Below are 112,627 nucleotides of genomic sequence, written 5' to 3'. Positions count from 1 at the left end.
CGAGGTCCGCGAAAAGACCAAGTCGTAATCGTCGTTCGTAGCCGACGGGTGCTTGCCCGCCGGCGAAGACTTCGCGAAAAAATCAGCCAAGAACATGTTTGACGTCGGCTTTTCCGAACTGATGGTGATTGCCATCGTCGCCCTCGTGGTGATCGGCCCCGAGCGCCTGCCCAAGGTGGCGCGCACGGCCGGGCTCCTGTTCGGGCGTTTGCAGCGCTATGTCAATGACGTCAAGTCGGACATCAGTCGCGAGATCCAGCTTGACGAACTCAAGCGCTTGCAGGCCGATATGCAGGCCTCGGCGCATGCCTTCGAGCGCAGCATGAAAGAGGGCATCCAGTCGGTTGAGCAGTCGGTCGGCGAGGTCGTCGACACGGCACGGACCGGACTCGGCGAACTCCAGTCCAGCGTTGAGCAGCCGTCTGAAGCGGCGCCCGAAGCGCCTGCCGAGACACCGCCGGCGATTCAGGTTGCTGCGACCGATCCGACGGTGCCGAGCGAAACGACGCCGAAAGCATGAACGCGCCCGAAGAATCCTTCATGTCGCACCTGATCGAGCTGCGCGACCGGCTGATCCGGGCGCTGTTGTCGATCCTGATCATCTTCCTCTGCCTGTTCCCCTGGGCCAAGGAGTTGTACGCCGTGCTCGCCCAGCCTTTGCTGGCCTCCCTGCCCAAAGGCGGGCAGATGATCGCGACCGATGTCGTCGGGGTCTTCCTCGTGCCGATGAAGGTCGCGCTGATGGTCGCCTTCCTGATTGCCTTGCCCTACGTGCTGTACCAGGCCTGGGCCTTCGTCGCCCCCGGTCTGTATGCCCACGAGAAGCGGCTGGCGCTGCCGCTCGTCGCGGCCAGCGTCTTCCTCTTTTTCGTCGGTATGGCGTTCGCCTATCTGCTGGTGTTTCCGACGGTGTTCGGCTTCATGGCCAAGATCGCGCCGGACGGCGTCGCCTGGATGACCGACATCGAGAAGTATCTCTCATTCGTCATGAGCACCTTCATCGCCTTCGGCATTACGTTCGAAGTGCCGGTGGTGGTCATTGTGCTCGTCAAGATGGGGGTCGTCGAAATCAAGACGCTCAAGGAGTGGCGGCCCTACGTCATCGTCGGCGCCTTCGTCATCGGGGCGATCTTCACGCCGCCCGATGTGGTCTCGCAGTTGCTGCTGGCGGTGCCGCTTTGCCTGCTGTTCGAACTCGGGCTCTTTCTTGCGCGCTTCGTCAGCCAGCCGCCAGCCAGGGAGCTTCCCGCCCTGCCGGCCGAGTCGGAACGCACGACCGACTAGTCACGCTCGCGTGGCGGTGTTGGGCGCTTGCCGATGCGCAGCGTCGGCTCGACGATGTTTTTCTGACGGCGTAATTTGAACGGAACCGTCTCGCCCGGCGTCTGTCCGGCGATCAGGTCGAGCATTACCTGTGGATCCTTGACCGGCTTGCCGTTGACGGCCAGCAGGATGTCGCCAGGGCGGATGCCGCCGAGATCGGCGGGGCTGCCGCGTTGAACGCCGGCGATCAATGCACCGGCAGTGTCGGCGAGGCCGAAGGTTTCGGCGAGTTCGGGCGTGATTTCCTGCGCCTCGACGCCGATCCAGCCGCGCGTGACCGTGCCGGTCTTGATGATCTGTTCCATGACGTTGCGTGCGATCGAGATCGGGATGGCGAAACCGATGCCGAGCGAACCGCCCGAGCGGGAATAGATCGCGGTGTTGATGCCGACGAGATTGCCGCGGCTATCGACGAGCGCGCCACCCGAGTTGCCCGGGTTGATGGCGGCGTCGGTCTGGATGAAGTTCTCGAAGGTGTTGATGCCGAGGTGCGATCGACCGAGCGCCGAAACGATGCCCATCGTCACCGTCTGGCCGACACCGAAGGGATTGCCGATCGCCAGGACGACGTCGCCGACGAGCAGGTTGTCCATCTGGCCGAGCGTGATGGCGGGCAATCCGTCACCCTTCTTGTCCGGTTCGACGCGCAGCACCGCGAGATCGGATTCGGGATCGCCGCCGACGAGGCGCGCCGGTTGTGTGCTGCCATCATGCAGCGCGACTTCGATCTCCTCGGCCGCCTCGACGACGTGATAATTGGTCAGGATATAACCTTCGCTGCTGACGATGACGCCGGAGCCGAGTCCGGCGCTGCGCTGTTCGCGCGGTTCGCTGCGCTCGCCGAAAAAGTGGCGGAGGATCGGGTCGTCGAGCAGCGGGTGCTTGGGCTGGCGGATTTTTTGCGAGGTGAAGATGTGCACGACGGCCGGCAGTGCGTGCCGGGCGGCGTCGCGATAGCTGGCGGCCGGCGGCGTGCCGAAGGCGGCTTCCTGCACGGCGATGCTGTGCAGCGATGGCGCCGGGGCTTTGCCGAGCCATTCCGGTTTGAGGGTGGAGATGACGAAAAGGACGGCGAGACTTACCGTGACGGTTTGTGCAAAAATCAGCCAGAGTTTGCGCATGTAGGACGACATCGAAGGACGACAAAATGAGACGTGACGAACTGACCCGCTATCTTGATGGCTTGCTGGAGCCGGCGCGCTATCGGGATTATTGCCCAAACGGCTTGCAAGTGGAAGGACGCGCCGAGGTGCGTCGCGTCGTGCTCGGGGTTTCGGCCAGCCAGGCGCTGATCGACGCCGCCATTGCTCGCGATGCCGATGCGATCATCGTGCATCATGGCTGGTTCTGGCGCGGCGAGGACGGGCGCGTGACCGGCGTGCGCAAGACGCGCCTGCAGTCGCTGCTGCGCCATGACATCAGCTTGTTCGGCTACCATCTGCCGCTCGATGCGCATCCCGAACTTGGCAACAACGCGCAACTGGCGGCGCGCCTTGGCATGGTGGCCGAGGGCCGCTTTGGTGATCAGGATCTGGGCTGGATCGGGCAATTGCCGGCGACAGTGACAGTGAATGATTTCGCTGCACGAATCGCGACCGAGCTCGGTCGTGCACCGCTCGTGATTGGCGATTCGGCGCGGCCGCTGCGCCGCATCGCCTGGTGTTCCGGCGGCGCACAGGGATTTTTTGAACCGGCGCTTGCGCTCGGGGTCGACGCCTTCCTCTCAGGAGAAATCTCCGAGCCGCAGGTTCTGCTGGCGCGTGAGTCCGGCGTCGCGTATCTTGCTGCCGGTCACCACGCGACCGAGCGTTTTGGCGTTCAGGCCTTGGCCGATCATCTCGGGGCGGCGTGCGGTTTGGCGTGTGAGCTTGTCGATATCGACAATCCGGTTTGACCAATTTTTGGAGGTGCTATGACATTCGTTTTTACGCCGTCTGCGCAGATCGCGGTTCCGGTGGTAGGCGGCGAGGCCGTATTTCCTGTGCGTCGGGTGTATTGCGTTGGGCAGAACTATGCCGATCACGTCGCCGAAATGGGCGGCGATGGGCGCAATCCGCCGTTTTTCTTCAGCAAGCCGGTGGATGCGCTGGTGCCGGGCGGCGGCGATGTCGCGTATCCGCCCAAGACGGAGAATTACCAGCACGAAATCGAGCTCGTCGTGGCAATCGGTGTCGGTGGGCGCGACATTCCCGTCGACAAGGCGCTCGACCATGTCTTCGGTTATGCCGTCGGCTTCGATCTGACGCGTCGCGATCTGCAGGCCCTGGCCAAGCAGAAGGGGCAGCCGTGGGAGATGGGCAAGGGGATGGATCAGGGCGGACCGATCGGCGCGATTACCCCGGTGGCGAAATGCGGCCATCCGGCGGCAGGCGCCATCTGGATGAAGGTCAACGGCGATTTTCGCCAGCGCGGCGATCTTGCTCAGATGACCTGGAAAGTGCCGGAAGTCATCGCCAACCTGTCGAGCTACATCGTGCTGAAGCCCGGTGACCTGATTTTCACGGGAACACCGTCCGGCGTGTCGGCGGTCGTGCGTGGCGATGTGCTCGAAGGCGGTATTGACGGTCTCGGCGAACTGGCGGTACGCCTGATCTAGGATGCTGACCCGGTACGAGGATATTCCGGCGTACAAGACGCTCGACGGATCGGAAATCCGCGAACTGATGCACCCGGCCGTGCACGGTAACGTCCGGCAGAGCTTGGCCGAAGCTTTGGTCGGGCCGGGGGCGACGACGCTGCGCCATTACCACCGGTGCAGCGAAGAGCTGTATCACGTGACGGCAGGCGAGGGCTGGATGACGCTGGGCGAGACGCGATTCGCGATCGCGCCCGGTGACACGGTGCTGATTCCGCCTGGCACGACGCATTGCGTCGAGGCGGCAGCGTCCGGGCCGCTACGTCTCTTATGCTGCTGCAGCCCGGCCTACCGGCACGAGGATACGGTCTTGCTTTAGCGTGCGGCGGCGCAGGCGGTCGTCAGCACTGGCTGTTGGTTGCGCGTTTCGCGCTTCGTATCGGTGCTTTGCCGCTTCGTCAGTGTTTCATCGATGAAGAACGCCAGTCGGACGATGGCAAACAGCACGACGGCAGTGGCGATGGAGAGTGCAACGCGAAGTTCGAGGGAATGATTGATAAGATACGAGGATTGCATGGCTGAACCATTGAAGGATTGAAAATCGATGGTTCCGAGTATAAAAAAATGGCGGCGGCGGGTCTGTTCCGACTTTGCGCGCGTTTGTAACGCTTCGTGATGCTTCCGGTATTGCCGGTGCGCCGCAAGCACTCCCAGTTCTGATGCGGCGGCGGAGCCGTAGATCGATGTTCCTGAAACAATCGCGAGAAATCCTTTTGCATGCGGCCCCGATGCTGATCGCGCAACTTGCGTCGATGGGCATGATGATCATCGACACCGTGCTGCTTGGGCATCATGGCACCGAGGATCTTGCCGCCGCGGCGGTCGGCAGCGGCATCTATGTCGCCGTCGTGTTCGCGCTGACCGGTGTCCTGCAGGCAGTTTCGCCGACGGTGTCGCATCTCAAGGGGGCGGGGCGCGATGACGAGATCGCCGGGGCGCTGCAGCAGTGCTTCTGGTTGGCCTTGATCCTGACCGTGCCGGGCGTCGTCTTCCTTCAGCATCCGGACGCCCTGCTACAGCTTTCGGCGATTGAGTCCGGCGTCGAGGCGAAGACGAGAGCCTATCTGGCGCTGCTCGCCTGGGGCATGCCGGCGGCACTCTTCTATCGCACCTTCTATGCGTTCAGCAATGCGCTCGGCCATCCGCGTCCGCTGATGCTGATCTCGCTCGGCGGCACGCTGCTGCACGGCGGGGTGGCGTGGTGGCTGGCCACGCAGGCCGGTCTCGGCGTCATCGGCTGCGGCATTTCGAACGTGATGGTCGGCTGGTTCTCACTAGCCTGCGCGGCCATCTTCATGCTGCGCGGAAAAGCCTTCGCGGTGTATCGGCTGGTGCAGGACTGGCAGCCGCCGCGCTTGCCGGCGATGGGCGAACTCGTCCGCCTCGGCCTGCCGATGGGTTTTTCCAATTTTGTCGAGATATCGGCTTTCACCCTGACCTCGCTGTTCGTCGCGCAACTCGGTGCGCCGGTGGTGGCCGGGCACCGGGTCGTCGCCAACCTGGCGGCGATCTGCTACATGCTGCCGCTGGCTGTGTCGATCGCGACGCTGGCGCAGGTCGGGCTCGCCGCCGGCGCACACGATTGGCGTCGTGCCCGCGTGTCGATCTCGGCCGGTTTGGTCTTGGCCAGCGTCCTCGCGACGCTGCTCGGCGGTGCCTTGTGGCTGGCCGAGCGTCCGCTGGTGACGGCGTATACCAGTGATCCGGCGGTACGCGCCGTGGCGCTTTCGCTGATCGGCTATGTCGTCGTCTATCAGTTGTTCGACGCTGTCCAGACCGTGGCGGCGTTCGCGCTGCGTGGCTACAAGATCACCTTCCTGCCGATGTTCGTGCACCTTTTCTGTTTCTGGGGCGTCGGTCTGTTCGGGGGGTGGTGGTTGGCCTTCCGCCAGCCGGCGCCGATGGGCGTTGCCGGCTTCTGGGCAGCATCGCTCGTCAGTCTCGTCCTTGCCGCGCTCCTGCTTGGCGGGATGCTGTGGCGCGCCGTTCAGGCGCGGCGCTGACCAGACTCCTTGTGCGGCCAGACACGTGCTTCGCCCGTTTTGCCCACGCTCAGGCGGGCATCGGTTTTGTCGGGGGCGTCGAGTTTGACCGAGACCTCCCGCAGTTCGTCGCGTCGGAACGTGTGTACGCGCAGCATTTCCCCTGCCTGGCGCCGGGCAAGCATCGCTTCCAGCGTCGTCGGCGTGACGCGCAGGCCGTCGATCGCCACCAGCAGGTCGCCGGCGGCGAGTCCGGCAGCCTGGGCCGCACCCCCGTCATAGACATGCGTGAGGCGCAGAAGCTCGCCTTCGGCCGTCGTCTTGACGCCGAGCGAGGGCGTCCTGGCCGCGGTCCAGTCGAGTCGGATGCCGTGCCCGGCAAGCAGGCGCGCGAGCGGCAGTTCGACAGTGCCATCGACGAAATCGGCAAAGAAGCGGCGGAGGCTGTGACCTGAGAGTTCTTCGGCCAGCCGCCGGATGCCGTCTTCTTCGACGCCGACGCCCGTCAATCCGTGGCGCGTCCAAAGCGCGCGCATGACGTCGTCAAGCGAGACGCGGCCAGCGGTCTTCCGGCGCAGCGTCAGATCGAGCGCCAGGGCGACGAGCGCGCCCTTTGCGTAGTAGCTGACGACAGCGTTGGGCGTGTTGTCGTCGGGGCGGTAGAACTTGCTCCAGGCATTGAAGCTCGAATCGGCGAGCGACTGGCGCAGGCGTCCTGGCGTGCGCGCGACATTGCCGATCGTTTTTCCGAGCAGCGTCAGCCAGTCGTCGAGCGTGATGACGCCGCTGCGCAGCAGGGCGAGGTCGTCATAGTACGAGGTGATCCCTTCGAAGGCCCAGAGCAAGCGGGTGTAGTTCTCGCGCTCGAGGTCGTAGGGCATGAATGCCGCCGGACGGATGCGCTTGACGTTCCAGGTGTGGAAGTACTCGTGGCTGCAGAGTCCGAGGAAGCTGCGGTAGCCCTCCGTCATGGTCGTCATGCCGCGGAACGGCAGGTCGCGTCGCGAGCAGAGCAGCGCGGTCGAGGCGCGATGCTCAAGTCCGCCATAGCCTTCGCCGACGGCGGTGACCAGGAAGGTGTAACGCTGCATCGGCGCCGGTTGGCCGAAGAAGCCGATCTGCCAGTTGCAGATGCGCGTCAGGTCGGCGGTCAGTCGGTCGATGTCGGCGTCGTGCTGCCCGGTGATGGCGATTTCATGTGGGACGCCGCCGGCGTCGAAGGTCGCGAGCGTGAATCGGCCCATTTCGACCGGGTGGTCAATTAACTCATCGTAGTTGTCGGCGCGATAGAGACCGAAACCATGGTGCCGGGCGCTGCCGGGTTCGCCGCGTGCCGGTTCGAGGCCGGTGGCGACGCGCCAATCGGTGGCATGCTGCGGCGGGCGGATATCGACCCAGAGTGGTGCGTCTTCCTGCCCAAGAACGCGCAAAAAGACGCTGGTGCCGTTGAAAAAGCCGTGTGTTTCGTCGAGATGCGCGCCGCGCACCGACAGGTCCCAGGCATGGATTTCGCAAATCACGCTCAGCGTCGCGCCTGCGCCGATGGGGGCCGCGTGCCAGCTGTGTTTGTCGAGTTGCGTCAGCGCGACCGCCTTTCCCGCCGATTCGGCATGGATTTCGACGATGTGCCGGGCGAAGTCGCGGATCAGGTAACTGCCGGGAATCCAGGCCGGCAGGGCGAGTCGCTGCCCGTTGGGGGCCGGTTGCGGGATATCGCAGCGGACAGTAAAACGGTGCGCTTTTGGGTCGGTCGGTGTGATCGTATAGCGGATCGCAGGTTGTCTTTTTGCTTGCATTTTTCTAAATCGGGATTGAATTGATGCAGATCAAATGGCATTCTACGCTTCAGCGCGGTATGCCCAATGGAAATCCCGTACGTGCGCTCCGAACGCCGGGGTATGTTCGGTTACAACTTGTGATTCAGAACCTGTCGAGGAATAAATGAAAAAAAATCTTCCCGTCACCAACGTCGAGACCCTGCTGCCGGAGAACGAGTTCATTTACTCGCGTACGGATTTGAAGGGGCAGATCACCGAGGCCAACGAGGCGTTTTGCGCCGTCAGCGGCTTTACCCGCGAGGAAATGATCGGTGAGCCGCACAACATGGTGCGTCATCCCGATATGCCCGAAGCCGCGTTTGCCGACATGTGGCGCGACCTTAAAGCTGGGCGCCCGTGGCGCGGCATCGTCAAGAACCGGCGCAAGGACGGCGGCTTTTACTGGGTCGTCGCGAATGCGTCGCCGGTGCGGGAAAACGGGCAGGTCGTCGGTTACCAGTCGGTGCGCAGCCGGCCGGCACCGGCGGAGATCGCCGCCGCTGACGCGGCGTACCGGAAGATTAATGCTGGAGACAAGAGCCTTGTCATCAAGCATGGCAAGGCAGTGAAGAATCGTTCCGCTGCCGTGACCGGGTTGCTCTCGTTGCGCACCCAGATGCGGGTGCTGGCCGTCCTGACGCTGGTGCTGGCGGGTATCGATCTGTCGGAGTCTTTTTTCAAGGTCGACCTGATTGGATTGCATGAAGCCGTCATGGCGGCAAACGTACTTTTTGCCCTGTATTTCCTCCTTTTCTACGTGCCGGGCCTGGTGCGTGATATCCAGTTGGTGGTGAATTGGCAGGAAGAATTGCTGTGTTCCGGCAATCTCAAGAAACGGATAACGTCGGATCGTCCTGGCCTGATCGGCGACATGATCAACCAGATGGATACCTTTGTTTCTTCCGTTCAGGCGACGGTGCAGGGCATGGCCGACACAGCCAAGCATGTCAGTACGGCAACGAGCGAAGTCAAGAGTGGCATGCACGTCGCCTATGAGTCGGCCAAGAAGCAGAGCGAGGCGACATCGGCGGCAGCAGCGGCGGTCGAGGAGGTGACGGTGTCGATCGGCGAGGTCGCCGAGCACGCGCGTTCGACCAAGGATGTGGCCGAGAGCGCCGGGAGCGTCTCGAATGAAGGCGCGATGCGTTCGGGCGAAGCCTGCGAGACGATCACCTCGCTGGCCGATACGGTCAAATCGTCGGCGGGACAGGTCGAGTCGCTTGGGCAGCGTTCGGCCGAGATCAGCCAGATCGCCGGCGTCATCAAGGAGATCGCCGACCAGACCAACCTGCTGGCGCTCAACGCGGCGATCGAGGCGGCGCGGGCGGGGGAACAGGGTCGTGGCTTTGCCGTCGTCGCCGACGAAGTGCGCAAGCTGGCTGAACGGACCGCCAAGGCGACCCAGGAAATCAGCAGCATGATCGAGTTGATCCAGAACGAGACCAACCAGGCGGTGCAAGGCATGCGAGCCGGGGCGTCGCAGGTCGAAGAGGGCGTCAATCTTGTCCATTCGGCACAGGAAGCGCTGGAGCGGATCAAGAGCGAGATGGAGGGTACGATCCAGCGCGTCAACGAAATCTCGCATGCATCTTCCGAGCAGCAGGTGGCGATGACGCAACTGGCCCAGAACGTCGAGCAGGTGGCGATGATGACCGAGCAGAACGTATCGGTCGTCAATCAGACCGAGTCGATGACGATGAAGTTGGCGGGGCTGGTCGATCGCATGAACAAGTCGGTTAATCAGTTCAGCATTTGAACCGGCGGCACCCTTGCCGGCCTTCCGGAAAACCCGCCTGCCCGGCGGGTTTTTCTTGCGCGGACCTGTCGTCGGTCGGCGCGGTACTTATCTGAAAATCGCGCAAGCCCGGCGTTGAACGTTTTCGCAATATCGTGCTCAAAACCCTGCGACGGATGTGTTTTTAACCGTCGTTTTTTCACCGGCGGTCTGGTCCCGTGTTTTTACGGTGCTGTCTGACTGGCCGATAACCTCCATGATGTGTGAGTTTTTTCGATGCCGTTGCCTCCTCCAACCAACGAACGGACGCGTATTCATCAGCGCTCGATGACATTCCAGGGATTCCGCCGGACGGACGATCTCTGGGACATCGAGGGGCGACTCGTCGATACCAAGGACCAGCCTTTCGACATTCAGGGCGATCTGCGCATGCCGGGCGACGCGGTTCATGACATCAGCGTGCGAGTGACGATCGATCATCGCATGAATGTGCTCGATGTTGCCGTCTGTGCCGACGCAACGCCGTTTCCGGGAACGTGTGCGGCGCAAATGCCTGACTATCGGGAGGTTGTCGGACTGAACCTGTTCAAGGGCTTCGTCAAGGAAGTCAAGAACCGCTACGGCGGAACGCAGGGATGTACGCATGTGAGCGAACTCCTGATGGCGATGCCGACGGCCGCCTTCCAGGCGTTCGCTGGACAGGTGAAGCACGAGGATCGTGTGGATGGCAATCAGGTGCCTTTCCACCTCGACCGTTGCCACGCCTTGAGTCTGGATTCCGACGTGGTGCAGCGCAGTTATCCGCGCTGGTACCGCGCTCAGAAGGATGGGCAGGAGGGAACCCTGCCCGTAACGTCGTAGCCTGACATCTCAATTCCATAAGGGTGACGCATGAAGATTCACGAATATCAGGGGAAGGAGCTGCTGCGCAAGTTTGGCGTCGTGGTGCCGCGCGGGGTGTTCTGCCAGTCGGTCGATGAGGCCGTCAAGGCGGCTGAATCCCTCGGCGGCAAGGTCTGGGTGGTCAAGGCCCAGATCCACGCCGGCGGGCGCGGCAAGGGTGGCGGCGTCAAGCTGGCGCGCTCGCTCGACGAAGTGCGCCAGTATGCCGGCCAGATCCTTGGCATGCAGCTGGTGACGCACCAGACCGGGCCGGACGGACAGAAGGTAAGGCGCCTGCTGGTCGAGGAAGGCGCCGATATCCGCAAGGAGTACTACCTTGCCGTGCTGACCGACCGGAAGACGCAGAAGGTTGCAGTGATGGCGTCGTCCGAGGGCGGCATGGAGATCGAGGAAGTTGCCCAGCATTCGCCCGAGAAAATTCTCACGGCCTATGTCGATCCGATCGACGGGCTCAGCGATGCCCAGGCGACCGAACTGGCGACCGGCATCGGCATCCCGGCCGGGTCAGTGGCGCGGGCGGTGGTAGCGCTCAAGGGGCTGTATGCCTGTTACATGGAAACCGATGCGTCGCTGGCCGAGATCAACCCGCTGATCCTCGAAGGCGATGGCACGATCAAAGCGCTGGACGCCAAGTTCAACTTCGACGACAACGCGCTGTATCGCATCCCCGACATCTTCGCTTACCGCGACATCGACGAAGAAGATGCCAACGAGATTGAGGCGTCGAAATTCGGGCTGGCGTACATTTCTCTGGACGGCAACATCGGCTGTCTGGTGAACGGCGCCGGGCTGGCGATGGCGACGATGGACGTGATCAAGCTGTACGGCGGCGAGCCAGCCAACTTCCTCGACGTCGGCGGCGGCGCCTCGGCCGAAAAGGTGACCGAAGCATTCAAGATCATGCTCAAGAACGACAACGTCAAGGGCATCCTGGTGAATATCTTCGGCGGCATCATGAAGTGCGACACGATTGCCAACGGCGTCATGGCGGCGGTGCGGCAGACCCAGCTCAAGGTGCCGCTGGTGGTGCGCATGAAGGGGACGAACGAGGAGCTCGGCAAGCAGTTGTTGCGGGATTCCGGGCTGCCGATCATTCCGGCGGACACGATGGCCGAAGCGGCCGAAAAGATCGTCGCGGCAGTCAGATAAGGGGGCCAACAATATGTCGATTCTCATCAACAAGGATACCAAAGTCATCACCCAGGGCATCACTGGCAAGGTCGGGCAGTTCCATACCGAGAAGTGTCAGGAGTATGCCAACGGGAAAAACTGTTTCGTCGCCGGTGTCAATCCCAAGAAGGCCGGCGAGTCGATCTTCGATATTCCGATCTATGCGTCGGTGAAGGAGGCGTCGGCTGCCACCAGTGCCACGGTGTCGGTCATTTACGTGCCGCCGGCCGGTGCCGCTGCGGCGATCTGGGAGGCAGTCGAAGCCGATCTCGACATGGCGATCTGCATCACCGAGGGTATCCCGGTGCGTGACATGCTCGAGGTGCGCAATCGCATGAAGCGCAAGGTCGCCGCCGGAGGCAAGGAAACCTTGCTGCTGGGGCCGAACTGTCCCGGACTGATCACGCCGGACGAAATCAAGATCGGCATCATGCCGGGACACATCCACCGGCGCGGCCGCGTCGGCGTGGTGTCGCGCTCGGGGACGCTGACCTACGAAGCCGTGGCGATGCTGACGGAATTGGGTCTTGGTCAGTCGTCGGCGGTCGGCATCGGTGGTGATCCGATCAACGGCCTCAAGCACATCGATGTCATGCGCATGTTCAACGACGATCCCGAGACTGATGCGGTCATCATGATCGGCGAGATCGGCGGTCCCGACGAGGCGGACGCAGCGCTCTGGTGCAAGGAGCACATGAAGAAGCCGGTCGTCGGCTTCATCGCCGGTGTCACCGCGCCACCGGGCAAGCGGATGGGCCATGCCGGTGCGCTGATTTCGGGCGGTGCAGATACGGCCGAGGCCAAGCTCGAGATCATGGCGTCCTGTGGTTTCAAGGTGACGCGCAATCCCTCGGAACTGGGACGCATGGTCAAGTCGCTCCTCTAGGGACGCGGTCGGTCCCCGAGCCGTCGCAGGCATGCGGCGGCTCTTTTTTGTTGCATCCGGGGTATGCTAGTCGCCTTGCGCGCGGTCGTTGCCGCGCCGTGATGGACGGGGAGCCGATCGATGCAAATCAAATGGCTGGACGACTTTGTCGCCTTCGCCAAGACCTGCAGTTTTTCCCGCGCCGCCGACGAGCGTGAGGTGACTCTGCCGGCCTTCGGGCGGCGGATCAAGGCGCTCGAGTCCTGGGTTGGGGTGCCGCTCGTGAATCGGGGCACCTATCCGGCGACGCTGACCGAGGAGGGACGGCTGTTTCTCAAGACCGCCCAAGAGGTGGTGGCGCGACTTGAAGATAGCCGCGCCAGCCTGCGCGCGCGCGCCATGGCCGGCGAGGAAACGCTGAGCATCGCCACCGGTCGCACTTTGGCGCACACCTCGATTCCGGCGATGCTCGATCAGGTGCGCCAGCGCGTCGGCGCGATTCATGTGCGCATCAGCACCGGTTCGGTGCATGACATGGCCTTACTGCTCGAGGAAGGCGGCGCCGATGTGCTGATCAGTTTTTTCCACCCGGCGATCGGTCTCAGTCTCGATGCGCGCAGCTTCGAATTTCTGGTTGTCGCGCGCGAAGGGTTGATTCCGGTATGCAAGCCGGATGCAGCCGGACGGCCGCTGTTTCCGTTGGCGTCGGGGGCCGCGCGTGTCTTGCCCTTGCTCGCCTACCATCGCAATCTGATGATGGGCAATGTGCTCGATTGGCATCTTGCCCGGCGCAACGACGTGACACGCTTTCACCGCGTCTTCCTCGCCGATTTTGCCGAGGCGTTGCTGGAACCGGTGCAACAGGGCGTCGGTCTTGCCTGGTTGCCGCAGCGACTGGTCGTCGCAGCACTTGCCGCGGGGCGCCTGGTCCATGCCGGCGGCGTCGACGACGAGATCCCGCTCGAAGTGCGCTGTTTCCGTCATCGCCATCCCGCCAAGGGGCTGGTCGAGCAGTTCTGGCAGTGCCTGGCTGAACGTCCCTTGCCGCCATTGACGTTGGAAGCTGGTGCCTAGATGCTGCGTCCCATGTTGCCGTTTTGGCAATTCGGACTGCCATTCTGGCAGTCACGCCATGACGCGCTCATTCTATAATCCGAGACTGGCTTAATAGTTGCTTTCCCTAACGTCATTTTTGTTCGCGAGAGAAGCCCATGAAACTGCCATTTTTCCGCACTTCCGTAGTCCTGCTGACGGCGGCCTTTTCCGTTGCGGCCCAGGCCGATGTCTATCCGAGCAAGCCGATCACCGTCATCGTTTGCTACAGCCCCGGCGGCAGTAACGACATGATCGCGCGCACGGTGTCCGAGGAACTGAGCAAGCGCCTCGGCCAACCGGTGATGGTCGAGAATGCGGCGGGTGCCGCCGGCACCATCGGCGCTGCCAAGGCGATCCGTTCGCCGGCCGACGGCTACACGCTTCTGCTCGGTTCGGGCAGCGAAATCTCGATCGCCAAGCTGACGACGCCGTCGGTCAAATATGACGGACAGAAGGACCTGGCGCCGATCACGATGATCGGCACGCAGCCGATGATTCTCGTCGGCGCACCCGGCACGGCGCCGAAGAATACCGCTGAGCTTCTCGCCTATGCCAAGGCCAATCCGGACAAGCTATCGTTCGCCTCGTCCGGTGTCGGCACGCCGCTGCATCTGTCGGGCGAACTGATCAAGCAGAAGGCCAAGATCAGCATGGAACACGTTCCGTACAAGGGCGCGGGGCCGATGCTGACCGATTTGCTCGGTAACCAGATCCCGCTGGCGATCACTGTTTTGTCGTCGTCGCTGCAGCACGTCAAGGCCGGCAAGCTCAAGGCCTACGGCGTGACCGAACCGCGTCGTGCGGCAGTGCTGCCCGATGTGCCGGCGTTGGCCGAGACCAAGGGCCTGGAAGGGCTGGATATGAGCATCTGGTGGGGCTTCTTCGCGCCGCTCAAGACGCCGGACGCGATTGTCCAGCGGCTCAACAAGGAACTGGTCGAGGTGCTGAAGACGCCGTCGGTCGTGCAGAAATTGACCGAGTCGGGGGTGGTGCTCTCGGTGCGCGGGCCGAAGGATTTCGCCAAGTTCGTCGACGGCGAGACCAGCAAGTACCGTCAGATCGTCCAGGCTGCCAATATCCGCACTGAATAATGTGCCGTCGCCGTGTGCCATCCCGGCGCACGGCGACTTTCGCTCAATCCTGCCGCCGATGGCCGTAATGATTCGGTCGCGGCGGTTCAGTTTTTCATTTGATCGCCATGTTTCTTGAGACGCCCGACCTGTCCATTTACCGCGCCGGCAATACCGGTATCGATTACGTCCACACGTTTGATAGCGGCATTGCCGGTCCGCATGTCTGCATCAATGCGCTGACGCACGGCAATGAAATCTGTGGCGCCTGGGCCGTCGACGCGCTGCTGCGCGAAGCGGTGCGGCCGGTGCGCGGCAAGCTCAGCCTGTCGTTCGCCAACGTCGGCGCCTTCGCCAGCTTCGATCCCGCGCATCCCGAAGCCTCGCGCTGGATCGACGAGGATTTCAACCGTCTCTGGGATGTCTCGACGCTCGACGGTCCGCGTCAATCGGCCGAGCTGACGCGGGCGCGGGCCCTGCGCGGCTTTTTTGCCACGGTCGACTATTTGCTTGACCTGCATTCGATGCATACGCCGGGGCCGGCGATGGGGCTGAGCGGTCCGACCCGGGGCGGTCTCGATTTTGCCCACCGCCTCGGCCTGCCGGGGTATGTGGTGATCGACGCCGGCCATAGCGCCGGGCGCCGCTTGCGCGACTTCGCCGATTTCAGCGACGAAGCGAGTCCGCGCCAGGGCTATCTCGTCGAATGCGGCTTCCATTTCGAACGCGCCAGCGTCGAGGTTGCACATCAGGTGTCGCGGCGCTTCCTTGACCTGACCGGCGTCTGTCCAGGGTTGGCCGTTTCGGTGGTGACCGCGCCGCAGATGACGGTGCGCATTACCGATGCCATTACCATTCGCAGCGATGCTTTCCGGTTTGCCGAAACCATCGACTCGATGCAGGTGATTGCCAAGGCCGGAACACTGATCGCGCTCGACGGCAACGAAGAGGTTCGCACGCCCTATGACGATTGCGTGATCGTGATGCCGGCGCCGGAGCGCTACATGCTTGCCGGCATGACGGCGGTGCGGCTCGGCCGTCGTGTCGATTGAGTCGGGAGGCTGTTCAGATGATCAAGAACGAGAAGGATTTCTGGTCGGGGGTGATGTTCGCCGCCTTCGGCCTCGCTGTCCTCGCTATTGCCCGTCACTATCCGTTCGGTACGACGACGCGCATGGGGCCGGGATTTTTTCCGATGGTGCTGGCGGCGGTGCTGGCCGTCTTCGGCGTCATCCTGATCGTTCGCGCCTGCCTCGCCAAGCGCCGTGACCGAATTACCGGCGTTGCGCTCAAGCCCCTGCTGCTGGTGATTGCGGCGACGGTGCTCTATGGGGCGCTGGTCGAGGACGCGGGCTTCATCGCCGTGACTTTTGCGAGCGTACTGGTGGCGGCGCGCGCCAGCCGGAATGGCAGCGTCGCCGCGCAATTGGCGCTGGCTGCCGGAACGACGCTGTGCTGCTTCCTGATCTTCATCCAGGGACTCGGCCTGCCGTTGTCGAGCCTCGGTGCGTGGCTGAAATAGGGGGCGGCACATGGAACTCCTGAATAATCTGGCCATTGGTTTTTCGACCGCACTGTCGATGACCAATCTGCTTTACTGTTTCTTCGGCGTCCTGCTCGGCACGCTGATCGGCGTGTTGCCCGGTCTCGGTGCCGTGGCGACGATCGCGATGTTGCTGCCGGCGACTTTCAGCCTGCCGCCGGTGTCCTCGCTGATCATGCTGGCCGGGATTTACTACGGCGCCCAGTACGGCGGGTCGACGACCGCGATTCTCGTCAATCTGCCCGGTGAATCGTCGTCGGTGGTGACCGCGCTTGATGGCTACAAGATGGCCTGCCAGGGACGCGCCGGCGCGGCTTTGACGACCTCGGCGGTCGGTTCCTTCGTCGCCGGGTCGCTCGCGACCTTGCTGATCGCGATGTTCGCGACGCCGCTGTCGGCCTTTGCGCTGGCTTTCGGTCCGCCCGAATACTTCTCGCTGATGGTGCTCGGCCTTGTCGCCTCCGTCGTTCTCGCACACGGTTCGCTGCTCAAGGCAATCTGCATGATCATCCTCGGCCTCTTGCTTGGCCTCGTTGGCACCGACGTCAATTCCGGCCTGTCGCGCTTCACTTTCGAGCAGCCGCAAATCGCCGAAGGCATCAGCTTCGTCGCCGTCGCCATGGGCCTCTTCGGTATCGGCGAAATCGTCCGCAACCTCGAGCACGAGGCGGGCGGGGCGCGTACCGCCGGTATTCCCCGCGTCGGTAGCCTGATGCCGACGCGTGACGAGATCCGGCGCATCATCGCCCCGATCTTTCGTGGGACAGCGCTGGGTTCAATCCTCGGCATCCTGCCCGGCGGCGGTGCCATGCTGGCTTCATTCGCCTCGTATTCGCTCGAGAAAAAGCTGTCACCGCATCCGGAAACGTTCGGTAACGGCGCCATCGAAGGCGTCGCCGGTCCGGAGTCGGCAAACAACGCAGGCGCGCAGACGTCGTTCATCCCGATGCTGACGCTCGGTATTCCGTCGAACGCCGTCATGGCGCTGATGGCCGGTGCGATGATCATGCAGGGGATCCAGCCGGGGCCGTCGGTGATGGTCGAGCAGCCGGCGCTGTTCTGGGGCATGGTGACGTCGATGTGGATCGGCAACATCATGCTCGTCATTCTCAACCTGCCGCTGATCGGCATTTGGGTCCGCCTGCTGGCCGTGCCGTATCACCTGCTCTTCCCGGTCATCATCGTGATCTGCGGAATCGGGGCCTTTTCGGTTAGCAATAGTGTCTTCGACATCCACCTGATGGCGGCCTTCGGCGTCCTCGGTTATGTCTTCTTCAAGCTCGAATGCGAACCGGCGCCGCTCTTGCTAGGCTTCATCCTCGGGCCGATGATGGAGGAATATCTGCGGCGCGCCATGTTGCTCTCGCGCGGCGATTTCACCGTTTTTCTGACGCGTCCGATCAGTGCTACCCTGTTGGCCTTGTCGGCGGCGGCGCTGGCGCTGGTCGTCTTACCGGCCTTCCGCAAGACGCGCGAAGAAGCCTTCCATGAGGAGGACTGAGTGCAGGCGATGCCGGCCCGTGCCGGCATCGTTGCCGTCGTTTAGCGACCTTCCTTGATGACGCGTTCATTGACCGGCTGGATCGGCCGGACATTGTTCTTGTAGATCGTCGCGAATCCGGCCAACTGTTCCTTCGAGACCGAAACCGGTGTCTTGAGCACCAGCCAGAGCACGCCTTCGGTGCAAGGCGGAGTCGTCAGCGAACCGAGGAAGGTGTAATAAGCCCGTTTGGCCGGTAGAAGGTCGGTCGGGTCGAAGCGGACATCCTTGCGGACGACAGGTTTTTCCTGTTCAAGCGGCAGGTAGGTCCATAGGCCCCGGATCAGCGGATGTTCCTTCTTGCCGGCCTCGAACAGCACCGCGACGACGGCCAGTTTGCCTTCCTTCGATTGATGAACGAGGTGGGCGACCATGTCGTAGGTCTTGCCATTGATCTTTTCTTCGCTCGGCTTGTGGAAGTGGAACTGCACGAGCGAATAGACCTGGCCGTCAACGGTGATCGTGCCGGCGTCGGGTGTGTCGACTTTGATGCTATGGCCGTTATCGACGATCGAGAGCGGAATGCTCTTGTAAGCGAACTGGATCGGCGGCAGGTCGGCCTTGATGGTCTTGCGGATGTCGATCGGTGACTGGCGCAGGCCTTGCCGGCAGAGCGCGTATTCCGGGTTAAGTACGCCCCAGTTCTCCGGGCCGGTGGCGCCGCCGTAACTCCAGTGCGGATGCGGGGCCGGTTCCTCTTGCCCTTTCTTGCCGCCCTTTTTCTTGACGGGCTCGGGGGGGGGCGGCGGTGGCGGTGGCGGCGGCGCGGCGACGACCGGTTTGGTCTTGGGCCGGCAGGCGTAGGCGAAGACCGTTTCGAGACTGGAATCGGGTGTGACCGGACGTACCTCTCGGGGGTCGAAACCTTCGGCCTTCACTTCCGAGCCATCGAGCGCCGTATAGCTTTGCTGCACGATTGCAGCGAGTCGTTTGTCGCATTGGAACTCGCCGAGCGTCGTCAGTCGCGTGTAGGAGTACGCTTCCGATTCCGGGCGTCTTGGGGCTGCATAGCTTTCGCGGTACCAGAGACGAACCTTCCCTTCTTCGGGGCGCAGTACGCTGGCCGTGTCGATTTCGATTCGTGCGCCGTCCTTGCCGCCGCCAATGGGCGTCCACTTGGCGGCGAACGTGGTCGACGAAATTGTGAGCGCCGCCAGCAGAAACAGCGCGCGTGGGGTGGTCATGGGAAACTCCGGTGACATCGTGCGCCGATTCTAATGACAAATGATCGTTCGTGTCAGCACTGGTCGCACTTCAGCGAGCATCTGTGGAAGGCGGCGGCGCCTGAGCGGATGCTATCTTTCCTGTGGATAAGCATGCAGAATAGACGGATGACTCTCCGGCCCAGTCGTAGCGGAGGGTGTTTTGGGAGATAACGGTCCGAGCGAGGACAGCATGCGTGCAACGGGGTTCGCCATCGAGGGCGCTTCAATTGCCAGCCAGCACGGCAGTGTCGCCGCCGTGCCGGGGCTGGGCAGCGCCGATGCGGCCGGGCTTTGCACGTTGAGCGTATCGCTCGAAATGGTGGAGTGTTCCGACACCGGTCTCCGACGCGATCACAACGAAGACGCCGTTTTTTCCGACGCTGCGCAGGGCCTTGCGCTCGTTGCGGATGGTATTGGCGGTCGCAGTGCCGGGGAGATCGCCAGCGCGATGGCGGTGACGTGCTTGTCGGCAGGTCTGCGCGAGGATGTGGCGCGTTTGCGCGTGCGGCGCCAAGGTCCGGAAAGCGACGAACGATTCTTGCGCAACCGGATGGCACAGCGGATTCATGAGGCGAACGAAGCGATCCTGGCGGCTGCCCAGCGCACGCCGCAGTACGCGGGCATGGGAACGACGCTGGTGGCAGCCGTTTTTCATGACGATCGAGTGATCGTCGCGCATCTCGGCGACTCCAGGCTGTATCGTTTGCGCGAGGGAGCGCTTTCCTCGTTGACTCGCGATCATTCTCTGCGGCAGGAACAGATTGATCAGGGACTGCTGATGCCGCACATGGCGCGCCAGGCCCGGCATCGCCATGTCATTACCCGGGCCTTGGGCGTTGATTCCGGGGTGCAAGCCGAGATCGCCGCGCATGGCGTGGTCTCCGGAGACGTCTATCTGCTGTGCTCGGACGGACTGACTGACATGCTTGAAGACGTCGAGATCGAGGCGACGCTGATTCGGTGGGCGAACGATGTCGAGGCGGCGGCGACGGAACTCGTGCGCCTCGCCAATGCGCACGGGGGGCATGACAATGTCTCGGTGGTGCTTGTCCGCGTTGCCGGAGAGAACGCGGTAGCCCGTCGCGGGTGGGCGAGCTTTTTCCGGCATCTGGGATGGGGGGGGGGCGGAAATGATTCGCGCGAATGGTGCGGTGGGGGCGTCGGTTCGGTGGCGCAAGCGAGCGCGAGGAGTGTTCGGCGCGGTGATGCCTAATTGTGTCAGGGGATCCTGGTGAAAAGAAATCTGGTCCGTATCGTCCTCGGTTTGCTTTTCGGGGTGGTACTTCTGGTTCATGCGGCGAAGGTCGTACAGATTCCGTTGCTCAATACGCTTGACGCTTTTATTTACGATGCCCGTTTGCGCTTGACGGCCGAGGGCGGTGTTGACGATCGCGTCGTCATTATCGACCTCGACGAGCGCAGCCTGGCGGAAGTCGGGCGCTGGCCATGGAGTCGCAACACCATGGCGGCGCTGGTCGATCGCCTGTTCGATGAGTATGGCATCGCCGTGCTGGGCTTCGACGTGGTATTCGCGGAGCCCGACAATAGTTCCGGCTTGCGTTCGCTCGACGCGCTCGCTGGCGGGGAATTGCGCGGGGATCCGGCCTTCAAGTCAGCGGTCGGGCGCTTGCGCGATTCGCTCGACTATGACCGGCAATTCGCCGAATCGTTGCGCGGACATGCGAATGTGCTGGGCTACTATTTCAGCAATGCCGACGATGCGCGCAAGAGCGGCGTCTTACCGGCGCCCGCGTTGCCTGCCGATGCTTTCGCCGGACGACCGATTGCCTTCACACACTGGAATGGTTTCGGTGCCAATCTCGCCGAATTCCAGAAAAGCGCGGGCGCTGCCGGACATTTCAATCCCTTGATCGACTTCGATGGTGTGTCGCGGCGAGTGCCGATGCTGGTCGAGCACAATGGCCAGTACTACGAGTCCTTGTCCTTGGCAGTAGTACGCAGCTTGCTCGGCAAGCCGCCGATCTGGCCGGGTTTTCCCGAAGACGGGCCCAGCGCCGGCGGCGATTACGGCGGGCTCGAATGGCTCGACCTGCCGACGGCGAAGGGGGCGCTACGCATTCCCGTCGACGAGAATGTGGCAGCCTTGATTCCATTCCGCGGCCGGCAGGGGAGCTTCCCGTACCTGTCAGCGGTCGATGCGCTGCGCGGGCGACTGTCGCCCGATCAGTTGCGCGGCAGGGTAGTGTTGATCGGCACGACCGCACCAGGACTCATGGACTTGCGCTCGACGCCCGTCGGCAATACCTATCCGGGCGTCGAGATCCATGCCAATCTGGTCGCCGGCATGCTTGACGGGGCGCTGTCGCAGAAGCCGCCGTATGCAATCGGCGTCGATACGGTGTTGGTGGCCGTCACTGCGCTGCTTTTGAGTCTGTTGTTGCCGATCCTGTCGCCGTTACGGGCGAGCTTGCTGGCGTTCGCCGTCCTAGCCGGTGTGACAACGCTCAACGTGATGCTTTGGTCATCGGGGGTGGTGTTGCCACTGGCGGCCCAGATCGTGCTGATTCTGTCGCTCTATGCGCTCAACATGTCCTGGGGCTATTTTGTCGAGTCGCGCAGCAAGCGTCAGTTCACCGAGTTGTTCGGCCAATACGTGCCGCCCGAACTGGTCGATGAGATGGCGCGCGACCCGGAACGCTACAGCATGGAAGGCAAGAAGGAGGAGTTGACCGTGCTCTTTTCCGACGTGCGTGGTTTTACAAGCATTTCGGAAGGCCTCGACTCGAAGGATCTGGCCCTGCTGATGAACGAATATCTCGGTGCAATGACGCAGATTGTCCAGAAGAATCGCGGGACGCTCGACAAGTACATCGGCGATGCCATCATGGCCTTCTGGGGGGCGCCGGTCGCTGATCCGGAGCATGCGCGCCGTGCCGTTCTGACGGCGCTTGAAATGCAGAAGGCGCTACGGTCGCTCGATGCTCCATTCCAGGCACGCGGATGGCCTGTCCTGCATATTGGCGTCGGCATCAATACCGGCTCGATGACGGTCGGCGACATGGGCTCGATCGTGCGCAAGTCCTATACCGTGATGGGAGATGCGGTCAATCTCGGCTCCCGTCTCGAGGGCATTACAAAGCAATATGGTGTTGGTATCATCGTTAGCGAAACGACGCGGGCGCAGTTCGACGGGGCTGTGTATCGCGAGCTCGACCGGGTTCGCGTCAAAGGCAAGGACGAGCCGGTGGCGATTTTCGAGCCACTGGGACTGGTTGGCGACGTCGATGCGACGGTTGTTGATATGCTGTCACGATGGACTCAGGCGCTGGACGATTATCGCCGTCAGGACTGGGATGCTGCCGGCGTGCAACTCGAATTCCTGGTGCGGCAGAGTCCCGAGTGTTCTCTCTATCGTCTTTACGTCGATCGTATCGCACGTTACCGGTTGGAGCCTCCCGGTGCCGCTTGGGATGGCGTGACGACTTTCGAGACAAAGTGATCGGGAGCGCAAGAAAGGAAGTGCTATGAAAGTCAGGATTCTAGGCTGCAATGGCGGTATTGGCGGGAAGCATCTGCGCACGACGTCGATGCTGGTCGACGACGACATCCTGATCGATGCCGGTACGGGCGTGGACGACCTGACGCTGGCCGAACTTGCGAAGATCGATCATGTCTTCATCACCCATTCGCACCTCGATCATATTGCCGCGTTGCCGCTGATGATCGACTCGATTGCCGATTTACGCGAAACGCCGGTCACGGTGTATGCGATCGCGCCGACGCTGGAAATTCTGCGTAACCATGTCTTCAATTGGGCGATCTGGCCGGATTTCAGCGAAATCTCGATTCGTGACAAGCCGGTGATGCAGTACCAGACGATCGGCGTCGGCGAGACGCTGCATTTCGGATCGCGCACAATTACCGCGATGCCCGCGCTGCATACTGTGCCGGCGGTCGGTTACCATCTCTATTCGGGCGCGGCGAGCCTGGTTTTTACGGGGGATACGACGGTCAACGACGCTTTCTGGCCGCTGCTTAACCAGATCGAAAATCTGCGTTATCTGTTGATCGAAACGGCATTTTCGAATCGCGAGCGTAATCTGGCGGTGGTGTCCATGCATCTGTGTCCGAGCATGCTGGCTGAGGAACTTGCCCGGATGACGGTGTCGCCGGAAGTGTATGTCTCGCATCTCAAGCCCGGGCAGATCGACCTGATCATGAGCGAGATCGCCGATTGTGCCGGTTGTGTTTGCCCACAGATGCTACAGAACAATCATGTTTTCGAGTTCTAGCCCCGCGGGAAGTCCGGAGAGTTTGCGTAGCGACGGGGCGGGACGCGCGACCGCTCCTTATAAAAACAACTTATTTAAACTGATGTGAACCATGGGAATTCCAGGCGCAGTGGAAATTGATCGTCGGCTGGCCTTTCTGAAGGCGCTGCAGGTCGTTACCAACAAAATTCATGCGACCAACAACGTCGATGAAATCATGCTGGAGATGTCGCCGGACATCTGCCGGCTGTTCGAATGCGATCGGCTGACCTTGTATGTCGTTGGCGAGGATCGGCAGAGCATCGTTTCCAAGATCAAGACCGGGCTCAATTCGTTCAAGGATCTCCGTTTGCCGATTACCGAGCAGAGCGTTGCCGGGTATGTGGCGACGATGCAGCGGCGGGTGAATTTGCGTGACGTCTATGACGAAGGCGAACTTCGCCAGTACAGCGCCGGCATGCACTTCCTCAAGGAGGTCGATCGTCGTACCGGTTATCGCTCGAAGCAGATGTTGGTGGCGCCGATCGTCGATGCCGGTCGCCACGAACTGCTTGGCGTCATCCAACTGATCAACCGGCTGTCGGATTCGCCCTTCCCGCCCGAGGCAGAGGAGGGGATCGACGGTTTGGCGCAAACGTTGGCCGTGGCGCTGACCCAGCGCCTCAAGCCGCGGCCTTTCGTGCAGTCCAAGTATGACGCGTTGGTATCAGACGGTGTTATTTCGGCAGCCGAACTCGATCTTGCTCAGCGTTCGGCACGACGCAAGGGGGTTGATCTCGAGGAGGTTCTCATCGCCGAGTTTCAGGTGCGGCCGGCGGCCATCGGCGATGCGCTTTCGCGGTTTTTCGGCGTGCCCTACGAGCCGTTCAAAACGGACCGCATCAAGCCGATGGAGTTGCTCAAGAATCTCAAGCGCGACTATGTCGAGGCCAATGCCTGGCTGCCGATCGAGGAGAATTCCGAAGGCATCGTCGTGCTGGCGCTCGATCCTGAACGCATCCGCAGTTCTCGCATTGCCAACAACGTGTTTCCCAAGAGTCGGATCAGTTATCGCGTCACCACCTGTGTTGAGTTCATCAAGGCGATCGAACAGTTCTTCGGGGCCTTGTCGGACATGGGGTCGGTCGGCGAGATGCTCTCGGGTCTCGACGACGAGGACGCCGAAGCCGGAGGCGGTGGCTCGGACGAACTTTCGGCCGCCGCCGACAACGAACTGGTTCGCCTCGTCAACAAGATCATCGTTGATGCCTACCAGCAGGGCGCTTCGGATATTCACATCGAGCCGCGGCCGGGCAAGGAAAAAACGCAGATCCGGTTCCGCAAGGATGGCACGCTCGGGGTCTATATCGAGATTCCCGCGTCCTATCGCAACGCGCTGGTGGCGCGCATCAAGATCATGTGCGACCTCGATATTTCGGAAAAGCGCAAGCCGCAGGATGGCAAGATCAAGTTCAAGAAGTTCGGCCCGCTCGACATTGAGTTGCGTGTCGCGACGATCCCGTCGGCGGGGGGCGTCGAGGATATCGTCATGCGCATCCTGGCTGCCGGCGAACCGATTCCGCTTGAAAAGCTTGGTGTCGCTGCCAGGAACCTGGAACGGCTCAAGGAGACGGTGAGCAAACCTTACGGCCTCTTTTTCGTTTGCGGACCGACGGGGTCGGGCAAGACGACGACGCTGCATTCGATCCTGCATCACATCAATACGCCTGAAACCAAGATATGGACGGCGGAGGATCCCGTTGAAATTACCCAGAAGGGCTTGCGCCAGGTGCAGGTGAACAAGAAGGCCGGCCTCGATTTTGCAACCGTCATGCGAGCTTTTCTTCGTGCCGATCCGGATGTCATCATGGTCGGCGAAATGCGCGACAAGGAAACGGTCTCGATCGGTATCGAAGCCTCGCTGACTGGCCACCTGGTGTTCGCCACGCTGCATACCAACAGCGCGCCGGAATCGATCAACCGGCTGCTTGACATGGGCATGGATCCCTTCAACTTCGCCGATGCCTTGCTCGGAATCCTTGCCCAGCGCCTGGCCAAGCGGCTGTGTTCCGCGTGCAAAGAGGCATACGAACCGACGGACGAAGAAGTTCGCCAGCTGTTGCACGAGTATTGCGAGGAGCTCTCCGCCGCCGAACGCTGGCGGGCCGATCCCAAGGCGGCGGCAGATGCGGTCTATGAAGAGTGGACGCAGCACTTCGGCAAGAATGGGCACTTTACGCTGCAACGCGCCAAGGGCTGCGATGTGTGTGGCGGTTCGGGTTACAAGGGGCGTATCGGTTTGCACGAACTGCTGATCGGGACCGATGCGCTCAAGAAACAGATCCAGGAGCATGCGCGTGTCGCCGAGCTTGTGACCACCGCGGTCAGTGAAGGTATGCGCACGCTGAAAATGGACGGGATCGAAAAAATACTCGCCGGTATCACCGACATCAAGCAGGTGCGCGCGGTTTGCATCAAATAGGAGGCGATTGCGTGGATAGCCAGGACAACCTGCTCGAGCGCTTCGAGCATCTCAATGCGATCGGCGCGTCACTGTCGAGCGAGCGGAATATCGATCGTCTGCTCGAAAACATTCTCTTGGCGGCCAAGACGATCACCCACGCCGACGGCGGAACGCTCTATCGCATGCGCGAGGACGGCCGCGCGCTGCGTTTCGCGATTCTGCGTACCGATTCGCTTGGCATCGCTTTCGGCGGCACCACCGGGCAACCGATCTCTGCCCAGTTCCAGGATCTGGCGCTGTATCGCGAGGACGGCTCGGAAAACAGTTCACTGGTGGCGGCGTATTCGGCGGTGCACGGTGCTACCGTCAATATTGCCGATGCCTATACCGAGGCGGGCTTCGATTTTTCGGGCACCCGCCGTTTCGATGCGTCGACCGGCTATCGCTCGAAGTCTTTCCTGACCGTGCCAATGAAGAACCATGAGCACGAGATCATCGGCGTGCTCCAGCTGATCAATGCGATCGACCCCAGGACCGGCGCGGTCCACGAGTTTTCACTGGCCGACCAGCACCTGGCCGAGTCTTTGGCGTCCCAGGCTGCAGTGGCGTTGACGAACCGTTTGCTGCTGGCTCAGCTTGAGGTGCTGTTCGAATCCTTCATCAACCTGATCAACCTGGCGATCGACGAAAAATCGCCTTATACCGGCGGTCATTGCCAGCGCGTGCCGAGCTTGACGATGATGCTCGCTGATGCTGCCGACGCCGTGCTTGACGGGCCGCTGGCCGATTTCTCGCTGAGCGAGCAGGATCGATATGAGTTGAAGATCGCGGCGATGTTGCACGATTGCGGCAAGGTGACGACACCGGTGCATGTCGTCGACAAGGCGACCAAGCTCGAGGCGATTTTCGACCGCATCGGCCTGATCGATCAGCGCTTTGAAATTGTCCGGCGCGATGCCGAAATCGCGCGCTGGCGCGCGGTCGCCGAAGGCTGCGATCCGGTTGCGGCCGAGCAGTCCTTCCTTGACCAGTCGGCTCGCATGGACGAAGACCGTGCTTTCCTGCGCCGCGCCAACATCGGCGGTGAGGCGATGAGTCCTGAAGAGCAGGCGCGTGTGCGGGAAATATCGAAGCGCTATTCCTGGGTCAATCCGGCCGGCGAGCGGGCCGACTTTCTCAGCGACAACGAGATCGAGAATCTGTCGATTCGCGCCGGAACGCTTACGGCGGAAGAGCGCGAAGTCATCAACCACCATGTTGTGGCGAGCATCCGCATGCTCGATTCGTTGCCCTGGCCGAAGCATCTGCGCCATGTGCCCGAATACGCGGGGGGGCACCACGAGCGCGTTGATGGCAAGGGCTATCCCAAGGGCTTGCGCGGCGACCAGATGTCGGTGCAGGCGCGGATCATGGGTATCGCCGATATCTTCGAAGCGCTGACGGCGCGAGATCGCCCGTACAAGCCGGCGATGAGCGTCGACAAAGCCATGCGCATCATGGAGAACATGGCGGCAACCGGGCATATTGATCCGGCATTGTTCGAGGTCTTCCGGCGCGAGAAGGTCCATGAGCGCTATGCGCAGCAATTCCTCGAGGATGCGCCGCCACCTCCGGGCTGATCGGCGAGAGGGCGGTCGGAGTGATCGGCAGGCGAGCCGGCAAGGCAAACGCGGTAGAATCGCGTTTATTTTTCTGCCGGACCGTCTGCCATGTTCCTCCTCGCGCCCAGTATTCTCTCTGCCGATTTCACCCGTCTCGGCGCCGAAGTGACCGATGTGATCGCTTCGGGTGCCGACTGGATTCACTTCGATGTCATGGACAACCACTACGTGCCCAACCTGACGGTGGGTCCGATGGTCTGTGCAGCGCTGCGGCCGCTGACCGAGGCGACGATCGACGTACATCTGATGGTCAAGCCGGTCGATCGCCTGATTCCCGAATTCGGCAAGGCCGGGGCGAATCTCATCAGTTTTCACCCGGAAGCCACCGACCACGTCGATCGCAGTCTGTCGCTGATTCGCGAGCAGGGCTGCCAGGCTGGATTGGTGTTCAATCCGGCGACGCCTTTGTCGTATCTTGACTATGTCATGGACAAGGTCGATCTGATCCTGTTGATGGGTGTCAATCCCGGTTTTGGCGGGCAGGCCTTCATCCCGGCGACGCTCGGCAAACTGCGCGAGGCGCGGGTCCGTATCGACGCCCATGCGCGCGAGACCGGCCGGACGATCCGCTTGCAGATCGACGGCGGCGTCAAGCCCGACAATATTGCCACCATCGCCCGTGCCGGTGCCGATACCTTCGTGGCCGGTTCGGCCATTTACGGCGCCCGACGCGCCGAGGATGCGCACGGCTACGACACGGTGGTGGGCGCTTTCCGCGCAGCGCTGGCGGAGGTTGCATGAGTCCGGTGCTGACGGTGCGGGCGGTGCTGTTCGATCTCGACGGCACGCTGATCGATACGATTCCGGACTTGCACGCTGCAGCCTGTGCGATGCTGGAAGATCTGGGGCGGCCGCCCTTGCCGCTCGAGTCGATCCGGGCCTACGTTGGCCGTGGGATTGCCAATCTGGTCAAGCGCGTGCTCGCCAATTCGCTGAGCGTGGCCGAAGATCTGACGCCACCGCCTCCAGCGGCCGTGGCGAGTTTTCGGCGCCACTATGCGCGTGAGAACGGACGCAATGCCCGCGCCTATCCGGGTGTCATCGAAGGCCTGGCGGCGTTTCGTGCGATGGGGCTGCCAATGGGCGTGGTGACCAACAAGGGCGATGCCTTCATTGCGCCCTTGCTCGAACAGACTGGGTTGGCCTCGTATTTCGACGTGCTCGTCGGCGGCGATCTGCTGCCGCGCGTCAAGCCGGATCCGATGCCGCTCGTCTGGGCTTGCGGCCGTCTTGGCGTGGTGCCGGGTGATACGTTGTTCGTCGGCGACTCGATCAACGACGTGCTCGCCGCGCGTGCGGCCGGTTGTCCTGTCTTCCTTCTGCCGTATGGCTACAACGAGGACAAGGATGTACAGGAACTTGACTGTGATGCTATAGTCGAATCCATCCGTGATATCGCGGATATGGTCAAAACCCCTGTGACGCATTGAAATAAACCGAATGAATTCCGTTCACCAACTGCATCTGGAGCCCGCATTCTGGGCGGAGGCGTGGCCCTGGCGATCCTGTCAGTAGACCGCTGTCCCGTACTGGCGCGTTGACGCGTGCCAGTCGTTCTCTTGCTGCATGCGTGAATGGAGTACCCCATGTCTGAATCGGTTTTCAACCGGTTGGCCGCTGAAGGCTACAACCGGATTCCTGTCACCCTCGAAACTTTCGCCGACCTCGACACGCCGCTGTCGATCTATCTGAAACTGGCCAACGGCCCCTACACCTATCTGCTCGAATCGGTGCAGGGCGGCGAGCGTTTCGGCCGCTACTCGATCATCGGCCTGGCGAGCCCGACGCGCATCGTCGTGCATGGTCATCAGGTGCTGGTGCTGACCGGCAACCGCATCGCCGAGCGCGAAGACGATACCAACCCGCTCGATTTCATCGAAGGCTACATGAAGCGCTTTCGCGCCGCGCCGTCGGCCGGGTTGCCGCGTTTCTGCGGTGGGCTGGTCGGCTGTTTCGGTTACGACACGGTCCGCTACATCGAGAAAAAGCTGACGCGCACGACCAAGGAGGATGAGCTTGGTACACCGGATATCGTGCTCCTGTTGTCCGAGGAAATCGCCGTCGTCGATAACCTGTCGGGCAAGCTGACACTGGTCGTCTACGCCGAGCCGGGCGTGCCCGGTGCCTATCAGAAGGCGCAGGCGCGGCTCAAGGCGCTGCTCGCGCGGCTGCGCGAACCGGCCGAGATTCCCGCCGAAACGACCCGGCCGTCGGCGCCGGCGGTGTCGTCCTTCGGCGAGGCCTTGTTCAAGCAGGCGGTCGTGAAGGCCAAGCACCACATTACCGAGGGCGACATCATGCAGGTCGTCCTCTCGCAACGCATGAGCAAGCCCTTTGCTGCGAGTCCGCTGGCGCTCTACCGCTCCCTGCGTTCGCTCAACCCGTCGCCCTACATGTTCTATTTCGACTTCGAGGATTTTCATGTCGTCGGCGCATCACCGGAAATTCTCGTCCGGCTCGAAGGCGATACGGTGACGGTGCGGCCGATCGCCGGCACACGGCGTCGTGGCGCCTCTTTCGAGGAAGACCAGGCGCTCGCAGCGGAACTCCTTGCCGACGAGAAAGAGCGGGCAGAACACGTCCAGTTGCTCGACCTCGGGCGCAACGATGCCGGACGCGTGGCCAAGATCGGCAGCGTCAAGCTGACCGAGAACATGACGATCGAGCGCTACTCTCACGTCATGCACATCGTTTCCAACGTCGAGGGCAAGCTGCAGCCGGGGCTCAACGCGCTTGACGTGCTCAAGGCGACTTTCCCGGCCGGCACGGTTTCGGGAGCGCCCAAGGTACGGGCGATGGAAATCATCGACTCGCTCGAACCCGTGAAGCGCGGCATCTACGCCGGCGCGGTCGGCTATCTCGGCTTCCATGGCGACATGGATCTGGCGATCGCCATCCGCACCGCGCTTGTCAAGGATGGCAAGCTGCATGTCCAGGCGGGTGCCGGCATCGTCGCGGATTCGGATCCGGCGTCGGAATGGCAGGAAACTCAGAACAAGGCGCGCGCCGTCCTGCGGGCGGCGGAACTGGCCGAGAACGGCCTCGATACCCGTTTTGAATGAGAGGTCTGCCATGCTGCTGATGATCGACAACTACGATTCCTTTACCTACAACCTCGTTCAGTATTTCGGCGAACTTGGCGAGGACGTCCGCGTCTATCGCAACGACGCGATCACGCTGGCCGAAATCGCCCGTCTTGCGCCCGATCGCATCGTCATTTCGCCGGGGCCGGGCAATCCGTCGCAGGCCGGCGTCTCGCTCGGGGCGATCCGCGAATTTGCCGGCAAGATTCCGCTGCTCGGCGTCTGTCTTGGCCACCAGTCGATCGGTGAAGCCTTTGGCGGCAAGGTCGTCCATGCCAAGCGACTGATGCACGGCAAAGTGTCGCCGGTCTTTCACAATGATGTCGGTATTTTCCGCGGCCTGCCGAATCCGGTGGTGTGTACGCGTTATCACTCGCTCGCCGTCGAGCGCGAGTCGCTGCCCGATTGCCTGGAAATCACTGCTTGGACCGAGGATGGCGAAATCATGGGGCTGCGCCACAAGACCCTCGCGGTCGAAGGCGTGCAGTTCCATCCCGAATCGATCCTGACCGAACACGGTCACGACATGCTGAAAAACTTTCTGACGAGGTAGGCCATGATCACGCCACAAGAGGCGCTACAGCGCACCATTGAACATCGCGAAATTTTTTACGACGAAATGCTCGATCTGATGCGTCAGATCATGCGCGGCGAACTCTCGCCGCTGATGACGGCGGCCATCCTGACTGGTTTGCGTGTCAAGAAGGAAACGGTCGGCGAGATTACCGCTGCAGCGCAGGTGATGCGCGAGATGGCGACGCGCATCGAGGTCGCCGACAAGGCCAATCTGGTTGATATCGTCGGGACGGGCGGGGACGGCGCACACACCTTCAATATCTCGACGACTTCGATGTTCGTTACCGCCGCTGCCGGCGCCAAGGTTGCCAAGCACGGTAATCGCGGCGTTTCTTCGAAGTCCGGGGCCGCCGATGTGCTCGAGTCGCTCGGCGTCAATATCCAGTTGACGCCGGCCCAGGTGGGCGAGTGTTTGGCTGCCACCGGCATCGGCTTCATGTTCGCGCCGACGCACCATACGGCGATGAAGAACGTCGCGCCGGTCCGCCGCGAGATGGGCGTACGCACGATTTTCAATATTCTCGGGCCGCTCACCAATCCCGCCGGTGCGCCGAATACCTTGCTCGGCGTTTTCCATCCGGATCTGGTTGGCATTCTTGTGCGCGTCATGGAGCGTTTGGGGGCGCAGCATGTGCTGGTGGTGTACGGCAAGGACGGCATGGACGAAATCTCGCTTGGCGCCGCGACGATGGTCGGCGAGCTCAAGGATGGTGTCGTGCGCGAGTGCGAAATCCACCCCGAAGACTTTGGCTTGCAGATGGTGTCCAACCGCAGTCTGCGGGTCGGCAGTGCCGACGAGTCGAAGGAAATGTTGTATTCCGTGCTCGCCAATACCGAGGGGGCCGCGCGCGAAATCGTGTTGCTCAACGCGGGGACTGCGCTCTATGTCGCCAACCGTGCCGAGTCGATCGCCGACGGCATCGCGCTGGCGCGGGAAGCGGTCGCGAGCGGCGCCGCGCGTGCCAAACTCGACGAGTTCGTCCGCTTTACGCAAGGGTTGTCGGCATGAGCGTGCCGGATATTCTTGAACGGATCCTCGCCGTCAAGCGCGAGGAGGTCCGGCAGGCGCTGGTGGCCAGGCCTCTGGCGGTGATTCGGGCTGAGGCGAATGTGCAGGCGCCGGCCCGTGACTTCGTTGGCGCCTTGCGCGCCAAAACTGCAGCGGGTCTGCCGGCGGTGATCGCCGAAGTCAAGAAGGCCAGCCCGTCGAAAGGAGTGATTCGTGCCGACTTTCGCCCGGCCGAGATTGCGGCGGATTACGCGGCGCACGGGGCCGCCTGTCTGTCGGTGCTGACCGATCGGCAATTTTTTCAGGGGGCGCCGGAATATCTTCAGGCGGCACGCGCGGCCTGCGCTTTGCCGGTATTGCGCAAGGATTTTCTCGTCGATGCCTATCAGGTATTCGAAGCGCGGGCGATGGGTGCCGATGCGATCCTGCTGATTGCGGCGGCGCTTGATTTGCCGACCATGCAGGAATTCGAGGCGGTCGCGAGCGAGTTGGGTATGGCCGTGCTGGTGGAGGTGCATGATGCTGACGAGCTTGAACTCGCTTTGCAGCTCAGGACGCCGCTGATCGGGATTAATAATCGCAATCTGCGGACCTTCGAGGTCAGCCTGCAAACGACGCTCGGGCTGCAGCCGCGTATTCCGGATGGGCGCATCGTCGTCGCTGAGAGCGGCGTACTGGCGGCCTGCGATGTCGAATTGCTGCGTTGTCACGGCGTCAATGCATTCCTCGTCGGCGAAGCTTTCATGCGCGCGCCAAATCCTGGCGTGGCATTGACACAGTTGTTCGCATCGGACGAAATCGGCTGAATGTGTTGCAACGGCACAACAGACGGCGGGTGGGAATGCCTTGAATCGGGGCTTCGTGCTTGTCCACCCGCTTGCGGTTTGCGATGATTCGCTCAGCTTCTCATCAATGAGAGGTCCAGTTTGGTGGCCGGGTGTCTCTGTTTTATTCTGACCCACGGGCCGCCGACCTTAACCCTAGAGGAGATTCACAATGCAAAAGAAAGTAATTGCTCTGGCAGTTGCCGCTCTGGCCTCCGGCGTCGCGATGGCGCAGTCGAACATCACCGTTTACGGTATCGCTGACGTTGTTGGCACGTCGTTCAACACGAACAACGCCGTTGCCGGCAACCTGAAGAACCAGCGCGGTTTCGATGACGGCGCCGTCGGTTCGCGTATCGGCTTCAAGGGTCTGGAAGACCTCGGCGGTGGCCTGAAGGCTGAGTTCAACTACGAGCTCGGCATCGCCCCGACCAACAACATCAACCAAGTTGGCACGACCGCTGCTGCTGGCGCCACGCTGAACAACCTCAGCACCCGCACCGCCTGGGTTGGCCTGACGAGCAATGACTTCGGCCAAATCTCGATGGGTCGCTTCCACGCGCTGGGCTGGGTCTTCCAGGCCGGTTCGCGTCCTTGGGGTGGTATTGACCCGATCCGCACGATGACCAACGTGCAGGGCATCAGCTCCAACACCAGCGACCGTATCAGCAACGCTATCCAGTACGTCTCGCCGACGTATGCCGGCTTCAAGGTGACGGGCCAGTACACGGCTGACGCGCGTGCCAATACCTCCGAGCAGAACACCAACGACCAGACCTACGTTAACGGCACGGCTGTTGGCCGTCAGCAGATCTATCTGTTGGGCGCCAACTACGATCAAGGCCCGATCAGCGCGATGGCGATGTACCGTCACGTGGCTGTCCCGGCTGACCTCGCCGGTGCCGCTCCGACCGCTGCTCAGCGTGCCAAGCAAGAATACGGCCTGCGCGGTGCCTATGACTTCGGCGTTGCCAAGGTCGGTGCTGTGTATCAGCGTCAGCAGCTGAAAGATGCGATCACCATCAACGGCGGCGATTACAAGACCGGCTACATGTACGGCGGTTTTGTGACGGTTCCGTTCGGCGCCAAGTTCCTGGCGACCCTCGAAGCCGCCAAGTCGAATGGCGATCGCACCCAGGGCGGCTATGGCTACATGGTCAACGGCCAGTACCTGTTCTCGAAGCGTACCAGCGTCTATGCGCAAGCTGGCTACATGAAGATGAACCAAGAGAACGCTTCGGTGACCAACCTTGGCTCGTATGGCTCGACCGGCATCGAAGCTGGCAAGCGTATGACGGGCGTCATGGCCGGCATCCTGCACACGTTCTAATCTGCCCTTTCAGGCAGGTAGTACATCAACGGTCACCTTCGGGTGGCCGTTTTTTTTAACGCGTTAGCAATCGGGCAGGGTGTCGTGGTCGACCATCGTTTCATGGATCCCAATGGGCTTTTTCAGCAGGCGCTCGCCTTGCATTTTGGCGGCGAAGTCGACAAAGCCATTGGAATTTACCGATGGCTCCATGAGTGCTATTCGAACAACCAGCAGGTACTAATCGTCTGGGCCGATGCCGAGTTGCGACTGGGGCGGGCAGGCGAGGCGCTGACGATCGTCAATAAAGCGATCCGGCTGGATGCTTCGGTTCCCATGGCGCATAATCTCAAGGGCAACACGCTTGTCCGATTGAATCGGAACACCGAGGCGCTGGAGAGTTTCGATACGGCGCTGCGCTGCGACGCGAAGAATGTCGAAGCCTGTTGTAACAAAGGCGCGCTGTTGATCGAACTGAAGCGCTGGCAAGAGGCTCTGCCTTGTTTTGACCGGGCGATCGATGTTCGGCCGGATTTTGCCCCGGCGCACAATAATCGTGGCGTCGTCCTGCAGCAGCTTAATCGCCATGCCGAAGCCGAGGCCTGTTTCATGGAGGCGGCGCGTATCGATGCCGGTTTTGCCGATGCGCATTTAAATCTTGGCTGCCTGCAGGAGAAAGACGGGCGCTTGTGCGAAGCGCTGGCGGCTTACAAAAGAGCGGTCGCGGCGATGCCGTCCTTCGCAGACGCGTACAGCAATTTGGGTGGCGTGCTGTTCAAATTGTCACGATTTGCTGAGGCGCTGGACTGCCTTACGCAGGCGCGTTCTCTGCAACCCAAATGTGCCGAGACCTACGCCAAGATTGGCTATGCGCTGAAGGCGCTGATGCGTCACGACGAGGCGCTGAGATGCTTTGATCAGGCCCTTGAAATCGATGCCGATAACGTGCTGGCTCATACAGGAAGAGGCGACGTGTTTCAGGAATTGAAGGCAGATGCGGACGCTCTCGCAGCCTATCAAGCGGCGTTTCGTCTGAATTCTTCGGGTGAATTTCTTCTGGGCTCGCTAGGGTTGGCCAAGTTGACGCTTAGCGATTGGGACGGGCTTGAGGCGCTGAGGGCTTTATTGCGCACGGATGGGATGGACGACGCGCTGTCGCCGCCGTTTCACGCGCAGGTGCTGCTGGACGCGCCGCGCGTGTTGTGCTCGTGTGCGAAAAATTTCTCGGATCGCCTGTTCCCTGCCAGAGAGGCGGCGCTCAACTCGGTCGCGCGCAGTGCTGGTTGCAGGATCCGGGTGGGCTATTTTTCGTCGGATTTTGGCGATCATCCGGTGAGCCATCTTCTGGCGGGGGTGTTTGAGCATCACGACCGGGCGCGTTTCGAGATCTTCGGTTTTTCCTTGTCGGAACGCCGGGACGAATGGCGCACACGCATCGAGGCGGGCTTCGATCATTTCATTGAATTCGGCAGCGTCGGGAAATCGGATGCGGAGATCGCGCAGGCGGTAGCCGAATTTTCCCTGGATATTGCCGTCGATCTGAATGGGCACACGTTCAAGGCGAGGACCGGTATCTTCGCCGAGCGTGTCGCGCCGATTCAGGCGAGTTACATTGGTTTTCTCGGGACCATGGGCGCCCCGTATGTCGACTACCTGATCGCCGATCCGCTCCTCGTGCCCGAGGACAAGCGCGAGTTCTACCAGGAAAAAATCGCCTATCTGCCGTGGTATCAGAGCAACGACGATAAGACAGAAGTGTTCGCCCGAAGCTTCTCGCGGACTGAGTTGGGTCTGCCCGAGCAAGGCATGGTGTATGCCTCGTTCAACAATAATTACAAGATTACGCCCGAAGTCTTTGATTGCTGGATGCGCATACTCAAGCAGGTGCCAGGTAGTGTTTTGTGGTTGTTCGCAGCCAACGAGGCCGCTGTCGGCAATTTGCGCAAGGAGGCACGGGGGTGCGACGTTGATGATGCGCGGCTGATCTTTGCCGAACGCATGCCACTGAAGCAGCATCTGGTGCGGCAGCGGGCAGCCGATCTGTTTTTGGATACCTTTCCCTATAACGCCGGCGCGACGGCAAGCAATGCGTTGCGCATGGGCTTGCCGGTGTTGACCCGCTGCGGGGAATCCTTTGCCAGTCGCTATGGCGCGAGTTTGCTGAATGCCGTCGGGATGCCGGAGTTGATTACGGAGTCGGTCGAGGACTATGAAGCGATGGCCGTGCGTCTTGGGCACGTCCCAACGGCGTTGGCCGCGCTTCGCGACAAACTTGCAGCGAATCTGCCAACGGCGCCCTTGTTCGATACCGCAGCCTTCACCCGGAATATCGAGGCCGCCTTCCTCAAGATGACTGAGCGCCAACGGGCCGGATTGGCGCCCGAACACATCTTCGTTTGAACAAATCCGTAAGCTCGCTCAGGAGAGCGTCAGGTTGTCCCGGTGAATGAGTTCCGGCTCGTTAATGTAGCCGATCAGGTCTTCGATCTCGGCGCTGCTCTTGCGGGCGATGCGCCGCGCGTCGCTGCTGCCGTAATTGGCGAGGCCGCGGGCGACTTCCTTGCCTTCGGGTGAGAGGCAGGCGACCGCGGCGCCGCGTTCGAATTCCCCCTGGACTTCGACGACGCCGACCGGTAGCAGGCTCTTGCCGTCCGACAGCGCCTTGACGGCGCCCGCGTCAAGCACGAGCTTGCCGGAGAGTTGCAGGTGGTCGGCAAGCCATTGTTTGCGCGCACTGAGGGTTGCTGTTTCCGAGACAAGCAGGGTGCCAAGCGGCTCGCCGCGGGCCAGGCGGACCATGACGTCCTTTTCCCTGCCGCTGGCGATGGCGGTGTGCGAGCCGCTGGTGGCGGCGCGCTTGGCGGCAATGATTTTGGTGATCATGCCGCCGGTGCCGATGCCGGTGCCGGCGCCGCCAGCCATGGCCTCGAGTGCCGGATCGCCGGCGCGGGCCTCGCTGACGAGTGTTGCCGTCGGATCCTTGCGTGGATCGGCCGTGTACAGACCTTGCTGGTCGGTCAGAATGATCAGGCAGTCGGCGTCGATCAGGTTGGCGACCAGCGCGCCGAGTGTGTCGTTGTCGCCGAACTTGATTTCGTCGGTGACGACTGTGTCGTTTTCGTTGATGATCGGCACGGCGCCGAGCGCCAGCAGCGTGCTGAGCGTGGTACGCGCGTTGAGGTAACGCTTGCGGTCAGCGAGATCCTCATGTGTGAGCAGCACTTGCGCGGTCGCCAAGCCGTGGCGGACGAAGGCTGTTTCGTAGACTTGCACCAGCCCCATCTGGCCGACGGCGGCGCATGCCTGTAGTTCGTGAACCGCCTTGGGGCGCTTGCTCCAGCCCAAGCGCTGCATGCCGCAGGCGATGGCGCCCGAGGACACCAGCACGACCTCGCGGCCGGCGTGGCGCAGTTGGGCGATCTGACGTGCCCATTCGTTGATGGCGTTGAGGTCCAGTCCTTCGCCGTTGTTGGTCACCAGGGCGGAGCCCACTTTGATGACGAGGCGCTTGGCGTTGGCGAGACGAGTCGGCGTCATGATTGTTGTCCGTCCGTTTCGGGATCGTCGGGGAAGAAGGCGTCCGTCGCCGTGTCATCGACGGGCGGCAGGGGCGCGAGCGTGTCGAGCGCGTCCTGCAGCGCGTAGGTGAGTGCGCGGCAGCCTTCGCCATTGATGGCGCTGATGCCGAAATGCCGCGCGTCGCTACCGTAGGCGTCGAGGAAGTCGCGGATGCGCGTTGCGCGCTCTTCCTCGGGAATCAGGTCGAGTTTGTTGAGGACCAGCCAGCGAGGCTTTGCGGCGAGTTCCGGGCTGTACTTTTCGAGTTCGCCGACGATCGCATGCGCGTCCGCAACCGGATCAGCCTCCGGGTCGAGCGGCGCAAGGTCCACGATATGCAACAGGATGCGTGTGCGCGCCAGGTGCTTGAGGAAGCGGATGCCGAGACCGGCACCGTCGGCAGCGCCTTCGATCAGGCCGGGAATATCGGCGATGACGAAGCTCTTGTTCTCGCTCGTGCGCACGACGCCGAGATTCGGGTGCATGGTGGTGAACGGGTAGTCCGCCACCTTGGGGCGTGCCGCCGACACCGAGCGGATGAAGGAGCTCTTGCCGGCGTTGGGCAGGCCGAGCAGGCCGACGTCGGCGAGGACGCGCAATTCGAGACGCAGGTCACGCTCTTCTCCGGGTTCTCCGCGTGTGCATTGCCGCGGTGCGCGGTTGGTGCTCGACTTGAAATGAATGTTGCCGAGTCCGCCCTTGCCGCCGCGGGCAATTAGCACTTTCTTGCCGTCGGTATCGAGGTCGGCGACGATGGCTTGCGTGTTCTCGTCGGTAATGACGGTGCCTACCGGGACGTGCAGCGTGATATCGTCGCCGCCCTTGCCGTAGCAGTCGCTGGAGCCGCCGTTTTCGCCGCGACCGGCGAGAAACTTGCGGGTGTAACGGTATTCGATCAGCGTATTGAGATTACGGTCGGCGACGACATAAACGCTGCCGCCACGCCCGCCGTCGCCACCGTTGGGGCCGCCTTCGGGTTCGTATTTCTCGCGTCGGAACGAGACGATGCCGTTTCCGCCGTCGCCGGCGGCGATGTAGATTTTGGCTTCGTCGATGAATTTCATGGGGGCTTCCTAGCGTATAAACGAAAAAGCCCTATCGCAACGATAGGGCTTTGGATTTTACCGGAGAAACCGGATCAGGCAGCGGCAACGATGTTGACGGTGCGCCGTTGCTTCGGCCCCTTCAGCGTGAATTCCACTTGCCCGTCGATCAGCGCGAAGAGCGTGTGATCCTTGCCGAGGCCGACATTGACGCCCGGGTGGAATTCGGTGCCGCGCTGGCGAACGATGATGTTGCCCGCGAGCACTTGCTCGCCGCCGTAGCGCTTGACGCCAAGGCGTTTCGATTCTGAGTCGCGGCCGTTACGGGAACTGCCGCCTGCTTTTTTGTGTGCCATGGTTCAGATTCCTTTCCGTTAGGCCGAAATACCGTCAATACGGATTTCAGTGTAGTTTTGACGGTGGCCTTGATGCTTCTGGTAATGCTTGCGACGACGCATTTTGAAGATCTTGACCTTGTCGTGACGGCCTTGCGAAAGCACAGTCGCCTTGACCGCAGCTCCAGCGACGAGCGGCGCACCGATTTTCACGGACTCGCCTTCGCCGACCATGAGAATCTGGTCAAGGGTAATTTCTGCGCCAACCTCTGCCGGTATCTGTTCTATCTTAAGTTTTTCGCCAGCAGCAACACGATATTGCTTGCCACCGGTTTTTATGACCGCGTACATGTTGGACTCCAAAAGAACGGTGAAAAAGTACTGCAAAGAACCGTGCATTATACGGGCTTTCTCATGGAAGTCAAAGACTTCCGTCGCCAAGGACGCTTGCAAAGGCGGTCCGGTCGGCCGCTCTTCTTGACGCCGTCGCGCTGGACCCCTAAGATTCGCCGGTTTCCCTCCCGGTACCGTCAATTGAAACTCGAGCACCTCTACAGCCTCATCGGCCAGGATATGCAAGCGGTCGATGCCGTCATTCGGTCGCGTCTGCATTCCGATGTCGTTCTGGTGCGGCAGGTCGCCGAGTACATCATTCAGAGTGGCGGAAAACGCCTGCGGCCTGCGCTGGTGTTGCTCACGGCCGGCGCCCTGGGGTATCGCGGCACACATCACCATGAGTTGGCGGCCGTCATCGAGTTCATCCATACGGCGACCCTGTTGCACGACGATGTTGTCGATGAATCGAGCTTGCGGCGCGGTCGGGACACGGCCAACGCGCTCTTTGGCAACGCAGCCAGCGTGCTTGTCGGCGATTTTCTCTATTCACGCGCCTTCCAGATGATGGTGGAGGTCGGCAACATGCGCATCATGCAGGTGCTTGCCGATGCGACCAATGTCATTGCCGAGGGCGAAGTGCTGCAACTCATGAACTGCCATGATGCCAATGTCGATGAGGCGAGGTATCTGCAGGTCATTCATTTCAAGACGGCAAAACTTTTCGAGGCGGCCGCGCGTCTTGGTGCGCTTCTGGGTGGCGGGTCCGCCGAAGTCGAGCAGGCACTTGCGGCCTATGGCATGCATCTGGGTACGGCGTTCCAACTCGTCGACGATGTGCTCGATTATTCCGGGGCGGAAGCCGAGACCGGAAAGCACCTCGGCGACGACCTGGCCGAGGGCAAGCCGACTCTGCCGCTGATCTACGTTATGCAGAACGGTTCCGCCGAGCAGGCGGATTGCGTTCGGCATGCGATCGAAAGCGGCGGACGCGACGATTTTCAAGCAGTGCTGGCGGCGATCCGCGCGACCGGTGCGCTCGACTATACCTTGCGTCAGGCAGCGGTCGAGGCCGAGTTGGCAAGAAAATCGATCGATTTGTTGTTGCCCGCTTCCCAATACAAGGATTCTTTGTTAGAATTGTCAGCCTTTGCTGTTGCACGGTCTTATTAGCGCAGCTTCGTCGGGGTGTAGCTCAGCCTGGTAGAGTACTACGTTCGGGACGTAGGAGTCGGAGGTTCGAATCCTCTCACCCCGACCAGTTATACAAAACATAAACCCTCGCCAATCGTTCTGATTGCGAGGGTTTTGTTTTTTCCGGATGTCTTGCGGACGTCTCTGACGTCCGTTGGCGCGCGGTGCCGACTTCGTCACCGTGGGTGTGTCAGCCCTGCCTTTTTCCTCGCTATTCATTGCACTTATGGTTGTGGTATAAGCGAATTTCTCGCTCTTACGGCGTCCGGAGGAATGGGCATGTTCGGCCAACCGATTTCGCTCAAGGTACGCATCACGGTGGCCATGCTGTCGGTTATGGTGCTCGCGCTCTGGGTGCTGAGTTGGTTCGGTTCGCGCTCGCTGCGGCTGGATATGGAGTCGGTGCTCGGCAATCAACAATTTGCCACGGCCAGTTATATCGCCGCCGAGATCGAGAATAACGTCAGTGCGCGTGTCGCTGCGCTCGAGTTGATCGCCGCCGCGATCCCGCCCAAGTTGTTCGAAAAAACACCGGCCTTGCAGGACTTTCTCGACCAGCGTTTTGTGCTGCATCAGCAATTCAACGGCGGAGTGATGATTACCGGGCATGATGGTGTCGTTATTGCCTCGACGCCGAAGAGCCTCGAACGGATAGGTCATGATTTCAGCGATCGCGATCATATCGCAGCGGCGTTACGTGGTCGCAAGGCGATAGGCAGTCCAGTCGTCGGGCGCGCGCTGAAGGCACCGCTGATCGGTATTTCCGTGCCGATTCGTGATCGCACCGGGCGCGTTATCGGCGTCCTGGCCGGCGTGACCGATCTCAGTCGTCCCAACTTCTTGCAGCATGTGGCCGAGAGTCGTTATGGCCGTACCGGCGGCTACCTTCTCGTCGATCGCAAGAATCGTCTGATCGTGACGGCGAGCGAAAAGGACAGGACGATGCAAAGTGCCTCGCCGCCGGGCGCCAATCCGACGGTGGACCGGTTTATCGCTGGCTACGAAGGGGCGCTCGTTTACACCAACCAGAAGGATGTCGAAATACTGGCCTCGGTGAAGCAGATTGCCGGAACCGACTGGTATTTTGCGGTTTCGTTACCGACGCAGGAGGCATTCGGGCCGATTCGCGAGATGCAGGAGCGAATGCTGTGGGCGACGCTTCTGCTGACGCTGCTGGGGGGCGTCGCAGCATGGCTTCTGTTGCGTCAGAGTCTGAATCCCATGATGTCGACGGCGGCCTTGCTGGCCGATATGTCGGAAGATAAAACGCCGCTCAAGCGTCTGCCGATCCTGCAGGATGACGAGATCGGCCATCTGGTCGCCGGCTTCAATCGCTTGCTCGACTCCCTCTCAGCCAAGGATGTCGCCTTGCGGCGCAGTGAAGCGCGTTACCGGGCGTCGGTCCAGGCGAGTCAGGATTTCATCAACATCACCCGGATGAGCGATGGCTGTTACGTCGAGGTGAATCAGGCCTTCCTTGATTCGACCGGCTATCGGCGCGATGAAGTCATCGGGCGGACGTCGATCGACCTGGGTATCTGGGCCGATCCCGAGGATCGGGATCGTCTCGTGAACGCCCTGCGGCGCGATGGAAAATGTCTGAATCTGGAGGCCCGCTATCGTCGCAAGAACGGTGAGTTGGGGTGGGGGGTGATGTCGGCCTCGCTCGTACAGATCGACGGCGAGGCGATGGTCGTGTCGGTGACACGTGAGACTACCGAATGGAAGCGGGCGGACGAACGTCTGCGCGAAAACGAGATGCGCTTCCGGACGATTTCCGAATTGACGAGCGATCTGACGTATTCATGCCGTCGCGAGGCGGATGGGCCGTTCGTAATCGATTGGATGATCGGCAATGCTGAGCAGGTACTGGGCTACTCAATCGAAGCGATGTTGTCGATGGGGTGCTGGAAGCCGCTGGTGCTGAATGAGGATGTGCCGGTGTTTGATTCAGCCATCGCAGCGTTGCAGCCAGGGCAGTCGAGCCGGGTGACCTTGCGCCTGAAGGTGCGTGACGGATCGGTGCGTTATTTCGATAGCGTGGCGCGTGCTGAACTTGCCGATCCCCTCGGCGGTGGGCATCGCCTCTATGGCTCGCTGTGCGATGTGACCGAGCGGCGCCGTGCAGAAATCGCCCTCACCGAGAGCGAAGCGCATTATCGGGTGATGTACGAGGCCAGTCAGGACCTCATTGCAGTGGTCCGTCTTGATGACGGTGTCTTTATTGAGGCAAACGACGTCTACCTGTCAGTGCTCGGCTATGCCCGTGACGAGGTTGTGGGGCATTCCTCGGAAGATTTGCACATTTGGGCCGATACCGAACAGCGCGATGCTTTCGTTGCCCGGCTCTGCCAGGAACAGCGTTGCTGGAATCACGAGGCATGTCTGAATACTCGCGATGGCAGGCAGGTCTGGGGCCTGGTTTCGGCGTCGATCATCGAGACGCGAGGGCATGCGTGCATATTTTCGGTGACGCGCGACATTACCAAGCTCAAGGAAACCGAACAGGAATTGCGGCATTATCGTCAGAGGCTGGAAAACCTGGTGGACGAGAGAACCCGGGCGCTGGTCGAGGCGAATCGCGCTGCCGAATCGGCGAGCATGGCGAAAAGCATGTTCCTGGCAAACATGAGCCACGAAATCCGTACGCCGATGAATGCGATTGTCGGTATTACCAACATCCTGCGGCGGACACCGTTGACGGCGGAGCAGGCGGAGCGTTTGGGGCAGATCGATACGGCGACGCAGCACCTGCTGAAGGTTATCAACGACATCCTCGATCTGTCGAAAATCGAAGCCGGGAAGCTGATGCTTGAGGAGCAGCATCTGTCCGTCGAGGTGCTGCTTGCCGATGTTGTCGCCTTGGTGGCCGATCGAGTCAACGCCAAGCATCTGGTCCTGAATGTCGAAGCCGATACCTTCCCCGACTGCCTCTATGGCGATGCAACGCGCATTCGTCAAGCCTTGCTCAATTATGTGAGCAACGCCATCAAATTTACCGAGCACGGGACGATCGACCTCAGGGCGACGAAGATGCTCGATCAGTGCGATGCCGTCGTTGTGCGTTTCGAGGTCAGGGATTCAGGCGTCGGCATCCGCGAGGAAGACCTGTCACGCATATTCAGCGCCTTTGAGCAGGCAGACGGAACGACGACCCGACGACATGGCGGGACCGGTTTGGGACTTGCGATCACGCGTCGCCTGGCATTGATGATGGGGGGCGAGGTTGGTGTCGAAAGTCGTTTCGGCGAGGGCAGCTTGTTCTGGTTTTCAGTGTGTCTGAGGAAAGCGTCGTCGCCATCGGCGATCGAGGTCGCTTTAGCCGGCGAGGCCGCCGAGCAGACGATTCGCGAGCATTACGCCGGCAAGCGGGTGTTGTTGGTCGATGACGAACCCGTCAATCTGGAAGTGGCGCGCTCCTTCCTAGAGGGAGGTGGTCTTCTGGTGGATGTGGCCAGTGACGGCCACCAGGCAGTGGCAATGGCGTCGTCATCGACCTATGCGCTGATCCTGATGGACATGCTGATGCCAGGTCTCGACGGGCTCGATGCGACGCGCCAGATACGTTGGTATCCCCAGTGCCGGGGGATTCCCATTGTTGCCATGACGGCTAATGCGTTCGTCGAGGATCGCAAGCGCTGCATTGAAGCTGGCATGAACGATTTTCTGAGCAAGCCTTTTGCGCCGGAAACCCTCTTCTCGGTCGTGCTGCGCTGGTTGTCTTCGCCGCCCGAGAGCGTCTGAACTGCTTACTCCTTTCGGCGTGAAGATGCTTGGGCAGAGGGGCCGGGCTGGCAATACGCTCAGGGTTCGCTGCGCGACAGATAGTTCTTGCGCCAGAAGAAGATGCACAGGATCACTGCGATGAGTGCCATGGCGCCGACCGCCCACCAGAAACCGGCGTACTGATGGATGAGTGGCAACGAGTCGAAGTTCATGCCAAAGATCGCCGCGATCAGGTTGAGCGGTAGAAAAATGGCGGTCAGCGTCGTCAGCGTCCGCATGATGTTGTTGGTGCGGTTGCCCTGGGCATTGAAATGCATTTGTACTGCAGCTTCCGAGCTTTGTTCGAGCCGCCGCACATGGTGCACCATGCGTGCGATGTGCTCCAGCACGTCGCGGCTGCGTACCTCGAGCAGTTCCCGCTCCTTGCGTTGTCGATCGCTGGCCGGTTTTGGCAGGCTGCGTAGCGTATCGTCCCAGTCCTGAATGGCAGCGCGCTGATCTTCGCAAATTTCGTCCAGATGCTGTAGCGACAGCCTTGCTTCGAGCATGGCGCTCCATTGGCTGAAGCGGCTTCTCGGATCGAGTAGCCTGGTTTGCCAGCGATCGATTTGCAGGGTCAGTTCGCGGCGCAATCCAAGATAGTCGTCCACAATCAGGTTGATGATGCGCAGCATCAGGTCTCCGGGACTGCTCGGCGGGTGGCTGCCTCGGGCACGTGCGTCAGTGGATTGTGCGGCGAGCAGCCGCGCGATGATCGTGTCGCGCGCGGGGCATTCCCTCGGGTGAAGCGTCAACAGCAGACGGTCGAAAACGACAAATCCGACTGGTCGGGTGTTGATAGGGCCGAGGATGCTCGGGCCTCGCCGGCGTGCTTGCGTCACGCCGGGGTCATGATCAGTGCTGCCGGTCTGACGCGATTCTGCCGAACTTGCGAGTCGCCGAAATACCAGCAGTTCATAGTCGTAGGTAAAGTCGTAGTGCGACGGCAGGTAGGGGTTGAGCAGGTCGGAAACATGGAGGTCTACGATCTGGGCGCCGCAGCGCGTCGCCAGCAGTTGTTGCAGCGCACGTTGCTCGCTGCCGAACTCGTCGTGCGTACAGGAGATCCAGACGAATCGAACGTCGGTCATCGCGTCGATGGTGTCGAGCGAAGGGTGTGTCTTAACGCGGTCGTCGTGCACGGAGAGAATGCGCATGGGATGTTCCTGCGGCGAAGAGTGATGGTCGCGAGTATCCGTGTCCGCCGATGCAGCGTCAATTCGCACCGCTCCTTGCGTCGGGGCCGCTGGCGCAGACCGTCCGGGGCGCTTCTGATATGCTTGTCAGCATGAAACTCTTCGTGTGGTTCCTGCTCGGCATTTTCGCTTATTCGCTGTGGCGTGCGCATCGACGTCGCCAGGCTGCGCGCAGCGCACGATCGGCGCGACAGACGGAGCGCATGGTTCGGTGCGAGCGTTGCGGGGTCCACTTGCCACTCGGTGAAAGCGTCGAGCGTCGGGGTACTTATTATTGCTGTGACAGGCATGCGGATGCCGGGAATGATGGCGATCACTCCTGACGCTTCGGCAGCGCGGCTTTCGGCAGCGCACTGGACGTCGCTGCGCTACTTCAATTATTACCGCGCCTGTCTCGCCACCTTGCTGGTGGTGTCCTCCCTGTTCAATCCGCATGCGTCGGTCTCATTCGGCGTCGGCAATTTCAATCTTGTCGTGGCGAGCTTCTACTTGGTCGCGACACTGGCGTCCCTCAGCGTGGTGCATTTTCTCTCGCGCCACTTCAACCAGCAGTTGAGCATGTGCGTGCTGGTCGATGTCGTGACGCTGACATTGTTCATGCACTTCGGTGGTGGATTGCGTAGCGGCTACGGCGTCATGCTGCTGGTGATGCTGGGTGGCGTCGGGCTCGTCGGTCAGGGGCGGCTTGTGCTTTTCTATGCGGCGATTGCCACCGTGTCGGTACTGCTCGAGCAGTTGTATCGCGCGACACATGGCTACGTCGAACTGAACGAGTTTTTCCAGGCGGGGCTTTTTTGCGCAGGCTTCTTCGGGGTGGCAATCTCGGCGCGCTTGCTGGCGCGGCGCGTCATCGCCAACGAGGCGCTGGCCTTCAGGCGTGGCGTCGATTTGCACAATCAGATATTGGTGAGCCAGCGTGTCATCGCCGAGATGCAAGACGGCATTCTGGTCCTCAGTCGCGCAGGCGCGGTTCGCCAGCATAATCCCCGCTCAGAGGAATTGCTCGGCTTGCGCGGAGCCGGCGATATTATGCTTTCCGATTGCTCTGCGGAGTTGTCGCGTCGCTTCCTGATGTGGTGCGATCAGCCGGACGATCAGCCGATCCTGGTACGGGCGCCGGTCAGCGGGAAGCAACTGCGCGTTCGTTTCATCGCGACCGAGAGCGGTGATCACGATGTGTTGGTGCTGCTCGAGGATATGGAGCGATTGCAGGAGCAGGCGAGGCAACTCAAATTGGCGGCCCTCGGGCGCTTGACCGCGAGCATCGCTCACGAAATCAGGAATCCGTTGTCGGCGATTCATCACGCTGGCGAGTTGTTGAGCGAAGCGCCAGCGGAAGGCTTGGAAGCGCGTTTGTTGCGCATCATCATCGACAATGCGCAGCGGGTCGAGCGCATCGTCAATGACGTCCTGTCGATCGGGCAGCGTGATAGTGCCCATCGCGAACAGGTGAACTTGCGCCAGATGCTGCCGCTCTTCCTGGAAGAATGTGCGCTCAAGGAAGAACTCGATGCGAACGTCGTGCGTTGCGAGATTTCGGGTGGTGCGAGCTTTTGCTTCGACCGTTCCCATCTGCATCAGGTGCTGTGGAATCTGTTGGGGAACGCTTTGCGTCATTCGCGAAAGAATGCCGGTAGTATCGTGTTGCGTGTCGAGGATGGCCGGTCTTTGGGCTGGGTTGATATTCATGTCATCGACGATGGGGAGGGCGTGGCCGTCGATTGTCGTGACCAGATTTTTGAGCCGTTCTTCACGACGCATAGTCGGGGGACCGGCCTTGGTTTGTATATCGCGCGCGAATTGTGCGAGGCGAACGGTGCGCGACTGGTCTTGCTCGATAGCGCGGCGGGCGCAGATTTTTGCATTTCGGGAAGGGGGGGGAGTGTCGATGAGCAAGCAGGAGCGGCGAGGGCGTGACGAATCCGTTCGTGTGCTGGTGGTCGATGATGAGGCCGATATACGCGAGCTTCTCGATCTCACGCTCGTGCGCATGGGGCTGACGACCGATTGCGCAGGGTCTGTCGCCGAGGCGAGAAGTTGTCTCGAGCGTGAGCGCTATGCACTGTGTCTCACCGATATGCGCCTGCCCGATGGAGATGGGCTCGAGATCGTGCGTCTGATCGGAAGCGAGTACGGACAAACCCCCGTGGCCGTCATTACCGCGTTCGGTAGTGCCGATAACGCCGTTGCAGCGTTGAAGGCGGGCGCCTTCGACTATCTTTCAAAGCCGGTGGCGCTCGAGTCGTTAAGGGCTTTGATCAAGTCGGCACTGAATCTGTCCGGGGCGGTTGGCGGCGTGCGAGGTGCGCTCGAGGGGAGCGAGGCGGCGAGGCAGTTCATCGGCGACTCGCCTGCGGTTACGGCAGTACGCGAAATGATCGTCAAGTTGGCGCGTAGCCAGGCGCCCGTCTATGTGTCCGGTGAGTCCGGCACGGGCAAGGAGTTGGCTGCGCGCTTGATTCATTCGCAAAGCGCTCGGCGAACCGGCCCGTTCGTGCCGGTGAATTGCGGTGCGATCCCCGAAAGTCTGATGGAGAGCGAGTTCTTTGGCTATCGCAAAGGCGCCTTTACGGGGGCGGATGCGGATCGTGACGGATTCTTCCAGGTAGCAGCGGGTGGGACGCTTTTTCTTGACGAGGTCGCGGACTTGCCGCTATCGATGCAGGTCAAACTGTTGCGTGCGATTCAGGAAAAGAAAGTGCGCAAGGTCGGCAGCGCCATCGAGGAATCAGTTGATGTCAGGATCATTTCGGCGACGCATCACAAGCTTCAGGAGCGCGTCGACGCAGGGATGTTCCGGCGAGATCTTTACTATCGCCTGAATGTCATTGAATTGAAGATGCCGACCTTGCGAGAGCGTCCCGAAGACATTTCCCAATTGATCGACACGATCATGAAGCGCCTTTGCGGCACGAGCGTACCGGTGTTGACCCAGGATGCGCGGGATGCGCTTGCGGCATATTCGTACCCGGGCAATGTGCGTGAACTTGAGAATATTCTGGAGCGCGCCGTGGCGCTCTGCAGCGGCGAACGCATTTCCGTCGCCGACTTGCAGTTGTCGGCATTCGGCGAGGTCGATGTCGCCATTGCCGGAGCATCGGGCGGGCTTGATGAAAGCCTTGACCGGTTCGAGCGCCAACTTATTCTGGATGCATTGGCAAAGACGGGTTTCAATCGTACCGCAGCGGCCCGTCTGCTTGGCGTGACGTTCCGCTCTTTGCGCTATCGCATTGAGCGGTTAGGGATCGACCATGGCTGAAATGACGCTTGGCCCTGATGGATGGCTGATTGAGGCGCGGCGAGTTCCGTCGCCCAATTTCGATACGCGCCCCATCGATATGGCGATATCGTTGCTTGTCGTTCATGCCATCAGTCTGCCCCCCGGGGTGTTCTCTGGTGATTGCGTTGAGCGGCTATTCCTTAATTCGCTCGATACTTCCGCGCATCCGTATTTTGTCGGGCTCAAGGGCTTGCGTGTGTCGTCGCATTTTTTTATTCGACGTGACGGCGAGTTGGTGCAGTTCGTTTCTTGCTGCGATCGCGCGTGGCATGCAGGCGTGTCGGCATGGCAGGGGCGTTCGCGCTGCAATGACTTTTCCATCGGCATCGAACTTGAAGGCGGTGATGACGACGTCTTCGAAGAGGCGCAATATCGGCGCTTGTCGAGTCTGGTCGCGTGTTTGAGTCATCGGTATCCCATTGCTGCAGTGGCGGGACATGCCGATATTTCTCCAGGGCGCAAGACTGACCCCGGTACGCGCTTCGATTGGACTCGTTTGCCTGCGATGCTAGTGGCAGAGCGCAATCGCATAACGCGGTTTTTTATGCAGGGCACAAAATAATTCTTGCGTCAAGTGTTTTCGGAAACTACAATTAGTCTCGATTGACGAGAGAGGCACAATATCTAGTAGCCGATGTGTGGCAGCGATTTGTGCCAGCTTCAATGATTGGAATCCGGATGCTTGTTGCTTGCGCTGGTTTCCGTTAGCGGACCTTGATAGATTTGAACGGATTATTGAGTCACGAAAATCTATTTGTCATGATGCGCTTACCGGGGTCGTACGGTGTTGCCTGGTCTCCGTTTCTCTCTGCTTCTGTTCCCCATTTTTTCTGGCCGACCGGCTCGGCTTCGTTCCGAGTTTCGCGTCATGCTTATGGCATTGTCGCGCGCGTTCTGTCGGTTTGGCGTTTGCCGGGTTTTGTCGAGGATTCAATGTGCGCGTCGGCGATGCGCTTGTTGAAAGGTCCGCAATGAAAGCGGGCGGGTCGCAGTCGTTTTACACGAGGGGTTAATCAGTTTTTTCCTAGAAGGAGGTTGAGATGGCAACAAGTGCTAAGAAACCGGCGGCGGCTGCGAAGCCTGCTGCCAAGAAAACTGCAGTGAAAGCCGCCGCCAAGCCTGTGGCGAAAAAAGCCGCTGTCAAGGTAGCGAAGCCGGCGGTGAAGAAGGCCGTCGCGAAGAAGGTCGTGGCCAAGCCGGCCGCCAAGCCTGCGGTGAAAAAGGTCGTGGCGAAGAAAGCCGTCGCCAAGTCTGCCGCCAAGCCGGCGGTGAAGAAGGCGGTTGCCAAGAAGGCGGTAGCCAAGCCTGCCGCCAAACCGGCAGTGAAGAAGGCCGTCGCCAAGAAAGCCGTGGCGAAGAAAGCCGTCGCCAAGCCTGCTGCCAAGCCGGCGGTGAAGAAGGCGGTTGCCAAAAAGGTTGCTGCCAAGCCGGCCGCCAAGCCAGCGGTGAAGAAGGCCGTCGCCAAGAAGGTCGTGGCGAAGAAAGCGGTTGCCAAGCCCGCCGCCAAACCTGCCGCCAAGCCGGCGGTGAAGAAGGTTGCCGCCAAACCGGCGGTGAAGAAGGCTGCCGCCAAGCCGGCGGCGAAAAAGGTTGAGGCCAAACCTGCCGCGAAACCGGCTGCAAAAAAAGTCGCGGTGAAAAAGGAAGCAGCCAAGCCTGCGGCGAAACCCGAGGTGAAGAAGGCTCCCGTCAAGAAGGCAGCGGTACCCGCTCCGGCGCCTGCAGCAGCTGCGCCGGCTTCGGCTCAGCCCTCGACGGCGGCGACGCCGGGAATCAAATCGGCACTGAATCCCACCGGCGCTTGGCCGTTCCCGACGGGTTCGCGTCCGAAGTGATCTGCCGGGAGACGGCCGCCGGCCTGTCTCCTCTCCGGCGCAAGGGGCCCGGCTTCGGTCGAGCCCCTTGTTATTTGGCGAGAAACGTTCGGATCCTGTCGATCGCTTCTTCCAGCCGTTCTATGCCCGTCGTGTAGGCAAAGCGAATATGCGATCGGGGTGCGGCGACGCCGAAATCAAGCCCGGGGGTGACTGCCACGCCGGCGCGCTCAAGCAGTGATAGCGCAAATTGATGACTGTCCGGCGTCAGCGTGCTGCAGTCTGTGTACGCATAGAATGCCCCTTCGGGTTTTGCCGGCAGATGAAAGCCCAACGACTCCAGTGCAGGGACGAGGTAATCCCGGCGTCGCTTGAATTCCGCACGTCGCTGTTCGAGGATGTCGATCGTTTCGGGCAGGAAGGCGGCCAGCGCGCCGTACTGTGCGATCGTGGACGCGGCGATGAAGAGGTTTTGCGCGAGCTTTTCGATGTCGCGGGTATATCGTTCGGGCACGACCAGCCAACCGAGGCGCCAGCCGGTCATGTTGAAATATTTTGAGAAACTCTGAACGATGAAAATATCGTCGCTGATCGAAAGCGCACTGCGCGCATCTTGTTCGTAGGTCAGCCCTTGGTAGATTTCGTCGACGATTAGTGTGCCGCCTTTCTTGGCGACGCATCGGGCGATGTCACCGAGTACCGTTTCGTCGATCAGCGTTCCGGTCGGGTTGGCCGGTGAGGCGAACAGTGCGCCGCCAGTACGTTCGTTCCAATGGCGCTCGATGTCTTCCGGCGTCGGTTGGAAGCGATCTTCTGGCCGAACCTGGATGCCGACAGGAAGTCCTTCGAAAGCGCGGACGAAGTTGGCGTTACAGGGATAGCCGGGGTCGGTGAGCAACCATTCGCTACCGGGCGAGACCATGCAGGCGAGCGCAAGCAGCAGCGCGCCAGAAGCGCCGGCGGTGACGGCAATGCGACTGGGCGCAATGCTGACGCCATAACGCGTGCGGTAGTGCTCGGCGATCGCTTCGCGCAATTCCGGCAGTCCGAGCGCTGGCGTGTAGAAAATGTCGCCGCGGGCGAGGCGCGTTTGCGCTGCCGCGATGATGGGGGCTGGCGTCGGGAAGTCCGGCTCGCCTATTTCCATATGGATGATGTCGCGTCCGGCAGCCTCCAGTGCTTTGGCATGCGTCAGCAACTCCATGACATGAAACGGTTCGATGTTGGCGAGGCGGCTGGCGGAAAGGGGATGCATGGCTGAAGTGATCCTGTGAAGGAAAAAGGGTGGAGGGCACGGCACGGTCGGGGGCGAGGAAAAAAGGCCGCCCGAAGGCGGCCTTTGGTGCCGTGAGGCGTGCTCGATCAGGCCTTGAACTTGGCCTCGAGTTCGTCGCGGATGGCGGCGAGCTTGGTCGGCAGCTTGCTGCCCATCTTCTCGAACCATTCCTTGACGCCAGCGAGTTCGCCGAGCCAAACGTCCTTGTCGAGCTTGGTGACGTTTTCGAACTGTTCCTTGCTGAAATCGGCACCGGTCCAGTCGATGTCATCGTACTTGGGCATGGTGCCCAGCGCGGTGTCGACGCCACCGACGCGGCCTTCACAACGGTCGATGATCCACTTCAGCACGCGGGCATTGTCGCCAAAGCCCGGCCAGGCGAAGCCGCCCTTCTCGTCCGTGCGGAACCAGTTGACCATGAAGATCGGCACCGGCTTGGTGGCGACCGGACCCATCTTAAGCCAGTGGCTGTAGTAGTCAGCCATGTGGTAGCCGCAGAACGGCAGCATGGCGAACGGATCGCGACGCACGACGCCTTGCGCACCGAAGGCGGCAGCCGTCGTTTCGGAACCGAGCGTGGCGGCCGTGTAGACGCCGTGCTCCCAGTCGGTGGCCTGGCAGACCAACGGCACCGTCGAAGCGCGGCGGCCGCCGAACAGGAAGGCCGAAATCGGCACGCCGTCGCCATTCGACCAATCCTTGTCGATGCACGGGCATTGCGAGGCCGGGGCGGTGAAGCGCGAGTTCGGATGCGCGGCCTTGGTGCCTTTTTCCTTGGCGATTTCCGGCGTCCAGTCGTTGCCCTGCCAGTCGATCGCGTGGGCGGGCGCCGGGCCCATGCCTTCCCACCAGACGTCGCCGTCGTCGGTCAGCGCGACGTTGGTGAAGATGGTGTTTTCGGCCAGCGAGGCCATTGCGTTGAAGTTGGTCTTATCGTTCGTGCCCGGGGCGACACCGAAGAAACCGGCTTCCGGGTTGATCGCGTAGAGGCGGGTGACGCCGTCCTTGTCCTTGCGCGGCTTGATCCAGGCGATATCGTCGCCGATCGTCGTGATTTTCCAGCCTTTCAGACCGGCCGGCGGGACCAGCATGGCGAAGTTGGTCTTGCCGCAGGCCGACGGGAAGGCGGCGCAGACATAGTGCTTGTCACCGGCAGGCGACTCGACGCCGAGGATCAGCATGTGTTCGGCCAGCCAGCCGCCGTCGCGCGCCATGCTCGAGGCGATACGCAAAGCCAGGCACTTCTTGCCGAGCAGGGCATTGCCGCCGTAACCTGAGCCGTACGACCAGATTTCGCGCGTTTCCGGGTAGTGAACGATGTACTTGGTGGTCGGGTTGCACGGCCACTTCGGGTCCTTGGTGCCCGGCTCTTTCGGTGCGCCGATTGAGTGCACGCAGGGGACGTAGGTGCCGTCGTTGCCGAGGATCGGGAAAACGTCCTTGCCCATGCGCGTCATGATGCGCATGTTGACGACGACATAGGCCGAGTCGGTGATTTCGATGCCGATTTGGGCGATCGGCGAGCCGAGCGGGCCCATCGAGAAGGGAATGACGTACATCGTCCGACCCTTCATGCAGCCCTTGAACAGGCCGTTCAGCGTGTCACGCATCTTGGCCGGGGCTTCCCAGTTGTTGGTCGGGCCGGCGTCTTCCTGTTTTTCCGAGCAGATGTAGGTGCGGTCTTCGACGCGCGCGACGTCGGAGGGGTCGGAGAATGCGAGGTAGGAATTCTTGCGCTTCTTCAGTTTGACGAAGGTGCCGGCATCCACCAGTTCCTGGCACAGACGGTCATATTCTTCCTGGGAGCCATCGGCCCACACGACACGCTCCGGCGTGGTCAGTGCGGCGATTTCGGCGACCCATTGCTTCAGGCCTTCATGGGTGACATACGACGGTGCATTGATTGGTACAGTTTGACTCATGACAAATACTCTCTCTCTGTTGGGTAGTTGGAAAAACCATAATTGACGCAAGGTCAACCTGCCCGTCTTGTAATGTAGGGAGTGCCGGGAGAGGCGAGAGTACGCCGCCGGCTAGTTCGAGGGATGGGCTGAACCTGCGCTGCGAAGCGTGTTTCATCATGTTTCTTGTTGCCACTGTTGGGGCGGGAAAGATGCTATCACATCGATTGTAATCGCGCCTATGCTTTTGCCGAATTCGACCCTTGTGGCGGTAGGGATTGGCGGCGGCAGCGATACTGTGCTCAAGTTATTTGTAGGATTGACGTTGTATTTACTTGTTTTGTATGTATTTTGACTATTGCGTTTCGAAATCGCTTAGAATCTGTCCGGTTTTTTGGGCCTTATGCTGGGAGAATTGGGTAAATGCATTTCTTGTTGAAAGCGATGACGGTGTTAGCCGTAGTGATGGCCAGTGGTCTGGCGGGAGCGAACTCGTCGGCGACGCTTGACAAGAGCAAGGCCAAGACGGCTGCGCCAAAGGCAGCGAGCCACACGCAGAAGGCGGTTGTTGCCAAGTCGGTCAAACAATCGACGGTCGTTGCGCGCAAAGCACATGCCTCGGCGCAGTTGGCCGGCAAGACACGCGGTCTCCAGTCCGCCGATACCTGGCGCGAAGCCCAGAAACTGGCGCTCTATTCGGCGTCAGCGCTGGTGCTCGATCAACGCGCCGGCGATGCCCTGTTCCAGAAAAACGCCGATGTGGTTGCGCCGATCGCCTCGATCACCAAGCTGATGACGGCCATGGTGGTGCTGGATAGCCAGCCAAATCTGCAGGGGGCGGTCGCTATTTCCGAAGAGGATGTCGACACCTTGCGCGGGAGTCGCTCGCGTTTGCATGTGGGTTCTGTCCTCAGTCGCGAAACGGCGCTCCTGCTTGCCCTGATGTCATCTGAAAACCGTGCCGCGCACGCGTTGGCCCGCCACTATCCTGGCGGCCTGTCGGCATTTATCGCAGCGATGAATGCCAAGGCGCAGTCGCTGGGGATGGCGCACACGCGCTTTGAGGATCCGACCGGCCTGAGTAGCAATAACGTGTCCACGGCGCATGATCTGGCGCGCATGGTTACGGCAGCACATCACTATCCACTGATCCGCGAATGGTCGACGACGTCCGAGGCGATGGTCGAGGTGAGTGGGCGCGAACAGACTTTTCGCAATACCAACCCGTTGGTGAAGAGTCCCGCCTGGGATGTCGGCTTGTCGAAGACCGGCTATATCCATGAGGCCGGCAAGTGCCTGGTCATGCAGGCCCGGGTCGCGGAAAAACCGGTCGTCATCGTTTTGCTGGATTCGGCCGGCAAGATGACGCGCGTTGGCGATGCCAACCGGATCAAGCGCTGGATGGAGAGTGCGCAGGCCTCGCACAAGACGCAGACGCATGCGGCAGTCCGCGGCGATGGCAAAGGGCCGGGCTGACGAATTCCGGGATGAAAAAAAGCCGCGGTGTCCGCGGCTTTTTTGTTTTAGCGATGCGCTGTCGGCCGGTAGCCGAGCGCTCGCGAGATTTCTTCGGCGGTCTGCTTGATCAGCGCCAACCAACTGTCCCGATGGCGGTCCGTCGGCGCCGAGACCGACAGGCCGGCGACGATCTTGCCTTCGTCATCGAGGATCGGTGTGGCGACGCAGCGCAAGCCGATTTCGGCTTCTTCCATGTCGTAGGCGATCGAAGTTTGCCGGATGGTGGCCAATTCCGCCTCGAGCGTTTCGATCCGCGTCAGTGAGTGTTCGGTCTTGCCTGGCAAGCCGGTGCGCTTGGCGTAGGCGCGAACTTCCGCAGGCGTGTCCGAGGCCAGGAACAGTTTGCCGAGCGAGGTCAGGTGCAGGGGAGCGCGTCCGCCGACGAGATAAACGACGCGGACCAGCGAGCGGCCGCTTGAGGTGCGTTCGACATAGACGATGTCGTCCTGGTCGCGGATGCCGAGATTGACGGCTTCGCCGATCTGGTTGTGCAGTTCCTGCATGAACGGGCGGGCGACGGCGCCGATGCTGATGCGCGATTTGACGATGTTGCCGAGTTCGAGCAGGCGGATGCCAAGTGCGTAGGTGCTGTTTTCCTGTCGCTCGACCAGTCGGGCATGCGCCATGACCGCGAGGATGCGGTGTGCGGTCGAGGGGTGCAGGCCAGTCGCTTGCGAGAGTGTCTTGAGGGTTGCCGCTTCGTTCGTCTCGGCCAGGACGTCGAGTAGCGACATCATGCGTTCGATGACCTGAATTGAACCCTTGGCTTCGGAGGGAGTTGCCATGATTCCTGTCTGATCTTTCGTTTCGGTTCGAGCCGGCATACTATTCGGCGCAACGACCGGCCGCTTGCGAGGACTGCGCCGCGAATAGTGCACTATCTTACCATCATGTGGAATGACATTGGCGGATGTAATGACTGAATTGAGGATTTCCGAGGGGGATGTGGCGGCATTGCCAGTTTTGCCGCTCTGGATTGGCGGGCATGCCTATCTGAGCGTGTGTCAGCAGTACGGCATACTGCTTCGCGCGCAGTCCGGCGTGCCGGTGCGGCGGTTTCCGGTATGCGGTGAGGCGGAAGTCGCGCGCGCGTGCGAATCTGCCCGTGGCGCGTTGGTGGCCGGGGCAGGGGGGGCGGCGTCGACGGAGGACTGCTGGTGTGGATGGGCAGGGCTCGTCGAGCGCTATCACGGCCATTTGACGGGCTTGCTGCAGGAGGAGTCGGGTTGGGCCGAGCGTGCCGCAGCGGACGAGGTGTCGGCCGCTGCCGCGTGCCTGCGTGACACGGGCCGTTCGGGACAGTGCTGTCTTGCTGCCATCGGGCCGAGTCCGGCTGCGCCGATATCGGGCTTGCTGCGCGTTGCCGTGCCGATTCTGCGGTCTGGCGGTGCCGTGATTGCGGTGTCGTCGCCGAATGCGCCGTCAGTGCTGGTGGCGTTGGCCGAACTGAGTGCGCGCGCGGGCTTGCGGCCGGGGGCGTTTTCGCTCCTGCACGGAGATACTGCGACCTGGGCCACCCTCGGCGCGCAGTCGGATGTGACGGTCTTTGCCGGGGCGCCGGCGCCGGTTTGAGGCGGGGCCGGCCCGAACCGGCGCGGGCGCAACGGTATAATGGTCCGACTATGAGCGATCACTCTCTTCATTCGCATGGGCACACGCACGGTCATGCCCATGATCATGGCCACGCGCACGATCATTCGCATTCCCATTCGCACGACCATCACGCCCATGCTGCCGGCCCGCGCCTGGTTTGGGCGCTGGCCCTGACCCTGGGCTTTGCCGGCGTCGAGGTATTGGCCGGTTTCTGGTCGGGTTCCCTGGCCCTGCTTGGCGATGCCGGACACATGTTGACCGATAGTGCGTCGCTGGCCTTGGCGGCGATTGCCGCGCGTCTGGCGCAGCGTCCGCCATCCCGCCGTCATACCTATGGTCTCGGCCGCGTCGAAACCTTGGCCGCGTTGCTGAACGTGCTGTTCATGGCGGTCGTGGTGGTCGGCATTTCGATGGCGGCGATCGACCGTTTGCTGACGCCGACCGCGATTCATGGCGAGGCGGTGACCGTGGTGGCGATCATCGGTTTGTGCGTCAACGTTGGTGTTGCCTGGTTGTTGATGCAAGGCGAGCAGACGATGAACACGCGCGGCGCGCTGCTGCATGTGCTCGGTGACTTGCTCGGGTCGGTGGCGGCGCTTGTCGCCGGGGCGGTGATCTGGCGGACCGGTTGGACGCCGATCGATCCCCTGTTGTCGCTGCTGATCTGCGCGCTGATCCTGGCGTCGAGCCTGCGGCTGTTGCGCGAGGTCGTGCATGCATTGCTTGAGGGGGTTCCCCCGGCCCTGTCGGTCGAAGAGATCGGCCAGGTGCTGGCAGGTGTCGACGGCGTGCGTTCGGTACATGATCTGCATATCTGGACCCTGTCGTCGAACCGTATCGCCCTGTCGGCGCATGTGGTCGTCGATGCCCTCGATCGCTGGCCGGCGGTGCTGGCCGAGATGCAGCATCTGCTGACGCACCGCGGTATCGGTCACGTCACCTTGCAGCCGGAGGTCAATGTCCATCCGTTGCGCCGCATGTCGCCGGTCGAGCGTCCGGACATCGAGGCACAGGCATGAGGGCCTTGGTACAAAGGGTGCGTGAGGCGCGCGTCGAAGTGGGGGGCGAGGTCGTTGGCGCCATCGGGGCTGGCATGCTGGTGCTGGTCGGTGTCGAGGATGCCGACGAAGAGGCCGATATCCGCTGGCTGTCGGCCAAACTGACCGGTTTGCGCATTTTCGACGATGCGGCCGGCGTGATGAATCGCAGCATTGTCGATGTCGGCGGCGACGTGCTCGCTGTCAGCCAGTTCACGCTATTTGCCTCGGTCAGGAAAGGTAACCGGCCGTCATGGAGCCGAGCGGCGCGGGGCGAAATATCGCGCCCCCTGTTCGAGCAGTTCGTGCGGCAGATGGAGCAGGATCTGGGACGCGTCGTTCCGACCGGCGTGTTCGGTGCCGAGATGCAAGTTCATCTCGTTAACGACGGGCCGGTAACCCTGTTTATCGACACCAAGGATAGCGGGCGCTAACGCAGTTTTTTTCGAGTGCGCCAACGTAATTTTCGATCTCTCAAATATGTGGAAAGCCGCAGTCGCGGCGCCCATGCCATGCGCTACCATTTCACGGTTCTTATCCTAATCGGCTATTTGCATACCTGAAATAAGGAGTAATTCGACATGGCACTACCTTTCCCGATTCTGACCGCTGAAGAAGCGGCCGAAATGATCCAGAATGGCGACAACATCGGTTTCAGTGGCTTCACCGCGGCCGGCGCGGCCAAGGTTGTGCCGTTTGCGCTGGCGCAAAAGGCCAAGCGTGAACATTCGGCCGGCCGTCCGTTCAAAGTCGGCGTTCTGACCGGCGCTTCGACCGGCAAGTCGCTCGACGGCGCCCTCGCCGAAGCCAATGCCATCAGCTTCCGTACGCCGTACATGGGCAACCCGACGCTGCGCAAGCTCATCAACTCCGGTGAAGTCAAATACTTCGACATGCACCTCTCGGCTTTGCCGCAGGCCGTGCGCTACGGCGCTCTCGGCAAGCTCAATTGGGCCGTGGTCGAAGTCTGCGACATCCTTTCGGGGGGCGGCGTCGTGCTGACGACGTCGATCGGCGCTTCGCCGACCTACCTGCACTGTGCCGACAAGATCATTCTCGAACTCAACTCCGCGCACCCGGCGGCGTTGCTCGGCCTGCATGACATTTTTGAGCCGAAGGATCCGCCCGCTCGTCAGGAAATCCCGATCTATTCGGCTTCGCAGCGTGTCGGTTCGCCGATTTGCCTGCTCGATCCGAAGAAGATCGTTGCCGTCGTGCTGAACAACCAGGTCGATGAGACCGGCGGCTTCGATCCGGCGACGCCGGAAACCGACCAGATCGGTCAGAACGTTGCCGATTTCCTCGCCGCCGAAATGAAGGCCGGCCGTATTCCGTCGTCCTTCCTGCCGCTGCAGTCGGGCGTCGGCAATATCGCCAACGCCGTGCTCGGCGCGATCGGCCGCAGCACCGACATCCCGGCGTTCGAGATGTACACGGAAGTGCTGCAGGATTCGGTGATTCCGCTGCTCGAGAACGGCCGCTGCTCGTTCGCTTCGACGACGTCGCTGACCCTGAGCCAGGAAGCGATGCAGAAAGTGATCGGCAACCTCGATTTCTACAAGAAGCACATTCTGCTGCGTCCGCAGGAAATCTCGAACAACCCGGAAATCGTCCGTCGTCTCGGCATCATCTCGATGAACACCGCGATCGAATTCGACCTCTCCGGTAACGTCAACTCGACGCACGTGCTCGGCAAGACGATGATGAACGGTATCGGCGGTTCGGGCGACTTCACGCGCGCTGCCTACCTGTCGATCTTCTCCTGCCCGTCGACGGCGAAGGGTGGCAAGATTTCGGCGGTCGTGCCTTTCGTTTCGCACCTCGACCACAGCGAGCACTCGGTGTCCGTCGTTGTCACCGAACAGGGCGTCGCCGACCTGCGCGGCAAGGACCCGCTGCAGCGCGCCGAGTTGATCATCCAGAACTGCGTGCATCCGGACTACAAGGAACAGATGCGCGAGTATCTGAAGCAGATCAACAAGACCAACCACGAGCCGTTCTCGCTGAGCACCTCCTATGGCATGCACCGTCAGTTCGAGAAGACCGGCGACATGCGCGGCATCAATTGGGCCGACTATCGCTGATCGCCCCGGGTTTTTCGGAATCCAGGCCCCGCCTCGTGCGGGGCTTTTTTATGGCGTGGCGCTCTTCACGCGCGCCGGGGTTTTTCGTTACATTACAGTACGCTGTGGCGAGGCGAAGGGGATGACATGCGGTTGATACGCGGATTCTGGACGAAGGCGATGCGGCAGGGGGGGCTCATGCTCGCCTGTTTGGTGCTGGCTTCCTGTTCAAGCCTTTTGAAGGCGCCGGAAGTCGATGTCGCCAGCATCGAACTCGCCGGATTCAACCTGAGCGAGCAGCGTTTCGCCCTCGTTCTCGATCTGCGCAATCCGAATCCGGTCGAGCTGTCCTTGCGTCGTCTCGACTTTTCGGTCGAACTCGATGGCCGGCCGTTTGCCCAAGGACATTCCGTGCAGCCCGTGCGGGTGCCGGCGAACGGTACGGCGCAGCTTGACGTCCAGGCCGTCAGCCGCCTGACGACACTGCTGGAGCGTCTTCGCGCCGCGCGTAGCGATGGCCGGGCGCGCCTGTTTTACCGCATTTTCGGATCGGCTGAACTCGACGGTGTCGGGACGCTTCCGTTTGATCGTCAGGGTTCGGTGCCGTCCTGGTGCGCCAACTGCGATCCGGCGCGTGGTCGCAGCGGGTCGAGCAAGGGCGACAAGCCGTTGTGATCGATCTCGTGCATGAGCGCCAATAGTTGCCCCAGCCGTCCTTTCGGAAAGCCTTCGCGCGCCATCCAGTTAAGGTAATGGCCGGGTAGATCGGCGATGAACCGACCCTTGTATTTGCCGAAGGGCATGCGCAGGACGAACAGTTGCTGGAGTTGCTCCCGCGAGAAGCATTCAGGGTCGATCATTTTTTCGTCATTGCAGTGATGAGGACGTTCCCGGTCGGCGCCGGTGCTTCGGAAGCGAGCGGGCTGTCATCGATCTGCATCGGTTCGTCTGCGAGTGTTCCGCTCATCGACGCTCTCCCTGTTTCGATTGCCGGCACGCCAAACTGTCCAGCGTATCCCGGTCGCTTAAGTATTGTCGGCCAGGATGCGAAGCGCCACGGCTTCCGCCGCCTTGATGCCGTCGATGCCGGCCGAGAGAATTCCGCCGGCATAACCTGCGCCTTCTCCGGCCGGAAAGAGTCCGCTGATATTGACGCTCTCGAAATCGTCGCCACGGGGAATGCGCAAGGGCGACGAGGTCCGTGTCTCGACGCCGGTCAGCATGGCGTCGGGGTTGGCAAAACCGCGAATCTGACGGTCGAAGGCGGGGATGGCCTCGCGTAGTGCTTCGATCGCGAAGTCAGGCAGCGCGGTCGAGAGATCGGTGAGGTGTACGCCGGGTTGGTATGACGGGATGACCTGGCCGAGCTGAGTCGACGGGCGTCCGGCGAGGAAATCGCCGACGCGCTGACCCGGTGCCGCGTAGGTGCCGCCGCCGAGTTCGAAGGCACGGGCTTCGAGGCGGCGCTGGAATTCGATGCCGGCAAGCGGGTTGTCGATGCCGCCGTAATCCTCCGGAGTGACGTTGACGACGAGTCCGGCGTTGGCATTGCGTTCGGCGCGCGAATACTGGCTCATGCCGTTGGTGACGACGCAGCCCGGTTCCGAGGTGGCCGCCACCACCTGGCCGCCGGGGCACATGCAGAAGCTATAGACGGCGCGGCCGTTGCCGGCGTGATAAACGAGTTTGTAGTCGGCCGCGCCAAGGAGCGGATGGCCGGCGTTAGGGCCGAGGCGCGCCTTGTCGATCAGCGATTGCGGATGTTCGATGCGGAAACCGACGGCGAAGGGCTTGGCCTCCATGCGGACGCCTTGCGCGAGCAGCGCCGCGAAGGTGTCGCGGGCGCTGTGGCCGAGGGCGAGAACGACATGCCGGGTGGCGATATGCTCGCCATTTGCCAAGGTGACGCCGCGGATCGCCCCGCCTTCGATGTCGAGGCCGGTGACACGGCTCTGGAAGCGGATTTCGCCTCCGAGCGATTCGATTTCGGCGCGCATGCGCTCGACCATGCTGACCAGCCGGAAAGTGCCGATGTGCGGATGCGCGACGTAGAGGATTTCTTCAGGCGCGCCGGCCTTGACGAATTCGCTGAGGACCTTGCGACCGAGGAAGCCCGGATCCTTGACCTGGCTGTACAGCTTGCCGTCGGAGAAGGTGCCGGCCCCGCCTTCGCCGAACTGGACGTTGGATTCCGGGTCGAGCTGGTGGTTGCGCCACAGTTTCCAGGTGTCGCGCGTGCGTTCGCGGACCGCCTTGCCGCGTTCGAGGACAATCGGACGAAAGCCCATTTGGGCGAGCACCAGCGCGGCGAAAATGCCGGCCGGCCCAAAACCGACGACGACCGGGCGCGACGCGAGGTGAGCGGGGGCGTTGGCGACGAAACGGTACTGCATGTCGGGCGTCGGCCGGATCTTGGCGTCGTCCGAAAATTGCGCGACCAGACTGTCTTCGTCCTCGATCTCGACGTCGACGGTGTAGATGAACATCAGCGCATTTTTTTTGCGCGCGTCATGGCTGCGTTTGAAAATGCGGATGTCGCCGATGGCCGAGGCCGGTCGCTGCAGGCGGGCGGCAACGGCGGCGCGCAGCGCTTCGGGCGGATGTTCGAGGGGGAGTCTCAGTTCCTGGATGCGGATCACCGGGAGGCTTCCTGTTGGCCATAGGTTGAAAACTTGTCGAGGACGACGGCCATTTCGGTCGCGTCGAGGACGACCGGCGCACCGAGTTGGCAGGCGCGCCAATATTGCTCGCACAGTTCTTCGAGTTCGACGCCGAGTGCGAGGGCCTGCGGCAGGTCTTTGCCGAGCACGAGCATGCCGTGATTGCCGAGCAGGCAGCCGCTGCGCCCGGTCAGTGCAACGAGCGCCGCGTCCGACAGCGCCTGGGTGCCGAAGGTCGCGTAATCGGCGCAGCGCAGGCTGTCGCCGCCGAAACGAGCGATCATGTAATGGAAGGCCGGGATGTCACGGCGCAGGCAGGCGAGCGTAGTGGCGAACGGCGAGTGGGCATGCAGGATGGCGCCTGCTTCCGGTCGTTGGGCGTAGATGTCGCGGTGAAAGCGCCACTCCGACGAGGGTTTGCGCAGGCCGTCGAAGCTGCCGTCGAGATGCATGAAGACGATGTCGTCCGGTGTCAGCGCCTCATAGGCCATGCCGGTGGGGGTGATCAGGAATCCGTCTGCCCCGTTTTCGCTCACACGTGCGCTGAGGTTGCCCGCGGTGCCGCGGTTGAGCCCGCAGGGCGCCATCCGGCGCGCAGTTTCGATCAGTTGCTGGCGTAGTGTCAGTGTTTCATCGGGCATGGCTGCACTCGGGGTAAAGCGACGTCAGCCCCTCGCGGCTGGCCGCGCAGCATCCGCGCTCGGTGACAATCGCGTCGACGAAGCGGGCGGGCGTGACGTCGAAGGCCGGGTTGCCGACGGCTTCATCCGCCGGCAATTGCCGGATCGTTGCCGGGACCCCGGCCTCGGAAAGCCCGCCGACGACCCGGAGTTCGTCGCCATCGCGCGCTTCGATCGGGATGGCTTGTCCGTCCCGGCAGGCGAAATCGATCGTCGAGCGTGGTGCCGCGACCCAGAACGGCACGCCGGCCTCGCGTGCCGCCAGGGCCTTGAGGTAGGTGCCGACCTTGTTGGCGACGTCGCCGTTGGCGGCGATGCGATCGGCGCCAACGATGACGGCGTCGACCTGATGCGTGGCCAGCAGGATGCCGGCGGCATTGTCTGCGATGACCGTGTGGGGAACGCCGTGCTGGCGGAGTTCCCAGGCCGTCAGCAGGCCCTGGTTGCGCGGCCGTGTCTCCGAGACCCAGACATGGATGTCGATGCCAGCGTCGAAAGCGGCGTATACCGGCGCCAGCGCGGTGCCATGGTCGACCGTCGCCAGCCAGCCGGCATTGCAATGCGTCATGACGTTCATCGGCGCCGACGACTTGGCGAGCGGACGCAGCCGGGCGAGTCCATGTTCGCCGATGCGGCGGCACTGAGCGACGTCCTCCTCGGCGATTGTGCCGGCTTCGGTCCAGGCGGCCTGGGCACGCTGCTCACGGGGCAGTGCCTGCAATCTGGACTGCATGCGTGCCAGCGACCAGGCGAGGTTGACCGCCGTTGGGCGCGTTGCGCCGAGGCACTGAAGCGCCGCATCGAGCGCCGCTTCGCTAGCATCGTTCTGCATCGCCAGCGCAAGTCCATAGGCGGCGGTGACGCCGATCAGCGGCGCGCCGCGCACCTGCATGGCGCGAATGGCATGCGCTGCGCCGGCGAGGGTGTCGATACGAAGCGTGCGATACAGGTGTGGCAATGCCGTCTGGTCGATGATTTCAATGGCATTGCCGGACGGTTCGGCGCGCAGTGTGCGGGTCGGGATGTCGTTGATGTTCATGGTCGGGGAGGGGGGCGCGACATTTCGCGCGCCGGTTGCCGGGCCGGCGTCAGCCGGCGGAAAGGGCGCGCCGCTCGACCTCGATCCTGGCCATGAAGCGCTGGATCTGCGTCTCGTTGGCGAGCGACAGGTTGACGAATTTGCAACCGAGGTGCCAGATCGGCTTGTTGGTCAGGCTTTCGGAATGGTTGATGTAACGTATTTCGAGCGTGACCGCGAAGGTGCCGGATTCCCTGAGGTCGAGCCAGCAGTTCTCGACGCGTTGCATCGTTTCGAATTTCGGTGCCTCGCCGAGCTGGATGCCAATGCCGCCGACCGAGATATCGTAGATCGGCAGGGCCAGTTCTTCCGGCGTGTTGCGCCAGAAGCGGCAGAGGTAGGGCTTGGTTGACGGCAACTGCAGACGGAATGCGTCGCGGCGTTGCAGGCGCAGCAGTGAGGACGGGATCGCTACGGCCAGCACTTCTTCTCCATCCAGTTTGGCCAATTGCGGGCTGCGTCCGGAAAACTGGATACGGATGCCATCGACAATCGCCGAGAACTGACAGCGTTCGGAGCGCAGGAAGGCTTTGTTCGTCTCCGGACTGCCGCCGACATCGAGGTAGAGCAGCTTCTTTGTTTCGGAGAGGTCGATGAGAACGGTCAGGAAACTATGCCGTCCCTCGTCAAAGGTGACGGAAACACGGGCCTTCAGCCTGATCAGATTGCGGAGCTGGAATAGAACCTCGCGTTGTCCGCTCAGCGTACAACGTTCGATTTCGTCTTCGGTGTGCGAGGTGCTCATGTGTCCGATCGTAGCTGCCCGTAGCTGCCCAGTATGCTAATTATGCGAATCGTAACGACGAATCGTCTTTCGCGCTACAACGGAAGCGTCGGTTGGGCAGGCATTGCGCTTGTCTGTCGCATTTCATGCCCATACACTATTACCTTCCAATACCTCTATTTTACTGTAAACATAATGATTCCATCTTCATTGGCCATCGATTCCAAGCTGCCGTGGGTCGGGACGACGATTTTTACCGTCATGTCGCGTCTGGCTACCGAGTGCGGCGCGATCAACCTGTCCCAGGGTTTTCCCGATTTCAGCGCTGAACCGGCTTTGTTCGAGGCGACGATGCGGGCCATGCAGAATGGGAGGAACCAGTATCCGCCGATGGCGGGACTGCCCGAGTTGCGGCATGCCATTGGCGCCAAGGTCGAGTCCCTTTACGGCGCTCGTTTCGATCCGGAGTCCGAAATTACGGTGACGGCAGGCGCGACACAGGCGCTGTTCACGGCGATCGCGGCGTTCGTGCGTCCCGGCGACGAGGTGATCGTCTTCGCACCGGTCTATGACAGTTACGTGCCTGCGATCGAAACGGTCGGTGGCCGGGCGGTCTATGCTTCCCTGCTATTTCCAGACTATCGGCCGGACTGGGAGAGCGTGCGCCGCCTGGTGTCGCCGCGCACCCGGATGATCATCGTCAATACGCCGAACAATCCGACCGGCAGCCTGATGACGGCGGATGACCTCGCGACGCTGGCGGATATCGTCCGCGATACCGATATCGTCGTTCTTTCCGATGAAGTCTATGAGCATATCGTTTTCGATGGCGGCAAACACCTGAGCGTCATCAGCCGCGAAGATCTGGCGGCGCGCAGCATTGTCGTTTCGTCGTTCGGGAAGACCTATCACATCACCGGCTGGAAGATCGGTTATGTACTCGGCGCCGCCGCCCTGATGAACGAATTTCGCAAGGTGCATCAATTCAATGTGTTCACGGTCAATACGCCATGCCAGGCAGGGATCGCCGAATACATGGCCGATCCCTCCCGTTATCTCGGCTTGGCGGCGTTCTACGAGCAGAAACGCGATTTTTTCCGGGCGCAGTTGCAGGGCTCGCGCTTCGAGTTTCTGCCTTGTCGCAGCACCTATTTTCAGCTGGTCCGCTATGACGCGATCTCCGATTTGCCCGATCGGGAATTTGCCGAATGGCTGACGCGCGAAGTCGGCGTGGCGGCGATTCCGGTGTCGGTCTTCTATCCGGATGGGCGCGACGATCGCGTCGTGCGTTTCTGCTTCGCCAAGCAGGACAGCACCCTGTCGGCGGCCGGCGAGCGGCTGCGGCGGATCTGAGCGTCCGGGGAAAGCCTTTTGTCGTTGATCTAGGAGAGTGTCATGACGTTGTTACAGGAGTTCAAAGCCTTTGCCATGCGGGGCAATGTCGTCGATCTGGCGGTCGGCGTGATTGTCGGTGGCGCGTTCGGAAAGATCGTCGATTCGGTCGTCGGCGACCTGATCATGCCGATCATCGCCTGGATCATGGGCGGCAAGCTCGATTTCTCCGGCATGTTTCTGGTGCTCGGCAATGTGCCGCCGGGTACCGCCATGACGCTCGATGCTTTGCGCAAGGCGCAGGTGCCGGTCTTCGCCTATGGCAGTTTCATTACCATCCTTGTCAATTTCATCATCCTGGCCTTCATCATCTTCATCATGGTCAAGCAGCTGATTCGTCTGAAGCGGGCTGAGCCGCCGGCGCCGCCGCCACCGACGCCCGAAGAAGTGCTGCTGCTGCGGGAGATCCGCGACAGCCTGAAGAAATAGGCGGAAAAAACAAGAGGGCGACAAAGGGCGGGTCACCGCCCTTTGTGCGTCAGAGACCGAGCGGCGTCAGGTCGATGCGACCGTCATGGAGAGCCGGGCACCAGAAGTAGGCGCCGGATACCGGCCGGGTGAAGCCGAAGAGTGCATCGACGATGCCGTCCTCGCCGCCGGTCATGCGCTTGAGTTGCGCTTCGAAGGCATCGAACGAACGGCCGAAGGCGACGAACATCAGGCCGCCGGCCATGCCTTCGGCCCAGGGCATCGAACGGCGCAGCACGAAGGCCTCGGGGCTGAAGCTTTCCTGCGCGGTGCGCTTGACGTGGGCCGATTCGGGAGCGTCGTCGAGTTCCTCGTTGTCGGATTGGCGGCGGCCGATGGCGTTGTCCTGCGCCGCTGAGGCCATTGCGTCGAAACGGTTGAAATCGTGCTGCCAGCGTTGCGTCGCGACGAAGCTCGATCCGGCGAGCGCGCCGGCGCCGACGATGGCGGCGGCATCGGCCGCCTCGCCTTCTGGGTTCTCGGTACCGTCTTCGTAGCCCGACAGGTCGCGGCCCTCGCGGTGCTTGAAGGCGTCGACGACCTCTTCCAGCGCGAAGGCCGGCGCCGCGATGCTGACAAGTCGGCGCGCGCGGTGCAGCAGTTCGCCGCGGTCGTCGCCGCGCAGCCAGAGCCAGAGCGCCTCCGGTGCCAACTCGATGGAGAGTCCGGGCGCCGTGATCGCCGGGCAGCGCTTGAGTCCGGGAAGGTCGGCGTGCAGCGCAGCAGCGATGGAGGTGCCGATGCCGATGACGGTGGATTCGCCGTCGATGCGCTCGGACAGCGCGGCGAGACAGGCCTTGATCTGGTCGGGGTTCGACAGCGAAAACGAAAGATAGCGCGCGTGTGCGGGCGGCGCGGCGAGGATTCCGGGTTGCGCGGTTGGCATCATGACTCCTTGATTAGTCGTTGGTCTCGAAAACGGTGGTCCACAAGGCCCGGACGGTTTCGATCTGGCGGGTGAAAGCATCGCGGTCGACCTTGCTGCCGCTGATGCCGTCGAGTCGGAAAGCGTGTTGGGTGCGGCGATACTCGCGGTAGATGTCGCGCACCGGCCAGGCGAGCTCGTGCGGGATCAGCTCAAGATCGGCGGCGATGCCGAGCAGCGCGATATTGCCGAGGTTGCCGCACAGGCGCTCATGGGCGTGGGCGTAGCCGAGAATCAGATACTGGATGATGAATTCGACATCGATAAGGCCGCCGGGGTCCTGCTTGATGTCGAAGACGTCCTGATTTTTCGAGCCGTGTGCGTCGAGCATGCGCTGGCGCATGGCGAGGACGTCTTCGCGCAGTTTGGCGAGATCGCGCGGTTGGCGCAGGATCTCGATGCGCAGTGCTTCGAAGCGCGCGCCGAGCGCCGGATCGCCGGCGCAGAAGCGTGCCCGCGTCAGTGCCTGGTGTTCGAATACCCAGGCCTTTTCGAGCAGATAGCTGCGGAAGGCGTCGATCGAATTGACCAGCATGCCGGCGTCGCCATTCGGACGCAGACGGTAGTCGACATCGAACAACTGTCCGGCCGAGGTCTGGCTCGACATCCAGGAACTCATGCGCTGGCCGAGGCGGGCATAGAGTTCGCCGGCGCAGGATTCAGAATCGTCGTGCAGCAACACGAGGTCGAGATCCGAGCCGTAGCCAAGCTCCTTGCCGCCGAGTTTGCCGTAGGCGATGACCGCGAATTTCGGTGCACACGCCGGCTGAGGATGGCGTTGGCGCAGGCGTTCCCAGCAAAGGTCGAGCGTTGTCTGGACGACGATGTCGGCGAGTTCGGTGAGATGGTCGGCCAGCCGTTCGAGCGTCTGCAGGCCGGCGATGTCCTGGGCCAGCAGGCGGAAGACCTGTGCATGGTGCTCCTCGCGCATGATGTCCATTTCGCGCTCGGTGTCGCCGACGACTTCGGACAGCCGCTGGCGCATGCCGTCACGGAAGCCGGTCGCATCGGTGGCGATGTCGTAGAGGCGCGGATCGAGGACTTCGTCGAGCAGGATCGGGTGGCGTGTCAGGTAGGTGGCGGCCCAGGCCGAACTGCCGACGATTTCGGCGAGTTTGCCGAGGGCCTGAGGGTACTGCTGCATCAGCGCGAGATAGGCGCCGCGACGGCTGACGGTTTCGAGGAACGCCAGTCCGCGTTGCCAGGTGGCGTCCGGCGTCTTGGTCGCCGCCGCGGCTTCGATCAGGCGCGGGCCGAGCATGTCGAGACGCTCGCGGTTCTGGGCCGGCAATTGCTGATACTTGGCACTCTGACGGAATGCTTGCAGACGCTCGATCATCGCCTTTGCCTGGCGGAAGCCGAGTTCGGAGACGGCTTCGAGGGCGTCGTCGCTGTCCATCTGTTCGAGCCACAGGCCGGTGAGCGGATGTACGCCTTCTTCCGGGTCGGAGAAGATCGCCTCGAAATGCCGGGCGACGCGTTGCCGGTGCGCTTCGAGCACAGCGGCGAAGGCGGGCCAGTCGGCAAAGCCCATCGACACGGCGATTTGCTGCCGTTCTGCGGTGCCGGTCGGCAGCATGTGCGTCTGCGCATCATTGACGTACTGCAGTCGGTGTTCGAGCGTGCGCAGGAAGTGGTAGGCCTCGGTCAGTTCCTGTGCATGGTCGGCCGGGATCAGCTGCCGCTGGACCAGTTGGGCCAGGACCTTGAGCGTCGGACGCACCTGCAGGCTGCTTTCCCGCCCGCCGCGAATCAGCTGGAAGACCTGCGCGATGAATTCGATCTCGCGGATGCCGCCCGGGCCGAGCTTGATATGGTCGATCTTGTCCTTGCGCGCGACTTCGCGACGGATCTGGGCATGCAGGTCGCGCATGGCGTTGATCGCGCCGAAGTCGAGGTACTTGCGGAAGATGAACGGGCGGGCGATCTTGTCGAGCGCGGTGACCCAGGCCGGCTGCAGGTTGTCGCCGGCGTTCATGACCCGGGCCTTGATCCAGGCGTAGCGTTCCCATTCGCGGCCCTGGGTGATCAGGTAGTTTTCGAGCGAAACGAGCGAGCAGACGAGCGGCCCGGAGTCGCCGTTCGGACGCAGACGCATGTCGACGCGGAAGACCTGGCCGTCGCCGGTGATGTCGTCGATCGTTGCGATCAGCCGCTTGCCGAGGCGATTGAAGAAATCGTAGACCTCGATGCGCCGTCCGCCGCCGGCCGGTCCGGCCGTCTCGCCGTCTTCCGGATAGATGAAGATGTAATCGACGTCGGACGAGACGTTGAGTTCGCGCCCGCCGAGCTTGCCCATGCCGATGACCAGCAGTCGCTGCGCTTGTCCTTGCTTGTCGAGCGGTTCGCCGAACGTTGCGACGAGTTGGCGGTGGAGGAAGTCGAGTGCCGCGTTGGTCGTGATGTCGGCCAGTTGCGTCATTGTTTCGACGACTTCGGCGAGCGGCGCGCGGCCGGCGAGGTCGCGTACGATCAGCGCCGCCATGACGCGCTGGCGCAGCTGGCGTAGCACGCGCTTCAGGCTTTCGTCGTCGGATGGCGGGGACGTGTCGAGGAATGCCTGCATCGTCGCCGCGTCGACGGGCGCCTGCCAGTGCTCGAGCAGCCAGCTGACGAGTTCGGGTCGGGTGTCGAGCACCTGGCGGAGATAGAAGCTGTGCGCGAGGGCGGGTTGCCATTCGGGCGGGGCGGCGGAGAGAGTCGAGTCGGTCATGGGGGGGGCTGTCGGTGAGCCGTTTTCCTGGCGTGCGTGGCGAGGGCGGGCAAAGCCGTTACAATGGCGTCCTGGATGAGTTCATTTTTGCGACATTCTAGTGACGCTTGACGATAATTGGCAAAGCCTCATGGTGGCAGTGAGGGCATGACCGTGTCCGATCTGACGCAAACGGCGTCGGGCCGGCCGTTGTCGCGCATGTGCTCGTTGCTCTCACACCCGTGGGCTCGTCGGCTGCTCAAGGCCGCGGCATGGGGGTTCGGCGGCCTGTATTTCGCTTTCATCGTGGCGGTGCTGGCCCTGCGCTACAGCATCCTGCCGAATATCGAGCAGCATCGACCCTTGATCGAGGGCCTGGTGAGCCAGGGGCTCGGTCAGTCGGTCAGCATCGGGCGCATCGAAGCGAGCTGGTCCGGCATCAATCCCGATTTGAGCCTGTTCGACGTTCAGGTCAAGGATGCTGCCGGTCGTCCGGCGCTGGCGTTTTCTCGTATCGAGGCGATTCTCTCGTGGTGGTCGGTGCCGCGCGGCAAGGTGCGTTTGCGTCTGCTGCGGATCAATTCGCCGACCCTCAATCTGCGCCGCGACGCGAGCGGCCAGCTTTTCATTGCCGGTATTCCCTTGAGTTCCGGGGGCGACAGCGTCGATGTCTCGGACTGGATTCTCGGTTTGCGCAAGATCCGGATCGACGATGCAACGCTGGTTTGGGAGGATGCGCTGCGCCAGGCACCGCCCTTGCGTCTCGAAGCGCTCAATTTTGCGCTCGACAATTTCGGTCGCAGCCACCGTTTTGGTCTTACTGCGCGTCCGCCGGCCGAACTGGCCTCCCCGATCGATGTGCGCGGCGATTTGCGCGGCAGCGATCTCGACGACCGCGAGGACTGGACGGGAACCATGTTCGCGCAGATCGACGACATCGATCTGGCGGTGTGGCGGCAGTGGATTGATTACCCCTTCGCGCTGCCGCACGGGCGTGGCGCCTTGCGTGCCTGGCTCGGGGTCGACGATGGCGCCGTGCGCGAACTCACCGCCGACCTCGCCTTGCAGGATGCCAGTATCCGCCTGGCGCAGAACCTGCCCTCGCTCGATCTGACGCGCCTGTCGGGCCGGATTTCCGTGCAGCTGGACAAAGAGATGGTGTCGGTCAAAGGGCGCCAGGTGGCGCTGGAAACGCGTCCGGAATTCCACGGAAAGCAAGCGCCGGAGCCGATCCGCGTCGAGCCGACCGATTTTTCCGTCGATTGGCAGATGGCCGCCGAGGGGGGGCTCGGGGCTGGCAAGGCGAGCGCCAGCCGGCTCGATCTGACGGCGCTCGGTCGTCTTGCCGAGCGCATGCCGATCGATGCGCAGACGCGCACCCTGCTTGGCGACTACGCGCCGACCGGACGGGTCGCCGACCTGAGCGTGCGCTGGCGCGGCAATGCCGAACGCCTGCAGACCTATTCGCTGAAAGCGCGTTTCGATGGCATGGGCCTCAAGGCCAATGGCTATTTCCCCGGATTTACGGGGGTCTCCGGCGCGCTCGACGCGAGCGAGACGGGGGGCAATGTGACGATTCAATCGGAACGGTCGAGTATCGACCTGCCGACCGTCTTCCCGTCCTCGCGTATCGATTTTGACGCCTTGAACGTTCGTGCCCAATGGAAGATCGGCAAGAACGGTCTCGAAGCCGAGTTGGCACGTGTCGAATTCGCCGGGCCGGATGCCGCCGGGACGGCGCAGGGGCGTTACCGCAATAGCGGCGAGGGGCCGGGGACGATCGACCTGACCGCCAGCTTGACGCGTGCCGATGCCCGCGCCGTCTGGCGCTACATGCCGCGTGTCGTCGGCGATGCGACGCGGCACTGGTTGCGCGACTCGTTGCTCTCGGGGCGCGCGAGCGAGGCGAAACTGACGCTGAAAGGCGATCTGGAAGATTTTCCGTTTGTCGACAAGAGCAAAGGACTCTTCCTGGTGACGGTCAAGGCGGAGGATGTCGACCTCGATTACGGTGACGGTTGGCCGAAGCTCAGCAGTATTTACGGCAATCTGCGCTTTGAAGGCAAGAGCATGGTGGTCGACGCGCAGCGCGGCAGCATCCTCGGCGCCAAGCTCAGTCGGACGCGGGCCGAAATCCCCGATCTCGACGCGCAGGACCCGATCATCCTGGTCAAGGGGCAGGCCGACGGCGCAACCAGCGAATTCCTGAAGTTCATCGATCAGAGTCCGGTCGCCGAGCGTATCGATCGCTTTACCGACACCATGCAGGCGGTTGGCAACGGGCATCTCGATCTGTCGCTGAAAATTCCGCTCGACGAGAAGAAACTCGGCGAGGCGAAGATCGACGGCGCGTATCGCTTCCAGAACAACGAGGTGACGGTCGACACGGCGCTGCCGCCCTTGCGTCAGGTCAATGGCAGCGTGCAGTTCTCCGGCAGCGATCTCAGGATTCCGGAAATCAACGCCAACCTGTTTGGCGGGCCGTTGAAAATCCGTGGCGGGCTGCAAAAGGATGGTCGCGTCGTCATTGCGGCGCAGGGCGCGGTCAATATCGAAGCCTTGCGCAAGCAGGGCGATACGGCCTTGTTGTCGCGTCTGTCGGGAACGACGAACTATCGGGGCGAAGTGCACATCAACAAGCGCAATGCCGATCTCATCATCGATTCCAATCTGGTCGGTCTGGCATCGACGCTACCGGCGCCGTTTGCCAAGACGGCTGCGGAAAGCCTGCCTTTACACTTCGAAAAGCGCTTGTTACAGACGGCGCCGGTCCGTCGCGGGCAACGTCCGGTACGTGATGACGGTGTCGTGCGCGACCAGTTGTCGGCCTCGCTCGGTCAGAATCTTTCCTTGCAGTTGATCCGCCGCAAACAGGCCGAGGGCTTCGTCGTCGAGCGTGGCGGCATCGGTGTCGGCCGGGCTCAAAGCTTGCCGGAAAGCGGCGTAGCGCTCGGCGTGACGCTGCCGCAACTCGATCTCGATGCTTGGCGGGCGGCCCTGCGCAGCGGGGCGAAAGGTGCCGGTGCTGCCTCCGGGGCCTCGTTTGTTCCCGATACGATCAATATCCGGACGCCTGATCTGGTGTTCTCTGGAAGACGCCTGAAGGATGTCGATCTGAGTGCGCAGGTCGCTGGCGAACTCTGGCGGCTTCGCCTGAACGCTCGCCAGATCAGCGGCGATCTGCAGTGGAACGGCAGCGGTCGCGGCAAGCTGACGGCGCGGCTCAAGCAGTTCGTCATCGATTCGGCGATGGGCGACGAGCCGGAGACCGATGCGGACGATCCGGTGCGCGAATTGCCCGGACTCGACGTGATCGCCGAGGATTTTCAGTTGGGCTCGCGCCGCTTCGGTCGTCTCGAGTTGCTGGCGTCCAACGAAGGCGGCGTGTGGAAGCTCGGCCGCATCCAGATGAGCAATCCGCACGCGGTCTTTGCCGGTAGCGGGCAGTGGGTGACGACGAACGGCAAGAACCAGACCGAACTCGATTTCAAGGTCAATAGCACCGACGTCGGCGCCTTGCTCGAACGGCTCGGTTTTCCGGGAGCGATCCGTTCGGCGACGGCCCGGCTGGAGGGGCGGCTCGGCTGGAAAGGGTCGCCGGTGGCCTTTGACTACAATTCGCTCGACGGCGAATTTAACCTTGAGGCGGCCAAGGGCCAGTTCCTCAAGATCGATCCCGGCGCCGGGAAACTGGTCAGTCTGATCAGTCTGCAAAGCCTGCCGCGCCGGATCACGCTCGATTTTCGCGATATCTTCAGCGAGGGCTTGGCCTTCGACGCGATCAATGCCAAGTTGGCCGTCCGCCGCGGCGTGATGAGCACTGACCGTCTGCAGATCGATAGCACGGCCGCGCGCATCGTCATGCGCGGCGAGGTCGATCTCAAGCATGAGACGCAGCGCCTGAACGTCAATGTCCAGCCGGAGATCGGCAGTACGGCGGCGCTGGGGATCGCACTGGTGCATCCGGTGGTCGGCGTGGCCACCTATCTCGCGCACAAGGTGTTGCAGAATCCTCTGAACCAGATGTTTGGCTTCGATTATTTTGTTACCGGGACCTGGGCCGATCCCAAGGTCGAGAAGCAGTCGACCCTGCATGCGCCGGGCGCAGCCCCGCGTTTGCCCGGTATTCCTTCTTCCGGAGCGCTCAATGAACCCAGTGCAAAGTGATGTGCCGGTGACGTCCGGCAAGTGCCGCGTCGCCGCAGTGCAAATGGTGTCGACGCCACGCGTCGATGAGAATCTGGCCACTGCCGGGCGTCTGATCGCCGAGGCGGCGGCGCAAGGCGCGCAACTCGTCGCCCTGCCCGAATATTTCCCGATCATGGGCTTGCGCGAGCGTGACAAGGCCGCCGTGCGCGAAGTCGATGGCGAGGGGCCGATCCAGTCCTTTCTGGCACAGACCGCCCGCCAGCACGGCATCTGGCTGGTTGGCGGTTCGATCCCGCTGGCGGCGAGCGTCCCGGATAAAGTGCTCAACAGCAGTCTTGTCTACGATCCGCAAGGCCGGCGCGCCGCGCGTTACGACAAGATTCATCTCTTCGGTTTCGAGAAGGCCGGCGAGCGTTACAACGAGAGCGCATCGATCGAGCCGGGAAGCGAGCCGGTGGTCTTCGAGACCCCCTTCGCCCGTGTCGGTCTCAGCATCTGCTATGACATGCGCTTTCCGGAACTGTATCGTCGGCTCGGTGTCGTTGATTTACAGGTCATTCCGGCTGCATTTACCGAGACGACCGGTCGGGCGCATTGGGAAATCCTGTTGCGCGCCCGCGCCATCGAGAATCAATGTTATGTTCTCGCCGTGGCGCAAGGCGGATTGCATGAGAATCGCCGCGAAACGCATGGCAATAGCATGTTGATCGATCCGTGGGGCGTTGTGTTGGCGCGTCTCGACAAGGGCGAAGGCGTCGTTGTCGGCGATATCGATCACGAGCGCCTGGCCGACGTACGGACGAGCCTGCCGGCGTTGACGCACCGCGTGATGTAAATGGTTTTAATGATGGATGAATGATGAGCGAGAATAGCCCTTCCCTGCTGACGCAGGCCCAGAATACCCTGCTGGCGCCGTACGGCCTCGACGTTCCGGCACTGAACAAGGTCTTTGCGACAATCATGCGCAACGACGTCGACTATGCCGACCTGTATTTCCAGTACAGCCGGTCCGAGGCCTGGAGCCTGGAGGAAGGCATCGTCAAATCCGGCAGCTTCAGCATCGACGAGGGCGTCGGTGTGCGTGCCGTGTCCGGCGAGAAGACGGCTTTCGCTTATTCCGATGACATTGGCGTTGCGGCGCTCGACGACGCGGCCAAGGCCGTGCGGGCGATCGCGGCGGCCGGACAGCGGCGGCGGACCAAGGCGCTGTCGGCGCGGGCCGGCCGTTCGCCGGGGCTGTACCTGCCGCATGATCCGTTGGCGTCGCTGGATGCGGCCGCCAAGGTCAGTCTGCTCGAACGACTCGAGTCCTTCGCGCGCGCGGCCGATCCGCGTGTCGTGCAGGTGATGGCGCATGTCGCCGGCGAGTACGAGGTGGTTCTTGTCGCCGGCAGCGACGGGCGGCTGGCGGCAGATGTGCGCCCTTTGGTGCGCGTGTCGATTACGGTCATTGTCGAGGGCGACGGCGGCAAGCGCGAACAGGGCTCGGCGGGCGGTGGCGGCCGCACCGATTACAGTTATTTTTCCGACGCGATGCTGCATGAATACGCTCGGGCGGCGGTGCATCAGGCGGTGGTCAATCTCGACGCCCGGCCGGCACCAGCCGGGCGCATGCCGGTCGTGCTCGGTTCGGGCTGGCCCGGCATCCTGCTGCACGAGGCAGTGGGGCATGGTCTCGAAGGCGATTTCAATCGCAAGGGCAGTTCGACCTTCGCCGGACGGGTCGGCCAGCGCGTCGCATCCAAGGGCGTGACGGTGGTCGATGACGGCACCCTGGCCGGGCGCCGCGGTTCGCTCAATATCGACGACGAGGGCAATCCGACGCAGCGTACCGTGCTGATCGAGGACGGCATCCTGCGCGGCTACATGCAGGACAGTCTCAACGCGCGCCTGATGGGCGTCGCTCCGACCGGCAATGCGCGGCGTGAATCCTTTGCGCATCTTCCTCTGCCGCGTATGACCAATACGACGATGGTCAATGGCGAGCGCAGTGTCGAGGAAATCATCCGGTCGGTGAAGAAGGGTATCTACGCGGTCAATTTCGGCGGCGGCCAGGTCGATATCACCAGCGGTAAATTCGTTTTCTCGATGTCCGAAGCCTACATGATCGAGAACGGCAAGGTGACCTACCCGGTCAAGGGAGCGACGCTGATTGGCAACGGGCCGGAAGCGATGAACCAGGTCTCGATGATCGGCAACGATCTCGCCCTCGATCCCGGTGTCGGCACTTGCGGCAAGGATGGGCAGAGCGTGCCGGTCGGCGTCGGTCAGCCGACCCTGCGCATCGATGGGTTGACGGTCGGCGGCACCGACTGAATCCGAAACACGTCTCGATCATGACCGCGCCGGGAGCGGCCCAAGGGGCTGCTCGCGCGGCATTTTCGCCAGCGTTCCTCAGCCGGCCTGACGTGGCAGGCGCAGCAGGCCGATGCCCAACACGACGAAGAGACTGCCGGTGGCGATGTTGAAGACACGGGCGCGGGCAGGGCGCGCGAATTGTTGCCGCAAGGTGCGGGCCAGCGTGATGTAGACGAGGTGCGAACAGAGCGCGCAGCAGGAGAAGGTGACGGTCAGGATCGCGAACTGGTCGAAGACCGGCAGGTCGGGACGGATGAACTGCGGGAAGAGTGCCGAGAAGAACAGGATCGCTTTCGGATTGGTCAGCGCCACGCCCATGCCCTGTGCGAACAGGCGCCGCGTCGAGCGCGGCGCCACCGGTTCGGCGTCGGTGTCCGGCACGAGCGGCACATGGCGGTTCCGCCATTGCCGGACGCCGAGATAGATCAGGTAGCCGGCGCCTGAGAGTTTGATGAGGGTGAAGGCGGTGGCCGAGGTGGCGAGGACAACGCCCATGCCGGCCATGGCTGCGGTGGAAACGATCAACAGACCGACGGCATTGCCGAGCGAGGCGATGAAGGCGCGCCGGGCGCCGATGCCGATGGTGTTGGCGATCGCCATGAGCACGGCCGGGCCGGGGGTGAAGGTGACGAGCAGGGCGACGCCGCAGAAAACCAGCCATTGTGAGAATTGCATTGTCGTGCGTCCTCATTATGTCGTGGTGCCAGTATAGCCGACCCCGGTGCCCCGCACTGGCGGCGAGGGCGCGATCTTCGAGTAGAATCGGCTTCTTTGACGGATAGCAGTGCAACGCACGAGGAGAGGCCGATGAGTCTGCCGAACAAGCCAAATACCGACGACCTGAGAATTCGCGAGATCAAGGAGTTGGTGCCGCCGTCGCATCTCTTCCGCGAATTTCCGATGAGCGCCGAGGCTGCGCAGACGACTTTCGCCGCCCGCCAGGCGATCCATCGCATCCTCCATGGCGCCGATGATCGCCTGTTGGTGGTGATCGGGCCGTGTTCGATCCACGACGTCGATATGGCGTTCGATTATGCGAAGAAGCTTCATGCCGAAATCCCGCGCTTCGAGCAGGATCTCTTGATCGTCATGCGCGTCTATTTCGAGAAACCGCGCACGACCGTCGGCTGGAAGGGCTTGATCAACGATCCTCGCCTCGACAACAGCTTTCGCATCAACGAGGGGCTGCGCCTGGCACGTCACCTGCTGCTCGAGGTCAATGCACTCGGCGTCGCCTGCGCGACCGAATTTCTCGACACCATCACGCCGCAATACACGGCCGATCTGATCGCCTGGGGCGCCATCGGCGCGCGCACGACCGAGTCGCAGGTGCACCGCGAACTGGCGTCCGGTCTCTCGTGTCCGGTCGGCTTCAAGAACGGCACGGACGGCAACGTTCGCATCGCCATCGATGCAATCCGTGCAGCGCAGTCGCCGCACCATTTTCTCTCGGTCACCAAGGGCGGTCACTCGGCGATCGTCTCGACCTCGGGCAACGAGGATTGCCACGTCATCCTGCGCGGCGGCAAGGCGCCCAATTACGATGCCGCGCATGTCGATGCGGCAGCACGTGAAATCGCCTCGGCGGCGCTGGCGGCGCGGCTGATGATCGACATGTCACATGCCAATAGCAACAAGGATTTCAAGCGCCAGGTCGATGTCGCGAACGATATCGCCGGTCAGTTGGCCAGTGGCGAAGATCGCGTCATGGGGGTGATGATCGAGTCGAATCTCGTCGAGGGGCGTCAGAATCTCGCGCCCGGACGTCCGCTCGAATATGGCAAGAGCATCACCGATGCCTGCATCGGCTGGGAAGATTCGCTGCGCGTGCTGGAGACGCTCGCGCATGGCGTGCGCGAACGGCGCCTGGCCGTGGCCAGCCGCTGAGGAGCGCGGAATGAGACGGATGCGTCTGTGGTTGCGGTTGTTGCGCCCGCACCAGTGGATCAAGAGCGGCTTCGTCTTCGTCGGCTTGCTCTTCGGTCATGCCTGGACCGATCCCGCGTTGGTACGCCAGGTGGTGCTGGCGGCAGCGGCCTTTTCGCTGGCGGCGTCGGCGATCTACGTGCTCAACGATCTCTCCGATCGCGAGCGTGATCGCGCGCATCCGGAAAAATGCCATCGGCCGCTCGCTTCGGGTGCGGTCGGAACCGGCGAAGCCTTCATGCTGATGGCGTTGTGCCTGGCAGCGGCGGTCGTGCTGGCGCTGGCGTCGTCGGTGTCGGTGCTGCTGATCGTGCTTGCCTATGTCGTGCTGAACGTCGCCTATTCGCGCGGACTAAAGCACGTTGTCCTGCTCGATGTCTTCATCATCGCCGCCGGTTTCATGCTGCGCATCCTCGCCGGTACGCAGGGCGTCGGTATTGCGCCGTCGCAGTGGCTGCTGCTGTGCGGCTTGATGGTGACGCTCTTCCTCGGCTTCGCCAAACGGCGTGCGGAACTGAACGCGCTCGACGGGCAAGGGGGAAGCCATCGCGCCGTTCTCGACGACTATGACCCGGTGCTGCTCGACAAGCTGATTGGCATTTCCGCGGCCGCCGCGATCATCAGCTACAGCCTCTACACCGTCAGCGCCGAGACAGTGGCGATGCACGGCACGACCCGGCTGATCTACACCGTGCCCTTTGTCGTGTATGGCATGTTTCGCTACCTGTTCCTGCTGCATCGCCGCGGCGGCGGCGGCGATCCGGCCGCCGCCGTCCTGCGCGACCGGCATCTGCTGGTCGCGGTCGGCGGCTGGTTCCTGACGCTCGTGGCCCTGCTGGCCTGAGCGTCGAGTTACCCCGTCAGCGCATCATTCGGCGGCAGGGGTGGCCGAACGCTGCTTGGCGTTGACCCAGAGGACGTCGCCGCGTCCGCCGGCCTGGTTGAGCACGCGACCGAGGATGAACATCAGGTCGGAGAGGCGGTTCATGTATTTGCGCGTCATCTCCGGGACGCCTTCGGCGTTGGCGAGGCGGACGAGTTGGCGCTCGACGCGCCGGCTGACCGAGCGCACGAGATGCGCGAGCGCGGCCGCGCGGGTGCCGCCGGGCAGGATGAATTCCTTGAGTGGCGTCAGTTGCGCGTTGAATTCGCCGACCAGCGTTTCGAGGTGGAGCACCTGCGCCTCGCTGATGACGGTATATCCGGGCATGCAGATCTCGCCGCCGAGATCGAAGAGGTCGTGCTGGATGCCGGTGAGTGCCGTACGCACCGCTTCGGGCAGATCCTCGGCGAGAAGGACGCCGAGCGTCGAGTTGAGTTCATCGACTTCGCCGATGACGTCGATACGCAGGCTATCCTTGCCGATCCGGCTGCCATCGCCGAGTCCGGTCGTGCCGGCGTCGCCGGTGCGGGTGACAATTTTTGAAAGACGGTTGCCCATGGTTGTGTTCCTGAGGAGAATGTCGGTCTGAAAGGACCGGAACGCTCGATTATAGCGGATGCGCGTCGGCGGCCGGCAGGGCGGAATTCCCGCATTGACAGGCGGCGCCAACGCCGAAATGACAAGGAATACAGAAAATATGGCCATCGATCCATCGCTGCTCGTCGATCTTTCCGGCGACGAAGCGCGCGCCGTCAAGCGGCTGTTCGAGCGGGGGGTGACCATTCCGCCGCAGCCGCGCGTGCTGCAGGAATTGCAGGAGGCGCTCGCCCGCGGCGTTGCCGACGTGCGCACCCTGTCGCGCATCATTTCGCAGGATCCCGGCATCGTCTCGACGCTGTTCAAAGTGGTGCAAAGCCCCGCCTATCGCGAGTTCCAGCCGTTTTCGTCGCTGACGCGGGTGTTGCAGGCGATCGGCCTGCAGCAGACGGCCAATATCCTGCGTGCGGTAGCCTTGTCCGCGTCGTTGCCGGCGCGGCACAACCGCAAGGCGTTCGAGGCCTATTGGACGCGTTCGCAGGCGATTGCCGAGTTGGCGATGCTGATCGCCGACGAACGCGTGACGGTTTGCAATATTTTTCCCGATCAGGCGTATTTGGCCGGCGTTTTCCTCGAGTGTGGGGTGCCGGTGCTGATGCAGCGCTTTTCGACCTATTGCGCGAGCATGCGTCTCGACGAGCCCGGGCGTTGGGCCAACTTGGTCGAAGAAGACGCGCGCTTCAATGCGGATCATTGCGTCATCGGCTATCTGGTCGGGAAGTACTGGAAATTGCCGAATTTCATCTGCGACGCGATTCGCCACCACCATGAGATCGAGCGGCTGGACATGCATGCGTCACGGACGATGGTCGCTATCCTGCAGTTGGCGATCCATTATTACCATCTCGATCAGCACCTTGAAACCCCCGATTGGTCAAAGGTGTGTGGCGATGTGTTCGACGAATTGGGTCTGGGTGAGGATTCCTTGCCCGAACTGACCGATATCGTGCTCGAGCGCTATCACAAAGCGGCCGTGTGATGCGGTCCTGAGACCCGGTCGCCGAGCGGTGACCGGGCGTGGCGTCGTTCAGGACTTCTTGTGGCCGAGTCCGCCGAGTAGTGCCGCCAGCGGGCGCTGGCGCTTGTGCGGATGTTCGTGCGTTACCGGTGCTGCTTTGCCGGTGGCGGTGTCGGTTGCCGCGGCGACCGGTTGCGGGCCGCGATATTCATAGGGCTTGCTGAAATCGAAGCCGTCGGCGGCGATTGTGTTCTGGCGCGTCCTGCCGGTGCTGCGTTCGCGCGGTGCCCGGAGTGCCGGTGCCACTGCGGCCGGGGCGGCAGGCGGGTGCCGGTGGTGTTTCTTGCGCCCGCTCGGCGGATATTCGTAGTCGTACTCGGGTTCGAAGCCGGTAACGACGATCTGCTCGATCGGCTTCTTGATCAACTTTTCGATGTCGACGAGGTACTGCACTTCGTCGGCCGTGACCAGCGAAACCGCTGTGCCCTGCTTGCCGGCGCGGCCCGTACGGCCGATGCGGTGCACGTAATCTTCCGGGGTGTGCGGCAGTTCGAAATTAATGACGTGTGGCAGGTCGTCGATGTCGAGCCCGCGGGCGGCGACGTCGGTGGCGACGAGAACGAGCGTTTCCCCGTTCTTGAATGCCTCAAGCGCCTTCAATCGGTCGATCTGGCTCTTGTCGCCGTGGATCGAGTCGGCGGCAATGCCGGCACGCTGGAGTTCGCGCGCGAGCTTGTTGGTTTCGATCTTGGTGCGGGTGAATACCAGCACCTGGTTGAATTCTTCCGAGCGCAGGAGTTTGACGAGCAGGGCGCGCTTGGCGTCTGCCGCCACCGGGTGGACGCGGTGGGTGATCGTTTCGGACACCGTATTGCGCTTGGCGACCTCGATCAGCACCGGTGCCTGCAGCATGCGGTCGGCGAGTTTCTTGATTTCGTCGGAGAAGGTTGCCGAGAACAGCAGGCTTTGGCGTTGCACCGGCAACAGATTGATGATGCGCGTGACATCGGGAATGAAGCCCATGTCGAGCATGCGGTCGGCTTCGTCGAGCACGAGCGCCTGCACCTGGCCGAAGTTGAGACATTTCTGTTCGACCAGGTCGAGCAGCCGGCCGGGCGTGGCGACGAGCACCTCGACGCCGCGGCGGATCTCTTCGATCTGCGGCTTGATGTCGACGCCGCCGTAGGTGCACAAGCAGCGAATCGGGACGTATTTGCTGTAGGAAACGACCGACTCGTACACCTGGATGGCCAGTTCGCGGGTCGGCGCCAGCATCAGCACGCGCACCGGATGGCGCGCCGGCGACGGGCTCGGGTTGGCGAAAGGCAGGATGCGCTGCAGCAGCGGCAGCGTGAAGGCAGCCGTCTTGCCGGTGCCGGTCTGGGCGCCGCCCATGAGGTCCTTGCCGGTCAAAACAATGGGAATAGCTTGCGCCTGGATCGGCGTCGGCTCGGTATAGCCTTGTTCGGAAACGGCTTTCAGGAGGTCGGGTGCAAGCCCGAGTTCGTCAAAACGCATCGGAGGCGCCTGCAAATAATCGTGGAATCAATAGCATAGACTGGGGATTATACACGTTTGCGCCGGCCCGCGGCGGTGTCGGCGGCGTTTGCGCAATTGGTGGGGGTCAGTGCTTGTCGGCGGGCTTCGCTTCTGCGGCGGGGGCGGCTTTGCGTTTGACGCCAGGTGGCGGCGGGGGCGGTAACTGTGGTTCGACGGTCTCGAGCTTGTTGTCGCGCATATAAGCGTCCATGTCGCGCCAGCCTTCGTAGATCGAGGCCTTCGGTAGCCAGGAGTAAATCGAGTAGCAGTCTTCGATCGCGCGGCCCGACTGGCGGCAGGCGCCGCCGACGGCGCGGCCTTCGCCATCGGCCTTGGCGGCCTTGGCCACCGGGTCCTCGAGACCGAGTTTTTGCTGGACCATGTCGCAAGCCGTCAGACCGAAAAGAACGGTTCCGACAAGCAGCGTGTGGCGCAACGCACGGCCGAGGTGGTCTGGCACGATAGTTCCCGTCTAGAAAGAAATCGCGAATGCCGCATTCTAACCAAAAACCGGGCACTAGGCATGATGACGCAAGGGCCTTCCGGATGGGGGCCGCAGCGTCGTTGCCGATGGCTGCGGCGACGGTCGTCCGCACTCTATCCCCCTTTTTTCGATCGGTGTGGAGACAACGCGGCGTTCATGCTCCTATAATTTCGCCTTTGCTTTTCGAGGAACGGTAATGCGTAAGACTCCGATGTGGATGGCGCTCGGCGCCATCATCGTAGCGATGCCGCTGTATGCGGCGCCCGCACGGCAAAAGGCGAAGGCGGCTCCGGCGGCGCCGGCCGTGGTTTCTCCGGTCAAGATCGAATTTTCCCATTTGCTCGACGAAGAGCGCGCCGAACGGCTGGAGCCCTTGATCGAGCGCTTCAACAGCATGCAGAAGGACGCGCAGGTGACCTTGGTGCGTCGTGTTTCCGGCGATGTGCCCAAGCAGCTGAATCTGGTGACACCCGAGGAACAGGCGCGTTTCGTCGCGCAGAAGGTGCGTTTCCGCCCGCTGCACGAGGTCATGAAGGCGGCCAAGGAGCCGTTCGACGTGAATAAGCTCTCGCCCGAGTTGCGCGAGGGGCTGACCGATGCCAAGGGGCAGTTGATGGCCTTGCCGCTGGCGTTCTCGACGCCGGTGCTCTACATCAACAAGGCCGCGTTCCGCAAAGCCGGGCTCGATCCGGAAGCGCCGCCGAAAACCTGGGAACAGATGCAGGATGTCGCCGGGCGCCTGTTCGAGTCGGGCGAGCGTTGCCCTTTCACGACCTCGTGGCCGGTTTGGGTCTTCCTTGACAACATGAGCGCCTGGAGCGGCGTCGATGTTGGCGACGCGAAAGGCACGCCGGTGTTCAACGGCCTTGTCCAGATCAAGCATGTGGCGATGATGGCGTCGTGGCACAAGGCGAAGTATTTCCACACCTTCGGACATCGGGATGAGGCGGACCGCCGCTTCGCCAGCGGCGAATGCGCGATGCTGACGAGTTCGTCCTCGCTGTTCCCGTCCTTGGTCGAGAGCAAGACGGTCGAGGCGGGCGTTGCGCCGCTGCCGTACCACGACGATGTCTATGGCTCGCCCAAGAATACGCTGGCCGATGGTGCCTCGCTCTGGGTGTCCGGCGATCTCAAGCCGGCCGAGGCCAAGGGTGTTGCCAAGTTCGTTAACTACCTGCTCGGGCCGGAAGTGCAGATCGCCATGACGGCGGTCGACGGTTTCCTGCCGCTCACTTCGGTGGCGCGGGCGACGGCGGGCAGCCGCCTGCTGCAGGCCGACATGGCCGCGGTGCGCGTAGCCTTCAACCAGCTGGGCGGCAAGCCGGCCGCGCCGAAGCTGCGTGTCGCCCAACTGGAGCCGGTGCGCAGCATCCTCGAGGAAGAACTCGATGCCGTCTGGGCGAATCGCAAGCCGGCCAAGGAAGCGCTCGACCATGCCGTGGCGCGGGCGTCCTCGGCCTTGCGTGCGTTCTCGGACGGACGCGCGAAACGCAAGTAAGCTCCGGTCATACGGTTCGTTCGAAACCCGCCGATCCCGGCGGGTTTTTTTGTGATTTTCCGAAGGGGCAAGGCCGCGTTGCAAGCTTCGGTAATCACGGGATTCGGTGCTAAAATCGCCGATTCTTTGAAATCAAGCACATCGCAGGGCATATCCGATGAAGAGCGCTGAAATCCGCGAGAAATTCCTGAAATTTTTCGAGTCCAAGGGGCACCAGATCGTTGCGTCCAGTTCGCTGGTTCCGCACGACGATCCGACCCTGCTGTTTACCAACGCCGGGATGAACCAGTTCAAGGACGTCTTCCTCGGGTTCGACAAGCGCCCCTACGTCCGGGCGACGACGTCGCAGAAGTGCGTGCGCGCCGGCGGCAAGCACAACGACCTTGAGAACGTCGGCTACACGGCGCGCCATCACACCTTCTTCGAGATGCTCGGCAACTTCTCGTTCGGTGACTATTTCAAGCGCGACGCGATTGCCTATGCCTGGGAGTTGCTGACTGTCGTCTTCAAGCTGCCGCAGGAACGCCTGTGGGTGACGGTCTATGCCGAGGACGACGAGGCCTATGACATCTGGAATAAGGTGGTCGGCGTTCCGGCCGAGCGCATCGTGCGCATTGGCGACAACAAGGGCGCGCGCTATGCCTCCGACAATTTCTGGATGATGGGCGATACCGGTCCCTGCGGCCCCTGCACCGAGATCTTCTACGATCACGGCGAACACATCCCCGGCGGTCCGCCCGGATCGCCCGACGAAGACGGCGACCGCTACATCGAGATCTGGAACAACGTCTTCATGCAGTTCAACCGCGACGAGAGCGGCGTCATGCATCCGCTGCCCAAGCCTTCGGTCGATACCGGCATGGGGCTGGAACGGATCACCGCGGTGCTGCAGCACGTCAACAGCAACTATGACATCGATCTGCTCGCCAACCTGGTCCGGGCGGCGGCGCGCGAAACCAGCGATGCCGATATGACCAGCCCGTCGCTGCGGGTGCTGGCTGACCACATCCGTGCCTGCTCGTTCCTGATCGCCGACGGCGTCATTCCGGGCAACGAGGGGCGTGGTTACGTCCTGCGCCGCATCATCCGCCGGGCGATCCGCCATGGCTACAAACTTGGCGCGCGCGCGGCCTTTTTCCATCGTCTGGTGCCCGATCTCGTTGCCGAGATGGGCGCGGCGTATCCGGAACTCGTCGCCGGCGAAAAGCGCGTCATGGACGTGCTCAAGCAGGAAGAGGACCGCTTCTTTTCGACTATCGAGCACGGCATGGCGATTCTCGAGGCCGAACTCGTCGAGGTTGGCGTCAAGGGCGTGTTCAATGGCGAGACGGCGTTCAAGCTGCATGACACCTATGGTTTCCCGCTCGATCTGACCGCTGACATCTGTCGCGAACGTGGCGTCACCGTCGATGCCGCCGGTTTCGAGGCGGCGATGAATCGCCAGAAGGAACAGGCGCGTGCCGCCGGCAAGTTCAAGATGTCGGCAGCGCTCGACTACAGCGGCGCCGAAACGGTTTTCCACGGCTACGAGTCGCTGGAAGTGCGCGCCACGGTGCTCGCGCTCTACAAGGATGGCGTCGTCGCGTCGGCGCTCAACGAAGGCGATGCCGGCACGGTGGTGCTCGATCACACACCGTTCTATGCGGAGTCGGGCGGCCAGGTCGGTGACCGCGGCATCCTGCAGTCGGCGCAAGGCATTTTTGCCGTCGAGGATACGCAGAAAATTCAGGCCGCCGTCTTCGGTCACCAAGGTGTGCTGACGACGGGCTCGCTCAAGGTTGGCGATGCGCTGACGGCCAAGGTCGATACTCTGGCGCGCAAGCGCACGATGCGCAACCATTCGGTAACGCACCTGATGCACAAGGCTTTGCGCGAAGTGCTCGGCGAGCACGTGCAGCAGAAAGGTTCGCAGGTCGATCCGGACAAGACGCGCTTCGACTTCGTGCATAACCAGCCGCTGACCGACGACGAAATCCATCGTGTCGAGAAGATCGTCAACGCCGAAATCCTCGAGAACGTCGAGTGCCAGCATCGCGTCATGCCGATTGCCGAAGCCCAGAAGCTCGGCGCGATGATGCTGTTCGGCGAGAAATACGGCGATGAAGTGCGGGTGATCGATATCGGTTCGTCGCGCGAGTTGTGCGGCGGGACGCACGTGCGGCGCACGGGGGACATCGGTGTCTTTTCGATCGTCGCCGAAGGCGGCGTTGCCGCCGGTGTGCGTCGGGTCGAGGCGATCACGGGCGATGTCGCGCTGGCGTACATGCAGGGCATGGAAACAGCGCTCGGCGGGGTCGCCGGCACGCTCAAGGTTCAGCCCAGCGACGTGCATGCGCGTGTTTATTCGATTCTCGATCAGGTGCGCCAGCTCGAACGCGAGATTGCGTTGCTCAAGAGCAAGCAGGTCGCCGGGCAGGGCGAAGCGCTGATCAGCGGTGCCGTCGAGGTCAAGGGGGCGAAACTCGTCGCTGCCGTGCTCGAGGATGCCGATGTCAATGCGCTGCGCATGGCCGTAGACAAGTTGCGCGACCGTCTCAAGAGCGCGATCGTCGTGCTGGCGGCAACGGCAGGTGGCAAGGTGACGCTGATTGCCGGCGTGACCTCTGATCTGACCGGCAAGGTCAAGGCGGGCGAGCTCGTCAATTTCGTCGCCCAGCAGGTCGGTGGTAAGGGCGGCGGTCGTCCCGACATGGCGCAGGCAGGCGGTACCGAGCCCGAGAAGTTGCCGGCTGCGCTCGCTGCTGTCCGGGCCTGGGTCGAGCAGAAGCTCTAGGCGTTTGATGCCATGAGAAAACGACGGCCACCGGGAACGGTGGCCGTTTCTTTTTCATTTCACGGTCGATTGATATCTGCATGAAGCACCGCATCTCCCGCAGTGAGCGCATCACCATTCGTGGCCTGCGCTACAACATCCGTCACTGGGGCGCGGAAGGCAGTCCCGTCGTGTTCTTTCTGCACGGCTGGATGGATGCCTCGCCGACCTTTCAGTTCGTCGTCGATGCGCTGGCCCAGGATTGGCACATCATCGCGCCCGACTGGCGCGGTTACGGCGATTCCGAGTGGTTGTCACGTCCCTACTGGTTTCCCGATTACTACGCCGACCTGCATGAGATCCTGGCGCATTATTCGCCGGGGCGGCCGGCGCGCCTGGTCGGTCACAGCATGGGCGCCAACATCGCCGGGATCTACGCCGGTGCGTGTCCGAAGCGCGTGGCGCAACTCGTCATGCTCGATTTTCTCGGGCTGAAGCCGGCGCCCGACGAGGACTCGCCGACGCTGATCGGTCGTTGGCTGCGACATCTGGCGCGCACGCCGAGCGGCGGCGCCTACCCGCATTGCGAAGCCTTCGCACGACGCTTCATCGAAATGAATCCGCGCCTTTCCGAGACGCGTGCCGCCTTCCTTTCACAGCATCTCTGCCGCTTCCGCGACGATGGGTCGGTCGAGTTGAACTGCGACCCTTGGCATCGCGTGCCCTCACCGATGGTCTATCACGCCGAGGATAACCTGGCCTGCTGGCAACGGATCGAGGCGCCGGTGTTGTTGGCGATCGCCAGTCATGGCTATGCCAATTTGCGTTTTGGCAACGATCCGCCCGAATTCGCCCGGCGCGTTGCGTGTTTTCGCGACGTCCGCGTCGTCGCCATCGACGATGCCGGTCACAACGTCCAGCATGACCAGCCGGAGCAGGTGGCGCGCGCGATCGAGGGCTTTCTCGCCCGGGACTGAACGCTTGTTTCAGTGATCTGAGCAGCACGCCGCGCTTGGCGAAAGAGGCCGCCGATATCATGTCGTGCGCATAGACTACTCAATGCCGATCGGGTGGCGCATAATCAACGTTTTGGCCAGTCAAGGAGCATAACGTGCGCAGCATGAAAATCGGGAAGTCGGGCATTGAAGCGTCGGTGGTCGGGATCGGCGCCTGGGCGATCGGTGGCGACAGCATGTGGGGCGCGAGCGACGATGCCGAGTCGGTGCGCACGATCCATCGCGCCCGCGATCTCGGCGTCACTTTGCTTGATACCGCGCCGGCCTACGGCTTGGGGCACAGCGAGGAGGTTGTCGGCAAAGCCTTGACGGGGCGTCGCGGCGATTATGTGTTGTCGACGAAGTGTGGTCTGCGCTGGGATATTGGCGAAGGCGCCTTCATGATGGAGCGCGATGGCGTGCGCATCGTGCGCAACTCGCGTCCGGAAAGTCTGGCGCAGGAAGTCGAGGCCAGCCTGCGTCGCCTGAAGACTGATTACATCGACATCTACATCGTGCATTGGCAGGAATTGCCGGAGTTTCCGTGCCCGATTGCCGATACCATGGGTTATCTGGGCGAACTCAAGCGGCAGGGCAAGATCCGCGCGATCGGCGCGTCCAACCTCAGCGACGCGCAGTTCATGGAGTACGTGGCGGCCGGCCAGCTTGATCTCATCCAGGAAAAATTCAGCATGCTCGACCGCGGCGTCGGTGACCGGCTCATGGGGCTCTGCGGGACGCACGGCGTCACGTTCCAGGCGTATTCGCCGCTTGAGCGCGGCATCCTGACTGGCAAGATCACGGCGGCGACGCAGGTCGAAATGGGGCTGGCGCGCAGTCGGATCAAATGGTTCCAGCCCGAGAACCTGAGCAAGATCGCGGCCTTGTCGGAACGCTGGGCGCCGTTGTGCAAGAAATACGGCTGTTCGATGACCCAGCTGGTGATCGGCTGGACGGCGGCGCAAGGCAACGGCAGTAACGTCAGTGTCCTGTGCGGCGCCCGCAAACTGCACCAGATCGAAGACAACGCCAAGGGCGGCGATATCGTTCTCGATGCTGCCGACATCGCGACGATGCGCGCCGATGTCGAGGCGATTGCCTGAGGGACTGAAGGGAAATGAGGCGACCGCGCGGTCGCCTCATGGTTAGAGCTTGCGGATCTTCTCGAGCAGGGCGGTCGTCGACTTCTGGTGGATGAACGGGATCGATACCGTTTTTCCGCCCCAGCCGGCGACCTCGGTGTTGCCGACGATCTTTTCGACCGGCCAGTCACCGCCCTTGACGAGGATGTCTGGGCGGCAGTCGAGGATGCGCTCGATCGGCGTGTCCTCGTCGAACCAGGTTACCAGCGAGACGCATTCGAGAGCCGCCATGACGGCGAGGCGGTCGGCGAGCGCGTTGACCGGGCGGTCATCGCCTTTGCCCAGGCGGCGCACCGATGCGTCGGTGTTGAGCGCGACGATCATCGACGCACCCAGCGCGCGGGCTTGCCCGAGCAGGGTGACGTGGCCACGATGCAGGATGTCGAAGCAGCCGTTGGTGAACACCAGCGGACGCGGCAACTGCGCCAGCCGGGCGGGCAGATCCTGCGGTGCCACGATCTTGGTTTCAAAGGCAGGGGTCGGGTGATCCATCGTATCTGCACTCATCGGGCGGCGGGTCAGCGAGGCTCGTTGCCAGGCTTGGCATTGGCCGGCGCGGCATCGATTTCGCGGGCGCGCGCGACGCTGATGATCTCGAGCAGATTGACCACCTTCTTGACGCCGGCGGTGGTCGCGGCGACGTGCAGGGCCGCGTCGGCCTCGGCCTGGGTGACCGTGCCGAGCAGGAAGGCGACGCCGGCCTCGGTGACGACCTTCACGTGCACCGGATTGAACTTGCCGTTATCGACCGAGCGGCTCTTGATCTTCGAGGTGATGAAGGCGTCATTGCTGCGCGCGGTGAACGACGAGGACGGCGCCACCACCAGTTCATTGTAGGTGCCGTGGACGTTAGGGACGTCGCGGACAAGGCGGTCGACCTCGGCCTTGGCTTCTTCGGTGAAGGTTTCGCCGGTCAACAGGACCTTGCGGTTGTAGCTGGTGACGTTGACGTGGGCGCGGTCGCCGAGATTGTCGCGAATGCGCGCCGAGGCTTTCCATTCGATCGACTCATCTTCGGTTTGCGTGCCGACCGAACGGCGGTCGACGGCGGCCAGAACACCGACCGTGGCGCCGGTGGCGACCAGCGGGAGGCAGCCCTGCAGGGTGGGCAGCAGTGTGGCGCCGAGCAGGAGGGCGGCAATCAGACGCTTGTTCATCATTCAACTCCCAAAAGCAGACAATCGATGGCATCGCAGAGGCAGTGGATGGTCAGCAGGTGGACCTCCTGAATGCGTGCGGTGCGGGAAGAGGGGACGCAGAGGTGGATGTCGCCGTCGCGCAACATCGCACCCATTTTTCCGCCGCCCTTGCCGGTCAGTGCGACGACGCGCAGGTCGTTCTCGTGTGCGGCGTTGATCGCCTCGATGATGCTCGGCGAATTGCCCGAGGTCGAGATCGCCAGCAGTACGTCGCCGCTCTGGCCGAGCGCGCGGACCTGGCGCTCGAAGATGGTGTTGTAGCCGTAGTCGTTGCCGACGGCGGTCATGATCGAAGTGTCGGTGGTCAGTGCGATAGCGGCGAGGCCCTGACGCTCGACTTCGAAACGGCCGACAAGTTCGGCGGCGAAGTGCTGGGCGTCGGCGGCCGAACCGCCGTTGCCGCAGGCCAATACCTTGCCGTTGCCAACAAGGCTCGCGACCATCGTTTCGGCGGCCTGAGCAATCAGGGGCGAGAGCAATTCGACGGCGTCGAGCTTGGTTTGGGCACTGTCGGCGAAGTGCTGCCCGATACGTGAAATCAGATCCATGGTGTGGTGGCGGCAAATAACGAAGGCGCTAGTCTAACATTTCTCCCGGCTTGCTTCCTTTGAGTGCCGGATCGTTTCCGAGAACGACGAAAATCTCGAACTCGATCCGACGCCACGGGTCGGGGTCCTCGCGCAAGGCGGCGATGCGTGCGACGAGTCGTTCGCCGGCGTCGAGGGCGCGCGCGACGGAACGGTTTTCGGCGCGTGGCACATAGCCCAGCGTTTGCGCACGCCAGTCGATGCGAACGGCATTGCGGTCGTGGCGGTTGTCGGCTTCGCGCACGAGTTCGAGACGGTCACCGGCTTGAAGTTCGCGCCAGCGTTGGGGCGCGGTATAGTACTGGCTGCCGGCCAGCGGCGAGCGTTGCACCAGAATCCGGATGGCATCGGCTGCGATTGCCGGTGTGGTCAGCGCCGCCAGCAGCGCGAGGCGAAGGCGCCTAATCAGCGGAGATCGCATCTTGGAGCCAGGTCGTTTCGTCGCCGTCGATCAGGACGCAGTCGATCCGGCAATCGCTCCCGGTTTTTCTTTCGGCGACGAGGAAGTGGTGGGCGGCGCGCACGATCCGTTCCCGCTTCGTCGTCGTGATGCTGGCAGCGGCGCCGCCGAAGCGGCGATCGCGGCGCTGGCGGACCTCGACAAATACCAAGGTCTTGCCGTCATGGCAGACGAGGTCGATCTCGCCACCGGGGCAGCGGTAATTGCGGCGCCACACCGTCAGTCCTCGTCGTTCGAGGAAGCGTGCCGCCTGATCCTCGGCGCGTTTTCCGCGGGCGGTCGTGGTATCGTTGTCGTCCCTCATCGAAGTCTCCGCCATGACGCAAGAAGCCGCCGCATTGTATGTCGTACCGACCCCGCTCGGAAACCTGTCAGATATGACACAGCGCGCCATCGAGGTGTTGCGGCAAGTCGACTGGGTGGCGGCCGAGGATACGCGGCACAGTGCGCCGTTGCTCAAACATTTCGGCGTGTCGGCGCGGTTGCTGGCGACGCATGAACACAACGAGGAAGCGGCCGCTGGGCAGATCATTGCGCGCCTTGAGGCCGGCGAGTCGGTGGCGCTTGTCTCCGATGCCGGCACCCCGGCGATTTCCGACCCAGGCGCGCGACTCGTCGCCCGCGTGCGTGCCGCCGGTTTTCGCGTCGTGCCGCTGCCGGGGCCGTGTGCGGCCATCACCGCCTTGTCGGCGTCGGGTTTGCTGTCGCCGCATTTCCTGTTCTACGGATTCCTGCCGGCCAAGACACGGCAACGCGAGGAGGCGTTGCGCGAACTTGCCGATCTGCCGTGTGCGCTGGTGTTTTATGAGGCGCCGCACCGGATCGTCGAGATGGTGGCGTCGCTGGCAGCGGTTCTTGGGGCCTCGCGCACGCTGGTCGTTGCGCGCGAACTGACCAAGTTGTTCGAGACGATTCATGTCTGTCCGCTCGGCGAGGCCGTCGATTGGTTGAATGCCGACGCCAACCGGCAACGCGGCGAATTCGTCCTGATCGTCTCCGGCGCCGAGCCTGACAAGGATGCCGGCGACGGCGAACGAGTGCTTGGCCTGCTGCTTGCCGACGGTCTGCCGGTCAAACAGGCGGCGCGGCTTGCCCATGTCATCACCGGGGCGCCGAAGAATGCCCTGTACGCACGCGCATTGGAACTGCGCGCCGTGGCCGAGGCGGCGGAAGCGCCGGACGCTTTGGGCTGAACGATGGCGACGGCGCGGCGTTGCCTTTGCTAGAATGGCTGCATCCCCATTTCAAGACAAGATCATGGCGCCCAATCGAATCACGCTGACCTGTCCGGACGACTGGCATCTTCATCTGCGCGACGGCGCCGCGCTGGCGGCGGTCCTGCCTCATTCGGCGCGGCAGTTCGCCCGTGCCATCATCATGCCGAACCTGCGTCCGCCGGTGACCACGCTCGACGCCGCGCTGGCCTACCGTCAGCGCATTCTCGCCACGCTTCCCGCCGGCAGCCGCTTCGAGCCGCTGATGACGCTGTATTTGACCGACAATACGCCGGCCGACGAAATCCGGCGGGCTTTCGAGAGCGGTGTGGTCAAGGCGGTGAAGCTATATCCGGCCGGTGCGACGACCAACTCGGACGCCGGGGTGACCGATCTCGCCAAGTGCGACGCCGCGCTCGCCGAGATGGCGCGCTGCGGCATGCCGCTGTTGGTCCATGGCGAAGTGACCGATCCGGCGATCGATATTTTCGACCGCGAGAACGTCTTCATCGAGACGGTGCTGCAGCCTCTGTTGCGGCGCCATCCTGGCTTGCGCGTCGTTTTCGAGCACATCACGACGGCAGACGCGGCCGCCTATGTCGCGTCGGCGGGTGACAACGTCGCGGCAACGATCACGGCGCATCACCTTCTGTACAACCGCAACGCCATCTTTACCGGTGGGGTGCGTCCGCATTACTACTGCTTGCCGGTGCTCAAGCGCGAGACGCATCGCCAGGCGCTGGTTCGGGCGGCGACTTCGGGCAATCCCCGATTCTTCCTGGGGACCGATTCGGCGCCGCATGCGCGTCACACCAAGGAGGCCGCCTGCGGCTGCGCCGGGTGTTATACCGCGCTGGCGGCACTGGAACTCTACGCCGAGGCCTTTGATGCGGCCGGTGCGCTCGACCGGCTTGAGGCCTTTGCCAGCTTCAATGGCCCGGATTTTTATCGTCTGCCCAGAAATGCCGGAACACGCACGCTCGAACGCGTGTCGTGGCCATTGCCGGCCGATCTGCCCTATGCTGATGGCGAGCGTCTGGTGCCGCTGCGGGCGGGTGAGACGGTGGCTTGGAAGTTGGTTGATTAAGCGCAACTTATTGGGAGAATTATCGTGCGTGTTTTTCGCCTGTTTCCTCTGCTGGCCTTGTCCCTGTTGGCAGGTTGTTCGGACCAGCGGGCGACGTTCGAGATCACCGGGGGCGCGCATTCGCTCAGCCTGATCCGAATCACCCGCTTTCCGTGGGAAAAGACCGCGCAGTATGCGCTGGTGGCGGCACGCATGCCCGATTGCATGCGCAAGCACGCCATGCCCGATGCGGGCCTTGAGGTGAAGACCGAGGTGTTTTCGCCGGGCAATGACGCCTGGATTATCCGTCAGGGCGGTCGGATGTATGTGACCGAGACGCGCACCTGCCAAGGCTTCGCCAAGCTCGACAAGGCGCCGGACGAAGGTTTGGGCGATCTGGTCGGGGCGTTCGAAATGCGCGGTGGTGCATTGGTGTTTACGCCGGCGCCGAAGGCCCCGCCGGCGCCGCCCGCACCCCCCGTGGCCCCGTCCAGCGAGGCCCCGCCGGCCGTGGCACCTGCCGTCGGCGACACTCCCGGCACGCCGAAGAACTGAGATCCCGCCTCGGCAGCGTGTCGAGGCGGTATAATTCGCCCGGGAAGTCGGTCAGGCAACCGCTGCGTGCTTCGGCACGGGGAGGAAAGTCCGGGCTTCATAGAGCAGGATGCCGGCTAACGGCCGGGCGCTATACGCCGCAAGGCAAAGGCGACGGAAAGTGCAACAGAGAACAGACCGCCGATGGCTCATGCAGGCAACTGCGGGCACAGGCAAGGGTGAAACGGCGAGGTAAGAGCTCACCGCGGACGTGGTAACACGGACGGCACGGCAAACCCCATCCGAAGCAAGGCCAAATAGGGAAGCATTCGGCGTGGCTCGCGTCGCTTCCGGGTAGGCTGCTTGAGCGGCTCGGCAACGGGTCGCCTAGAGGAATGGTTGCCCACGACAGAACCCGGCTTATCGACCGGCTTCCCAATTCTTCTGTCAGTGACTTGATCGGCTGGTTTCCGGCCGCCTCCTTGCGCCATCAATCGGCGTGAGGCGCAACCCCTGTTGAAATGCTTGCTTACGGGTGTGCGTCAAAGCGGACCGAGAGTCCCGCCGCGGTGTAGTCGGTGACGAAGCTGACGCCACAAACCGGGCAGCAGTGTGCGTGGGCGCCTGCCTCGATGTCGACAAGCATGCGTTTGCCGCAGGCTTCGCAACCAATATAGCGATGCAGTACCGGCAGGGCGGCGCCCTTGTTTTCTGACCGATGGCTGTTGTCGGATGTCATGGCTGCAATTCCAAATTCATAGAACGAAACGCTGCTGCGATTGTAGCTGGAATACAACGGCGGTCGTGCGCAGGGTTTTGCGGCGGAGTCAATCCCGATCGTGATAAACAACTTTAAGTTGTATTTTTTCCGTGTTGTTTTTTAAGGGAAAAATTTTTAAAATTTTTCTCCGCATTGTCGGCTAAGTCATTGTACGGATTGGGAAAAGTGGCCAGAAAACGCTTGCGTTGGCGTAATCTTTGCCTTAAAGTGGGTGAAAGTGGTGAAAAGTGGGGAAATTGGTTTCCCCGCGGAGTCAACGAAGGGAGCGGTTTGGATGTTTCAGGGTGCGACAGCGCTGAGTCTCGATGCCAAAGGGCGGCTCGCCATACCGGCGCGCCACCGCGAAGCGCTCGTCGCGGCGTCGGCTGGGCAGTTGGTGCTGACCGCGCATCCGCATCGTTGTCTGTTGCTCTATCCCGAAGCCGCCTGGTTGCCGATTCGCGACAAGGTGTTGGCGGCGTCGAGCCTCAATCCCCAGTCGGCGGCGATCAAGCGCCTGCTGGTCGGTAATGCCCGCGAAGAGAGCGTCGATTCGGTCGGTCGCTTGCTCGTCGCTCCGGAGTTGCGGCAGTTCGCCTTGCTCGAGAAGCAGGTCTGGCTCGTCGGTCAGGGCAGCCATTTCGAAATCTGGTCGGATGCGAACTGGCAGAAGCAACTGGAGATATTTACCGGCATGGGCGACCAACTGCTGCCGCCGGACCTTGAGGGGCTGGCGCTGTGAGCCTTGGCTCGCTCCATCAGACGGTTTTATTGCAGGAAGCGGTGGAATCGCTGGGAATCAAGCCCTCCGGCACTTACGTCGACGGGACCTTCGGTCGCGGCGGGCACAGTCGCGCGATTCTTGCGCGTCTTGGTCCAGCCGGGCGCTTGCTGGCGCTCGATCGAGATCCGCAGGCCGTGGAGGTGGCGCGCGCCATCGACGACCGTCGGCTGCTCGTCGCGCACCGCTGGTTCGGCGATCTCGCCGAAGCGCTGGCGCAATTCGGGATCGACAAGGTGGATGGTGTGCTGCTCGATGTCGGCGTTTCTTCGCCGCAGATCGACGACGGCGCACGGGGATTCAGTTTTCGTTTTGATGCGCCGCTGGACATGCGCATGGATACCACGCGGGGCGAAACGGCGGCTTCGTTCCTGGCAGAGGCCGGAATCAGGGATATTACGGAGGTCATTAGAAATTATGGCGAAGAACGGTTTGCTTTCCAGATTGCAAAGAAGATTGTGGCTACTCGGAGCGAGCGGCCTATTGCAACCACCGGCGAACTCGCCGCGCTTGTACGCGAGGCCGTGCGGACCCGTGAGCCCGGCCAGGATCCGGCGACGCGCACCTTTCAAGCTCTACGGATTCACGTCAATCAAGAGCTCGAGCAGCTTGCTCTAGCCCTGCCACAGGCGATGAATGTTTTGGCCCCCGGGGGGAGGCTGGTGGTGATCAGCTTCCACTCGCTCGAGGATCGTATCGTCAAGCGCTTCATGCGCTCGCACGCGCTCGCCGATACCTTGCCGAAGCATTTGCCTTTGCGTTCGGTTGACTTGCCGTCGCCGCCCCTGCGGCTGGTCGGCAAGGTGGTCAAGCCGTCGGCAGAGGAGATTGCCGCCAATCCGCGTGCTCGTAGTGCGGTGATGCGCGTCGCCGAGCGTTTGGCGGAGGCGGCCTGAGATGATCCGCGTCAATATGCTGCTGCTCTTGATTGCCGTTTTCTGCGCGCTCGGCGCAGTGACGTCGCAACACAAGGCGCGCAAATTGTTCCAGGGGCTTGAGGCCGAGCAGGAACGGTCGCGGCAGCTCGAGGTCGAGTTCGGTCAATTGCAGTTGGAACTGTCGACCTGGGCGACCTCGCCGCGGATCGAGAAGATTGCCCGTGAGCGCTTGAAAATGCGCGTGCCGGAAACCGGCAAGGTCATCAACGTGGCGCCTGAAGGAGCCGCGCGATGATGAATTTCAAGGGCGCGCGCGCGCACAAGTTCGCCGAGAGTCCGGTGCTCAAGCTGCGTCTGCCGGCCTGGCGTTCGCGCCTGATGGGACTGTTGATTGTCGGCGGCTTTGCGCTGCTGATAGGTCGTTCGTTCTATCTGCAGGTGTTGAACAACGAGTTCCTGCAGGAAAAGGGCGAATCGCGCTATAAGCGGGAACTCGAGATTTCGGCGTCGCGCGGACGCATTGCAGACCGCAACGGAGACGTGTTGGCGATTTCGACGCCGATGAAGTCGGTCTGGGCCTTGCCGGCCGAGGCGCGACTGACGCCGCAACAGACGCAACAGTTGGCGGCATTGCTTGAGATGGATGCCAAGGAATTGGCGCGACGCCTGGCCAGCGACAAGAGTTTCGTTTTCCTCAAGCGCCAATTGCCGCCCGAGATCGGTGATCGCATCGCCGCGCTCAAGCTGCCCGGCGTCGGTCTGGACAAGGAATATCGTCGCTATTATCCGACCGGCGAAATGACGGCGCATGTGGTTGGCTTCACCGGCGTCGATGACAAGGGTCTGGAAGGCGTCGAGCTGGCGTTCCAGCCCCAGTTGCTGGGTCATCCCGGCAGCCGCAGCGTGATCAAGGATCGGCGCGGGCAGATCGTCGAAGACGTCGGTTCGATCCGTCCGCCGCAGGACGGCAAGGACATTCGTCTCGCGCTGGATTCGAAGATCCAGTATCTCGCCTACAGTCATCTCAAGCAGGCGGTGTCGGATCACAAGGCCAAGGCCGGTGGTGCCGTCGTGCTCGACGCGAAGAGCGGAGAGGTGCTGGCGCTCGTCAATTGGCCGACCTACAACCCGAATAACCGCGAGCGCCTGACCGGGGCGCAATTGCGCAACCGGGCGCTGACCGATACCTATGAACCGGGCTCGGTGCTCAAGCCCTTCACGATCGCGCTGGCGCTCGAAGCCGGCAAGGTGCGTTTCGACACCGTCATCAACTGCGCGCCCGGCAAGCTGACCATTGGCACGGCGACGATTTCGGATGCGCATCCGCACGGCGCCTTGACGGTGGCGCAGGTCATCCAGAAATCCTCGAACGTCGGCACGGCGAAGATCGCGGCGACCTTGCAGCCGCAGCAGATGTGGGAAATGTTCGATGCGGTCGGGCTGGGTCAGCCGCCGCACCTCGGCTTCCCCGGCGAGGTCGGCGGACGTCTGCGTCCGTGGAAATCCTGGCGGCCGATCGAGCAGGCGACGATGTCATACGGGCACGGCCTGTCGGTGTCCCTGATCCAGTTGGCGCGGGCCTACACGGTTTTTGCGCGCGAAGGCGACATCATTCCCTTGAGTCTGACGCGCGTCGACGGTGATCCGATCGGCGCGACGCCTGTATTCAGCCAGCAAACCGCCCGCGAAGTCCGGGCGATGCTCGAGTTGGCGGTGCAACCGGGCGGGACGGCGCCACGGGCGCAGATCCCCGGCTATCGCGTTGCCGGCAAGACCGGCACGGCCTACAAGATCGAAGGCGGGCAGTACGTGAAGAAATATGTGGCGTCCTTCGTTGGCTTTGCGCCGGCGTCCGATCCGCGTCTGGTGGTTGCGGTGATGATCGATGAACCCGGTGGCGCGGCGCACTACGGTGGCGACGTGGCCGGGCCGATTTTTGCGACGGTCATGAGCGGCGCGCTGCGCACGCTTGGCGTGCCGCCCGATGCGCCGGTACGGATGGCGGAAAGCCATGCGGCGCGCAAGGAGGCATTGTGAGTGAAGAAATGAAGACCCCCGCCCAGCGCGCTGCCGAACTTCTGCAGCGGTTTGCCGCGATTGGCGTAATGCCGACCGGGGTCGCCGACGACAGCCGGCAGATCGAGGCCGGTGACCTCTTCGTTGCCTATCCGGGCGATCTCGCCGACGGTCGGCGCTATATCGCCGATGCCGTCGCTCGCGGGGCCGTCGGCGTGGTGTGGCAACCCGGCGGCGAATTCGAATGGAATCCTGCGTGGCGCGTTGCGCAACTGGCCGCCGACGATTTGCGTTCGTTGTGCGGTCCTTTGGCCCATGCGGTGTTCGGGCGGCCGAGCGAGCGGCTGTCATTGATCGCCATTACCGGCACCAACGGCAAGACGACGATCAGCCAGTGGCTCGGGCGCGTGCATCCACGTCGTTGCGCGATGATCGGTACGCTGGGCGCGGGATTCTCCGGGCAACTGGTCGAAACCGGCTTCACGACGCCGGAAGCGACGACCTTGAATCGCTGGTTGCGGCGCTTTATCGATGATGCCGGCCAGGCGTGCGCGCTCGAAGCCAGTTCGATTGGCATCGAGGAAGGGCGGCTGGATGCCGTTCGGGTCGATACGGCCGTGTTCACGAATCTGACGCGCGACCATCTCGATTACCACGGGTCGATGGCGGATTACGCGGCGGCGAAGGAACGTTTGTTCCGCTGGCCGCAGTTGCGGTTGGCTGTCATCAATGTCGACGATCCCTTCGGTCGCGAACTGGCGCAGCGCACGACGGCAGCGAAAGTCTTGTGCTATTCGCAGTCCGGTGTGGGCGAAGAGGGGGCGGGCATGATTCGGGCCGAGCAGGTCGAAGAGACACTGATCGGCATGCGCTTCCGTCTGTGTACACCCGCCGGGCGTGCGGTGGTCGACACCGGATTGCTGGGGCGCTACAACATTTCCAATCTGTTGGCGGTGGCGGCCGTGCTGATCGATGCCGGTCTGACGCCTTCCGCCGTGGCGGAGCGCTTGGCCGGGCTGACGCCGCCGCCGGGACGGCTGGAGAAAGTCGGTGGTGACAACGAGCCGCTGATCGCCGTCGATTACGCACACACGCCGGACGCGCTCGAAAACGCGCTGAATGCCTTGCGCGGCCTGGCGGACACCCGCGGCGCGCGTCTGACCGTGATATTCGGTTGCGGTGGCGATCGCGATCGCGGCAAGCGGCCGCTGATGGGCGAGATCGCCGTGCGGTTGGCCGACCGTGTCGTGCTGACCAGCGACAATCCGCGCAGCGAGAAACCGGAAGCGATTCTCGAGGAAATCCGCGTCGGCGCGCCGATGGCCGAGGTCATCGTTGATCGCGGTGAAGCGATCCGGCGCACCGTGCTGGCGGCGCAACCGGGCGAGGTGATCCTGCTCGCCGGCAAAGGACATGAACCCTATCAGGAAATCGCTGGCGTGCGCCGGCCGTTTTCCGATGTAGACGAAGCGCGAGCCGCCTTGGTGACGCGCAAGGAGAATCGCGCATGAGCATGATGAGCTTGCATCAGGCGGCGCAGGCCATGGCGGGCGAGTTGATCGGCGCCGATGCCATGATCGAGGGGGTGTCGACCGACAGCCGCACGATTCGCGCTGGCGAGTTGTTCGTCGCGCTGCGCGGCGATCGTTTTGACGGGCACCAATTTGTCGCCGCCGTGCGCGATGCCGGTTGCGCCGCGGCCGTTGTCGATCGCGCCGGACGTGACGAACTCGTGTCGCTCGGTCTGCCGCTGATCGTCGTGGCCGATACCCGCCTGGCGCTGGCGGCACTGGCCGCCGCCTGGCGCGCCCGTTTCTCGATTCCGGTGGTCGCGGTAACTGGCAGTAACGGCAAGACGACGACCAAGGAAATGATCGGCGCCATCCTGTGCGCCGCTTACGGCGACCATGTGCTGGCGACGGCGGGTAATCTGAACAATGACATCGGCCTGCCGCTGACGCTGCTGCGTTTGCGCGACGATCATCGCGCCGCCGTGATCGAGATGGGCATGAACCATCCGGGCGAGATCGCCAGTCTCGCCGCGATCGTGCGGCCCGACGTGGCGATCGTCACCAACGCCCAGCGCGCGCACTTGGCCGGCATGGGCACGGTCGAGACGATTGCGGCCGAAAAAGGCGCGGTCTATGGCGCGTTGTCGGCGCAAGGTGTCGCTGTCATCAACGCCGACGACCGCTGGGCCGGGGTGTGGCGATCGCAAGCCGCCGGCCATCGCGTCATGGATTTCTCGCTCGATGGACAGGCGCCGGTGAGCGGTCATTGCCAAACGCATGGCCTTGAAACGCTGGTGACGATTTCCGCGCAAGGCGAGGAAATCCGCATCCGTCTCGCAATACCCGGTGCGCATAACGCGCGCAACGCGTTGGCAGCGGCGGCGACAGGCTTGGCCGCCGGTGTGCCGCTGGCCGCGGTGCGCGAGGGCTTGGAACGCTTTGCCGGCGTCAAGGGGCGTTTGCAACGCTGCGTCGGCGTTCATGGCGCGACGCTGCTCGATGATACGTACAACGCGAATCCCGATTCGGTGCGGGCGGGGATCGATGTCCTTGCCGCGACGATCGGTCGGAAAATTCTGGTGCTTGGCGACATGGGCGAAATCGGCGACATGACCGGGCAGTTTCATGACGAAATCGGCGGGTATGCCAAGAGCCAGGGCATTGACCGATTGTTTGCGCTCGGCGAGTCGAGTGCCGTGGCGGCCTATAACTTCGGGCAGGGCGGCGAGCACTTCAAGAGCGTCGAGGATCTGGCGGCCCGGCTGTCGTCCGAGATGACGCCGGAGACGACGGTGCTGATCAAGGGCTCCCGTTTCATGCGCATGGAGCGCGTGGTCGATGCGGTACTTGCCGACGGCGAAACCAAGGCCGGGGAGAGCCACTGATGATACTGATCCTGACACAATGGCTGGCGCAGGATGTGCGCGCGTTCAACGTCTTCAACTACATCACGCTGCGCGCGGTGCTTGCGGCAATGACGGCGCTGCTGATTTCCTTCGCCGCCGGTCCGGCGGTGATTCGCTGGCTGACGGCCAAGAAGATCGGTCAGGCGGTGCGTACCGACGGCCCGCAGACGCATCTCGTGAAATCCGGAACGCCGACCATGGGCGGCGCGTTGATCCTGATTGCGATCGGGATGACGACGCTGCTGTGGGGTGATCTCTCGAACCGCTACGTCTGGGTGCTGCTGATTGTGACGATCGGCTTCGGCGCCGTCGGCTGGTATGACGACTGGAAAAAAGTGGTCTATCGCGATCCGAAAGGGCTGGCGAGCCGCTGGAAATATTTCTGGCAATCGGTGATCGGCCTGGCGGTTGCCGTGTATCTCGGTATGACGGCGACGGTGCCGGCGCAGATGCAACTGATCGTTCCTTTCTTCAAGACCGTTTCCTACCCGGTCGGCGTCATCGGCTTCATCGTCCTGAGCTATCTCGTCATTGTCGGTACCAGCAACGCCGTCAACCTGACCGATGGTCTCGATGGGCTGGCGATCATGCCGACGGTGCTGGTCGCCGGGGCGCTGTCGATTTTTGCCTATGTCGCCGGCAATGCCGTCTTCGCCCGCTACCTCATCCTGCCCTACATTCCTGGCGCCGGCGAGTTGACCGTGTTCCTCGGCGCGATGGTCGGTGCCGGACTCGGATTTCTCTGGTTCAACGCCTATCCGGCGGAAGTGTTCATGGGCGATGTCGGCGCGTTGGCCTTGGGCGGTGCGCTCGGTACCGTCGCCGTGATCGTCCGCCAGGAAATCGTGTTGGCCATCATGGGCGGCGTCTTCGTTGCCGAAACCCTGTCCGTGGCGGCGCAGGTGCTGTACTTCAAATTCACCGGCGGCAAGCGGATCTTCCGCATGGCGCCACTGCATCACCACTTCGAATTGGGCGGCTGGAAGGAAACGCAGGTCGTCGTCCGTTTCTGGATCATCACCATCATGCTGGTGCTGGTCGGCCTCTCAACGCTGAAGATTCGTTAAGATGAACGTGCAAGGCAAACAGGTTCTGGTCATCGGGCTCGGCGAAAGCGGGCTGGCGATGGCGCGCTGGCTGGCGCGCGAAGGAGCCTCTGTACGCGTCGTCGATAGCCGCCAGGCGCCGCCGAACGCAGCCGCCTTGAAGGCCTCGCTGCCGGCCGCTGAACTCGTCTGCGGCGGTTTTCCCGACAGCGCGTTTGCCGGCATCGATCTGATGGCGATTTCTCCGGGCGTGCCGGTCGAGACGCCCGCCGTGCAGGCGGCATTGGCGCGCGGCGTACCGCTCGTCTCCGAAATCGAATTGTTCGTCTGGGGCGTGCGTCGACACGCGTCGGCTTCGCGCCTTATCGCCATCACTGGCAGCAACGGAAAAACCACGACGACCGCGCTGACAGCGCATCTGCTCAATTCCATCGGCATGACGGCGGTGGCGTGCGGCAACATTTCTCCGTCGGCGCTCGATGCGCTGATGGCGGCACAGGATTCGGGCGCCATGCCGAAGGTATGGGTTGTCGAGCTGTCGAGCTTCCAGCTCGAAACGACACAGTCGCTGGCCGCCGATGCGGCGACGGTGCTCAATGTTAGCGAGGATCATCTCGATCGTCATGGCGACATGGCCGGCTATGCCGCCGCGAAGGCGCGTGTGTTCGCCGGCGCGCAGGTCCGCGTCCTCAATCGCGACGACGCCGTGGTCGCAAGCTGGGCGGATGCCGGCGAGCGCTGCGTTTCCTTTGGCCTCGATCGTCCGAGCCGGAATAATGATTACGGCATCGACGGCGGCTGGATCGCGCGGGGCGCCGAGCGCCTTGTCAAGATCGCGGTGCTGCCGATTTCCGGTTTGCATAATGCCGCCAATGTCATGGCGGCGCTGGCGCTGTGCGAGGGCGTCGGTGTTGCGCCGCACAGCCTGTTCGATGGGCTGATGCGTTTCTCCGGATTGGCGCATCGCGTCGAGAAGGTGGCCGACATAGCCGGTGTCACCTATTTCGACGATTCCAAGGGGACGAATGTCGGCGCCACGCTCGCCGCGCTGCAGGGCTTGGGCCGCAAGGTGGCGATCATTCTCGGTGGCGAAGGCAAGGACCAGGATTTCACGCCGCTGCGTGCGGCGCTGGCGATGCACGGACGTGCGGTGGCACTGATCGGGCGCGATGCCGGACTGATCGGTCGGGCGATCGATGGCTGCGGTCTGCCGACACAGGTCTGCGCCGATATGGATGCGGCCGTGCGCTGGTGTGCCGAGCAGGCGAAAGCCGGCGATGCCGTGCTGTTGTCGCCGGCCTGCGCCAGCTTCGACATGTTCCGTAACTATGCCCATCGCGCCGAAGTTTTCATCGCCGCTGTGCGCGAACTTGCCGGTGGGGGCGACTGATGGTTCCGTCCTTCGATACGCCGCGCCGCGAACCCGCCGAAGTCGATCTGGCCCTGCTCTGGAGCGGGCTGTTTCTGCTTTTGCTGGGCATGGTGATGGTGTATTCGGCTTCGATCGCGATCGCCGAGGCGGGACGGCATACCGGGAATCATCCCGCCTATTTTCTCGTTCGTCATGGCTTTTTCCTGGCCATCGGGCTGATCGGTGCCGGGATGGCTTTCCAGGTTCCGTTGAAAGTCTGGGAAAAATTGGCGCCGTGGTTGTTCGTCGCCGGATTCGTCCTGCTGGCGCTGGTGTTGGTGCCGGGTATCGGGCGCGACGTCAATGGCGCCCGGCGCTGGTTGTCGCTCGGCCTTGTCAACCTGCAGCCGTCCGAGTTGATGAAGCTGTTTGCCGTCCTCTATGCCGCCGACTACACGGTGCGCAAGATGCCGCACATGCATGATCTCAAGAAGGCGTTCCTGCCGATGGCCGCGGCGATGTTCATTGTTGGCGTGCTGCTGCTCAAGGAGCCGGACTTCGGCGCCTTCGTCGTCATCATCTCGATTGCCATTGGCATCCTGTTCCTCGGCGGCATGCGGGCGCGTCTGTTCGCCGTCCTGATCGTCTTGTTGATGGTGGCGTTTACGGTGCTGATCATCGTCTCGCCGTATCGACGCGACCGTATCTTCGGCTTCATGGATCCCTGGTCCGATGCCTTCGGGCGAGGTTATCAACTGTCGCACGCCCTGATCGCGTTCGGCCGCGGCGAATTGCTGGGCGTCGGTCTCGGCGCCAGCGTCGAAAAGCTCTTCTACTTACCCGAAGCGCATACCGATTTCCTGTTGGCGGTGATTGCCGAAGAACTTGGTTTCGCCGGTGTGGTCGTTGTCATCGCCCTGTTCGGACTGCTCGTTCAGCGCGCTTTCATCATCGGTCGCCAGGCTGTCGCGCTCGATCGATTGTATCCGGCGCTGGTCGCGCAAGGGGTCGGCATCTGGATCGGCGTTCAGGGGTTCATCAACATGGGCGTCAACATGGGGCTGTTGCCGACCAAGGGCTTGACCTTGCCGCTGATGAGTTTCGGCGGATCAGGCATTCTTGCCAACTGCGTCGCGCTCGCCATCCTGCTGCGCGTGGATTGGGAAAATCGGCAATTGATGCGTGGAGCGAAGTTATGAGCGAACACGCGGCTTATCAATTGACGATTTCGGCGCAGGCTAACCCGGCGAAGCCGGTGTTATGCCGTAGCCAAAATCGGCAGCTTATGCGAGGGGCGAAGCTATGAAAAAGAAGACGCTCCTTGTCATGGCGGGTGGTACCGGTGGTCACGTGTTCCCCGGGCTTGCCGTTGCCGATGCGCTGCGAGATCGCGGCTGGCATGTCGTCTGGATGGGTAATCCCGATGCCATGGAAGGCAAGCTCGTGCCTTCGCGTGGTTACGAAATGGCCTGGCTCAAGTTCGGTGCGCTGCGCGGCAAGGGGTTGGTGCGCAAGCTGCTGCTGCCGCTCAACCTGCTGTCGGGCTTTCTCCAGGCATGGAAGCAGATTCGGCGCGTGCGACCCGACGTGGTTCTCGGCATGGGCGGCTACATCAGTTTTCCGGGCGGCATGATGGCGGTATTGGCCGGTTGTCCGCTAGTTGTGCATGAGCAGAATTCGATCGCTGGGCTTGCCAACCGCGTTCTCGCCAAGGTTGCGAGCCGTGTTGTCTGCGGTTTTCCCGATGCCTTGCGCCAAGGCGAGTGGGTCGGCAATCCGGTGCGCGCCGACATCGCCGCGCTGCCGCCGCCGGCCGAGCGTTTCGCCGGGCGCCCGGCGCAGCTTCGCCTGCTCGTGCTTGGCGGCAGCCTCGGTGCGGCAGCGATCAACGAGATCGTGCCGCAGGGGCTGAGCCTGATCGCGGAATCCGAGCGGCCGCTCGTCGTCCATCAGGCCGGTGCGCGCCACATCGATGAGTTGAAAGCGAATTATGCGGCTGCCGGTGTCCATGCCGATTGCGTTGCCTTTATCGAAGACATGGCAGGAGCATATGCCTGGGCGGACCTGGTGCTGTGCCGTGCCGGCGCGCTGACGGTCGCCGAATTGGCGGCAGCGGGCGTTGCCAGCATTCTCGTTCCCTTCCCGCATGCCGTCGATGACCATCAGACGGCCAATGCCAAATTCCTGGCGCGGGTTGGCGGCGCGGTGTTGTTGCCGCAATCGGAATTGACGCCGGAATCGGTCAGTCTGCTCCGCAACTACACGCGCGGGCAGCTGCTGCAGATGGCAGAGAAAGCGCGGTCCCTGGCCAAACCGGAAGCGGTCGAGGCGGTGGCGAGCGCATGTGAGGAACTGGTGAAATGAAACACAAAGTCAAGAACATCCATTTCGTCGGCATCGGTGGCTCCGGCATGAGCGGGATTGCCGAGGTGCTATGCAATCTCGGTTTCGGCGTGAGCGGCTCCGATCTTGCTGATAATCCGACGACGCGCCGTCTCGCCGGGCTCGGTATTCGCATCGCCGTCGGTCATGCGGCCGAGAACGTGATCGATGCCGATGCCGTCGTGGTGTCGACGGCAGTGCGCGAGGACAACCCGGAAGTTCAGGGCGCGCGCGCGCGCAAGGTGCCGGTGGTGCCGCGTGCGCAGATGCTGGCCGAATTGATGCGGCTCAAGCAGGGCATCGCGGTGGCGGGTACTCACGGCAAGACGACGACGACGAGTCTGGTGGCGTCGATTCTGGCCGAAGGCGGCATGGACCCGACATTTGTCATTGGTGGGCGGCTGAATGCCGCCGGCGCCAATGCTCGGCTCGGATCGGGCGATTTTCTGGTGGCCGAGGCGGACGAGTCGGATGCGTCCTTCCTGTATCTGTCGCCGGTGATCTCGATCGTTACCAACATCGATGCCGATCACATGGAAACCTACGGGCACGACTTCGGTCGGCTCAAGCAGACGTTCGTCGATTTCCTGCAGCGCCTCCCGTTTTATGGCGTTGCCGTATTGTGCGCCGACGACCCGAACGTGCGCGAAATCATGCCGCAGGTATCGAAGCAGATCGTCAGCTACGGTCTCGCCGAGTCGGCCAACGTGCGAGCGGAAAACATCGTCGCGCAGGACGGCCAGATGAAATTCGATTGCGTGCGCGTCAATGGCAGCATCAGCCGTTTTCCGGTGACGCTCAATCTGCCGGGCATGCACAACGTGCTCAACGCGTTGGCGGCAATCGCCGTGGCGACCGAAGTCGGTGTCAGCGATGCCGCGATCATGAAGGCGCTGGCGGAGTTCAAGGGGGTCGGGCGGCGCTTCCAGCGCTATGGCGAGATCGCGTTGCCGTCGGGCGGTCAGTTCACGCTGATCGACGATTATGGTCATCACCCGGCCGAGATGCGGGCGACGATCGCAGCAGCACGCGGCGCCTTTCCCGGCCGTCGCTTGCTGTTGGCATTTCAGCCGCATCGCTATACGCGGACTCGCGATTGTTTCGAGGATTTCGTCGCCGTGCTGAGCAGCGTCGATGCACTTGTCTTAGGCAACGTCTATGCCGCGGGTGAAGCGCCGATTGTTGCCGCCGATGGGCGTTCCCTGGCACGCGCATTGCGTGTCGCAGGTAGGGTCGAGCCGGTGTTCGTCGAGGAGATCGCCGATATGCCGGCGGTGATTCTCGACGTGGCGCGTGATGGCGATGTGGTGATTACGATGGGGGCCGGCTCGATCGGTGCAGTCCCCGGGAAATTGGTCAAAGGTTGATGATGGCGGAATTTGGAAAAGTGGCGGTCCTGCTGGGCGGCGTTTCGGCCGAGCGGGAAGTGTCTTTGAAGAGTGGTGCCGGCGTGTTGGCGGCGCTGCAACGGCAAGGCGTCGATGCGCAGGCATTCGACCCGGCCGAGCGCTCGCTCGGTGAGCTGGCCGGCTTCGATCGTGTATTTGTCATGCTGCATGGGCGCGGTGGCGAAGACGGAACGATCCAGGGGGCGCTCGAGTTGATGGGTATTCCCTACACCGGCAGCGGTGTCATGGCCTCGGCGGTCGGCATGGATAAGTGGCGGACGAAGCTGCTGTGGCAGGCGGTCGGTTTGCCGGTCCCCGATTTCGTCATGCTCGATGCATCGAGCGATTTCGCCGCGGTCGAACGGCGTCTCGGCTTGCCGCTCTTCGTCAAGCCGGCGAGCGAGGGATCGTCGATCGGCGTCAGCAAGGTGCGTGAGCCGGGCGCGTTGGCGGCAGCCTTCGGCGAGGCGGTGACGCATGACCGGCTGGTGATCGCCGAGCAGGGCATTCTTGGTGGCGAATATACCGTTGCCATTCTTGGCGACGAAGCGCTGCCGATCATCCGGATCGTGCCGGCCACCGATTTCTACGATTACGAAGCGAAGTATCTGCGCGACGACACGAAATATCTCTGCCCCTGCGGATTGCCCGAAGCGCGCGAAGCCGAGTTGCGCGCGCAGGCACTCGAGGCCTTCCGGGCGCTCGGCTGCCGCGGTTGGGGGCGTGTCGATTTTCTGATGGATGAGGCCGGCAAGGCGTATTTCCTTGAGGTGAATACCTCGCCGGGCATGACCGATCACTCCTTGGTGCCGATGGCGGCACGGGTGGCCGGGATTTCTTACGACGCGCTGGTGCTGCGCGTGCTCGAACACGCGACGCTGGGATGATCGATGTGGAACAAACCGCAACTGATGATCGCCGTCTCCGACCTCTTGTGGGTCGCCGGTGCGGCGTCGTTGCTGGTGTCTGCCGTCGTCTGGGGAGCGCGCATGCCATGGTTCCCGCTCAGGGAAGTGGTTTTCCAGAGCGAGTTGCGCGAAGTGCGGCGCAACGAGGTCGAGCGCTCGCTGGCCGGACGGCTACGGGGGAATTTCTTCAGCGTCAGCCTGGAAGGCGTGCGGCAGGCGCTAGAGGAGCTGCCGTGGGTGCGGCAGGCCGAGGTGCGGCGCCAATGGCCCGGACGCCTCGAGGTGACGATCGAGGAGCACGAGCCTGTGGCCTTCTGGGGGCAGGCGACGGGACAGTTGGTCAACACGCATGGCGAGGTCTTCTCGGCGGTGATGACGGTGCCGCCGGCGACGCCGATGCCGCTTCTGGTCGGGCCGCCGGGCATGGCGCCGGAGATGCTCGGCTACTTTCGGCTGGCCGAATCGATCATGAAGCCGGTCGGCCGCTGGCCCAAGGTGCTCAACGTTTCGGCGCGCCAGGCACTGCAGATTCGCTTGGACGACGGCATGCTCGTCGAGTTGGGCCGGCAGCAGGCGAAGGCGCCGATTCGCCAGCGCATCGAGCGTTTCGTCGAGTATTACCCGAGTGTGCTGACCGCCGCGCGTCAGCGCCCGAGTGTCGTCGATATGCGGTATCCGAACGGGTTTGCGTTGCGCGTCAACGTCCCCGCGGCGCCGCTTTCAGAGAGTAAAGGGAAACAATGAGTAGGGATAGCAAAGAACTCATCGTCGGACTCGACATCGGCACGACCAAGGTCGTTGCTCTCGTCGCGGAGATCACCCCTGAAGGCCGGCTCAACATCGTCGGCATGGGCTCTCAGGATTCCCGCGGTCTCAAGAAAGGCGTAGTGGTCAACATCGAGGAAACGGTGGCGACCATCTCGCGCGTCATGCAGGAGGTCGAGTTGATGGCCGACTGCAAGGTCAAGGACGTCTATACCGGCATCGCCGGCAGCCACATTCGCAGCTTCAATTCGAATGGCATGGTGGCGATCAAGGACAAGGAAGTCACGCCGATGGATGTCGATCGGGTCGTCGAGACGGCGCGGGCGATGCCGATTCCGGCGGACCAGGAGATTCTCCACATCCTGACGCAGGAATTCATCATCGACGACCAGGACGGCATCCGCGAGCCGATCGGCATGAGCGGATTCCGCCTGGAAGTGAAAGTGCATATCGTCACCGGTGCGGTCTCGGCGGCGCAGAATATCGTCAAGTGCGTGCGGCGCTGCGGTCTGGAAGTTAACGACCTGGTGCTGCAGCCGCTGGCGTCGAGTTATGCCGTGCTCTCCGAGGACGAAAAGGATCTCGGCGTCTGCCTCATCGATATCGGCGGCGGGACGACCGATCTTGCCATCTGGACGCAGGGCGCGATTCGCCACACGTCGGTGATTCCGATTGCCGGCGATCAGATTACTAATGACATTGCCATGGCACTGCGCACGCCGACGCGCGAGGCCGAGGAAATCAAGCGGAAGTTCGGTTGTGCGTTGTCGGATCTCGCCGATCCCGAGGACGTGCTCGATGTCGCCGGTGTCGACGATCGTCCGTCGCGCCGCCTGTCGCGTCGTGCCCTGGCCGATGTGATCCAGCCGCGCGTCGAGGAACTCTTCGAACTGATCCAGGCCGAGTTGCGTCGCTCCGGTTTCGAGGAAGTGTTGTCGTCCGGCATCGTCCTGACCGGCGGCTCCTCGGTGATGCCGGGAATGATCGAGTTGGGCGAGGAAGTCTTCCACATGCCGGTCCGTCTCGGCATCCCGAAATACAACGGTGCGCTGGCCGATGTCGTGCAGAACCCGCGTTTTGCCACGGCTTGCGGCTTGCTCATGGAGGCCCAGGCGCAGCGCAAGCGGGGCCTCAAGGTACGCGAGACGCGCGACGTCAAGCAGGTGTTCGGGCGCATGAAGTCGTGGTTCGAGAAAAATTTCTAATCAATTCTTAACGGTTTTTTGTAGAGGAGAGCGTCATGTTTGAAATCATCGACAGAGAAGAAGCGGCAAGCGATTCGGGGACGGTGATCAAGGTGATCGGCGTCGGGGGAGCAGGCGGCAATGCCGTCGATCACATGATCCGCGAAGGGGTGATGGGCGTCGACTTCGTTGCCGCCAACACGGATGCGCAGGCGCTCAAGCGCTCGGTCGCGCACCGCAAGGTCCGGCTCGGCAAGAGCGGTCTGGGTGCCGGTGCCAAGCCCGAAGCCGGGCGGACGGCCGCCAACGAAGAGCGCGAGCAGATCGCCGAGTCGCTCAAGGGTGCGCATATGGTCTTCATCACCGCCGGCATGGGCGGTGGCACGGGAACCGGTGCCGCGCCGATCGTCGCGGAAGTGGCGCGTGAAATGGGTATTTTGACCGTTGCCGTCGTGACAAAGCCGTTCATGTTCGAGGGCAAGCGGCTGAAAATCGCCGAAGCCGGCATCGCCGAACTGCAGAAGAACGTCGATTCCCTGATCGTCATCCTCAATGACAAGTTGATGGACGTGCTTGGCGACGACGTGTCGATGGAAGAGGCGTTCAAGGCGGCGGACAACGTGCTGCGCAACGCCGTCGGCGGGATTGCCGAGATCATCAATTTCCCGGGCCTCGTCAACGTCGACTTCGAAGACGTGCGCACGGTCATGGGTGAAATGGGTATGGCGATGATGGGGTCGGCCAATGCGTCCGGCGTCGATCGCGCCCGCATTGCCGCCGAGCAGGCGGTGGCCTCGCCGCTCCTCGAAGGCATCAATCTGTCGGGTGCCAAGGGGGTTCTCGTCAATATCACCTCGACGCGCGGCCTGAAGATGAAGGAAGTGAACGAAGTGATGAACACGGTGCGCGAATTCGCCGCCGAGGACGCGCATATCATCTTCGGCGCCGTCTATGACGAGTCGATGGGTGAGGAAATCCGCGTCACGGTTGTCGCCACCGGCCTCGGTCAGGCACAGGTCCGTCGCCAGGGCTTCTCGATTGTTGATACGCCGGTGGTGCAGGCGACCGGGACGGATGGCGCTTTTGCGGCTTCGTCCTCGGCGATCGATTATGGCTCGCTTGACGTGCCCGCGATCGTACGCAAGGGGCGCAGCACGACGGTCGAGGCGCTGGCGAACAGCGGGGTGGATCGGTATGACATTCCGGCCTTCCTCCGCAAACAAGCCGATTGACGGCCGGCTGCGCTTGGCGATACGGCGTTGCATCCCGCCTTGCATAGCGCTGCTATGCGGCGGCGGTCTGCGCCTTGTCTCGCCTGCGCTCGCGGCCTAGCGCATAGCAAGACCTCACTCTCTCCTCAAAGGG

Annotated in this window: 101 protein-coding genes, 1 tRNA gene and 1 other RNA gene (1 of these 103 cut by a window edge); 74 read left to right on the top strand and 29 right to left on the bottom strand. The window is 62.4% G+C overall.

The genetic code is table 11. From position 1 onward, the window contains the following. The 3 genes from tatA to tatC form a co-directional block, all read left to right on the top strand. Positions 1 to 28 carry the end of a Sec-independent protein translocase subunit TatA gene (gene tatA / locus BLR25_RS12055; RefSeq protein WP_091937919.1) on the top strand. The gene continues 200 nt to the left of window position 1, outside the view, so the window shows 28 of its 228 coding nt (coding positions 201–228); its start codon lies beyond the left edge, outside the window; the stop codon is at positions 26 to 28. A 66-nt stretch (positions 29 to 94) separates the two neighbouring features. Continuing rightward, complete coding sequence (gene tatB / locus BLR25_RS12050; protein WP_091938075.1) at positions 95 to 520, top strand: Sec-independent protein translocase protein TatB; 426 nt, start codon at positions 95 to 97, stop codon at positions 518 to 520. Next, entirely contained in the window at positions 517 to 1,284 is a 768-nt protein-coding gene (gene tatC, locus BLR25_RS12045) for a twin-arginine translocase subunit TatC (protein WP_091937917.1), read from the top strand. The genes tatB and tatC overlap by 4 nt, the downstream gene beginning before the upstream one ends. On the opposite strand, the gene BLR25_RS12040 is transcribed toward tatC, so the two are convergent. Next, positions 1,281 to 2,444, bottom strand: coding sequence for a trypsin-like peptidase domain-containing protein (locus BLR25_RS12040; protein WP_091938073.1), 1,164 nt, complete (start codon positions 2,442 to 2,444; stop codon positions 1,281 to 1,283). The two genes, tatC and BLR25_RS12040, sit on opposite strands and share 4 nt — an antisense overlap. A gap of 26 nt (positions 2,445 to 2,470) precedes the next feature. Between BLR25_RS12040 and BLR25_RS12035 the strand changes: the two genes are divergently transcribed. The 3 genes from BLR25_RS12035 to BLR25_RS12025 are packed head-to-tail and all read left to right on the top strand — an operon-like array spanning position 2,471 to position 4,277. Next, the gene (locus tag BLR25_RS12035) at positions 2,471 to 3,217 is read left to right on the top strand and encodes a Nif3-like dinuclear metal center hexameric protein (RefSeq protein ID WP_091937916.1); all 747 of its coding nucleotides are present in this window, start codon (positions 2,471 to 2,473) and stop codon (positions 3,215 to 3,217) included. A gap of 18 nt (positions 3,218 to 3,235) precedes the next feature. Next, entirely contained in the window at positions 3,236 to 3,919 is a 684-nt protein-coding gene (locus BLR25_RS12030; RefSeq protein ID WP_091937914.1) for a fumarylacetoacetate hydrolase family protein, read from the top strand. 1 nt (position 3,920) lies between these two features. Further along, entirely contained in the window at positions 3,921 to 4,277 is a 357-nt protein-coding gene (locus BLR25_RS12025) for a cupin domain-containing protein (protein WP_091937912.1), read from the top strand. On the opposite strand, the gene BLR25_RS21010 is transcribed toward BLR25_RS12025, so the two are convergent. Beyond that, on the bottom strand, positions 4,274 to 4,606 hold the full coding sequence (locus BLR25_RS21010) for a hypothetical protein (protein ID WP_143009839.1): 333 nt from the start codon (positions 4,604 to 4,606) through the stop codon (positions 4,274 to 4,276). The genes BLR25_RS12025 and BLR25_RS21010 overlap by 4 nt on opposite strands. Positions 4,607 to 4,641: 35 nt before the next feature. On the opposite strand from BLR25_RS21010, the gene BLR25_RS12015 reads away from it, so the two are divergent. Further along, on the top strand, positions 4,642 to 5,961 hold the full coding sequence (locus tag BLR25_RS12015) for an MATE family efflux transporter (RefSeq protein ID WP_091937908.1): 1,320 nt from the start codon (positions 4,642 to 4,644) through the stop codon (positions 5,959 to 5,961). Here BLR25_RS12015 and BLR25_RS12010 read toward each other — a convergent pair. Beyond that, complete coding sequence (locus BLR25_RS12010) at positions 5,946 to 7,736, bottom strand: M61 family metallopeptidase (protein ID WP_091937906.1); 1,791 nt, start codon at positions 7,734 to 7,736, stop codon at positions 5,946 to 5,948. The two genes, BLR25_RS12015 and BLR25_RS12010, sit on opposite strands and share 16 nt — an antisense overlap. Positions 7,737 to 7,881: 145 nt before the next feature. On the opposite strand from BLR25_RS12010, the gene BLR25_RS12005 reads away from it, so the two are divergent. The 9 genes from BLR25_RS12005 to BLR25_RS11965 all read left to right on the top strand — a co-directional run bounded on the left by BLR25_RS12005 (position 7,882) and on the right by BLR25_RS11965 (position 17,639). After that, complete coding sequence (locus BLR25_RS12005; RefSeq protein ID WP_091937904.1) at positions 7,882 to 9,513, top strand: methyl-accepting chemotaxis protein; 1,632 nt, start codon at positions 7,882 to 7,884, stop codon at positions 9,511 to 9,513. 306 nt (positions 9,514 to 9,819) lie between these two features. Next, positions 9,820 to 10,353 (top strand): DUF2889 domain-containing protein, encoded by a 534-nt coding sequence (locus BLR25_RS12000; protein WP_245715541.1) that lies wholly within the window; start codon positions 9,820 to 9,822, stop codon positions 10,351 to 10,353. 30 nt (positions 10,354 to 10,383) lie between these two features. Next, on the top strand, positions 10,384 to 11,544 hold the full coding sequence (gene sucC, locus BLR25_RS11995; protein ID WP_091937900.1) for an ADP-forming succinate--CoA ligase subunit beta: 1,161 nt from the start codon (positions 10,384 to 10,386) through the stop codon (positions 11,542 to 11,544). Positions 11,545 to 11,557: 13 nt separating this feature from the next. Next, positions 11,558 to 12,451: a succinate--CoA ligase subunit alpha gene (gene sucD / locus BLR25_RS11990; protein WP_091937898.1), complete on the top strand. Its 894-nt coding sequence runs from the start codon at positions 11,558 to 11,560 to the stop codon at positions 12,449 to 12,451. A gap of 120 nt (positions 12,452 to 12,571) precedes the next feature. Further along, on the top strand, positions 12,572 to 13,504 hold the full coding sequence (locus BLR25_RS11985) for a LysR substrate-binding domain-containing protein (RefSeq protein ID WP_091937896.1): 933 nt from the start codon (positions 12,572 to 12,574) through the stop codon (positions 13,502 to 13,504). Positions 13,505 to 13,641: 137 nt separating this feature from the next. Further along, entirely contained in the window at positions 13,642 to 14,616 is a 975-nt protein-coding gene (locus BLR25_RS11980) for a Bug family tripartite tricarboxylate transporter substrate binding protein (RefSeq protein WP_091937894.1), read from the top strand. 209 nt (positions 14,617 to 14,825) lie between these two features. Next, a complete protein-coding gene (locus BLR25_RS11975) occupies positions 14,826 to 15,647 on the top strand; it encodes a M14 family metallopeptidase (protein WP_425438693.1) in 822 nt (273 codons plus the stop codon). Between the two features lie 17 nt (positions 15,648 to 15,664). Beyond that, the gene (locus BLR25_RS11970; RefSeq protein ID WP_091937890.1) at positions 15,665 to 16,117 is read left to right on the top strand and encodes a tripartite tricarboxylate transporter TctB family protein; all 453 of its coding nucleotides are present in this window, start codon (positions 15,665 to 15,667) and stop codon (positions 16,115 to 16,117) included. Positions 16,118 to 16,127: 10 nt separating this feature from the next. Further along, positions 16,128 to 17,639, top strand: coding sequence for a tripartite tricarboxylate transporter permease (locus BLR25_RS11965; protein ID WP_091937888.1), 1,512 nt, complete (start codon positions 16,128 to 16,130; stop codon positions 17,637 to 17,639). 41 nt (positions 17,640 to 17,680) lie between these two features. Here BLR25_RS11965 and BLR25_RS11960 read toward each other — a convergent pair whose 3' ends face one another. Next, positions 17,681 to 18,862: a carbonic anhydrase gene (locus BLR25_RS11960; protein WP_176785864.1), complete on the bottom strand. Its 1,182-nt coding sequence runs from the start codon at positions 18,860 to 18,862 to the stop codon at positions 17,681 to 17,683. 211 nt (positions 18,863 to 19,073) lie between these two features. Here BLR25_RS11960 and BLR25_RS11955 point away from each other — a divergent pair, with 211 nt between their 5' ends. The 13 genes from BLR25_RS11955 to BLR25_RS11895 all read left to right on the top strand — a co-directional run bounded on the left by BLR25_RS11955 (position 19,074) and on the right by BLR25_RS11895 (position 36,420). Continuing rightward, a complete protein-coding gene (locus BLR25_RS11955) occupies positions 19,074 to 20,096 on the top strand; it encodes a PP2C family protein-serine/threonine phosphatase (protein ID WP_091937884.1) in 1,023 nt (340 codons plus the stop codon). A gap of 18 nt (positions 20,097 to 20,114) precedes the next feature. Beyond that, positions 20,115 to 22,343 (top strand): CHASE2 domain-containing protein, encoded by a 2,229-nt coding sequence (locus BLR25_RS11950; RefSeq protein WP_091937882.1) that lies wholly within the window; start codon positions 20,115 to 20,117, stop codon positions 22,341 to 22,343. 25 nt (positions 22,344 to 22,368) lie between these two features. Further along, positions 22,369 to 23,136, top strand: a complete 768-nt coding sequence (locus BLR25_RS11945) for a 3',5'-cyclic-nucleotide phosphodiesterase (RefSeq protein WP_091937880.1) — start codon at positions 22,369 to 22,371, stop codon at positions 23,134 to 23,136. A 91-nt stretch (positions 23,137 to 23,227) separates the two neighbouring features. Beyond that, a complete protein-coding gene (locus BLR25_RS11940; protein WP_091937878.1) occupies positions 23,228 to 25,576 on the top strand; it encodes a GspE/PulE family protein in 2,349 nt (782 codons plus the stop codon). 11 nt (positions 25,577 to 25,587) lie between these two features. After that, entirely contained in the window at positions 25,588 to 27,177 is a 1,590-nt protein-coding gene (locus BLR25_RS11935) for a GAF and HD-GYP domain-containing protein (RefSeq protein WP_091937876.1), read from the top strand. A 90-nt stretch (positions 27,178 to 27,267) separates the two neighbouring features. Further along, positions 27,268 to 27,960, top strand: a complete 693-nt coding sequence (rpe, locus tag BLR25_RS11930; RefSeq protein ID WP_091937874.1) for a ribulose-phosphate 3-epimerase — start codon at positions 27,268 to 27,270, stop codon at positions 27,958 to 27,960. Then, positions 27,957 to 28,649, top strand: coding sequence for a phosphoglycolate phosphatase (locus BLR25_RS11925; RefSeq protein ID WP_091937872.1), 693 nt, complete (start codon positions 27,957 to 27,959; stop codon positions 28,647 to 28,649). The genes rpe and BLR25_RS11925 overlap by 4 nt, the downstream gene beginning before the upstream one ends. Positions 28,650 to 28,805: 156 nt before the next feature. Next, complete coding sequence (trpE, locus tag BLR25_RS11920; protein WP_091937870.1) at positions 28,806 to 30,281, top strand: anthranilate synthase component I; 1,476 nt, start codon at positions 28,806 to 28,808, stop codon at positions 30,279 to 30,281. Between the two features lie 10 nt (positions 30,282 to 30,291). Beyond that, positions 30,292 to 30,855, top strand: coding sequence for an aminodeoxychorismate/anthranilate synthase component II (locus BLR25_RS11915; RefSeq protein WP_091937868.1), 564 nt, complete (start codon positions 30,292 to 30,294; stop codon positions 30,853 to 30,855). Positions 30,856 to 30,858: 3 nt separating this feature from the next. Continuing rightward, positions 30,859 to 31,887, top strand: coding sequence for an anthranilate phosphoribosyltransferase (gene trpD, locus BLR25_RS11910; protein WP_091937866.1), 1,029 nt, complete (start codon positions 30,859 to 30,861; stop codon positions 31,885 to 31,887). Between the two features lie 2 nt (positions 31,888 to 31,889). After that, the gene (gene trpC, locus BLR25_RS11905; protein WP_091938071.1) at positions 31,890 to 32,693 is read left to right on the top strand and encodes an indole-3-glycerol phosphate synthase TrpC; all 804 of its coding nucleotides are present in this window, start codon (positions 31,890 to 31,892) and stop codon (positions 32,691 to 32,693) included. 190 nt (positions 32,694 to 32,883) lie between these two features. Next, positions 32,884 to 34,041 carry a porin gene (locus BLR25_RS11900; protein ID WP_091937864.1) on the top strand — a complete coding sequence of 386 codons (1,158 nt, stop codon included), beginning with the start codon at positions 32,884 to 32,886 and terminating at the stop codon, positions 34,039 to 34,041. Positions 34,042 to 34,125: 84 nt separating this feature from the next. After that, a complete protein-coding gene (locus BLR25_RS11895) occupies positions 34,126 to 36,420 on the top strand; it encodes a tetratricopeptide repeat protein (protein WP_091937862.1) in 2,295 nt (764 codons plus the stop codon). Positions 36,421 to 36,438: 18 nt separating this feature from the next. On the opposite strand, the gene proB is transcribed toward BLR25_RS11895, so the two are convergent. The 4 genes from proB to rplU form a co-directional block, all read right to left on the bottom strand. Further along, positions 36,439 to 37,557, bottom strand: a complete 1,119-nt coding sequence (proB, locus tag BLR25_RS11890) for a glutamate 5-kinase (protein WP_091937860.1) — start codon at positions 37,555 to 37,557, stop codon at positions 36,439 to 36,441. After that, on the bottom strand, positions 37,554 to 38,642 hold the full coding sequence (gene cgtA / locus BLR25_RS11885; RefSeq protein WP_091937858.1) for an Obg family GTPase CgtA: 1,089 nt from the start codon (positions 38,640 to 38,642) through the stop codon (positions 37,554 to 37,556). The genes proB and cgtA overlap by 4 nt, the downstream gene beginning before the upstream one ends. Before the next feature lie 74 nt (positions 38,643 to 38,716). Continuing rightward, positions 38,717 to 38,977, bottom strand: coding sequence for a 50S ribosomal protein L27 (gene rpmA, locus BLR25_RS11880; protein WP_091937856.1), 261 nt, complete (start codon positions 38,975 to 38,977; stop codon positions 38,717 to 38,719). An 18-nt stretch (positions 38,978 to 38,995) separates the two neighbouring features. Continuing rightward, entirely contained in the window at positions 38,996 to 39,307 is a 312-nt protein-coding gene (gene rplU / locus BLR25_RS11875; RefSeq protein WP_091938069.1) for a 50S ribosomal protein L21, read from the bottom strand. A gap of 222 nt (positions 39,308 to 39,529) precedes the next feature. On the opposite strand from rplU, the gene BLR25_RS11870 reads away from it, so the two are divergent. From BLR25_RS11870 to BLR25_RS11860, 3 genes are all read left to right on the top strand, one after another. Continuing rightward, entirely contained in the window at positions 39,530 to 40,462 is a 933-nt protein-coding gene (locus BLR25_RS11870; RefSeq protein ID WP_342718547.1) for a polyprenyl synthetase family protein, read from the top strand. An 11-nt stretch (positions 40,463 to 40,473) separates the two neighbouring features. Beyond that, a tRNA-Pro gene (locus BLR25_RS11865) sits at positions 40,474 to 40,550 on the top strand. A 212-nt stretch (positions 40,551 to 40,762) separates the two neighbouring features. Beyond that, complete coding sequence (locus BLR25_RS11860; RefSeq protein WP_176785863.1) at positions 40,763 to 44,227, top strand: PAS domain S-box protein; 3,465 nt, start codon at positions 40,763 to 40,765, stop codon at positions 44,225 to 44,227. Positions 44,228 to 44,286: 59 nt separating this feature from the next. Here the strand turns inward: BLR25_RS11860 and BLR25_RS11855 are convergent, their stop codons facing one another. Next, positions 44,287 to 45,405 (bottom strand): magnesium transporter CorA family protein, encoded by a 1,119-nt coding sequence (locus BLR25_RS11855; protein ID WP_091937851.1) that lies wholly within the window; start codon positions 45,403 to 45,405, stop codon positions 44,287 to 44,289. Between the two features lie 50 nt (positions 45,406 to 45,455). Between BLR25_RS11855 and BLR25_RS21965 the strand changes: the two genes are divergently transcribed. From BLR25_RS21965 to BLR25_RS11830, 5 genes are all read left to right on the top strand, one after another. Further along, a complete protein-coding gene (locus tag BLR25_RS21965; protein WP_091937849.1) occupies positions 45,456 to 45,767 on the top strand; it encodes a PP0621 family protein in 312 nt (103 codons plus the stop codon). Beyond that, positions 45,733 to 47,361 carry a two-component system sensor histidine kinase NtrB gene (locus tag BLR25_RS11845; RefSeq protein WP_425438692.1) on the top strand — a complete coding sequence of 543 codons (1,629 nt, stop codon included), beginning with the start codon at positions 45,733 to 45,735 and terminating at the stop codon, positions 47,359 to 47,361. The genes BLR25_RS21965 and BLR25_RS11845 overlap by 35 nt, the downstream gene beginning before the upstream one ends. Next, positions 47,333 to 48,703, top strand: coding sequence for a sigma-54-dependent transcriptional regulator (locus BLR25_RS11840; RefSeq protein WP_091937845.1), 1,371 nt, complete (start codon positions 47,333 to 47,335; stop codon positions 48,701 to 48,703). The genes BLR25_RS11845 and BLR25_RS11840 overlap by 29 nt, the downstream gene beginning before the upstream one ends. Position 48,704: 1 nt before the next feature. Then, entirely contained in the window at positions 48,705 to 49,286 is a 582-nt protein-coding gene (gene ampD / locus BLR25_RS11835; RefSeq protein WP_218122726.1) for a 1,6-anhydro-N-acetylmuramyl-L-alanine amidase AmpD, read from the top strand. A gap of 478 nt (positions 49,287 to 49,764) precedes the next feature. Beyond that, positions 49,765 to 50,559, top strand: coding sequence for a hypothetical protein (locus BLR25_RS11830; RefSeq protein WP_091937841.1), 795 nt, complete (start codon positions 49,765 to 49,767; stop codon positions 50,557 to 50,559). Positions 50,560 to 50,629: 70 nt separating this feature from the next. Here the strand turns inward: BLR25_RS11830 and BLR25_RS11825 are convergent, their stop codons facing one another. Next, a complete protein-coding gene (locus BLR25_RS11825) occupies positions 50,630 to 51,793 on the bottom strand; it encodes a pyridoxal phosphate-dependent aminotransferase (protein WP_091937839.1) in 1,164 nt (387 codons plus the stop codon). A gap of 107 nt (positions 51,794 to 51,900) precedes the next feature. Further along, complete coding sequence (locus BLR25_RS11820; protein ID WP_091937837.1) at positions 51,901 to 53,736, bottom strand: phosphoenolpyruvate carboxykinase (GTP); 1,836 nt, start codon at positions 53,734 to 53,736, stop codon at positions 51,901 to 51,903. 402 nt (positions 53,737 to 54,138) lie between these two features. On the opposite strand from BLR25_RS11820, the gene pbpG reads away from it, so the two are divergent. Continuing rightward, positions 54,139 to 55,191, top strand: coding sequence for a D-alanyl-D-alanine endopeptidase (gene pbpG, locus BLR25_RS11815; RefSeq protein WP_218122722.1), 1,053 nt, complete (start codon positions 54,139 to 54,141; stop codon positions 55,189 to 55,191). A gap of 47 nt (positions 55,192 to 55,238) precedes the next feature. On the opposite strand, the gene BLR25_RS11810 is transcribed toward pbpG, so the two are convergent. After that, positions 55,239 to 56,018 (bottom strand): IclR family transcriptional regulator, encoded by a 780-nt coding sequence (locus tag BLR25_RS11810; protein ID WP_245715539.1) that lies wholly within the window; start codon positions 56,016 to 56,018, stop codon positions 55,239 to 55,241. Between the two features lie 130 nt (positions 56,019 to 56,148). Here BLR25_RS11810 and BLR25_RS11805 point away from each other — a divergent pair, with 130 nt between their 5' ends. The 5 genes from BLR25_RS11805 (at position 56,149) to BLR25_RS11785 (ending at position 60,601) form a co-directional block, all read left to right on the top strand. Further along, a complete protein-coding gene (locus tag BLR25_RS11805) occupies positions 56,149 to 56,805 on the top strand; it encodes a hypothetical protein (RefSeq protein WP_143009838.1) in 657 nt (218 codons plus the stop codon). 50 nt (positions 56,806 to 56,855) lie between these two features. Further along, positions 56,856 to 57,845, top strand: coding sequence for a cation diffusion facilitator family transporter (locus BLR25_RS11800; protein ID WP_091937833.1), 990 nt, complete (start codon positions 56,856 to 56,858; stop codon positions 57,843 to 57,845). Next, positions 57,842 to 58,297 carry a D-aminoacyl-tRNA deacylase gene (gene dtd, locus BLR25_RS11795; protein WP_091937831.1) on the top strand — a complete coding sequence of 152 codons (456 nt, stop codon included), beginning with the start codon at positions 57,842 to 57,844 and terminating at the stop codon, positions 58,295 to 58,297. The genes BLR25_RS11800 and dtd overlap by 4 nt, the downstream gene beginning before the upstream one ends. A gap of 147 nt (positions 58,298 to 58,444) precedes the next feature. Beyond that, complete coding sequence (locus BLR25_RS11790) at positions 58,445 to 59,947, top strand: butyryl-CoA:acetate CoA transferase (RefSeq protein WP_091937830.1); 1,503 nt, start codon at positions 58,445 to 58,447, stop codon at positions 59,945 to 59,947. A gap of 126 nt (positions 59,948 to 60,073) precedes the next feature. Continuing rightward, positions 60,074 to 60,601 (top strand): LEA/WHy family protein, encoded by a 528-nt coding sequence (locus BLR25_RS11785; RefSeq protein ID WP_091937828.1) that lies wholly within the window; start codon positions 60,074 to 60,076, stop codon positions 60,599 to 60,601. Here BLR25_RS11785 and BLR25_RS11780 read toward each other — a convergent pair. The 5 genes from BLR25_RS11780 to BLR25_RS11760 all read right to left on the bottom strand — a co-directional run bounded on the left by BLR25_RS11780 (position 60,517) and on the right by BLR25_RS11760 (position 65,089). Next, complete coding sequence (locus tag BLR25_RS11780; protein ID WP_091937826.1) at positions 60,517 to 60,786, bottom strand: DUF3820 family protein; 270 nt, start codon at positions 60,784 to 60,786, stop codon at positions 60,517 to 60,519. The genes BLR25_RS11785 and BLR25_RS11780 overlap by 85 nt on opposite strands. A 165-nt stretch (positions 60,787 to 60,951) precedes the next feature. Further along, a complete protein-coding gene (locus BLR25_RS11775) occupies positions 60,952 to 62,565 on the bottom strand; it encodes an NAD(P)/FAD-dependent oxidoreductase (protein WP_091937824.1) in 1,614 nt (537 codons plus the stop codon). Beyond that, on the bottom strand, positions 62,562 to 63,227 hold the full coding sequence (locus BLR25_RS11770; RefSeq protein ID WP_091937822.1) for a class II aldolase/adducin family protein: 666 nt from the start codon (positions 63,225 to 63,227) through the stop codon (positions 62,562 to 62,564). Before BLR25_RS11770 ends, BLR25_RS11775 begins: the two co-directional genes overlap by 4 nt. After that, the gene (gene mtnA, locus BLR25_RS11765) at positions 63,217 to 64,305 is read right to left on the bottom strand and encodes an S-methyl-5-thioribose-1-phosphate isomerase (protein ID WP_091937821.1); all 1,089 of its coding nucleotides are present in this window, start codon (positions 64,303 to 64,305) and stop codon (positions 63,217 to 63,219) included. The genes BLR25_RS11770 and mtnA overlap by 11 nt, the downstream gene beginning before the upstream one ends. 49 nt (positions 64,306 to 64,354) lie before the next feature. Continuing rightward, positions 64,355 to 65,089, bottom strand: coding sequence for a flagellar brake protein (locus BLR25_RS11760; RefSeq protein ID WP_091937819.1), 735 nt, complete (start codon positions 65,087 to 65,089; stop codon positions 64,355 to 64,357). Positions 65,090 to 65,263: 174 nt separating this feature from the next. Between BLR25_RS11760 and BLR25_RS11755 the strand changes: the two genes are divergently transcribed. Together BLR25_RS11755 and mscL are read left to right on the top strand one after the other, a co-directional pair. After that, complete coding sequence (locus tag BLR25_RS11755; RefSeq protein WP_176785862.1) at positions 65,264 to 66,421, top strand: pyridoxal phosphate-dependent aminotransferase; 1,158 nt, start codon at positions 65,264 to 65,266, stop codon at positions 66,419 to 66,421. Positions 66,422 to 66,463: 42 nt separating this feature from the next. Further along, positions 66,464 to 66,889 (top strand): large conductance mechanosensitive channel protein MscL, encoded by a 426-nt coding sequence (gene mscL, locus BLR25_RS11750; protein WP_091937817.1) that lies wholly within the window; start codon positions 66,464 to 66,466, stop codon positions 66,887 to 66,889. Between the two features lie 49 nt (positions 66,890 to 66,938). Here the strand turns inward: mscL and BLR25_RS11745 are convergent, their stop codons facing one another. Then, positions 66,939 to 67,817 carry a Dyp-type peroxidase gene (locus BLR25_RS11745; RefSeq protein WP_245715538.1) on the bottom strand — a complete coding sequence of 293 codons (879 nt, stop codon included), beginning with the start codon at positions 67,815 to 67,817 and terminating at the stop codon, positions 66,939 to 66,941. 10 nt (positions 67,818 to 67,827) lie between these two features. After that, positions 67,828 to 70,566 (bottom strand): bifunctional [glutamate--ammonia ligase]-adenylyl-L-tyrosine phosphorylase/[glutamate--ammonia-ligase] adenylyltransferase, encoded by a 2,739-nt coding sequence (gene glnE, locus BLR25_RS11740; RefSeq protein WP_091937815.1) that lies wholly within the window; start codon positions 70,564 to 70,566, stop codon positions 67,828 to 67,830. 147 nt (positions 70,567 to 70,713) lie between these two features. Here glnE and BLR25_RS11735 point away from each other — a divergent pair, with 147 nt between their 5' ends. The 3 genes from BLR25_RS11735 to tldD are packed head-to-tail and all read left to right on the top strand — an operon-like array spanning position 70,714 to position 77,010. After that, a complete protein-coding gene (locus tag BLR25_RS11735; protein ID WP_091937813.1) occupies positions 70,714 to 74,712 on the top strand; it encodes a YhdP family protein in 3,999 nt (1,332 codons plus the stop codon). After that, positions 74,693 to 75,529 carry a carbon-nitrogen hydrolase family protein gene (locus BLR25_RS11730; RefSeq protein WP_091937811.1) on the top strand — a complete coding sequence of 279 codons (837 nt, stop codon included), beginning with the start codon at positions 74,693 to 74,695 and terminating at the stop codon, positions 75,527 to 75,529. Before BLR25_RS11735 ends, BLR25_RS11730 begins: the two co-directional genes overlap by 20 nt. Before the next feature lie 20 nt (positions 75,530 to 75,549). Next, entirely contained in the window at positions 75,550 to 77,010 is a 1,461-nt protein-coding gene (gene tldD, locus BLR25_RS11725; protein ID WP_425438691.1) for a metalloprotease TldD, read from the top strand. 78 nt (positions 77,011 to 77,088) lie between these two features. Here tldD and BLR25_RS11720 read toward each other — a convergent pair whose 3' ends face one another. Then, complete coding sequence (locus BLR25_RS11720; protein WP_091937810.1) at positions 77,089 to 77,727, bottom strand: LysE family translocator; 639 nt, start codon at positions 77,725 to 77,727, stop codon at positions 77,089 to 77,091. Positions 77,728 to 77,859: 132 nt separating this feature from the next. Between BLR25_RS11720 and aroG the strand changes: the two genes are divergently transcribed. Together aroG and BLR25_RS11710 are read left to right on the top strand one after the other, a co-directional pair. Next, positions 77,860 to 78,939: a 3-deoxy-7-phosphoheptulonate synthase AroG gene (gene aroG, locus BLR25_RS11715; RefSeq protein WP_091937809.1), complete on the top strand. Its 1,080-nt coding sequence runs from the start codon at positions 77,860 to 77,862 to the stop codon at positions 78,937 to 78,939. Positions 78,940 to 78,949: 10 nt separating this feature from the next. Further along, entirely contained in the window at positions 78,950 to 79,822 is an 873-nt protein-coding gene (locus BLR25_RS11710; RefSeq protein WP_218122721.1) for a decaprenyl-phosphate phosphoribosyltransferase, read from the top strand. 24 nt (positions 79,823 to 79,846) lie between these two features. Here BLR25_RS11710 and BLR25_RS11705 read toward each other — a convergent pair whose 3' ends face one another. Next, positions 79,847 to 80,419, bottom strand: a complete 573-nt coding sequence (locus tag BLR25_RS11705) for a cob(I)yrinic acid a,c-diamide adenosyltransferase (RefSeq protein ID WP_091937807.1) — start codon at positions 80,417 to 80,419, stop codon at positions 79,847 to 79,849. Between the two features lie 139 nt (positions 80,420 to 80,558). Here BLR25_RS11705 and BLR25_RS11700 point away from each other — a divergent pair, with 139 nt between their 5' ends. After that, the gene (locus BLR25_RS11700) at positions 80,559 to 81,437 is read left to right on the top strand and encodes an HDOD domain-containing protein (RefSeq protein WP_091938054.1); all 879 of its coding nucleotides are present in this window, start codon (positions 80,559 to 80,561) and stop codon (positions 81,435 to 81,437) included. Positions 81,438 to 81,485: 48 nt separating this feature from the next. Here the strand turns inward: BLR25_RS11700 and BLR25_RS11695 are convergent, their stop codons facing one another. Together BLR25_RS11695 and BLR25_RS11690 are read right to left on the bottom strand one after the other, a co-directional pair. Beyond that, a complete protein-coding gene (locus tag BLR25_RS11695; protein ID WP_091937805.1) occupies positions 81,486 to 82,934 on the bottom strand; it encodes a DEAD/DEAH box helicase in 1,449 nt (482 codons plus the stop codon). Positions 82,935 to 83,040: 106 nt separating this feature from the next. Then, positions 83,041 to 83,415 (bottom strand): hypothetical protein, encoded by a 375-nt coding sequence (locus BLR25_RS11690; protein ID WP_091937803.1) that lies wholly within the window; start codon positions 83,413 to 83,415, stop codon positions 83,041 to 83,043. Positions 83,416 to 83,635: 220 nt separating this feature from the next. Here BLR25_RS11690 and BLR25_RS11685 point away from each other — a divergent pair, with 220 nt between their 5' ends. From BLR25_RS11685 to BLR25_RS11670, 4 genes are all read left to right on the top strand, one after another. Then, positions 83,636 to 84,937: an extracellular solute-binding protein gene (locus BLR25_RS11685; RefSeq protein WP_245715537.1), complete on the top strand. Its 1,302-nt coding sequence runs from the start codon at positions 83,636 to 83,638 to the stop codon at positions 84,935 to 84,937. A gap of 157 nt (positions 84,938 to 85,094) precedes the next feature. Continuing rightward, a complete protein-coding gene (gene alaS / locus BLR25_RS11680) occupies positions 85,095 to 87,710 on the top strand; it encodes an alanine--tRNA ligase (RefSeq protein WP_091937798.1) in 2,616 nt (871 codons plus the stop codon). Between the two features lie 80 nt (positions 87,711 to 87,790). Further along, positions 87,791 to 88,666, top strand: coding sequence for an alpha/beta fold hydrolase (locus tag BLR25_RS11675; RefSeq protein WP_091937796.1), 876 nt, complete (start codon positions 87,791 to 87,793; stop codon positions 88,664 to 88,666). Positions 88,667 to 88,809: 143 nt separating this feature from the next. After that, on the top strand, positions 88,810 to 89,787 hold the full coding sequence (locus BLR25_RS11670; RefSeq protein WP_245715547.1) for an aldo/keto reductase: 978 nt from the start codon (positions 88,810 to 88,812) through the stop codon (positions 89,785 to 89,787). A 42-nt stretch (positions 89,788 to 89,829) separates the two neighbouring features. On the opposite strand, the gene BLR25_RS11665 is transcribed toward BLR25_RS11670, so the two are convergent. The 5 genes from BLR25_RS11665 to BLR25_RS11645 are packed head-to-tail and all read right to left on the bottom strand — an operon-like array spanning position 89,830 to position 92,376. Next, a complete protein-coding gene (locus BLR25_RS11665; protein WP_091937792.1) occupies positions 89,830 to 90,318 on the bottom strand; it encodes an adenylyltransferase/cytidyltransferase family protein in 489 nt (162 codons plus the stop codon). 26 nt (positions 90,319 to 90,344) lie between these two features. After that, complete coding sequence (locus BLR25_RS11660) at positions 90,345 to 90,986, bottom strand: BON domain-containing protein (protein WP_218122720.1); 642 nt, start codon at positions 90,984 to 90,986, stop codon at positions 90,345 to 90,347. Continuing rightward, entirely contained in the window at positions 90,983 to 91,573 is a 591-nt protein-coding gene (locus BLR25_RS11655; protein ID WP_091937788.1) for a phosphoheptose isomerase, read from the bottom strand. The genes BLR25_RS11660 and BLR25_RS11655 overlap by 4 nt, the downstream gene beginning before the upstream one ends. A 28-nt stretch (positions 91,574 to 91,601) precedes the next feature. Beyond that, complete coding sequence (locus BLR25_RS11650; protein ID WP_091937786.1) at positions 91,602 to 92,033, bottom strand: HIRAN domain-containing protein; 432 nt, start codon at positions 92,031 to 92,033, stop codon at positions 91,602 to 91,604. Further along, on the bottom strand, positions 92,014 to 92,376 hold the full coding sequence (locus BLR25_RS11645; protein WP_091938052.1) for a YraN family protein: 363 nt from the start codon (positions 92,374 to 92,376) through the stop codon (positions 92,014 to 92,016). Before BLR25_RS11645 ends, BLR25_RS11650 begins: the two co-directional genes overlap by 20 nt. A gap of 13 nt (positions 92,377 to 92,389) precedes the next feature. Here BLR25_RS11645 and rsmI point away from each other — a divergent pair, with 13 nt between their 5' ends. The 4 genes from rsmI to rnpB all read left to right on the top strand — a co-directional run bounded on the left by rsmI (position 92,390) and on the right by rnpB (position 95,325). Beyond that, positions 92,390 to 93,265, top strand: a complete 876-nt coding sequence (gene rsmI, locus BLR25_RS11640; RefSeq protein WP_091937784.1) for a 16S rRNA (cytidine(1402)-2'-O)-methyltransferase — start codon at positions 92,390 to 92,392, stop codon at positions 93,263 to 93,265. Between the two features lie 64 nt (positions 93,266 to 93,329). Further along, positions 93,330 to 94,373, top strand: coding sequence for a dihydroorotase (gene pyrC, locus BLR25_RS11635; protein ID WP_091937782.1), 1,044 nt, complete (start codon positions 93,330 to 93,332; stop codon positions 94,371 to 94,373). A gap of 24 nt (positions 94,374 to 94,397) precedes the next feature. Continuing rightward, positions 94,398 to 94,907: a hypothetical protein gene (locus tag BLR25_RS11630; protein WP_091937780.1), complete on the top strand. Its 510-nt coding sequence runs from the start codon at positions 94,398 to 94,400 to the stop codon at positions 94,905 to 94,907. 43 nt (positions 94,908 to 94,950) lie between these two features. Continuing rightward, an RNA gene (rnpB, locus tag BLR25_RS11625) (RNase P RNA component class A) lies at positions 94,951 to 95,325 on the top strand. Positions 95,326 to 95,415: 90 nt separating this feature from the next. On the opposite strand, the gene BLR25_RS11620 is transcribed toward rnpB, so the two are convergent. After that, positions 95,416 to 95,625, bottom strand: a complete 210-nt coding sequence (locus tag BLR25_RS11620) for a hypothetical protein (RefSeq protein ID WP_143009837.1) — start codon at positions 95,623 to 95,625, stop codon at positions 95,416 to 95,418. Between the two features lie 316 nt (positions 95,626 to 95,941). Between BLR25_RS11620 and mraZ the strand changes: the two genes are divergently transcribed. From mraZ to ftsZ, 15 genes are all read left to right on the top strand, one after another. Continuing rightward, the gene (gene mraZ / locus BLR25_RS11615) at positions 95,942 to 96,388 is read left to right on the top strand and encodes a division/cell wall cluster transcriptional repressor MraZ (RefSeq protein ID WP_091937776.1); all 447 of its coding nucleotides are present in this window, start codon (positions 95,942 to 95,944) and stop codon (positions 96,386 to 96,388) included. After that, on the top strand, positions 96,385 to 97,323 hold the full coding sequence (gene rsmH, locus BLR25_RS11610; RefSeq protein ID WP_091937774.1) for a 16S rRNA (cytosine(1402)-N(4))-methyltransferase RsmH: 939 nt from the start codon (positions 96,385 to 96,387) through the stop codon (positions 97,321 to 97,323). Before mraZ ends, rsmH begins: the two co-directional genes overlap by 4 nt. A 1-nt stretch (position 97,324) precedes the next feature. Further along, positions 97,325 to 97,600: a cell division protein FtsL gene (gene ftsL / locus BLR25_RS11605; protein WP_091937772.1), complete on the top strand. Its 276-nt coding sequence runs from the start codon at positions 97,325 to 97,327 to the stop codon at positions 97,598 to 97,600. Beyond that, a complete protein-coding gene (locus BLR25_RS11600) occupies positions 97,597 to 99,342 on the top strand; it encodes a peptidoglycan D,D-transpeptidase FtsI family protein (RefSeq protein WP_091937770.1) in 1,746 nt (581 codons plus the stop codon). Before ftsL ends, BLR25_RS11600 begins: the two co-directional genes overlap by 4 nt. Further along, positions 99,339 to 100,832, top strand: coding sequence for a UDP-N-acetylmuramoyl-L-alanyl-D-glutamate--2,6-diaminopimelate ligase (locus BLR25_RS11595; protein WP_245715536.1), 1,494 nt, complete (start codon positions 99,339 to 99,341; stop codon positions 100,830 to 100,832). The genes BLR25_RS11600 and BLR25_RS11595 overlap by 4 nt, the downstream gene beginning before the upstream one ends. A 2-nt stretch (positions 100,833 to 100,834) precedes the next feature. Then, positions 100,835 to 102,217: a UDP-N-acetylmuramoyl-tripeptide--D-alanyl-D-alanine ligase gene (locus BLR25_RS11590; protein WP_091938049.1), complete on the top strand. Its 1,383-nt coding sequence runs from the start codon at positions 100,835 to 100,837 to the stop codon at positions 102,215 to 102,217. Further along, positions 102,217 to 103,305, top strand: coding sequence for a phospho-N-acetylmuramoyl-pentapeptide-transferase (gene mraY / locus BLR25_RS11585; protein WP_091937766.1), 1,089 nt, complete (start codon positions 102,217 to 102,219; stop codon positions 103,303 to 103,305). The genes BLR25_RS11590 and mraY overlap by 1 nt, the downstream gene beginning before the upstream one ends. A gap of 1 nt (position 103,306) precedes the next feature. Next, entirely contained in the window at positions 103,307 to 104,674 is a 1,368-nt protein-coding gene (murD, locus tag BLR25_RS11580) for a UDP-N-acetylmuramoyl-L-alanine--D-glutamate ligase (RefSeq protein WP_091937764.1), read from the top strand. After that, the gene (gene ftsW, locus BLR25_RS11575; protein WP_091937762.1) at positions 104,674 to 105,834 is read left to right on the top strand and encodes a putative lipid II flippase FtsW; all 1,161 of its coding nucleotides are present in this window, start codon (positions 104,674 to 104,676) and stop codon (positions 105,832 to 105,834) included. The genes murD and ftsW overlap by 1 nt, the downstream gene beginning before the upstream one ends. A 103-nt stretch (positions 105,835 to 105,937) precedes the next feature. After that, positions 105,938 to 106,999, top strand: coding sequence for an undecaprenyldiphospho-muramoylpentapeptide beta-N-acetylglucosaminyltransferase (murG, locus tag BLR25_RS11570; protein ID WP_091937760.1), 1,062 nt, complete (start codon positions 105,938 to 105,940; stop codon positions 106,997 to 106,999). After that, positions 106,996 to 108,384 (top strand): UDP-N-acetylmuramate--L-alanine ligase, encoded by a 1,389-nt coding sequence (gene murC / locus BLR25_RS11565; protein WP_091937758.1) that lies wholly within the window; start codon positions 106,996 to 106,998, stop codon positions 108,382 to 108,384. The genes murG and murC overlap by 4 nt, the downstream gene beginning before the upstream one ends. After that, complete coding sequence (locus BLR25_RS11560; RefSeq protein ID WP_218122719.1) at positions 108,384 to 109,292, top strand: D-alanine--D-alanine ligase; 909 nt, start codon at positions 108,384 to 108,386, stop codon at positions 109,290 to 109,292. The genes murC and BLR25_RS11560 overlap by 1 nt, the downstream gene beginning before the upstream one ends. A gap of 3 nt (positions 109,293 to 109,295) precedes the next feature. Further along, positions 109,296 to 110,057, top strand: coding sequence for a cell division protein FtsQ/DivIB (locus BLR25_RS11555; RefSeq protein WP_091937755.1), 762 nt, complete (start codon positions 109,296 to 109,298; stop codon positions 110,055 to 110,057). Next, entirely contained in the window at positions 110,054 to 111,283 is a 1,230-nt protein-coding gene (ftsA, locus tag BLR25_RS11550; RefSeq protein WP_091937753.1) for a cell division protein FtsA, read from the top strand. Before BLR25_RS11555 ends, ftsA begins: the two co-directional genes overlap by 4 nt. A 35-nt stretch (positions 111,284 to 111,318) precedes the next feature. Continuing rightward, positions 111,319 to 112,494, top strand: a complete 1,176-nt coding sequence (gene ftsZ / locus BLR25_RS11545; RefSeq protein WP_091937751.1) for a cell division protein FtsZ — start codon at positions 111,319 to 111,321, stop codon at positions 112,492 to 112,494. The last annotated feature ends 133 nt before the right edge of the window (positions 112,495 to 112,627 follow it).

This window comes from Propionivibrio dicarboxylicus (assembly GCF_900099695.1).
Lineage (GTDB): Bacteria > Pseudomonadota > Gammaproteobacteria > Burkholderiales > Rhodocyclaceae > Propionivibrio > Propionivibrio dicarboxylicus.
Note: the sequence above shows the minus strand (reverse complement) of the source record. Positions and strands in the feature narration are given on the sequence as shown.

Excerpts from the sequence above, each read along its gene's own strand:
- tatB (WP_091938075.1), top strand. The coding sequence starts at position 95 with ATGTTTGACGTCGGCTTTTCCGAACTGATGGTGATTGCCATCGTCGCC.
- tatC (WP_091937917.1), top strand. The coding sequence starts at position 517 with ATGAACGCGCCCGAAGAATCCTTCATGTCGCACCTGATCGAGCTGCGC.
- BLR25_RS12040 (WP_091938073.1), bottom strand. The coding sequence starts at position 2,444 with ATGCGCAAACTCTGGCTGATTTTTGCACAAACCGTCACGGTAAGTCTC.
- BLR25_RS12035 (WP_091937916.1), top strand. The coding sequence starts at position 2,471 with ATGAGACGTGACGAACTGACCCGCTATCTTGATGGCTTGCTGGAGCCG.
- BLR25_RS12030 (WP_091937914.1), top strand. The coding sequence starts at position 3,236 with ATGACATTCGTTTTTACGCCGTCTGCGCAGATCGCGGTTCCGGTGGTA.
- BLR25_RS12025 (WP_091937912.1), top strand. The coding sequence starts at position 3,921 with ATGCTGACCCGGTACGAGGATATTCCGGCGTACAAGACGCTCGACGGA.
- BLR25_RS12015 (WP_091937908.1), top strand. The coding sequence starts at position 4,642 with ATGTTCCTGAAACAATCGCGAGAAATCCTTTTGCATGCGGCCCCGATG.
- BLR25_RS12010 (WP_091937906.1), bottom strand. The coding sequence starts at position 7,736 with ATGCAAGCAAAAAGACAACCTGCGATCCGCTATACGATCACACCGACC.
- BLR25_RS12005 (WP_091937904.1), top strand. The coding sequence starts at position 7,882 with ATGAAAAAAAATCTTCCCGTCACCAACGTCGAGACCCTGCTGCCGGAG.
- BLR25_RS12000 (WP_245715541.1), top strand. The coding sequence starts at position 9,820 with ATGACATTCCAGGGATTCCGCCGGACGGACGATCTCTGGGACATCGAG.
- sucC (WP_091937900.1), top strand. The coding sequence starts at position 10,384 with ATGAAGATTCACGAATATCAGGGGAAGGAGCTGCTGCGCAAGTTTGGC.
- sucD (WP_091937898.1), top strand. The coding sequence starts at position 11,558 with ATGTCGATTCTCATCAACAAGGATACCAAAGTCATCACCCAGGGCATC.
- BLR25_RS11985 (WP_091937896.1), top strand. The coding sequence starts at position 12,572 with ATGCAAATCAAATGGCTGGACGACTTTGTCGCCTTCGCCAAGACCTGC.
- BLR25_RS11980 (WP_091937894.1), top strand. The coding sequence starts at position 13,642 with ATGAAACTGCCATTTTTCCGCACTTCCGTAGTCCTGCTGACGGCGGCC.
- BLR25_RS11970 (WP_091937890.1), top strand. The coding sequence starts at position 15,665 with ATGATCAAGAACGAGAAGGATTTCTGGTCGGGGGTGATGTTCGCCGCC.
- BLR25_RS11965 (WP_091937888.1), top strand. The coding sequence starts at position 16,128 with ATGGAACTCCTGAATAATCTGGCCATTGGTTTTTCGACCGCACTGTCG.
- BLR25_RS11960 (WP_176785864.1), bottom strand. The coding sequence starts at position 18,862 with ATGACCACCCCACGCGCGCTGTTTCTGCTGGCGGCGCTCACAATTTCG.
- BLR25_RS11955 (WP_091937884.1), top strand. The coding sequence starts at position 19,074 with ATGCGTGCAACGGGGTTCGCCATCGAGGGCGCTTCAATTGCCAGCCAG.
- BLR25_RS11945 (WP_091937880.1), top strand. The coding sequence starts at position 22,369 with ATGAAAGTCAGGATTCTAGGCTGCAATGGCGGTATTGGCGGGAAGCAT.
- BLR25_RS11940 (WP_091937878.1), top strand. The coding sequence starts at position 23,228 with ATGGGAATTCCAGGCGCAGTGGAAATTGATCGTCGGCTGGCCTTTCTG.
- rpe (WP_091937874.1), top strand. The coding sequence starts at position 27,268 with ATGTTCCTCCTCGCGCCCAGTATTCTCTCTGCCGATTTCACCCGTCTC.
- BLR25_RS11925 (WP_091937872.1), top strand. The coding sequence starts at position 27,957 with ATGAGTCCGGTGCTGACGGTGCGGGCGGTGCTGTTCGATCTCGACGGC.
- trpE (WP_091937870.1), top strand. The coding sequence starts at position 28,806 with ATGTCTGAATCGGTTTTCAACCGGTTGGCCGCTGAAGGCTACAACCGG.
- BLR25_RS11915 (WP_091937868.1), top strand. The coding sequence starts at position 30,292 with ATGCTGCTGATGATCGACAACTACGATTCCTTTACCTACAACCTCGTT.
- trpD (WP_091937866.1), top strand. The coding sequence starts at position 30,859 with ATGATCACGCCACAAGAGGCGCTACAGCGCACCATTGAACATCGCGAA.
- BLR25_RS11900 (WP_091937864.1), top strand. The coding sequence starts at position 32,884 with ATGCAAAAGAAAGTAATTGCTCTGGCAGTTGCCGCTCTGGCCTCCGGC.
- proB (WP_091937860.1), bottom strand. The coding sequence starts at position 37,557 with ATGACGCCGACTCGTCTCGCCAACGCCAAGCGCCTCGTCATCAAAGTG.
- cgtA (WP_091937858.1), bottom strand. The coding sequence starts at position 38,642 with ATGAAATTCATCGACGAAGCCAAAATCTACATCGCCGCCGGCGACGGC.
- rpmA (WP_091937856.1), bottom strand. The coding sequence starts at position 38,977 with ATGGCACACAAAAAAGCAGGCGGCAGTTCCCGTAACGGCCGCGACTCA.
- rplU (WP_091938069.1), bottom strand. The coding sequence starts at position 39,307 with ATGTACGCGGTCATAAAAACCGGTGGCAAGCAATATCGTGTTGCTGCT.
- BLR25_RS11870 (WP_342718547.1), top strand. The coding sequence starts at position 39,530 with ATGCAAGCGGTCGATGCCGTCATTCGGTCGCGTCTGCATTCCGATGTC.
- BLR25_RS11860 (WP_176785863.1), top strand. The coding sequence starts at position 40,763 with ATGTTCGGCCAACCGATTTCGCTCAAGGTACGCATCACGGTGGCCATG.
- BLR25_RS11855 (WP_091937851.1), bottom strand. The coding sequence starts at position 45,405 with ATGCGCATTCTCTCCGTGCACGACGACCGCGTTAAGACACACCCTTCG.
- BLR25_RS21965 (WP_091937849.1), top strand. The coding sequence starts at position 45,456 with ATGCAGCGTCAATTCGCACCGCTCCTTGCGTCGGGGCCGCTGGCGCAG.
- BLR25_RS11845 (WP_425438692.1), top strand. The coding sequence starts at position 45,733 with ATGCGGATGCCGGGAATGATGGCGATCACTCCTGACGCTTCGGCAGCG.
- BLR25_RS11840 (WP_091937845.1), top strand. The coding sequence starts at position 47,333 with ATGAGCAAGCAGGAGCGGCGAGGGCGTGACGAATCCGTTCGTGTGCTG.
- ampD (WP_218122726.1), top strand. The coding sequence starts at position 48,705 with ATGACGCTTGGCCCTGATGGATGGCTGATTGAGGCGCGGCGAGTTCCG.
- BLR25_RS11830 (WP_091937841.1), top strand. The coding sequence starts at position 49,765 with ATGGCAACAAGTGCTAAGAAACCGGCGGCGGCTGCGAAGCCTGCTGCC.
- BLR25_RS11825 (WP_091937839.1), bottom strand. The coding sequence starts at position 51,793 with ATGCATCCCCTTTCCGCCAGCCGCCTCGCCAACATCGAACCGTTTCAT.
- BLR25_RS11820 (WP_091937837.1), bottom strand. The coding sequence starts at position 53,736 with ATGAGTCAAACTGTACCAATCAATGCACCGTCGTATGTCACCCATGAA.
- pbpG (WP_218122722.1), top strand. The coding sequence starts at position 54,139 with ATGCATTTCTTGTTGAAAGCGATGACGGTGTTAGCCGTAGTGATGGCC.
- BLR25_RS11810 (WP_245715539.1), bottom strand. The coding sequence starts at position 56,018 with ATGGCAACTCCCTCCGAAGCCAAGGGTTCAATTCAGGTCATCGAACGC.
- BLR25_RS11805 (WP_143009838.1), top strand. The coding sequence starts at position 56,149 with ATGACTGAATTGAGGATTTCCGAGGGGGATGTGGCGGCATTGCCAGTT.
- BLR25_RS11800 (WP_091937833.1), top strand. The coding sequence starts at position 56,856 with ATGAGCGATCACTCTCTTCATTCGCATGGGCACACGCACGGTCATGCC.
- dtd (WP_091937831.1), top strand. The coding sequence starts at position 57,842 with ATGAGGGCCTTGGTACAAAGGGTGCGTGAGGCGCGCGTCGAAGTGGGG.
- BLR25_RS11790 (WP_091937830.1), top strand. The coding sequence starts at position 58,445 with ATGGCACTACCTTTCCCGATTCTGACCGCTGAAGAAGCGGCCGAAATG.
- BLR25_RS11785 (WP_091937828.1), top strand. The coding sequence starts at position 60,074 with ATGCGGTTGATACGCGGATTCTGGACGAAGGCGATGCGGCAGGGGGGG.
- BLR25_RS11780 (WP_091937826.1), bottom strand. The coding sequence starts at position 60,786 with ATGATCGACCCTGAATGCTTCTCGCGGGAGCAACTCCAGCAACTGTTC.
- BLR25_RS11770 (WP_091937822.1), bottom strand. The coding sequence starts at position 63,227 with ATGCCCGATGAAACACTGACACTACGCCAGCAACTGATCGAAACTGCG.
- mtnA (WP_091937821.1), bottom strand. The coding sequence starts at position 64,305 with ATGAACATCAACGACATCCCGACCCGCACACTGCGCGCCGAACCGTCC.
- BLR25_RS11760 (WP_091937819.1), bottom strand. The coding sequence starts at position 65,089 with ATGAGCACCTCGCACACCGAAGACGAAATCGAACGTTGTACGCTGAGC.
- BLR25_RS11755 (WP_176785862.1), top strand. The coding sequence starts at position 65,264 with ATGATTCCATCTTCATTGGCCATCGATTCCAAGCTGCCGTGGGTCGGG.
- mscL (WP_091937817.1), top strand. The coding sequence starts at position 66,464 with ATGACGTTGTTACAGGAGTTCAAAGCCTTTGCCATGCGGGGCAATGTC.
- BLR25_RS11745 (WP_245715538.1), bottom strand. The coding sequence starts at position 67,817 with ATGATGCCAACCGCGCAACCCGGAATCCTCGCCGCGCCGCCCGCACAC.
- glnE (WP_091937815.1), bottom strand. The coding sequence starts at position 70,566 with ATGACCGACTCGACTCTCTCCGCCGCCCCGCCCGAATGGCAACCCGCC.
- BLR25_RS11735 (WP_091937813.1), top strand. The coding sequence starts at position 70,714 with ATGACCGTGTCCGATCTGACGCAAACGGCGTCGGGCCGGCCGTTGTCG.
- BLR25_RS11730 (WP_091937811.1), top strand. The coding sequence starts at position 74,693 with ATGAACCCAGTGCAAAGTGATGTGCCGGTGACGTCCGGCAAGTGCCGC.
- tldD (WP_425438691.1), top strand. The coding sequence starts at position 75,550 with ATGATGAGCGAGAATAGCCCTTCCCTGCTGACGCAGGCCCAGAATACC.
- BLR25_RS11720 (WP_091937810.1), bottom strand. The coding sequence starts at position 77,727 with ATGCAATTCTCACAATGGCTGGTTTTCTGCGGCGTCGCCCTGCTCGTC.
- aroG (WP_091937809.1), top strand. The coding sequence starts at position 77,860 with ATGAGTCTGCCGAACAAGCCAAATACCGACGACCTGAGAATTCGCGAG.
- BLR25_RS11710 (WP_218122721.1), top strand. The coding sequence starts at position 78,950 with ATGAGACGGATGCGTCTGTGGTTGCGGTTGTTGCGCCCGCACCAGTGG.
- BLR25_RS11705 (WP_091937807.1), bottom strand. The coding sequence starts at position 80,419 with ATGGGCAACCGTCTTTCAAAAATTGTCACCCGCACCGGCGACGCCGGC.
- BLR25_RS11700 (WP_091938054.1), top strand. The coding sequence starts at position 80,559 with ATGGCCATCGATCCATCGCTGCTCGTCGATCTTTCCGGCGACGAAGCG.
- BLR25_RS11695 (WP_091937805.1), bottom strand. The coding sequence starts at position 82,934 with ATGCGTTTTGACGAACTCGGGCTTGCACCCGACCTCCTGAAAGCCGTT.
- BLR25_RS11685 (WP_245715537.1), top strand. The coding sequence starts at position 83,636 with ATGCGTAAGACTCCGATGTGGATGGCGCTCGGCGCCATCATCGTAGCG.
- alaS (WP_091937798.1), top strand. The coding sequence starts at position 85,095 with ATGAAGAGCGCTGAAATCCGCGAGAAATTCCTGAAATTTTTCGAGTCC.
- BLR25_RS11675 (WP_091937796.1), top strand. The coding sequence starts at position 87,791 with ATGAAGCACCGCATCTCCCGCAGTGAGCGCATCACCATTCGTGGCCTG.
- BLR25_RS11670 (WP_245715547.1), top strand. The coding sequence starts at position 88,810 with ATGAAAATCGGGAAGTCGGGCATTGAAGCGTCGGTGGTCGGGATCGGC.
- BLR25_RS11665 (WP_091937792.1), bottom strand. The coding sequence starts at position 90,318 with ATGGATCACCCGACCCCTGCCTTTGAAACCAAGATCGTGGCACCGCAG.
- BLR25_RS11660 (WP_218122720.1), bottom strand. The coding sequence starts at position 90,986 with ATGATGAACAAGCGTCTGATTGCCGCCCTCCTGCTCGGCGCCACACTG.
- BLR25_RS11655 (WP_091937788.1), bottom strand. The coding sequence starts at position 91,573 with ATGGATCTGATTTCACGTATCGGGCAGCACTTCGCCGACAGTGCCCAA.
- BLR25_RS11650 (WP_091937786.1), bottom strand. The coding sequence starts at position 92,033 with ATGCGATCTCCGCTGATTAGGCGCCTTCGCCTCGCGCTGCTGGCGGCG.
- BLR25_RS11645 (WP_091938052.1), bottom strand. The coding sequence starts at position 92,376 with ATGAGGGACGACAACGATACCACGACCGCCCGCGGAAAACGCGCCGAG.
- rsmI (WP_091937784.1), top strand. The coding sequence starts at position 92,390 with ATGACGCAAGAAGCCGCCGCATTGTATGTCGTACCGACCCCGCTCGGA.
- pyrC (WP_091937782.1), top strand. The coding sequence starts at position 93,330 with ATGGCGCCCAATCGAATCACGCTGACCTGTCCGGACGACTGGCATCTT.
- BLR25_RS11620 (WP_143009837.1), bottom strand. The coding sequence starts at position 95,625 with ATGACATCCGACAACAGCCATCGGTCAGAAAACAAGGGCGCCGCCCTG.
- mraZ (WP_091937776.1), top strand. The coding sequence starts at position 95,942 with ATGTTTCAGGGTGCGACAGCGCTGAGTCTCGATGCCAAAGGGCGGCTC.
- ftsL (WP_091937772.1), top strand. The coding sequence starts at position 97,325 with ATGATCCGCGTCAATATGCTGCTGCTCTTGATTGCCGTTTTCTGCGCG.
- BLR25_RS11600 (WP_091937770.1), top strand. The coding sequence starts at position 97,597 with ATGATGAATTTCAAGGGCGCGCGCGCGCACAAGTTCGCCGAGAGTCCG.
- BLR25_RS11590 (WP_091938049.1), top strand. The coding sequence starts at position 100,835 with ATGATGAGCTTGCATCAGGCGGCGCAGGCCATGGCGGGCGAGTTGATC.
- mraY (WP_091937766.1), top strand. The coding sequence starts at position 102,217 with ATGATACTGATCCTGACACAATGGCTGGCGCAGGATGTGCGCGCGTTC.
- murD (WP_091937764.1), top strand. The coding sequence starts at position 103,307 with ATGAACGTGCAAGGCAAACAGGTTCTGGTCATCGGGCTCGGCGAAAGC.
- ftsW (WP_091937762.1), top strand. The coding sequence starts at position 104,674 with ATGGTTCCGTCCTTCGATACGCCGCGCCGCGAACCCGCCGAAGTCGAT.
- murG (WP_091937760.1), top strand. The coding sequence starts at position 105,938 with ATGAAAAAGAAGACGCTCCTTGTCATGGCGGGTGGTACCGGTGGTCAC.
- murC (WP_091937758.1), top strand. The coding sequence starts at position 106,996 with ATGAAACACAAAGTCAAGAACATCCATTTCGTCGGCATCGGTGGCTCC.
- BLR25_RS11560 (WP_218122719.1), top strand. The coding sequence starts at position 108,384 with ATGATGGCGGAATTTGGAAAAGTGGCGGTCCTGCTGGGCGGCGTTTCG.
- BLR25_RS11555 (WP_091937755.1), top strand. The coding sequence starts at position 109,296 with ATGTGGAACAAACCGCAACTGATGATCGCCGTCTCCGACCTCTTGTGG.
- ftsA (WP_091937753.1), top strand. The coding sequence starts at position 110,054 with ATGAGTAGGGATAGCAAAGAACTCATCGTCGGACTCGACATCGGCACG.
- ftsZ (WP_091937751.1), top strand. The coding sequence starts at position 111,319 with ATGTTTGAAATCATCGACAGAGAAGAAGCGGCAAGCGATTCGGGGACG.